Here is a 115,343-nt window from a genome sequence, read left to right on the forward strand (position 1 = left end):
CCGGGGGGATGGGACCGCAGCGCTTACCGAGGGAGACGAGACGATCCGGACCCTGAGTGTGCACATGGCGCGGGGGTGGCCTCTGGATCAGCCCCGGGAGCTGCCCGATGGAAGAAGGCATCCTTCCTGGATACCCGGTGATTATGATCTCGCCCTGGAAGAGGGAGATGAGTCTTCCTACGTCCCGCGCCTTGCCGGGGCGCTGGAAGAGATGGAGGAACGCTTCGGGCTTCCCGATTTTGTTCTTGTCCTGGCAGGAGCTGACCCCTACGAGAGAGACCAGCTCCCCTCGGCGGAGCTGCTCAAGCTCTCGGCAGCCCAGATGCTGGAGCGTGATACCCTTCTGTACCGGTGGTTCCGGCGGAGGGGCAGGCCCGCGCTCTTTGTGATGGCAGGAAATTACGGATATCACTCCTGGGAGGTCTACACGGCCTTCCTGGAACGGCAGGTGCGGGGAGCGCTTGACGACTGAAGTGAGGAGCGCCNCGGGGTAGAGAAAGACCGGGAAGGGGGTTTCCTTTCTTGACAAGGGATCCCAGGGTTTTGTATAGTAGGGATCTCGCTGGAGAGATGTCCGAGTGGTTTAAGGAGGCGGTCTTGAAAACCGTTGTGCCCTCGCGGGTACCGTGGGTTCGAATCCCACTCTCTCCGGTCTCAGACAGTTTTGCGGGGTGGCCTCGGGGCTGTTCCGGGAAACCGACAGGTTAATCTGGAGGGGTGCGAGAGTGGTTGAATCGGGCTCCCTGCTAAGGAGTTGTGCTCTATCCGGGTACCGAGGGTTCGAATCCCTCCCCCTCCGTTGTTTGATAGTTTGAAGACGCCCTGGCGTTTTCTTTTGTGCCCATAGCTCAGTTGGATAGAGCGTTAGATTGCGGATCTAAAGGCCGGTGGTTCGAGTCCACTTGGGCACGCGTTGAACGGGAGTCGCCTCATGGAGGTGGCTCCCGTTTTTTTTCGGGTAACCCGGGTTCGGCGTCTGTGTTTCCCTCCTCCCGGAAGGGGCACGGGGCACAATCTTCCGGTGTACGGCCCGTTCCCGTTGGCCGGGGCTCTTGATTATCCCGTGGTCTTCGGGGTAGTATGGACCCTGCGTTATCGCAGGAGAGTTGCGAGAGTGGTTGAATCGGGCGGACTCGAAATCCGTTGTACAGTTCTGCTGTACCGAGGGTTCGAATCCCTCACTCTCCGGTAGCGGTTCTGCGTTCCGGAGCCGTCCACGATCCTGTTGGAGAGGTGACCGAGTGGCCGAAGGTGAACGCTTGGAAAGCGTTTGTACCCTAACCGGGTACCGAGGGTTCGAATCCCTCCCTCTCCGTTTTTGCCCCTTCAGTGATGAAGCCCGGGCCCTGTGCACGTCGTTTTCACCTAACCCCGTCAGGTCCGGAAGGAAGCAGCGGTAAGTGANAGACGGCGGTGCCGCAGACCGCTTGGGTGGAGCTGGAGGGGTTTTTTTTACCGCCAGGGGATGACCGATCATGAGCTATGAAGTAACCGCAACGCGTCGCCGCCCCCGTGGCTTTGATCAGCTGATCGGCCAGGACTTCGTGGTGGCAACACTGAAGAACAGTCTTGCTTCGGGGAGGATCGCCCCGGCCTACCTTTTTGCGGGACCTCGGGGTGTGGGAAAGACCAGCGCTGCCAGAATCCTTGCAAAGGCGCTGAATTGCCCCGAAGGCCCCGGCGCCGAAGGGTGCGATGGCTGGGAGGGAAGCGAGGAAATCGCCCGGGGTAATTCCCTGGATGTGATCGAGATCGACGGGGCGTCCAACACCAGTGTGAACGATGTCCGGCAGATCAAGGACGAAGTGCTCTTTGCCCCCAACAGTTCCCGGTATAAAATCTATATCATCGATGAGGTTCACATGCTCTCCAACAGCGCCTTCAACGCGCTCTTGAAGACCATAGAGGAACCGCCCCCCTATATNATCTTTATTTTTGCAACCACGGAAATACACAAGGTTCCTGCCACCATACGCAGCCGGTGCCAGCAGTTCAACTTCCGGCTCATTCCCCTGGAGGAGATTCGCGATTGTCTGGCCGCGACGGCTCGCGAGCTGGGAGTGCAGGTGGAGGAAGACGCTCTGGGGTGGGTGGCGCGTCAGGCCACGGGAAGTCTCCGCGATGCCTACACGCTCTTCGATCAGGTTCTGGCCTTCTCGGGCGACAAGGTAACACTGGACCTGATACACCAGAAGCTGGGGTTGCTCGGAATGGAGCGCCTCAATGCGCTTCTTCAGGCCGTTGTGAACGGTGAGGGCCAGGTTGCTCTGGAGGTTGTGGAAGATGCGCTCCTGGCGGGTGTCTCGGTTGAGCGTTTTATCCTCGATCTGGCCGATTATCTGCGAACGCTTTTGCTGATCAGAAACGGGATTGTCCGGGAGGGAATTCTCGGGATCAGCCTGGACCGTATTCCTTCGGAAGTGCGGGAGGGCCTTTCCCGGGAACAACTGGAACAGGCCAACGAGGTCGTCCTGCAACTGTACCGGGATGTGCGGTATTCCGTGAACCAGCGTTTTGATCTGGAGCTCGCCGTGAGCAGGCTCGCGAATCTTCGTGCCTACTGTACGCCCCGGGAACTGGTTGACCGNATCGAGGCGTTGCAGCACGAGCTGATTCATTCAGCTGCCCATCATCTCCGGAAGGGCAATTGTGAAATTATCGATACCCCCGGGGATCACGGNGATCGGNCCGGTGATAGACCGGCGGGGCCGTCGCGGGAAACGGTGTCGTCAGCAGAAGAGGGGACACCAGAAGAAGCTCCNACAGAGAAGCCTGCTCCTGCAGGGCAGACACCGGAAGAGCCCCGANCGGGAGGCGAGCCATCGGGCGATGGTCAGTCGATTGATCAGCGATCGAACGATGAGCCCTTGAGCGAAAAACAGGGGGAAGATTCCCGCAGCGACCGTCCTGGCGAAGGAGATTCTGGCCAGGATGAGAATAGTGGGAGTGATGGCGATGCCCCGGACGCACCGGTGGAACGGCAGGGGATATCCGAGGAGGAGACCGAGGCGATTATCGCCCGATTNCGGACCACCCGGATCAGCCTGGCAGCCTTCCTGATGCGGGTCCGTTCCTGGAGCCGCAGCGGGGAAAAACTGGTGCTGGGCTTCGGTGATAATTTTGGGGCCCATACCCTGAATCAGGATCGTGGTGAGGTCCAGGAGGCTGCCCGGGCCGTTCTTGGTGATCCCCGGTTGCAGCTCTCGATAGTGGTTCAGGGAGAGGATCCGGAGCGGGATAGCTCAGAACCGGTTGATCGGCATCTGGAAATGGTTCGGCGGGTTTTCCGCGGAGAAGTTGTGGAGGAGCAAAAATGAACCCGATGGATATGTTCAAGAATATGGGTCAGTTGCAGGAAAAAATGCTGGAAGCCCAGACGCGAATGCGAAGTATCACCGCCACGGGTAGCGCCGGTGGTGATATGGTAACAATTTCCATGAACGGCGAGTTCCAGATTCAGCAGGTGACTATCTCCCCCGAAGCGGTGGACGTGGAGGACCTCTCGCTGCTCCAGGACCTGGTCAGGGCTGCTCACAACGATGCGGTAGCGGGGGTCAAGGAGGGGCTTCGCGAGGGGTTTTCCGATATGGCGGGGGGGCTTCCCCTTTCGCCAGACCTCTTCGGCGGCGGAGCCTAGGCGACCCGTGAACAGCCTGGAGCGCCTGATTCAGGAGATTGCCCGACTCCCCGGCCTGGGAAAAAAGAGTGCAACCCGCATAGCCTACCATCTTCTGGCGGGAGAGGCCCTGGAGGCACAGCGCCTGGGAAATCTCCTGCAGGGTCTTCACGAGGCGATTCGTCCCTGCTCCCTCTGCGGGGCCTTCACCGAGGAAGATCCCTGCCCCATNTGCAGTGATCGCGGGCGGGACCACGCAACAATATGCGTNGTGGAACAGCCCCAGGACGTGGCGGTTATGGAGGCGAGCAGGGAGTTCCAGGGGATCTACCACGTTCTGGGGGGGGTGATCGCCCCGATCGAGGGTGTCGGACCGGGNGATCTCGCTATCCTTTCCCTTTTGCAGAGAGCCCGGAACGGACAAGTCCGGGAGGTGATCATTGCAACCAACCCCACCGTGGAGGGAGACACCACGGCGCTCTACGTTGCCAGGCAACTCAGGGAGCAGACAGAAGTCTCCGTAACCCGNCTTGCCCTGGGGCTTCCCGTGGGGGCGGACCTGGAGTACGCNGATCGCCTGACCCTTGCCCGGAGCCTGCGGGGGCGTACGAGCCTCGGCGANGACCCCTGAAGGGAGTTGCGCAAGGATCCAGGCCAGGATTCATGGAAGAGAGGAAAGAAAAGGGGCCCGAAAGCCACAATTTGGAAAAAAACCCTTGCCAAACAGATGAAAAGGAACCACAATGCAAATGGTTCCGGCTGTAGGAAGAATCGGATGGATACGTTGACCTGCCTTGTTTCAGATAAACTCCCCTACCGACTGATCACGACGGACCGATTATTTTATGAAGGGGTGGATGGTAGTCCCCGGCGTGCCTCAGACGCAGTTTCGTCGTGAGAATCAACCGGATTCAGTTACTGTTCTCCCAGGAGGAAGGATCCAAATGTCCAAGACATTGTACGTAGGCAACCTGAGTTTTCGCACCGAAGAAGAAGGGTTGCGAGCCGCATTCGCCAACTTTGGCACCGTGACCGATGCACGGATCGTGATGGACCGTGATACCGGCCGCAGCCGGGGTTTCGGGTTTGTGGAAATGGAAGATGATAGTGCAGCCGAGTCTGCTATCGAGCAGATGAACGGTTCCGACCTGGATGGTCGGCCCCTGCGTGTGAACGAAGCTCAGCCCCGTACCGAAGGTCGTCGCGGTGGCGGCGGTGGTGGCGGTTACGGCGGTGGCGGTGGTCGTGGCGGCTACGGCGGTGGTCGTGGCGGTTACGGCGATTACTGAGCTGAATGGCGCGTAATAACTATAGCGGGGAAAAACGCCGCCGTGAGCTGAATAAAAAACGGAAGCAGGAGCGCAAAAAGCGCGAGAAGGCCGAGAGGGTCGAGGCGGGGGGTGAGGATACTTCGTATCTGGAGTATCTGAATCCGGGTGGTCCCCAGGACGGACGTTTTATCGAGGACGATGAAGCGGACGGTGAGGAAGACGACCAGGATNGCTCTGACGAGACCTGATGCGGTCCGGGCCGGAGTACTCCGGCCCCTGGTTCCAGCCGCCGGCGGGGAGTATTTCTGCTCCCGGGCCGGCGGTTTTTTTTTGCTTCCAGATTCTTTGTGGCGGGGCTGTTTTTCCTGAACTGACGTATCACGCTCTCCCGAATCTGTGGTAAAATCCCCGGCTATGGATATCGTAATTCACTCCCTGAGCGATGTCGGGCCCGATCAGCGGAGGCGTCTCTGCGAGGGTGCCCGGGGGATCTTCTGGGATACCGCCGAGGTGAAAGACTTTTCCTCCGAAACGGAGCGGGAAGAGTTCATCTACAAATATTTCTCCTACTACATGGAACGTGAACCGGAACTCTTTTTTTGTGCTTTTTCGGATCACCAGGTCTTCGGGTATATCTGTGGCCTTGCCGATACCCGGCAGCACCAGGAACTCTACCGGTGCGCCGATCATATCCCGCTCTTTGATGACCTCTACGGGGAGTATCCGGCCCATCTTCACATCAATCTGGCTGCCGAAAGCCGGGGCAAGGGTCTTGGAGGGCGCTTGATTGAGGCTCTGGAAGGAGCCCTGCGCACTACAGGGGATGCCTGGGGGCTTCATCTGGTCACCAGTGAGGGGGCGCGGAACGCAGGGTTTTACCGCAAGAACGGGTTCACCCACGAGGTTTGCCGCGGTATTTTGCCGGAAGAGCCGCGTATGCTCTTTATGGGCAAGAAACTCTAGCCTATACTGATATTCATGGTCTCAGTTTTTGGTATTGGAAATCCCCTGATTGATCTGGTATTTCGGGTCTCCGATCAGGATCTGGCGGCACTTGGCCTGGACAAGGGTATCATGCATCTGGTCTCTCAGGAGCGACAGGAAGAGATTCTTCATTATTTTGAGGGGCTTCTGCCGGAGTATCGTCCCGGAGGATCGGCTCCCAACACCCTTCTGGCCCTGGCCGGGCTCGGTGTTCCCGCTGCGGTTTCCGGCAAGATCGGCAACGATGATTTTGGGGATATCTACCGGAGACAGGTGCTCTCCTACGGAATAACATCACGGCTTGTAGAAGGAGCGGGGCCCACGGGTTCCAGCATTATCCTGGTAACTCCNGACGGCGAACGCACAATGAACACCCATCTTGGGATGTGTCAGACCTTTTCGGTGACAGACCTGGATGAACACCTGCTGGGGCAATGCGCCGGGGCCGGAGGATATCTCTACTTTACCGGGTATATGTGGGATACGGAATCCCAGAAAGCCGCCATTCGACGGGCCATAGATATCTCCCGGGAGGCCGGGGGGCAGGTTGTCTTCGACCTGGCCGACCCCTTTGCAGTCGAGCGGTACCGTGAGGATTTCCTTGATCTGCTGGATCATTCCGTCGACGTTGTCTTTGCAAACCGCCGGGAGGCAGAAATCCTTTTTGGAGAAGATCCGGGCCAGGGAGATCCCCGGGAGATGGTTCAGGCTCTGGCGGAGAAAGTGTCTCTGGCGGCTTTGAAGACCGGGAAAGAGGGTTCTCTTGTGGCTGATGGGAATGTCCGGGCCGTCGAGGCAAAGCCTGTCCAGGCCCTGGACACAACCGGAGCCGGTGACATGTACGCCGCGGGATTTCTCGCGGGTCTGGTGGCGGGAGCAACACCGGTGGAGTGCGGAAAAATTGCGGGCTACCTGGCAGAAGAGGTGATTCAGCGGGTGGGGGCTCAGTTCAGTGTCCAGGAGATCCGGAACCTTCGGAGCTCCCTGGCTGTTTCTCCGTCGGAGTAATCCTTCTTCGGAAGAGGGTAGGTCGTTGCGGGCCAGGATGTACAAAATCGGCGTGGTAAAAAAGGGAAGGATATGACAGACGAATCGTCACAGTGTGTGTTTGACTACGAGGGTTTTCTTGTGAGGGTCATGGCCGATGAGGAGCTGGCCAGAACAATCGCCTTGGCCTTTCTGGAAGATACCCCCAGGCTGATCGGAAAGATTGCAACGGCCCTGGAGACGGGGGATTACGAGTCGATTCTGCGTCAGGCCCATACGATCAAGGGAGCCTCCGCAAATTTGGGGGGAGAGATGCTCTGTTGCGCTGCCCTGGAACTGGAACGGAGCGCACGAAAGGGAGACCACCAGAACTGTGTAGACCGTCTGGGAGCGCTCCGGGAGGCCTGGGACGCCCTGGCCGGGAGGATCCGCCAGGATATGGGCCTCGCCTGAAGCGGCCGACAGGGAAGGCTCTCCCGGAGTTTCGTCCCCCGGGGCTCCGGAGGCCCGGATTTACCGGATCAGGATCGGGGTCAGAGGTAGTCGAGCCAGTTACTGCCCTGGTGATACTCCTCAACCACGGTGGTTCTGGTCTTCCCTGCGTAGACTGCCAGAAGGGTCATGATTTCTTCCTTCAGTATTACCCCGGCGTTATCGATCAGGTCTGGCCGGTAGCCACGGTCACCCAGGAGCAGAACCTGATTGAGACAGACGATTCTTCCCAGGGCACGACCCAGNGCGACGCGTTTTCGCTGGTCCATGCCGGGCGAGGGGGTGAAATTGAGGGCTTGCCCGACTATCGGAGCAGCCGCAGCGGTAAGCGGGAAGGTCTTCAGGAACGACCCCAGCTGGTGCTCTCCCGATTTTGCTGCACTCTTGAGTACAGCGTCGGTGATCTGGTGGTAGAGAATGTCGTTGGAGCCCTCGAAAATCTGAAAGGGACGGCTATCCACCAGAGCCTGCCCGGCGATGTGGTCCCTGCGGTACCCCGTTGCTCCGAAGAGTTGCAGGAGTGACTGGGCACCCTGGTGCATCATGTCGGTTACGACGGTCTTCACGGCGTTGGCCGCGATTCCGTCGGCGGAGCAGTCCCTGCTCACGGAGGCAACTTCGGAGCTGTAGAGGCAGAGGGCCGAGGCTGTGGTGTGAAACGCCTGAAGTTTCGCAAGTCTCTCCTGGACCTGGTCGTATTGCAGGAGCGAACGTCCGCCCACGTGGCGGTTCCGGGTGTGTTCGATCGCCTCGTCCAGAAGTCTGCGGAGAAATCCCAGAGCCATGCCGGGAAACTGCAGGCGGCTTCGGTGGAGAAGATCCAGAAGCATTACCAGGCCGCTGCCCGGTGAGTGCAGCCTGTTTGGTTCGGGAATCACCGTGTCGATCAGGTTTCTCCCGTAGGGTATCATGGAAAGACCCAGATTATTATAGCGTTCTTCCACGGTGATACCCCCGAAGGAGCGCTCCCAGACAAAGAAACTGATACTCCGTTCCAGGTCCCCCCGGGGAGTTTCGCCACGGGCTGTGAGAAGCCAGAAGTCGGCTTGACCCGTGAGCCCGCCCCAGTGTTTTGTCCCCTGAATACGGAAGCCACCCTCGCCGCGGCTGAAGCGGGTTTGCATCTGAAGTGCCTCGGATCCGAAGAGGGGTTCGGTGATCATGAGCCCCCCCAGGACCGGTTCGGTCATGAATCGTGAAAAAACAGATTTCTGAACCTCGGGATCACCGTACCTGGAGAGGGGCTGCAGGAAAAGAGCCCCGTTTATCCCCAGGGTCAGCGAGAGCGGCAGCGAGTGGTACGATGCGGTTTCCAGCATGGCCAGCGTCTCTGACACCTTTTGATCTTTTTCCTCGGTCTGACTCCTTCCCCCGAACGAGGAGGGGATGAAAACCGAGAGCGGTCGCGTGTCCAGTACCGCCTCGATGAATCCCGGAGGCATTCCCGGTGTGAGAGCGGTTTTTTCGGTGTAGCTCGTTGAGAAGAGGCCCCTCAGACGGGTTTCAAAGCGGGTAATAAAATCCTGAAACGGTTCGGAGGGATTTGGTGTACTCATGGAGAAGATAATACATTATAAAAAAGATAAGGTAAAGAACGGGGGAGTCTTTCCGGCGCCACCGCCGGTGAAACCGGTCCGAAGGGGGGCTGGACCGGTTTCTGAGGGGAATCAGTTTTCTGTCTGATGGGTGACCGAGATAATCTCCACAACCCAGGTTGTATCCGGGGCCTGGCACTGCACCTTGGTCCCTGCAGACTCACCGATCAGGGCTGCACCCAGGGGGGCCAGAACCGATATGTTTCGTTTTTCTGCATCGGCTTCAACGGGAAAGACCAGGCGTGCCTTCTCGGTGGTTTTTGAGAGGGGATTGAAGTATTCCACGGTGGAGCCCATGCCAACGATGTGCTCGGGTATATGTCCCTCGGGAACGATTACCGCCTCCGAGAGTTCGGCCATCAGGGTTTTGAGGTGAAGAGCTTTCAGGTTCCCCTTGGCTTTCATGGATTTGAGAATGCCCGAGAGCTTCTGATGGTCTGTCGGCGAAAGGTGAATATTCTTGGTTGTAGTCATGTGGAACCTCCTTGCTGTCCGTATAATGGAAAAAAGCCGACCGCCGTGGCGATCGGCTCCCTCTGGGCGCGGACAATGAGCTATTAACCGGACATAGTGTAGGTCCGGAACTTCACCCATTCAACCAGCAAAAACCTTGGAATAAATCTACATGGTTTATACAAGGTTAGTGCAATGGATCATCTGTGTTGAGGGGAAAGCGCGCGTTTTCGGAGGATGTTCGGAGACGTTTCAGCTGTGGGGGGCGTGTGGGGAGTCAGGGAGATGCGCTTTCGGGCGCACCGATAACAGGGGGATCTGTCATGTTTCTGAGAAATGAGGCCAGGTGTATTCCCTCGCAGGAGATGCCGGCCTTTTTCCGGATATTATGGCGATGACGTTCCACGGTGGAACCGGTGATGCCCAGGGCCTGGGCTATCTGTTTTGTGGAAAGACCCGATGCGATCAAATGAGCAACTTCCTGCTCCCGCGGGCTCAGGTGNAGCGAAAGCTCCCGATGACGGGAACTGCGGGAGGCCCCGCATTGCAGCAGACTGTTACGGAGTGCCTCCAGGAGAGCTCTTTCTGCAGCCCCCGCGAGCAGGTGCTCCAGCCGGGAGAGGAGAGGAAAGATCCTGCTCTGCAGATCCTGCTGCAGATCGGCCTGGCTGNGCCGGTGCTGCTCCTCTATCTGGAGGAGAACCTCTGCGAGAGCTACGGTTTTCCGGTTTTCTGCGTCTATTGCTTTCCTCAGTTCGGCCTCTGTCTGGCGCTGCTCTGCGTTATGGGCCAGAAGTGCTGCCACCGATTCGGCGAGCTGCACCTCCTGGGGAAGGAGTGAAAGATCGGGCTCCCAGACTATGATAATTTCCCCGACGGCCTGATTGCCCGAGAGGATCGGCGTGATGTGACGGTTTTCAGGTTCCGGATGATCCGAAGGATACCAGGCCTCGTTGGTGTCCAGGCGGATTCCCGCAGTCATCTTTTCGGGATGGGTCAGGGCTCCGTGGAGAGAGCGGGCAACGTCGGAGAGGGTTTTTTCCAGAGGGTTTTGGAGGCCAAGACTTTGTACAACCCTGTAGATGCAGGATAGTTCCTTCTCGCGCTCCTGCAGTTCCCCGGGAAGATCCATGGTCAGAATCTAGTCCTCTCGTCTGATTCCGTCAATGCAGGATTTTTTGGGGCGTACCAGTCAAAACAACCAGGTTCGGTATAGATACCGAGTCAAAGTGTACATATGTTCTTTAAAGAACAATTTGACATCTCGGGAATTCTATCGTAGCCTGATAAAAAAGATGTGGAAGAGAACCAGGCACCAATCATGAGGAGCGTTATGGTGGAAGAGAAAGAGAAAATAAAAAAACATGCGCAAGGAATACGGCGAAGAGTCCTCGAGCATGTCGTACGGAACAATGGCGGATATTTGAGCCAAGCCTGCTCAGCAGCTGAAATTCTTTCAGCCCTGTATGTACGAGTCATGCGACTTGGTCCCAGCCAGGGAAACCTGGACCCACCCGATTTTTCTGGCGTACCCGGTTCCGGAAAAGGGGAACGGGTATCGGGGGGGAGTTACAATGGGCCAATACAGCCAGATCTGGACCGGTTCTTTCTGAGTCCGGCCCACTACGCTCTGGTTTTGTATACAGCGCTTATCGAGTTTGGAAGAATGGGAGAACAGGGACTCGACAGGTTTAATCAGGATGGAAGCACGGTAGAAATGATAGGTGCAGAACACTCACCCGGGTTTGAGCTCATGGGGGGCTGTCTTGCGCAGACACTCAGCCAGGCCGGTGGTATCGCTCTGGCCCGAAAGATCCGGGGCGAAACGGGACGGAACTGGGTTTTTCTCTCCGATGGGGAGTTCCAGGAGGGGCAGACCTGGGAGGCGATACAGACGCTTTCTCACTATGCCCTGGATAACGTGGGTGTCTACGTTGATGTGAACGGCCAGCAGTGTGATGGAACAACCAGGTCTGTCATGAACATTGAGCCCCTTGCCAGTCGCATCGAAGCATTCGGTGGAAGAGCGATTACCGTCGATGGTCACGATATCGATGCACTTGTCGAAGCGGGGTCTGCTATCGGACAGGGGAAACCTCTTTTTGTTCTCTGCTACACCGACCCTTGCAGGGGGTTTCCGCTTCTTGAAAAGAGAACACCAAAGCTTCATTATCTTCGCTTTACTTCCCAGGAAGAGAAAGACGAGTATAAATCTCTCTTGATAGGCACGGAGGAGTTATAAACATGGAAATTCTCAGTAAGGTCCACGCAAAAAATCTTGTCGCATGGGCAGATAAACACCCAGAAGTGGTAGTTCTGTCCGCTGATCTGACAGGATCTACAGAGATAGATCTGTTCCGTGATAGGTATCCCGAAAGATTTTTCTCCTTTGGTGTTGCAGAGCAGAATATGATTAGTTTTGCTGGAGGATTGGCCAGGGAGGGGTATGTCCCCTTTATTCATACTTTTTCGGTATTTATCTATAGACAGGCATTGAGCCAAATCGTCAACTCTGTGGCTTATTCGAATCTCCCGGTGAAATTTTTTGGCTTTCTTCCTGGAATAACAACCCCGGGAGGGGCGACTCATCAGGCGATCGAAGATCTGGCCGTCATGAGGGCGATCCCGAACATGACAGTTCTTGAACCTGGTGATGCGACGGAGGTCGAAACTATTCTGGATTCTGTTATTGATGATCCTGGTCCCGTTTATGTACGCATGCTCCGGGGCGAAATCCCCAGGCTTTTCAGTGCAGATGATCCCTTTGTTTTGGGAAAACCCAGAGTTCTTTCGGAAGGAGACGATGTAACGATCGTTACTTCGGGGATATGTACTGAAGAAGCCATGAGAGTAACGAGTGTTCTCAAAGAAAGAGGTCTTTCTGTTGAACATCTCCACGTTTCGACGCACAAACCCTTTGATGGGCAGGAGCTCCTTCCTTCGCTGGAAAAGGCGCGGTACGGGATCATAACTATGGAGAATCACTCGATCATCGGCGGCCTGGGGAGCGAAATATCTGAGGTTGTCGCTGAGAGCGGGGTTTCTGCAAAGGTCTCTCGGCTGGGTCTGAAAGATACCTTTGCCCACGGAGGCGGGCGATCCTATTTATCCCGTTTTTACGAAATAGATGCGCTGGCCCTGGTCGGTGCGGTAGAAAAGGTAATTGGCAAAACCCTGGAGATAACCGAGGCAGACCTGCAGGGTGCGAGAATAGAAGCTGTTCATAGTCTTGCGAAAGAGGAGGCCCTGTGATGGCAACATACCGTGTGCCTGGTTTGAGCGGAGAGCGATTTTCGGTGATATACGGAATAGCCGGAACTGAGACTGAGGCCAGGGAGAGGGCAGAGCATATACGGCACGAACAGACCGTTGAGTTTCCACCTGATCTCCTTCCGGCGGGTGATATTCCCGATGTAGTGGTGGGGCGTCTGGAAGATTTTACCCAGTCTGGACCGAACTATTACCAGGCTCTTATTAGCTATGCTGTGGAGACGGCAGGGGAAGATCTGGTTCAGTTTTTGAATGTGGTATTTGGAAATATCAGCATCAAGCCCGGTGTGCGGGTAGAGAGAATCGTTCCGCCCCTTTCATATTTGAACACGCTTCGCGGGCCCCGTTTCGGTCAGGATGGTCTGAGAGCCTTGACGGGAGTCACAGATCGGCCTCTCATCTGCACGGCTCTCAAGCCAATGGGACTGTCTGCGGAGGCAGTAGCCGAGCAAGCGTATCAATTTGCCCTGGGCGGAATAGATATCATTAAGGACGATCACGGTCTTGCGGACCAGAAATTTTGTTCCTTTGATGAGAGAGTTGCGCGGTGTTCCGATGCCGTGGCGCGGGCAAATGCGAAAACAGGATTCAAGTCCATCTACATGCCAAACGTTACAGCTCCCTACGGAGAAATCCAGAAGCGCTCTGAAAAGGCAAAGAAAGCAGGGGCCGGTGGTTTTCTTCTGTGTCCCGGGCTTGTCGGGTTAGACGTTGTGCGATATCTCTCGGAAAACGATGACTTTGCTTTGCCAATTATGGCGCATCCCGCTTTTCTGGGAAGCTATGTTACTTCGGACCAGAATGGATTGAGCCATTATGCGCTCTTTGGCCAGTTGATGAGGTTAGCCGGGGCAGATGCCACAGTCTTTCCAAATTACGGAGGGCGATTTTCGTTTAGCAAAGAGGAATGTCAGGGGATTGCTCGTGGATGTAGCGAAGCCATGGGGGAAATAAAATCAATTTTCCCGACTCCCGGGGGTGGAATGACCACTGACCGAGCGCAGGAGATGATTGAAGTATACGGAAAGGACTTCGTCCTTCTTATTGGTGGAGGGCTTCATCGCCACGGTCCTGATTTGGTCGAAAACAGCAGGTACTTCCTTCGCATGCTGGAAAACCTTTAGGAGAAAATATGCCGAGATACAGGGAAGAGCAATTATTAGCAGTGGCTCATTTTTATTATGAAAAGGGACTGACCCAGGAAGAAATCGCAAAGCGGCTTGAGGTGTCTCGTGTGTCTGTCACACGGATGCTGAAGAAGGCGAAAGATGAAGGGCTGGTTCAAATCACAATAAAAAAACCTCTTCCCGTCGATTATGAGCTCTCGCTGCAGCTGGAAAGGAAGTTTAATCTCCATACGACAAAAGTTGTGCCCACCATGGAGTCCTATGATGAAACACTGGGGGTGATCGGCAAGGCGGGGGCTGAGTTTCTCTGTATGGCAACTCGTCCCAAGTGGAGGATTGGCGTTGCCTGGAGCAGAACGGTAAACTCTATTCTTCCCCATATCAAGCAAGCTCATCCCCGGCTCGACTGCAAGATAAACGATCTGGCCGGAACGTATTTGGCTCCCCATCTTCCCTACAGCGTTAGTTGGCAGTTGGCAGAAAAGCTGAACGTGCCGCTTGAAAGTATTCCTCTGCCTGTTTTTCTGAAAAACGAAGAGGCAAGAAAAGTCATGATGAAGGAAGAACTGATCCACACAGGCCTGGCGAATGCGCTCAAGGTCGATCTCGCGCTGGTGGGAGTCGGGAATGTTTCGGAGGACTCGAGTCTGACCAAGTCAGGATACATAACGCACCTCCAGATGGAAGAGATTCGGGCCAAGGGTGCTGTGGGGGATATCCTCATGCGATATTTTGATTGTCAGGGTCAGCACGTGCCGATGTCTTTTGAGGATCAGGTCATATCCTTGAGATGGGAAGAGATCAGGCGGCTGTCCTGTATTGTGGTGATGGCTTTTGGAGAAGAAAAAAGGGTGGCCCTGCGGGGACTTCTGCGTGGAGGCGTTGTCCACGGGGTGATAACAGATAGAGAAACCGCAGAGTATCTTATTGTTTCTGACGAAAAGTGAAGCAGTTGGACAGGGGGAGGTGCAGTATGTCGGTAAAAGTTCTTGCGGTGGGAGATCCCGCTGTACACGGCTATGTTGATCCGGAGCTTGGGATACTGAGAAAGTACCAGGAGCGTCAGGGTGTTTCGGTCGACTTTGATATTTTACCCTGGGATCAGTACGCTGAGCGACTCTTTGTAGAAGTCAGGAAAGCCCGGCCGGACTATGACGTGGTAATGGTGGCCGGGCATGTATGGTTGGCAGAGTTTGTGACCAAGGGATACCTTGCGCCGCTTGATTCGTATCAGGCGCTCCGCGATCCGGCCTACGATCCGGGAGATATTCATCCCTCGGTTGCTTCTGAAATGTCCTACCAGGGCAACTCCTGGCTGGTTCCATCCTTCACCGATGGGCACCTTCTCTATGCTCGGGAAGAGGTGTCGAATTTATTGAGAAAAGAAGATCTCTGCGATCCACGACGTTATCTGGAGTTGGCAGAGCTGATACAGAAAAGTGAAAGTTCCTATCGTGCACCTTTGGCGATGAAGATCTCTCCAGGTGAGGTTTTTCTGGACTGGCTCCCCTATCTGTATGCCTTTGGAGGTGACTGTTTCAGTTCGAGCGGAGAGCCTCTTTTTGCCGATGATGCTGGGCGGAGATCGCTCGAGTATTATCTCGATTTAACAAAATATCTTTCTTCATCTCACAAACCTTTTGGAAACGAGGAGGTTGCCCGTGCCCTGCGGAGGGGTGAAGTTTCTTTTGGGTTAAGTTGGGGAGGGCAGGCTGGGGTAATTGTGACGGAGCAGCATGTGAAAGAAGAGGCCTTTTTCTTTGTGACCCCGAATCATCCCTGGAATGTTACCTGGTCTTTTGGTGTACTGGCAGGGTCCCAGAGGAAAGACGAGGCTGTTGATGTGCTCGCCTGGCTCAGTTCACGCGAGACGGATCGTCTGATTGGTGTCTATGCCGGCAGTCCTGTACGACGGTCTACCTATGGGGATGAGGACCTTCGTCGTCGATGCCCCTGGTTTCCAGCTCAGGAGCGGCTTCTGGAAAGAGCGAGGTTACTCCCTCATCTGAGTAATCTGGGAAGCTTGATGGCTCCTCTCTACAGTGAGATTACCCGGGCAATTGAGGGGGAGTGTAGTGGGTCAGACGCTCTGGCCAGGGCGGCGCAGGAAGTAATGTTGAGGAGGGATAACAAAAAAACCACATGATCAGGCAAAAAAATAAAAAATAAAAATATAATTTGACATGAAGCAAATGCCGAGTTAAAATTCACACGATAAACCGGCAATTATACAGAAAACCGGTTTTAAAACCACACAGAATCACATTGTGAAATGTGGGATACACTAAGGAGGTTTCCATGGGTCGATTAAGGAAAGCGTTAGTTGTGACCTTGTTGATTGCCGGATCGGGTCTTCTCTTTGCCGGAGGGGCCGGAGAGTCCCGACGCGGGCCGGTCACCGAAATCCCCGGGGCTCCTGCCCCTTTTGACGGAAGTACCGGGCGACAGTTGCATATTGCTCACATCAGCTATCTGCAAGAGGGTGAATTCATGCAGATGTACCGGGCAGGGGTAGAGGCTCAGGCTGCCAAACTGGGGATGCGCGTTACTCTGCTGGGGCGACATAACGATGCGCAATCTCAGGCAAACGCCGTGAGTCAGGCAATAAACCTTGGTGTGGACGGGATCGTGATTCAGCACGGTCTTACTGAAACGATGGTTGGTCCTGCCCAGCAGGCTCTGGACGCAGGAATTCCCGTTGTGGCCTTTGATGTGGATCTGGAGAATCCTCGCATTCCGCAGATTGCACAGAATGATCCGCAACACGGGCGCAACGCTATCGAAGCGATCGTGGAAGACTTTAACGGCCAGGTGGATATGGCCTACGTTCGCGTTGCGGGGATTCTTCCCCTGGACAGGCGAGATGGTCCGATTCAGGAGGTTGTAGAACGGGAGAGTGGGGTCCGGATTGTAGCGCAGACAGGAACGCTGGAATCTCCCATCTCGGTTCAGAATGCCTCTCAGGCAACGGCTGTGTTGCGGGCAAATCCGAATATTCGTGCCTACCTTGCTCCCTATGACGAATTTGCCAAAGGAATAGTTCTGGCCCTTGAAGAGATGGGGCGTGATAATGTGAAGGTCTACAGCATTGATATCTCCACTCAGGATATTGAGATCATGACTCGGCCAAACAGCCCGTGGGTAATGACCTCAGCGGTAAACCCCGCAGAGATGGGTGCCGTTTCGGTGAGGGCCCTGGCTCGGTTGATGGCAGGCGAGCGCGTACCACAGGATGTCCTGGTGGAGCCCATGATTTTCACATCGCAGATGCTGATCGAGGCTGGAGCGCAAAATATGGAGGACATCATGAAGGCTTTCCCCGCCTTTGCCACCTCAAGTGCAGCTCGTTCATCCTGGATGCCGCGTTAGAGATCTTGCGAAGATAGTCCTTATTTCGTGTATCCTGGTGTCCTGTCGAAAGAGGGGACACCAGGACTGATACAGTAACTACCAGAATAAACCAGCCGGAACATCGCCAGATCGTTATGGCGTAGTGTGCTCTTTCTGCGGGCGAACTCTCTGCACGAGATTTTGACAGATAGGGCGTAAGGAGTCTGTTATGAAAGATGGAAATGCTCTTTTTGAGGTTCAGAATATTGGCAAGAGCTTTGGAGCGACAAGGGCGCTGGATTCCGTTTCGGTGGAGTTTAAGGCTGGTGAGCTCCTTGCGGTTGTGGGGGCAAATGGTGCAGGGAAATCAACTCTCATCAAGATAATTTGCGGATATCATGCCGATTACGAGGGGAAGATACTGGTAGAAGGAAAAGAGGTGCATTTTCATACGCCAAAGGCAGCGTATGAAAACGGGATTGCCACGGTCCACCAGATTATAAATGAAGGTGTTGTCCCTTCCATGACGGTTTTTGAAAACCTGACGCTGGCAAAACTTCTCAGTCCGGAATTGCCGCTTTTCTACGACAAGGACAAGCTTCGCGATGAAGCTCGCCAGATTGCAACCACCATGGGACTCGAGATCGATCTTGAGAAAACTGTGAGTGATCTTTCCCAGTCTGAGAGACAGATGATAGCTATTGCCAGGGCACTTGCCAACAAGCCCAAGCTTCTGATTCTGGATGAACCAACATCGTCACTCTCCGAGAGAGAGGCGGGGAGACTTTTTGCCATGCTTGGGCGTCTCAAGGAGATGGGGGTTTCCATTCTCTATGTCTCGCATCGTTTGCATGAAATAAACCAGCTGGCTGATCGGGTTATTGTCATTCGTGATGGAAAGATGGCAAAGACGTTACATCGACCATTCCTCGTCAAGGACATGGTTACTGCCATGGTTGGGGAGATTCCCAAGCACAGTGCCTTGGCCGAACGAGACAGGGAGTTGAAAGAAACAAACCTGCAGTTGGAACTGAGAGAATTGGTAGTTGCCGAGGGAATTCCCCCGCTCAATCTGAAGATTCGCAAGGGAGAGATCTTGGGGCTCACTGGTTTGATCGGAGCGGGGAAGACAGAACTTGCTCAAGTGCTTTTCGGAATAAAGCAGCCCGTTTCAGGAGAGATTCGTTTATCGGGTAAGGTGGTTAATCCCCGGACGATCTATGAGGCTGTGCGCGCGGGGATTTTCTATGTTCCTGAGGATAGGGCAGAAAATGCAGTGATTCCGCTCTTTAACATTCGCCAAAATATGACGCTTCCGTTTCTTGGAATATTTGAAAAAATCGGAATTGTTAGTACTAAAGCAGAAAAAGTAAAAGTAAAATCGATGATAAAATCCATGGGGATAAAGTGCGAGGGGACAGAGTCAGAAATATCAAGTCTTTCTGGTGGAAATCAGCAGAAAGTTGTTGTTGCGCGGTGGTTGCTTGAAAAATATAATCTCGTAATTTTTGATGAGCCCTTTCAGGGTGTTGATATACGTTCTCGCCACGATATAGGCGAGTATGTGCGAGAAAACATCGGTGATAAGGCTGCGATCATCATTGCGACAGATATAGACGAGTTGATAGAAATAGCTGATCGGATAGTTGTGATGAACAAGGGGGTTATTGTTGGAGAACAGGAATATGAAAAAATAAATCGCGATGAATTACTCCATCTTGTAGCACAAGAGACAAATGAAAACACGTACAAGGAGTCCATAAAATGAGTTCATATATCGATCAGGACAAAATGATCCAATCAAAATCCGAATTTTTCAAGCGTTTTGCCATTCGATACGGTTTCTTGATAGTAATGGCGATGCTGTTTGCTTTTTTTAGTTGGTGGAATCCTGTTTTCTTGCGTCCAGTGAATTTATTTTCAATATTACTTGGAGCGACGATCTACGCGATTCTCGCTCTTGGTGTGACGTTTCCCCTGGTGATCGATGGTCTTGATCTAAGCATCGGATCGGTTGCTGCGCTGTCGGTTATGATCTCCGCCTATGTCATGGTCGTTCTCGATGCAAGCGGTGTTCTGGCTATTCTTGTGTGTCTTGCTCTGGGGGCAGGAATCGGGGCGATCAACGGATTTCTTATTGTTCGCGTAAAGATACCCGATCTCCTGGCGACGTTGGGAATGATGTTCCTGGTGCAGGGAGTTCAGCTTATTCCGTCGGGTGGTCGCTCAATCGGGCGGGGTGCCGTTCTCGCCGGTGGTGTTGTAGCTCCCGGAAGGTTTTCTGACTACTTTCTGTTTCTCGGTCAGGGGCGTATTTTTGGTATCGTTCCCACGGCTGTTGCCATCATGATTGCTGTTGCAATAGTCGTGTTTGTTGTTCTCTCACTCACGCGATGGGGTCGGGTTTTTTATGCCATCGGGAGTAACGCAGAGGCTGCCCGTCTGGTGGGCGCCAAGGTTGATACGTATCGCGTAATGGCCTACGTCATTTCCGGAACCGTGGCAGCTCTGGGAGGAATTGTGCTGGCCGCCCGGGTTGGTCGCGGTGATGTAAGCTCGGGTGGAACTCTCTTGATGGATGCCATCGGTTCCGCTCTGATCGGTTTTGCGGTGCTGGGGGTTCGTCGTCCCAACCCCTTCGGTACTATCGTGGGAGCCATCTTTATCAGTATGCTCATGAACGGACTTTCGATGATGAACATGCCTTACTATGTTCAGGATTTTGTAAAGGGTAGTGTCCTGGTAGCAGCGCTGGCTTTTACTTTCGGGCTCTCCAAGGGAAGAACCTAGGGCAATCTCGCAGCCTGCTCGATCATGTTGATTAGTGTGTGATTTTGTTGACACCGGGCAGGCATAGAGCTAAACTCGCTTCAGGAGCAAATGAATGAATCTGGCACGTGTTACCGGCACCGTTGTGGCAACCCAGAAAAGTGAGGCCCTGGTCGGTGCAAAGCTTCTGGTTCTTGAGCGTCTGAATGAACGATTGAAGCCCTTGGGTGAGTATACCGTGGCAGTTGATGCGGTCGGGGCTGGCGAAGAGGAAATCGTGCTCTATACATCGGGGTCCTCTGCGCGCCAGACTTCGCAAACAAAGGATAGTCCAGTGGACGCGGTTATTGTCGCTATTGTGGATTCTTGCACAATCGGTAACGAGACGGTTTTTCAAAGATAAGAGACAGGGGGGGACCGTGTTTCTCGGCCGGGTCATCGGGTTTGTAACGGCTACCATAAAAATTCCCGAGTTTGAGGGATTAAAGCTTCTCTGGGTGCAGCCGATTTGCCGGAACGGATCGCCTTCAGGCAAGGCGATTGTTGCGTGCGATGCTACACAGGCGGGGATTGGTGATCGGGTTTTTGTTGTTGATAGCAGAGAAGCTGCTTTTGCATTGCCCGATCACGCCACGCCCACCGATGCTACCATTGCGGGAATCGTGGAATATCTTGAACCGTCGACAGATCTGGAGTCTGCAAAATGAAGATCGGGTGTGTTCGTGCAACGGTAACAGCAACCATAAAGCATCCCGTCTACGAAGCGCGGTCTCTCATGGTTGTTGAGTTATGCAATCCTGATTTCACTCCAACAGGGGCCGAGATTCTGGCGGTTGATACTGTTCAAGCCGGGATTGGAGATTATGTCCTGGTTCTTAAGGAAGGTAATTCGGCTGCTGCCATATTAGGCACCAAGAATCCCCCGCTACAGGAGCTTATTGTAGGGATCATCGATTCGGTCTCCATGCACGCAGGGGTAACAGTGCCCAGTCAGAATGATTCCGATACATAGCAACGATGCAAGGCAAGAGGTGAGAACATGGTCATCGGCGAACTTGAAGCTCGGAAACAGATTGTCTATTACAGCAGGAAAACGCACGCCCAAGGGTTGGTATGTGCAACCGATGGGAACCTGTCGGTCCGTCTTTCAAAGGAGAGATTTCTGATTACTCCATCAGGAATACGAAAGGAAGATGTCACGATCGATGATTTACTGGTGATTGATTCTGACGGAAATCCTGTGGGAGATACGCGAAGGCCTTCAACCGAGTATAAAGTGCATCTTGAGGCGTATCGTCGGCGTGATGATATAAGCGCGGTCATTCACGCACATCCTCCCAAGTCGATTGCCTTTACGCTTACGAAAACACCTCTCGATACCTGTATTCTCCCCGAGGTGGTGGTGACGCTGGGTGATGTGCCGGTTGCTCCCTATGCAACCCCCAGTACAGATGATTTGCCTGGCTCGATGAGTGATCTTATTGCCGTGAGTGATGTGGTGATGCTTGCCCGGCACGGAAGTGTCACGGTGGGGGCCACTATGGCCGAGGCCTTCAAGAAACTCGAGAAGCTCGAGCATAACGCAGAGATCCTGATCTACGCCCATATGCTGGGGGGAGCGCAACCCTTTTCCCATCAGGAGATTCACCGGTTGCAGGGGCTACGGGATTTCTACGGGATACAGACGAAAGTTCGGGGGTGCGGGTGTCGTCCGGAATGGAATGACTCGAAAGCGGCCTGTTCCGGTGGAGAGGGTGAATGCCGATCACCAGGAGAGAATCCCGAGGCTCTGTCGCCGGCAGATTTGGAAACCCTGGTTGATGAAATTGTCAGACGGGTCCGTGAAGCTCTGTGAGCCGCAGGTGTGCTTCCGCCCCTGATGAGCGATCAGTGAAGGAATTCAGCCGCAGCGGATTTGTTGCGGTCCTGTTATGACCGGGAATGGCGCTGCAGGGATCCCCCCGGGCTCTTCCTATTGAACAAACACAAAACCACAAAAATCAATAAAAAAACTTTGACTTGCAAGAATAACAGTGCTATTATGGTATTATATTGACCGTTTTGTTGGTTTTCTGAAGAATTCAGAAGCCAGGAATGTCCTATACGTGATTCGCGTAGTTTACGAGGAGGTAGATCATAATGGGTTACGAAACGCTTAATGAGCAAACTGCAGCGGAGTATGTTCAGTCGAAGACGTCGCTGTTTCCAAAAGGAGCAGACCTTGACTGCCGTGAAATTGGGGACGGAAATCTTAATATGGTTTTCCGCGTGTGGCAAAAGGATGCCGCCAAACAGAGTGTTATCATAAAGCAGTCTTTGCCGCACGCCAGAATCGATGAGAGTATTGTGGCTCCCCTGGAGCGGGCGCGGATCGAGAGCGAGATGCTGGTGTTGCACGACACACACTGTCCTGGTTTGGCACCCAAGATATTTGATTACGACAGAGAGATGTACGCTATCATCATGGAAGATCTCTCTGACCACGTTGTTCTGCGGAAAGGGCTGATCGCCGGTACGGTCTATCCAAAACTCGGTGAGCATCTGGGGATTTTCCTCGCACGATCGCTCTTTTTCACGTCTGATCTTGGAATGGATCCGCTCAAGAAAAAGGAACTTCAGAAGAGTTTTGTCAATCCGGATCTTTGCAAGATTACGGAAGATCTCGTTTTCTCGAACCCCTATTTTAATGCGGAGAATAATAAAATAGATCCCGAAATTCGGGAACGGGCCGAGCGCAACTGGAGGGATGCTCTCCTCAAGAGGGAGGTTGCAAAACTCAAGGAAAAATTCATGACCCAGGGGCAGGCACTGGTTCATGGTGATCTCCACACGGGAAGTGTTTTTGTGACACAGGATTCGACCAAGGCCTTTGATCCCGAATTTGCTTTCTACGGACCCATGGGGTTTGATGTGGGCGCGATCATCGGGAACCTTGTGCTGAATCATGCTGCCCAGGTCTGGCACAAACAGGATCTCTCCGATCGCAAGAAATTTCAGGGCTATCTGCTCGAAACAATTCGTGAAATCTGGCGTGTCTTTGATAAGGAGTTCCGCAACCTGTGGAACGAGCACGTTCACACACCTCTCGAGAGCGCTCCCGAGTATCGGGATGACTACATGAAGAGGCTTTTGTCAGACTCGATTGGGTATGCTGGTTGCAAGATGACTCGTCGTATTGTCGGGCTGGCTCAGGTTGAAGATATCCGGTCGATCAAGGATGTCAATGTCAGGAGAGATGCCCAGATTGCGGTCCTCGACACGGCGAGGGAGTTTATTCTGCATCGAGAACAGTTGACTTCCATAGACGATGTACTGGAAGTAATACAGAAGTTCGCCATGCCATGAGATCCGCCTTTCCGGCGGTGGTTTCTGTGGGGGCTCTTCCCAGGAGAAGAGCTCCCCAGGGAGATGGGGATGTGTAACATCGGAACAGCAGGAGATAAACAGTGCTGGCGGTAGAGCGAAGACAGATGATTATTGAGCTCTTGCAAGAGTCGGGTAGCGTATTGGTGGCTGAACTGTCCCGGCGGTTTGAGGTGAGCGAAGAAACGATTCGACGGGATCTCACAAAAATGGAGAGTAACGGACTCCTGTGCAAGACCTACGGAGGGGCTTTCATCAATGCAGGGAAGCACCGCGAGGTTCCTGTCAGCATGCGAAATACCGTCTATCTCGAGGCAAAGGATGCGATAGCGGCTTTTGCGGCAGAATCTGTTCAAAACGGGGATACCATTTTTCTGGACGGAAGCTCCACGGCCATACATATCGCGGAGCATCTTTGCGAAAAGAAGAATTTGATTGTGATCACCAACGCCCTCAAAGTTGCTGAAGCTTTGGCACGATCACGAGACGTAAAGGTAATTTGTGTTGGGGGAACGCTTCGCGCAACGTCGCTTACCGTAGTTGGAAGGACGGCGGAGGCTGAAATCGAGAAGTACTTTGCGGACAAGGCTTTTATTTGCTGCGATGGATTGCACCAGTCCCGTGGAGTTACCGATGCGAACGAGCGGGAAGCAGAAGTCCGTCGGCAGATGATGTGCCAGGCGGAGAGTTCGATTCTTGTCGCTGACGCATCGAAGTTTGATGTCACTTCCTTCGTGCATATCGCTGAATTTGATGACTTTGATCTCTTGATCACGGACAAGGAACCTTCCGACGAATGGAAGAAGACCCTGGCAGATCACGATCTTGCGTTCAAGTTTCAGGATGCGGGCACGGGAAAGTAAAAATTTTTCAGAAAAATCGGAAGGAAGAACAATAGTGGACAACGCAAGCGTAAAGAGCATCACCTGGAAGGACGAGCGGCTTTTCTTTCTGGATCAGACGCTCCTGCCCGGGGAAATCAAAATCGAAGAGCAGCGGTCGGTGGAACAGGTCTGGGATGCGATAAAGCAACTCAAGGTTCGTGGAGCTCCCGCTATCGGTGTTGCAGGGGCCTACGGGCTCGTTGTCGCCATGCGGGGGAAGATCAGCCTCGATCGCGGGGATTTTATTCAGGAGCTGGAAAAGCAGGCGGAGTATCTGGATAGTTCCCGTCCCACGGCTGTTAATCTTCATTGGGCCCTCACCCGTGTTGTCGATACCCTGAAGGCGTCGAACGCCCGGAGCGGTGATGAATTGTTCAATCTGCTGAAACAGACCGCCGAGGGGATACACGCAGAGGATGTTGAGTTATGCCGGAGCATCGGAGAGCACGGGGTTTCGCTGATTCGTGAGGGCATGGGCGTTCTGACGCATTGTAATGCCGGGCGTCTCGCCACGTCGGATTACGGGACGGCCACTGCTCCCATGTATCTGGCCCACGAGCGTGGTATCGGCTTCCGGGTATATTCCGATGAGAGCCGTCCCCTGCTTCAGGGATCGCGTCTGACGGCTTGGGAACTGCAGCAGGCGGGGGTTGATGTCACCACTATTACCGATAACATGGCTGCCTTTGTGATGCAGCAGGGGTTGGTAGATATGGTAATCGTGGGAACCGACCGCGTGGCGGCAAACGGGGACGTGGCGAACAAGATAGGAACGCTTGGTGTGGCGATCATGGCACAGTATTTCAGGATACCGGTGTATGTTGCCTGCCCCGCCTCCACGGTTGACCTTTCTACCGCAACGGGCGCGCAGATCGTGATTGAAGAGAGGGAGGCCGAAGAGGTTACCCATTTCGGGTTGCGACGCACCGCTCCCGAGGGGATCCAGGTGAGGAATCCCGCCTTCGATGTTACCCCCCACGAGTTGATCACGGGGATCATTACGGATCGGGGAATAATCACTCCTCCCTTCGCGGAGAGTCTTAAGGCTGCTTTTTCCGGGTGAGTGCTTTCTCTCTCCTCGGGTGAGGCCTTACTGGAAGGGCCGCTCCTAACGCCGGCACTCCTGGAGAAAGGCCCGGAAAAGACGCTGCGAGGGTAGGTCTTTTTCGGCCATCATCTCGGGGTGCCACTGAATGCCTGCGATAAAGCGCTCTCCCGGGGCTTCAATCGCCTCGATCACCCCGTCGGGGGCGTGGGCGGTGGCCCGGAAGGCGGGAGAGAGCTCCTTGATTGCCTGGTGATGAAAGCTGTTCACTGCTATCTCGGAGGTCTGAAAGATCTCTTCCAGGTGGCTTCCCGGGAGGAGGGTGACGCTATGAGCCGGTGCATCGAAGGGATAGATGCCAAAGAGCATATGCCTGAATGTTCCCGGCTGTTCCCGTTCCAGGTCCTGATAGCAGGAGCCCCCTGCGTGGACATTCAGCAACTGCATTCCCCGGCAGATTCCCAGCACCGGGATCGACGAAGCGCCGAGGACGTAGTCCAGGAGGGCCAGTTCGTGTTTGTCCCGCCCGGGGATGGTCTCTTCCAGCCCTGGCCGGGGGGGCTCGTTATAGCTGGAGGGGGTTATATCGGCGCCACCCGAGAGAATCAGGCCGTGCATGGTGGCGAGGACGGACCGCAGGGGCTTGAGTTCCCGCACAATGGGGATGATCAGGGGCGACCCTCCCGCATCGGCCACGGCCTGGGCGTAGCCGTCGATGAAGCCCGCGCGATTTGTGTTCGTTATTCCTATGACAGGTCTCATTGTTCCTCCCGGATGCATCGTACAGGTCGGTTTGAAGCGCTCGTGAGCAGTTCCACAGGGCGCCGGCACTGGTCCATAGCTTTGGGACAGCGCCCGTAAAACCGGCAGATCGGCGGCGGATCCACGGGGGTTGGCACGTCACCCTGGAGAATAATTCTCGTGCGGGTTCCCCGGTTTTTTACGCGCGGGATCGCCGAGACCAGCGCTTCCGTGTAGGGGTGGCGGGGATCGCGAATCACCTCGTCGGCAGATCCCGTTTCCACGATTTCTCCCATATACATCACCGCTATCCTGGTGCTTACGTGGTGAACCACCGAGAGATCGTGGGCGATAAACAGATAGGTCAGGGAGAGTTCCTGCTGGAGCGTTTGGAAGAGGTTTATGATCTGCGCCTGGATGGAGACGTCCAGGGCCGAAACCGGTTCGTCCAGGACAAGAAACTCCGGGTCCAGCGCCAGGGCCCGGGCGATTCCCACCCGTTGGCGTCGGCCCCCGTCCAGTTCGTGGGGGTAGGAGTTGATCAGGCGCCCGGCGATCCCGGCGTAGTCCATGAGCTGCCGTATTCGCTGCTGTCGCTCCCGGCGGGCGGGAAAGAGGCGATGCACGCGTAGGGGCTCTTCGATGATCTCCCCCACGCTCATGCGGGGGTCCAGGGAGGAGTAGGGATCCTGAAAGACCATCTGGACCGTTCGGGAGAATTTTCGGGATTCCTCCGGTGTTTTCAGGGAGGTAATATCGCGTCCGCGGTAGCGTATCTGTCCGGCTGTGGGATCGAGGAGCCGGACCAGCAGTTTCCCCGTGGTGGATTTTCCGCACCCGCTTTCGCCTACCAGCCCCAGGGTCTCACCCTGGTGGATCTGGAGCGATACCCCGTCCACCGCCTTGAGTATTCCCTCTTTGGCAGGAAAATATTTCTGGAGTCCCACGAGCTCAACCAGGGGAGCGGTCATGGTTGGCCCCCGGTCTGGTGGTAGAGAAAACAGCGCACTCCCCGGCCCTGGTCGGGAGAAAAGACGGGAGGTTTCTGCTCCTCACATACCGGCATGACCCGGGGGCATCGGGGGGCAAAGCTGCACCCCCGGGGAAGCTCCATGGGGTCGGGCATGAGGCCCGTGATGGGCTGCAACGACTCTCCTCGCGGAGCATCGATATCGGGCAGGGAGTTCAGGAGACCGATTGTGTAGGGGTGACGGGGTTCCTCAAAAACCTGTCCCACGCTACCGGTCTCCACGATGTCTCCGGCGTACATCACGGCGACCCGGTCGGCTACCTCGGCCACCACTCCCAGATCGTGGCTGATCATGAGGAGGGAGAGGCCGAAGTCTTCCTTGAGGTCCCGCAGGATTTCCAGAATCTGCGCCTGGATTGTAACATCCAGGGCCGTGGTGGGTTCGTCGGCGATCAGCAGGGCCGGGTTGCAGGCCAGGGCCATGGCGATGACCACGCGCTGCTTCATGCCTCCCGAGAACTCGTGGGGGTAATTGCCGCTTCGCGAGGCGGGGATGCCCACCCGGGCCAGAAGTTCACCCGCTTTTTTGAGGGCCTCCCGTGGCGGGAGATTCTGGTGGAGGGTAAGGTTTTCGGCGATCTGTTTTCCCGCAGGAAACAGGGGGTTCAGGGAGGTCATGGGATCCTGGAAGATGATCGAGATGCGGTTTCCCCGAAGGCGGCGCAGCTCTTTCCCGCTTTTTTCAAGGAGATTTTCTCCCTGAAAGAGAATCCTCCCCCCCGTAATTTTCCCGGGAGGATGAGGAACGAGGCCCAGCAGGGCCAGGGCGGTGGTGGTTTTTCCCGCGCCGGTCTCGCCCACCAGTCCCAGGGTCTCCCCCCGGTGAATGGAAAAATCGATTCCATTCACGGCCCGGGCCGTTCCGTCGTCGGTTTTGTAATGAACGTGGAGGTCCTGCACCTCCAGAAGGGGTCTCTCCATGACAGGATGTCCTTTCTCGTGATCCTTCACGATTTCAGCCGGGGGTCCAGGGCGTCCCGCAGACCGTCTCCTACGAGATTGAAGGCCAGAACGGTTATCATGATGGCGATGCCCGGGAAGGTGGCCATCCACCAGGCGTCGCGGAGGTATTGCCGTCCCGCCGAGAGCATTGCGCCCCATTCGGGAAGGGGCGGTTGGGCGCCGAGTCCCAGGAAGCTGAGTCCTGCGGCGATGATGATCGTGTCACCGATTCGCAGGGTTGCCTGCACGAGGATGGGGGCAAAGGCGTTGGGGATAACGTGTCGCGCGATGATCCACCCGTTACTGCAACCGATGACCCGGGCTGCCTGGATGTATTCTTCCTCTTTCACCGAGAGGACCGAGGAGCGGATGATTCTGGCAAAGTAGGGGATGGAGTTCAGGCCCACGGCGATCATCAGGTTCAGAAGGTTTGGTCCCAGGGCCGTGACCAGGGCCACGGCAAAGATGAATCCCGGTATGGCCAGGATGATATCCATGAACCGCATGATTACCTGGTCCCTGTGGCCACCGTAGTAGCCCGCGATCGCCCCCAGGGAGCCTCCCGCCACGAGACCGATCGAGGTGGTGATGAAGCCGATGGAAAGTGAGAGCCGTGATCCGTGGATGATCCGGGAGAGGATATCGCGACCCAGGTTATCTGTTCCCAGGATATTCTCCCGCGAGGGTGGCTGAAACCGCCGTCCCAGATGCTGGTCGTCCAGCCCTTCCGGGGCGGCCAGGGGAGCTGCCAGGGCGAGGGTCGCCAGGAAGACCAGAAGGGTTGTGCCGACGATGGCTCCCTGATTTTTACGGAACTGACGCCAGGTCTCCTCGAAGCGGGTGCGACGCCGGATTATTTTTGCTGCAGTTTTGTTCTCTGTTATACTCATGGATGTGTACTCACCGATGTATACTCACGGGCGGGTTCTCCGGCATCACCGGTATTGACTCCGGATTCGGGGATCTACCAGCCCGTAGATGAGATCGACTCCCAGGGTTACCAGACTGAAAATGATCGCGTAGGTAAGGATAATTCCCTGGACCACAGCGTAATCCTGGGCACGGACCGCGTCGATCAGGAGTCGCCCGATGCCGGGCCAGGCGAAGATGCGCTCTGTTACCACAGAGCCGCCCAGCAAAACGCCGAAGCGGAGCCCCACGATGGTGACCACCGGCAACAGGGCGTTTCGCAGGGCGTGGATTGCCACAACCCGAAAGGGGCTGAGCCCCTTGGCCCGGGCCATTCGGATGTAGTCCTGACGAAGAACTTCCAGCATGGAAGAACGGGTGATCCGGGTGACGAAGGCGGCGTGGGCCGTGCCGAGGACGATGGCGGGCATGATCATGTGCTGAATGGTGCCGTACCCCGAGGCGGGCAGGAGCACACTGCCAAATCGCCCGGCCCAGAAAACAGAGAAAAAGAGAATCAGCATAAGGCCCAGCCAGAAATTGGGCATGGACACCCCCAGCAAGGCCGTTACCATGGCGCCGCCGTCCCAGAGGGTATATTGCCGGACGGCGGCGACGATTCCTGCCACCAGGCCGATAATGATAGCCACAATGAGGGATGCCGCGGCGAGCTGCATCGTAGCGGGAAGGCGGGACATGATCAGTCCTGCCACGGGTTGCCCACTGCGGAAGGAGGTTCCCAGATCCCCCCGGAGAATTCCCTGCAGGAAAGATCCGTACTGGACCAGAAAAGGCCGGTTCAGCCCCAGGCTTTCGCGCATCACGGCGATATCCTCGGCCGATGCATCCTGGGGCAGGAGAAGCACCGCCGGGTCGCCGGGGGTGAGATGCATGATCGAAAAGACGATGAACGAAGCCCCCAGCAGGACCGGTACCAGCGCCAGAAGACGCTTGAGTAAAAAGGAGGTCATCTCTCGTCGGGCCTCCCGGTGCTTCTCTGTATGCCGGGCGTTATGCCGGGCCTGGTGTTATTCGGCAAAGCCCACTCCGTGAAAGAGGTGATACCCCGAGGGGGAGGGAATGAAGCCCCGAAGATTCGCCCTGATTCCCACGGCTTCGCGGTCATCCGAGACGGGAATGATCGGTGCGTGGCGTGCGATTATCTCCTGAGCCTCCCGGTAGATCTGAAGACGCGCCTCGGTGTCCCCCTCGGTTACCCCTGCCTGGAGCAGGGCGTCCAGCTCGGGAAGATTGGTGTGGGAGCGGTTTGCTGCCCCGATGTTCCGCGAGTGGTAGTTGGGATAGAGCGCGTGGTGGGGGTCACCCGTGCTGGCGAGCCAGGCGAGCTGCGCCATCTGGTGTTCCCCTGCAGCGGTCCGCTGGAGATAGGCACCCCATTCCATAATCTCGATGCTCATGGTGATGCCCAGCTCGCGCAGCTGGTTTCCCAGGATCTCGGCCAGGGTTCGCCGGGCAGGGTTGTCGTCGATCGTCATGGTCACCGCGAAACCGTCGCCGTACCCGGCCTGCTCCAGGAGCTGCCGTGCCTTTTCCAGGTCCTGGTCGTAGCGGTAGACGTCGGGGTTGAAGGCCCAGATGGAGCTGTTCATGTACCCCCGGGCGGGGATGCCGGAATCGCCGTAGGCGACCTGGGCCAGCAGGTCCGTATCCAGGGCGTAGCTGATCGCCTGACGCACCCGGAGATCGTCGAAGGGGGGCCGCTGGGTGTTGAAGAGGATATAGTTGAGCCGCATGGCAGCGTATTCGTGAAGGACCGTATCGGAGTTCTCCCGAATTCTGCGGAGATCCGTCTCGGGGATGCGCTGCGCCACGTGGACGCCCCCCGTTTCGAGCTCGATGGTACGGCTGGAGTCTTCGGGTATTCCCCGGAAGGTGAGTTTTTCCACCTGGGCGGGGCCGCGCCAGTGCTGGTCGAACCGTTCCAGGTGAACTGCTGTGCCCCGATCCCAGCGAGAGAGCTTGAAGGGTCCCGTTCCCACGGGGTTTGCTCCGAAGTTTCTTCCCTCTTCCTCGGCGGCAGCCTTGTTAATGATCAGGGCCGAGCTGTGGGCAAGGTAGGTGAGAATCGCGGCGAAGGGTTCCCGCGTGGGAATCCGGATTGTGTAGTCGTCGATGACCTCGATTCCTGCCACGTCGATCATGGCGAGTCTGGATCGTCCGGCGAAGCCTGCTTCCGGGTCCAGCAGGGTCTCGAGGGTGTACTGCACATCCCGGGCGGTGAACTCCTCTCCGTTATGGAAGAGAACCCCCTGGCGGAGCTGGAACTCCAGGGTCCGGTCGTCCAGAAAGGTCCAGCTCTCTGCCAGGGCGGGCTGGACGCCCCTGTCGTCGGTGCGTTGCACCAGGCCGTCGTAGATCTGGTTGTTGATCCAGTGGGAGGCGATATCTTCTACGGCCCGGGGGTCCATGGTCTGGGTTTCGGCAAAGTTTGCCACGATGATGTGGTTTCCGGCGGAGGCCTCTTCCCTGCCTGATGACCCGCAGGAGAAGAGAACCAGCGATGCCGTGAGAGCTGCCAGGGCGAGGGCCGGAAGAGAGCGGGGGCTCCTCTTTTTGTGTGCGATCATAGTATTCCTCCTGCAGTGTAGAACCAGGCAGATCTCCGGATTTCCCGGAGTCTCCCTATGATATCGGGTAATAGTAAGAGTACCAAATCGGGAGACGTTTCGGCGAGAGGTTCGGGATAAAAAATGACAGTTTTTGAAAGGTTTTCGCTGCCCTAGTTCCAGAGCTGGCCGCCCCAGAAGATCAGCGTCCCCCTGTGGTGGGAATAGAGGGTAATAAGGACAACTCCCGAGGCCAGGGCGACCACATAGAGGAGATCCCTGAAGCCGATGCGGGTTTGACGGTACCAGCTCCGGTTCCGGCCGGTGAAGGCCCGGGCTTCCATGGCGTCGGCGACACGACCGGCGCGGCGAAGGCCGCTCACTAGGAGGGGGATGGTGAAGCGGTAACTTTTCCGGAAAAAGCCGCCCGGACCGGAACCCTCCCGGGTGCCCCGTACCTGGTGGGCGTTGCGGATCATGGTGATCTCGGAGTGGAGGGTTGGCAGGTACCGGTAGGCGGCGAGGGCGCTGTAGGCGAGACGGGGAGGAAGCCGCACCTGGTGGACCAGACTCAGGATAAAATCTGTGGGATTTGTGGTTGCCACAAAGAGGAGGGAGTATACTCCGAACCCCAGGGAACGGATGCCAAAGCTGACCCCGTTGATCACCCCGGTGCGGTGGAACCCCAGGGGGCCCAAGGAGAAGAGCAGCTCCTCCCCGGTTCCCGCTCCGGAGGTGACGCGCGGCATGAGGGCGTTCATCCAGAAGAATCCTGCCCCGAAGAGAAGAAAGGGGATGAGCCCCCGCAGAACCAGGGTGGGTGGAACCCTGCCCGGGCCCAGGGTGAGGGCCAGACCGAAGAGGGTGATCGCCGCCAGGGTGAAGGGGTCAAAGATGAGGGAGGTAAAGATCATCACCACCAGGCTGGAGATCAGCTTGACGGCGGGGTTGAGGTGGTGCAGGGGTGATCGCTCCTGGTAATACTCAAAGAGGGCATGGTTCACGACGGTGACTCCTTCGGGTGAGGGCTCTGTGGAGGTGGTAGCGCGGGGGAGGGATGAGGCCACCCCGATGGAGCAGTTCTTCCCGGGCGAAGACCTCTGTTGGTGGTCCCTCCAGGGCGATGGCTCCATCCAGAAGCAGGGCAACCCGGTGCGCCCGGGACCAGATCAGGTCCATGTCGTGGGTGATGATCAGCACCGCTGTCTTCCGCGCTGCCAGCAGGTCCAGCAGATTCAGAAGCTCCTCCAGAGCTGCCGGGTCCTGACCGAAGGTTGGTTCGTCAAAGATCAGGAGCTTCCGTTCTGCCACCATCATGGAGGCCGCCGAGAGCCGTCGCTTTTGCCCGAAGCTCAGGGAGAAGGGGTTGCGCCCGGCCAGATGTCCCAGGCCCAGGGTTTCCAGGGTCACTTCGGTGCGTTCCCGGATCTCCCCGTCGCTGAACTCCTGCTGACGCAGGGTGAAGGCCACTTCCTGAAAGACCGAATCGGTCACGAATTGGTGTTCGGGGTTCTGAAAGACAAAGCCCGCCTGGCGGGAGCGTTCGCGCAGGGGAATGTTCGCGAGGTCACGGCCCTCCAGAAGGACCCGGCCCGTTTGGGGCGCGATCAGTCCCATGGCGGTGGCGGCCAGGGTGCTTTTTCCGCTGCCGTTGGGGCCTGCCAGGGCGCAGATCTCCCCCGCTGCCAGAGAAAAGGAGAGATTCTTCAAAACCGGTTCGGGCGAGGGGGTTCGGGGATAGCTCAGGGTGATATTTTCCAGGGAGAGCACGGGGCCGGGTGTTTCGGAGCCGCAGGGGTGAGGGTCCCCCGGGGTTGGGTCAGCAGGCTGGCACCATTCCAGGAGGCAGTCCCTGCGGGGTTGGTCCTGATTGAGGGAAGCCGCCAGTTTTTCCAGCTCCTCCGGGGCTGCCTGGCCCGGGGGGGCGTCGAAGGCGGGGGGTATCCCCGCCTGGAGAGCTGCAGCACTCCCGGTGGGAAGCCAGACCTGGTGGCGGCGGAGTGTCCCGGCCCGGGGGCCGAAGGCTTCCCGGGCCGGGAGGTCCAGGACAAGGCGTCCCGCGGAATCGAGGAGAAGCACCCGGGTTGCCAGGGGTGCCATCTCGTCCAGGCGGTGTTCCACCAGGAGGATCGCCAGCTCCCGGCGGCGCCGTGAAATGTCCAGAAGAAGGTGACTTATCTCCCGGGCGGCCCGGGGATCGAGGTTTGCCGTGGGTTCATCCAGGACCAGCAGCTCCGGCTCCATGGCAAGAATTGCACCGATCACCAGCCGTTGCTTCATTCCCCCCGAGAGACGGTCCACCCGGGAGGTCCGGTATCTCCCCAGTCCAACCTGGTGGAGGGCATCCAGGATGCGCTGGTCCATTTCTTCGGGAGGTATCCCCAGATTTTCCAGGCCAAAGGCGATCTCTTCTTCCACGGTGAGCATCGTGAGCTGGCTGTCCGGGTCCTGGAAGACCATCCCGACCCTCCGGGAGAGTTGCCCCGGGGAAGAGTGAACCGTGGCGAGACCCTGTACCGAGAGAGACCCCTGGAGCTCCGCCTCGTGGCTGTGGGGGATGAGACCGATCAGGGACGCCAGGAGCGTGCTTTTCCCGCTCCCCCCGGGACCGAGAAGGAGCACCCGCTCCCCCGGTCCCAGGCTGAAGGAGATATCCCGGAGGACCTGGTCGGGCTCACCCTCGTAGCGGACCCCGAAGGATCGGGCCTCAATCACCGGAAACCCGGGATCCGGCAGATCGAGAGACGGTAAGTCCCGCAGTGACACCCGTTTTTACCACCGCCCGGGCCAGGAACCAGGCAACGACACCCCCCAGAAGGGCTCCNCTGATCACCCTGATCACCAGCATGGTCAGCACCAGCGAGGGGGCCAGCTGGTGATAGCTGAAACGGAACCAGGTATAGACAAAACTGAAGAGGGCCGTGGAGATCCCGCAGGCGATCATCACGGGCAGGGAGTACCGTTTCCATCTGGTCATGGCCAGGGGAACCTCGCAGCCAGCCCCCTGAACCAGCCCCGTGAGGAGCATGATCGCTCCCGAGGGGTTTCCTGCCAGGATCTGGACGGTCACGGAGAGGAGGGCCGTCACCAGGCCGGCGAAGGGTTTTCGCAGGATATAGGCGGCGAAGATGGAGCTGCTGTACCAGAATCCCATGACGATATCCATGGCCAGGGGACCAATAAAGGCCTGGAGAATGAGCCAGACCTGTATCCAGGCCAGGTGAAGAAAGGCAAAGACCACGCTTATCACGGCCAGGACGACGGTTTCGCGCATGGTCCAGGATGGTCTGGTCAGGGCGGGAGGGTGTTCAGCTGTTTTCACGGGATGACTCCTGATTCTGGTTGTCGGGATGGGGATTTTCTTTTTGCACCGGCTGTTTCTGCACCGGTTTTTTTGAGGGACTCCCCTTGGAGGCGGTCAGATGGAGGACCACGTGGGGGGTATCGGCGGTGACGGATTCAAAGGTCTTGAGAATCGACGCGAAGACCCGCGAGATATCCCCCTCCAGGCGGGTGCAGAAATGGCTGGCCCCGCCGAAGACCCCGTCGTCCTGCACCGAGGTGATCGCCCGGGCGATGGTCGCCATGTAGCCGGGATCGCCCAGGGGATAGAGGGAAAAATGGGCGCTCACGGGGATGCCCTCTTCCGGGGGCGGGGCCTGGACCTCCCCGGCCAGGGAGGGGGCGCGATCGGGGGGAGTGCACAGGGGGTCTCCCGGTTCGCCGGGGCATCCCCGGGAAAAGAGCGCCGAGAGCGTCACGTGCCCGCCCCGGCGGCAGGCCTCGGCGTAGACCCCCTGGACGGCCTGGAAGACTCGCCGGGGCGGGCCGATGAGGAGCGTCGAGAGATCGTCGGTCTCGATGCGAAGATCCCCGGGCTTTCCCAGGGTCTCGATGGCGCCCAGGATCACGGGAACGAAGTCATCGCTCATGACGGAGAGCGAGAACCGGCAGCCGGAAAAGGACTGGCGCTCCGAGGGCGAAGATGAGTCAGAAATCATTGGTACCTCCCTGCACGGAACGTGCGTACATGTGATTACGTCGGGAGAGATAAAAAAAGGCGTCCCCTCCCGGAGACGCCTCGCTGTTTTACCGGGACACACGGCCCCGGTATCGTCTCCCTACGCCGGCATTACCCGGATCAGGTTCTTCGGGTCGAGGGGTTTGCCCCCCTCATCTCAGCTCGCGGCATTTTGCGAGCCCCCCGTTGTGTCTGTCGGACCCAAGCTACTGCCGATGGTCCGGGAGCGTCAAGTCACCCTCAGGCGCTTCGCCAGTTGCGTGGCTCCTTGGGGCGATTCTGGAGGATCTCCTCGATTGTATCGATCACGCCCTGATCGAGTTTGGGGAGGATCTCCAGGGCCTTCATGTTCTCCGTGACCTGTTCAGGCCGGGATGCTCCGGTGATAACCGTGCTGACCCGGGGATTTTTCAGGGTCCAGGCGATCGCCAGCTGCGCCAGGGTTGCTCCCAGATCGGCTGCGACGGGGCGCAACTTCTCCACCTTTTCTATTCGTGATCGTCCCTCGTCGGATTCGTAGATTTTCCGGAGCCACTCGTAGCCGGGGAGGGTGAGGCGGCCATCGGTTATTCCCTGACCGTATTTCCCCGTGAGGACCCCCGAAGCGAGGGGACTCCAGATGGTGGTTCCCAACCCGAAGTCCCGGTAGAGGGGGGCGTATTCGACTTCCACCCGTTCCCGGTGGAACATGTTGTACTCGGGCTGTTCCATGGTGGGGGGGGTGAGCCCCAGGCGGTGAGCCACCTCCCAGGCCTGCCGAATCTGCTCGCTGCTCCACTCGCTCGTTCCCCAGTAGAGAGCCCAGCCCCGGTCGATCACGTGGTGCATGGCCCGAACCGTCTCCTCGATGGGGGTCTCCGGATCGGGGCGATGGCAGAAGATGAGGTCCACGTACTCTACCTGGAGCCGCTCCAGAGCTGCCCGGGTTCCTTCCAGGATATGTTTTCGCGAGAGGCCCTGATCGTTTGGACCGGGGCCACCCCAGAAAATCTTGGTGGAAACGAGATAGTCCTTTCTGACCAGCCCCAGCTTTTTGATTGCCTGACCCATGACGATCTCGGATTGTCCGTTTTCGTAAACCTCGGCGTTGTCGAAGAAGTTCACTCCCTGATCCAGGGCGGCCTTCATCTCCTCAGCGGCCAGGTCGATATCAACCTGCTTGCCGAAGGTTACCCAGGAGCCGAAGGAGAGGGCCGATACCTTCAGCCCCGATGATCCCAAACGTCGATATTCCATAGCGCGAACCCCTTTCGTACGGTAGTGGTGAGATTACGTATCATAACATACTGCCCCGACACTCCCGAGGCTACCGGCAGAAGGGGAGAGACGGAGAAACGGGATTGACGGACCCTTCTCCCGGGGGATAATATATGAACAGGTGATCATATGAATGAAATTACAACCTTTCGCGTGGCGGGTTTGTCCTGCGCCAGTTGTGCTGCCCGAATAGAAGAGGCAGCGGGAAGGCTTCCCGGGGTGGCTGCCGCCTCGGTTCATCTCGGTACGGGAGTGATCCGTCTGGAGTACGGCGACGGGGGATCAGGCGACGTTGACCACAGGGAGAGCCTGAACCGGCTGGTCCGCTCCATAGAGCCGGGGGCCTCCCTCGTGACCTCTCCCGGGGGGGAGGGAAGAACCCCCGAAAGGACGGGAGCGGGAGATCGGGCCGGGAGGAAGGGGTTCTCCTTGAGCTCCCTGGACAGGCAGAGCCGCCAGCGGGTTCTCCGTACCGCAGGTGCCCTGGTCGCTTTTCTGCTGGGGCTTCTGACAGATCAGTCGCTTCTTGTTGGCCTTGCCTACGGTCTTGCGGGGTTTCCCGTGATCCTGCGGGCGGGTCGAACCGTGCTGGCGGGGCGTCCCCTGGACGAGAGTATGCTCATGACCGTGGCGACTTTGGGGGCCTGGTTCCTGGGCGAGGGGGCCGAAGCGGCGGCGGTGATGGTCTTTTATCAGGTGGGTGATACCCTGCAGTCCGCTGCGGTACAGCGGAGCCGGGGCGCGGTGAAGGCCCTTCTGGACCTTCGGCCTGCTACGGCTCGTCTGCTCCAGGGCGATGAGGAGCGGGTTGTGGCGGCTGCCTCCCTTCGGGAGGGGGACCTTCTGGTATGCCTTCCCGGTGAGGGGGTTCCTGTGGACGGGGTGATAGAGCGGGGAGGGTGCGCCGTGGATACCTCGGCGATCACCGGTGAGTCCCTGCCCCGGCGTCTCGATCAGGGCGATCCTGTCAGGGCCGGTTCGATTGTGGTGGATGCCCGGGTGGTGATCAGGGCCACCGCCGGGGAGGGGGAATCCACCGTGGCCAGGATGATCGAGCTGGTGGAGGAGGCTGCATCGCGAAAGGCCCGGACGGAGCAGATCATGACGCGTCTTGCCCGGGTCTATACGCCCCTGGTGGTGGCGGGGGCGGTGGTGCTGGCTCTGGTTCCCCCGTTGGCGGGGTTTGGGTCCTTTTCTCTCTGGGGATACCGGGCGATGGTTTTTCTGGTGGTTTCCTGTCCCTGCGCGCTGGTCGTTTCCATTCCCCTGGCCTATTTTGCGGGGATCGGCGCGGCCTCGCGGCGGGGTATCCTGATAAAGGGTAGCTCCTTCCTGGATGTGCTCACCGGTATTTCCCGGGTGGTTTTCGACAAGACCGGGACCGTTACCACCGGGGCCTTCGGGGTGGATCGGGTCGTTCCTGCCCGGGGAGTTGGCCCTGGGGAGTTGCTCGAAGCGGCTTTCCGGGCGGCCCGGTCCTCGAACCATCCCGTTTCCCGGGGGGTTGTGGCCTCTGTGCGGGGCCAGGAGGGTCTGGGGGAGCCCGAGGGCGGGGTGCCCGACCAGGGGTGGCTCGAGGGGGTCGAGTATCGGGCTCGGCACGACGAGGTCCGGGAAATCCCGGGCCGGGGTACGGTGGTCTTTCCCGGGGGAAGCGACGATCCCGCCGAAATGATCCGGGGCGGCTCGGCTCGTTACCTGACGGATGAGGCGGGGGTGAATCGGGAAGAGGGGGTGTTCCTTCAGGTTCAGGATCAGGCCCGGGCTCTCGGGGGTACACCCTTCCACCTGGCCCGGGGATCGCGCTATCTGGGGTGTCTGATTCTGAGGGATGAGGTGCGGCCCGGTGTGGTCGAGGCGGTGAAGCGTTTGCGTCTTCAGGGGGTTCGGGAGATTTTCCTCTTCAGCGGTGACAGCCGCGAAGCTGTGGAACGCGTCGGGTCCCTGCTGGGGGCCGATCGCTCTGCGGGAGCGCTTCTTCCTCACGAGAAGGTTCGGGAGATGGAGCTCCTGGCGGGGGATGGAACCCCCGGGGGGATCGCCTTTTTGGGTGACGGAATCAACGACGCCGCGGTGATAGCCCGGGCGGACCTGGGTGTCTCCCTGGGCGGGGCGGGGAGCGATGCCGCCGTGGAGGCGGCCGATCTGGTGCTCATGGGGGACGACCCGGGGCTCTTGCCCGAGGGAATTGCGATAGCCCGCCGTACCCGGAGGGTGGTGCTCCAGAACATCGCGGCGGCCCTGGGGATCAAGGTCGCCGTGATGGTGGCTGCCGCTCTGGGAATGGCCTCGCTCTGGATGGCGGTCTTCGCCGATGTGGGTGTCACGGTACTCACCGTCCTGAACACCCTTCGTATTCTGGTCAGGCCACGCCGTTGACGTACATGGTGCGGGCTATCTCGTTGACCACCGTTTCTACGGTGGTAACGGTCTCTTCCAGGACTTCGGCCTGCCGGGAGATCCCCCCGGTTCGTTCCTGAAGAGCCCGGGTGGAGGCGTCGATCCCCTGGATCGCTTCTACCATGCGGGCCCGCCCCTCGTTCATCTCCCGGGAGGCTCCCGAGACTTCGTCGGTGATCGTCACCATGTGGTGCAGCGCCTTGGTAACCTCGGTGCTGCCCGCAGCCTGTTCGCTCATGGCTCCGTTTATCTCCTGCTCCCGGTTCCTCACCTCCTGGATCAGTTCGTCCAGGCGCAGGATCGTCTCCCGGGCCTTGCCGCTGGTGTCAACGCAGTGTTCGATCTTTGATCGAACCGATTTGAGGCGCCCCGAGATGGTTTTTGCCTGGGCCGCAGAGTTTTCGGCCAGTTTGCGTATCTCGCCCGCCACTACGGAGAAGCCCTGGCCGAACTCACCGGCGTGGGCTGCCTCGATGGCGGCGTTCATCGCCAGAAGATTTGTCTGGGAGGCGATGGCCGCGATGATCCCGTTGGCTTCGTTTAGGGCAATGGAGTCGCTCGATATCTCCTCTACGATGGTAACCACCTCCTGCATCATGGTGTTCCCTGCCTTGGACCGCTGATCCAGCTCGGAAAACCGTTCCGCGTTGGAGGCGAGGAGCTTTTGCAGCGAGAGGATGTTGGCAACCATCTCCTCTATGGCGGCCGAGGCCTCCTCTACCATGGTTGACTGATCCTGAATCCGGGAGGAGAGGGATTCGATGGAGCGGCTCATCTGTTCCACGGCGCTCACGGCTTCCCTGGTGTCGGTTCCCTGGGTTTCCGTAGCTTCGATCATGGCGGTGACCGCCTCGGAGATATACTCTGTGACAGCCCGGGTTTTTTCCACGTTTGCCTCGAGCTGGGTTCGGGAGGAGAGAAGTTCCCTGAGAGAGGCGAGCATTTCCCGCATGTTGCTCTCGGCGGCGTAGACGCTCTGGCGGATTTCCGTGAGATCCCTGGTGGCGGGGTTCTGGGGATCTACCACCAGGGGAAGGCTGGGGGGAAGGTCCAGCAGGTTGGGAAAGATCTTTCGAGTGGTTCGAAGCCGGATATCCACCCCGCAGACCCCGATGATTTCCTCATCGCGGAAGATGGGGGTTGCTACGGTGGTCATAAGGACCATCTCGCCCTTGAGGTCGTACTCGAAGGGTTCCAGCAGCTCCAGGTGGCCGCTCTTCTGGGGGAGGATAAAGAAGTGCTCGCTCTCGATGTTGGGAAGCTGCATCTCCTGGATTTCTTCTCCCTCGCGGTAGAGGTAGGGGCAGTGGTGGGCCTGGGGGACGTCCCGGAGCGCTCCCGGTTTGAGGGCAACCCAGACACCGAAGAAGCTGGAGTTCGAGAGGAGCATCGTCTCCAGATGCTTTCTGATCTGTCCCGTGGAGGTATCGCTGCTCCAGGCCCGGGCCTCCTCCTGGAGAAGGCCGGTTCTGGTTACGGCCGTGCTGATCACCCCGTAATCGGGGATAAGATTGTCCCTGATGAAGGAGGCGATCTCCCTGAACTCATTCCGGTGAGCCCGCCTGGTGCGAAGGCAAAGAGCGAGGAGAAGCAGAGCAAGCGCGAGCGACACCGCAGCAACCAGAAAGGCAGATATAGTTACGAAAGTCATTGGGTTGTACCTCCCGATAAAGTATGGAGCCATCCGGAAAATTGTGCCAGTTCCGGAAGACCCAGGCCCGGAAAAAAATTGCAGGCCCAGGCCCAGGCCCCGAAAAGCCAGGTCGGGGAGGAAGAACTGGATGGCCGCGATCCTTCTTGCTAGAATGCGCCACATGAACCGCATGAAAGAGATAGGCTGGGTTGGTACGGGGATCATGGGGGCCAGTATGGCCCGGCGGATTTTGCAGGCGGGTTACGGCCTGGCGGTGTACAGTCGGACACGGGCCAGGGCCGAGGATCTTCTCCGGGATGGTGCGGTCTGGTGCGAGACACCCCGGGAGGTGGCCCGCCGGAGCGACTGCGTTTTCTCCATTGTGGGGTATCCCGCAGACGTGGAAGAGGTTGTTCTGGGGGAAGAAGGCACCCTGGCAGGCGCCCGGGACCGGATCGCTGCGGGTGAGGTTGCGCCCGTTCTGGTGGATATGACCACCTCCCGGCCTACCCTCGCCCGGGAGATCGCCCAGGTGGCAGCCCGGCAGGGGATATCCTCCCTGGATGCTCCCGTTTCCGGAGGCGATGTGGGTGCCCGGGAGGGAACCCTGGCGATTATGGTGGGGGGTGAGCGGGACGTGTTTGAACGGCTCCTGCCCCTCTTCGGTGTGATGGGAAAACATATCCGCTGGATGGGGCCCGCCGGAGCGGGGCAACACACCAAGGCGATCAACCAGACCCTGATCGCCTCCACCATGATCGGGACGGTGGAGGGGCTCCTCTACGCCGAGCGGGCCGGCCTGGACCTGGAAGAGGTGATCCGTGTGGTGGGAAGCGGGGCGGCCTCGAGCTGGTCCGTGAACAACCTGGGCCTGCGTATTGCATCGGGCGACATGGCCCCGGGGTTTCTGATCCGCCATTTTGTGAAAGACCTGGGGATCGCCCTGGACGAGGCCCAGCGACTGGGACTGGCTCTGCCCGGGCTCGCCCTGGCTCGGCAGTTCTACCAGGCCGCCCTGGCCGAAGGGCTTGCCGACGCGGGAACCCAGGCGCTCTACCGGGTCTTTCAGCGATTGAACAGCCCTCCCGGGGAATCCCCATGAGCTGTCGATGCCCTTTCGGCAGGCCCGGGTAGCGCCCGGGACTCTTCTGCTCTGTTCCGGCTACCGCAGACGCTGAAACCGGACGGTGGGAGCGTACTGCCAGCGATCCCTGGCGGGGTCTGCCCGCAGCAGGGTAAGGAAGACCTCGCTCGTCGGGGGGACCTCAATCTCCAGAGGGAGGGCCGCCTCGGCCCGCATATGGACCAGGTTGAATCCCACAGTGGCGCGGATCGCCTCGGGGAAGCCGTTTTGCAGGTAAACCGCGTGGGTCAGGTCGTGTTCCTCGGTCCTGAAGGAGACACTGTTCGTGAGGGGCACCTCCTCCAGGTGGTCGGCGAAGTCCTCGTTGCTGAGATCCTCGCCAAAGACTGCGGGAAAGTCTTCCCCGCCGGGGTGGCTGGCGTAGTAGAAGTGCCCCTCCCGGGGGGGAACGGGTTCTCCCTGAAGGCCACGAAACAGAAAGGGGACGGACTGCATCGACCCGTCCCTCTGGGGGAGGCGCACGTCGAAATGAAGGTGCGGCCCGCTGGAGATTCCCGTGTTTCCGCTGTAGCCGATGTGATCTCCCGCTGAAACGGTATCTCCCGGTTGTACCAGGGAGCCCCGGAAGCGCAGGTGCACGTAGTTGCCAAAACTTCCGTCGTCGTGGGCGATAACGATCACGTTGCCGTGATCGGCGTAGGCCGGAGAGGGGCCGCCTGCCCGGCCGTCCTGCTTGACGTGGACCACCCGTCCGCCCCGTGCCGCGTGGACGGGTGTCCCTTCGGGCATATCGAAGTCCACGGCGTAGCGGTTTTCCCCAAAGTGGGAGAAGGAGCCCCCGAAGCCCTGGCTGAGACGCCGTTTTGTTCCGTGGCCGAAGGGAAAGAGATAGAGGTGATCGTCCTGGTGCCGGGCCGTGGCGGGGTCTCCCAGGGCGGCCTGGTACCGCAGGCTGTAGCCAATCCGGCCTCGCTGTGCCCTGGGTGCGAGCGAGAAGAGATGTCGGGGTTCCTCTCCCGGGGGGATAGCGCCCTGCCAGGGAAGGGTGGTATCGGGGGCAAGGTTGACGAGCTGATCAAAATCGACGCTAATGTAGATCGGGATGAAGTGATCGTTGCGGGCAAAGAGGTCGAAGCTGTTATCGTCGTTCTGAACGGCGTAGACCTCGAGGTGCGCCGCAGCTCCCGAGGTCTGGGCCGTGACGGGTAGCGGGGCATTCCCCAGGAAGAGCGCTCCCAGGGAGAGAAGCAGGGCACACAGACGCAGAACACCAGGGATAGGGGGGGCTGATCGTTTCATCACTCCCAGAATATAGTTCTTTTTCCGTGTTTCCGGCAGGCGGTGCGAGCCAGGAATGCGAAAAAACACGCCCGGAGCTGCAGGATCGTGCAAGATCGCAGGTACAGAACAGCGCGCGGCAAGAAAAGGAGAAACCACGATGGCACACGAGATAGTTCCGGCGGCGGAGGAGATCCTGGACCAGGCCTTTCCCGTTCTCGATCACGGCTTTGTCCGGTTGGTGGACTATTGCGGGGGAGATCAGCGGATCGTCCAGGCCGCCCGGGTTTCCTACGGGGCGGGCACAAAATCCTACCGCCAGGACCGGGGTCTCATCCATTATTTATATCGAAACCTCCATACCTCGCCCTTCGAGCAGGTCTCTCTCACCTTTCACGCCAAAATGCCCATCTTTGTGGCGCGCCAGTGGGTTCGCCACCGCACGGCCCGGCTCAACGAGATCAGTGGCCGCTACAGCGTGATGAAGGACGAGTTTTATCAGCCCCGGGGCGATGTAATCGCGCCCCAGGCGCAGGACAACAAACAGGGGCGTTCGGCCCAGGGGTTTTCGGAAGAGGAGCAACAGGAGATTCAGGAGGCCCTGGCCCGGGAGCAGGGCCGTTCCTACCAGGCCTATCAGGACCTTCTTTCACAGGATGTGGCCCGCGAGCTGGCGCGGATCAACCTCCCTCTGAGTACCTACACCGAATGGTACTGGCAGATCGATCTGCACAATCTTTTTCATTTTCTGGCGCTCCGCCTGGACAGCCACGCCCAGTACGAGATCAGGGCCTACGCCGAGGTCCTGCTCGATCTCACCAGCCGGGTCTGCCCTCTGGCAACCGAGGCTTTTCGGGAGCATCGGCTGGGAGGAGTCCGCTTTTCCGGGAGCGAGTTCGCGGCGCTGCGGGCGCTTCTGGATGAAGCAGCGGTTACGCCCGGACAGCTCCAGGAGGCGGCCGGGAAGGTGGGGCTGGAGGGCCGCGATGCGGAACGGTTTGTGGAGAAGGTCCAGAAGGGAATCATGCGCTAGACTTCGTCGGGAATTTGCACGGTTCTGCCCGGTGGATTACTATAGGACACAGAGAGGTGTGCCATGAGTGACGACGTTCAGAGAGACGAACGAAACGAGTATCTGACCTTTACCCTGGCCGATGAGCAGTACGCCGTTGGGGTCTACGATGTAAAGGAAGTCCTGGAATACACCACAGTTACGCGGGTTCCCCGAACGCAGGATTTCATGCGCGGTGTGATCAACCTGCGGGGCAGCGTTGTCCCCGTGATCGACCTGCGGCTCAAGTTCGGGATGGAGGCCACGGAACGGACGATCGACACCAGTATTGTGGTGCTCGAGGTGGAACTGGGGGGTTCCGTTGTGACCGTGGGAGCCCTGGCCGACAGTGTCCAGGAGGTGATCAGTCTGGAGCCGGAGAATATAGAGCCCCCGCCCCGGATCGGCACGCGGATCAATACCGATTTTATCCGGGGGATCGGCAAGCAGGACGAGAAGTTCATTATTATCCTCGATATCAACAGGGTTTTTTCGGAAGAAGAGCTCGCTGCGGTAGCCGAAGAAGCGGAGGCCCGGTAGACTCCGGGCTATGCAGCAGCGACAGGATCACTGGTTTAGACCCGCCGCGCCCCATTCCGATCTGGCGTGGCAGCAATCGGCTGACGGGTGGTTACGCCTGGCGGTCACCCTGGACGGTACGACCCGGAGCGGCCGGAGCTCGGCCCTGGACCCGGATACCGCACCGATGCGGGAGTGGTACGACGCAGCCCCGGTACCCCCCGGAGGAAGTGGCCCGGAGTTCTTCTCTGATCGTATTCATCGTCTGAACGATCTGGCCACCCAGGGAGTTGCGGCCAACGACAATCCCCACGAGGACACGCGGGGTCTTGAGGCAGTTCCTGTGGAGGGCCTCCGCTACGGTTTGCCCTCGGGTTTTCCGGCCACCCTGGGGGTTTCCCGTTCCCGTGACGGAATCCTTCTGGACATTCCGCTCTCGACACCCCGGGGCGAGGCGGTTCGTGTCATGGGGCTGGGCGAGAAAACCGGCAGCCTGGACAAGCGGGGCCGGACCTGGGTGATGTGGAACTGCGACGAGCCCGTCCACAGCCCTGAAAAAAGCGCCCTCTACCAGGCCCATCCCGTGGTGTACCTCTGGACGCCTGGCGGCACGGTTACGCTCTTTATCGACACCATGGCCACGGTCTGGTTCGATGTGGGTGAGGCTGAACCGGACCGCCTTCTGATCGAGATCTACGATAACCGCTTTGACTGTTACCTCCGTACCGATGAGTCCCTGCCCGAAGCAGTAGAGAGCTACAGCGCGCTCACGGGCAGGATACCCCTGCCGCCGGAATGGGCCCTGGGGTTTCAGCAGTGCCGCTACAGCTATTTCCCCGAGGAGCGGGTTCTGGAGGTGGCGCAGAAGTTCCGGGAGGAGCGTGTCCCCTGCGATGTCCTCTACCTGGATATCCATTATATGGACGGCTACCGTGTCTTTACCTGGGATCACCGGCGCTTTCCCGAGCCCGACCGGATGGTGCAGGGCCTTCGGGACCAGGGGTTCCGGGTTGTCACGATCGTCGACCCCGGGGTCAAGACCGATGTGGACTACCCCGTTTTTTCCTCGGGGCTGGAGAAGCAGGCCTTCCTGACCCGTCCCGGGGGGGAACTCTACGTGGGCAAGGTCTGGCCCGGTGATGCGGCCTTTCCCGACTTTTCCCGTCCCGCCACGCGGGAATGGTGGGCCCGGTGGCACAAGACTCTCTTTGACGCCGGGGTTGCGGGAATCTGGAACGACATGAACGAACCTGCCGATTTCACCGGTGACGAGGTGCTCCGCGTGAATTTCACCGTTCCCGATGATCTGGTGGCCCACAACGAGGGCGAACCGGTGAGCTTTGGCCGGGTTCACAACGAGTACGCCAACGGCATGAACCGGGCGACCCGCGATGCCTTCCTGCAGTACCGGCCGGAGGAACGGGGCTTTGTCCTGACCCGGTCCGGCGGAACGGGGGTGCAGCGCTATGCAGCGATCTGGACGGGTGACAACCACAGCTGGTGGGAACACCTGACCATGATGGTCCCCATGTTTCTGAACGTGGGGCTCAGCGGGGCTCCCTTTGTGGGAGGCGACGCCGGGGGGTTCCAGCTCAACGCCGATGCCGAACTCTACCGGCGGTGGATCGCGGCGGCGGCCTTCACGCCCTTCTTTCGGGCTCATTCTGCCCTGGATACCCGCGATCACGAGCCCTGGAGTTTCGGGCCCGAGGCGCTGGAGACGGCCCGGCGCTTTATCGGGATTCGCTACCGCCTGCTGCCGTACCTTTATACGCTCTTTGAGGAAGCCTCCCGGCGGGGGACGCCCGTGATGCGGCCCCTGCTCTGGGAGTTCCCCCAGGACCCCCGGGTCGCCTCCCGGGCCGACAGTTTTCTTCTGGGGAATGCGCTGCTGGTGGCCCCCGTGCGCGAACCGGGCGTTCAGGAACGGAGTGTCTACCTGCCCGCCGGAGTCTGGTACGATTTCTGGAGCGGTGAACGGATCGATGTTCCCCGACAGCCCGACGGGAGCGGCGCCGTGGTGGTGGGGAACGCTCCCCTGGACAGAATTCCCCTCTACCTCCGGGGGGGCACCATCCTCCCCCACGAGGGGCTCCGGCAGCACACCGGCGAGACCGGTGACGGAGTGTTGCGATTACTGATCGCTCCCGATGCCGAGGGGCGTGCGCAGGGAACCTTCTACGGCGACGCCGGAGAGGGCTTTGGCTATTGCGCGGGGCGTTTCTGGCGGGGGAGCTTCTCCTGGGACGGGTCTGGTCTTCGGACAGAATCCCGGGCCGGTGAGAGCGGAGAGGATCTGCGCTGGACCAGTCTGGCCACGGCAGTGTGCCCGGGGACTTCGGGGGAGCTGAATCCGGAAGCGGAATCTCTTCTGGATCTTCCCCACGGGGAATCCCGGTTGTCCCTGCCCTGGGCCTGAAAAATTCGGGGGGAAGGAAGAAAAAATGACCGATAACCAAATGCGTCTGGCCGTGCTGATCGATGCGGACAACTCCCAGCCTGCGATTATGGAGGGCCTCCTGGAGGAGGTGGCAAACTACGGGATCGCCAGCATCAAGCGGATCTATGGAGACTGGTCCAGCGATTCCATGCGGGGCTGGAAGGAGATACTCCTGGATTATTCGATCCAGCCCGTACAGCAGTATCCCTACACGAAGGGAAAGAACGCCACGGACATGAAGATGATCATCGACGCCATGGATATTCTCTACTCCGAGAAGATGGATGGCTTCTGTCTGGTCTCGAGCGACAGTGATTTTACCCCCCTGGCGCAGCGGGTGCGGCAGCAGGGGCTCACGGTCTTCGGTTTTGGCGAGCAGAAAACGCCCAAGGCCTTTGTCCGGGCCTGCGACCGGTTTATCTACAACGACGTGCTTCGGCGGCAGCACGCTCCCGACACCAAGGATACCTCTTCCTCGGGGAGCACCCGTCGGCTGGAAGCCAAGGAACTCAAGCAGGATACCAAACTGGTAACGATGGTTCGCAACGGGATCGAGGATGCCGCCGACGATACGGGCTGGGCCTCCCTGGGGGTGGTGGGGCAGAAGGTTGCCAATAGCAATCCCGATTTCGATCCCCGCAACTACGGCTATAAAAAGCTCGGGGAGCTTATCCGGGCGATGCAGCTCTTCGAGGTGGACGAGCGGCCCATGGAAAACAGTCCGGCCCACAATATCTATATCCGTGACAAAAAGCGGAAGGGCTAGAAGGTTTCCCCGGGGGGGCTCCCGCTGGCTGCGGTTGATCCGGCTCCTGCGGCCCGGGGATCTTCTGATTTTTGCTGTGGCGGCCGCCGTGGTGACTGGCTTTGTGGTCTTTGCCGCCGACCGGGGCGGTGTGCCGGCCACGGTGGAGATTCGCAGCCTCCAGGGAGATCTGGTCTATCCCCTTGCGCAGGATCGGGAAATCCTGGTACCCGGTCCCCTGGGTGAGACCCTGGTGGAAATCAGGGACGGACAGGTCCGCTTTGTCTCCTCCCCCTGTCGGGACAAGATTTGTGTCTACGCCTCGTTCCTCTCGCGCCGGGGGCAGTGGGCGGCCTGTTTGCCGAATGGGGTCTTTGTGACGATTACCGGAGAGGATGCCACCGGTGATGGTCCTGGTGTGGACGCAAGTACGTTCTGATAGTCAGGGCGGGTGCTCTTCGGCCTGCCTCGAGTCCGGCCTGCCGGTGAATCAGTGAGGCCTCGGGCTGGACTCTCGCTACCCCGCAGGTTGGATCAGCAAACCCGGGCTGGACTCGCTACCCCGCCTGGATCAACCGCTAGTAGAGGCGCCGGGCCTCGCGAAAGAGATGACTCGAGAGCCAGCGCGCTCCCTGGGGGTCGCGCTGGCCACGCATGCGCATGGCGCTGTTCACAGTTGTGTCGTGGGGACGCTGGAGGTTCATCTTCTCCTCCACAATTCCCCGGCGGTAGTTGTGATGAACGTAGAAGATCGTTCCTTCTCCGTCTATGGCCGAGACGATCCCTGCGTGGGTGAGCTCGTCGTCCCAGAGGTTATTCCGGTTCCGGTCGTAGGTGTTATCCCAGAAAATAATGTCCCCCGGGGCGATCTCCGATTCCGCCACGGGCGTTCCCATCTTCCAGAGCCGCTTTACTCCGTTTCCCGTCTCCTCTGCGAAGGCAGGGGTGAGATCAAGCCCGGCCTGATAGAAGATCGCCAGGATAAGGCCGCTGCAGTCCAGGGGAAAGACCCGGCCCCGGATTCGCAGGGACCTGCGTCCCACCAGGGATCGGGCCGCTGCGGCCACAGCAGCACCTTCGGCGGGTTCTCCCGGGCGCGCCACCGGATCCGACGGCGGGGGCGGTTCGGCGATGAAGACCGGCAGGGATCCGCAACTTGCAAGAATGACACCGATTACGAACAACAGGGGTGATTTCACAAGGATACAGATACCACGGTGGTGCGGGAAAAACAGGTTATCCCTCCGATCCCGGGAGCAGTTCTTCGTGACGTTGGGGAAATATCAGCTCGAACACCCCTGGTTCGGCCGGTTCCCGGGGGCGTTCTCCACCCAGCTGCTCGATCAGGCCCTTGACGAGGTCTCGCCCCAGGGAATCGCGGGCGCAGATCGTCTTGCCCCGGGGAATGGTGACGCCCGGAGCAGCGATGGCGAGGGCGATGCCCCGGGGCGGGGTCCCCTGAATCCGGATCGTGATAGTGTTCTGGCCCTGGCCGGGAGCGCTCCAGCGGAGGCAGTTGGAGATGATCTCGTTCAGGAGTAACGCCGCCGGGACAGCCTGGGAAAGGGAGATGGTCAGGGAATCCACTGCGAGCTCTATTCGAGAGGGGCTCTCTCCGGTGCAATAGGTGCCCAGAAGATGATCCGCCAGACGGCGGACATAGACGCCGATATCGATCTGGTCGAAGTGATCGCTCTGGTAGAGGTACTCGTGGATCAGCGCCATGGACTGGATCTGGTTCTGGACGTCGGTGAAGCGGCAGAGGGCCTGGGGGTTCGAGATCGCCCCCGCCTGGAGATTGAGAAGACTCGATATGACCTGGAGGTTATTTTTTACCCGATGGTGTACCTCCGAGAGGAGGGCCTCTTTTTCCTCCAGACCCTGGCGGAGGAGCTGATCCGTCTCTACCCGGTGGGTCACATCGCGGATGATGCCCACCGTGCCCGGGTGGTGGGGTGGTTCCTCGGGGGAGAGGAAGCCTGCGGCGTTGATCTCCCCGTAGGCGGTGACGGTGCCGTAGAGGGGTTTCCCGTTTTNCCTGTTCCGGTGGGGCAGCCGGATTTCCAGGTTCTGTGTGCGCCGTTCCCCTGTGCGGCGCTCGTCAAACAGTTTCGGTGCTCCCTCGGGGCCGGTGTTTTTTCCGGTCAGGGAGGGTAAGACGTGATCGCGACTGACCCGGCGAACCTCGGAGGGATCNAGCAGGACGGAAAAATGCTTTCCCAGGAGTTCTTCCGGTTTCCACCCCGTGACGGTAATGGAGTTGTTCACGAAGGTGATCCGCCCCTGACTGTCCAGGGAATAGACGATGTCCGGTAGCGCCTGGACCAGATTGTAGAACCGCTGTTCGGTGGTGCGCAGGGTCAGATTATGCTGCTCCAGCGATTCCCGGGTGTTGAGAACCTTGCGCACCAGGAAGGGAAGGGCGCGAAGGTATTCTCCGGTGTCGGCTGTGCGAAAGAGAATGTCCGTGGTGAGCCCCTGTGGCCTCTCGGTGAGCACCGCCAGGCTGGCACGATCGACCAGGATCACCGTGGGGTAATCCCAGAGCGAGAGCTCCTCCAGGAGGGCTCCCCCGTTATAGGCGATGTCCGTTACGGCCACGTGGACCGTCCCCGNNGCGACCAGCGAAGAGGCTTCGCCGGGGTTCTCCGGGATATAGAGGTTCCACGGAAGCTTNGTTTCCAGCATGTGCCGGCGCAGGGTCTCCCACTCCACGGGACGGGTGGAGGCAAAGAGCACGTTGGTCATCACACCTTTAAACCTACACGCTCCCCGTGCCCTTTGCAACGGCACGGGGCCTTTTCTGCAATAATACATCGGGAATGATCCGCCCCGGCATGGTTCACTGCGGGCCCGCCCAGGGGGCCGCTGCGTGGGGGAAGACCTATTTTTTGAACGGTTTTTTTGGTGACGAAGGGCGGCTTTGTGGATACAATGATCTTCGTCATGATCGATACAAAAACGTCGCTGGCCCAGAAGGTGGCCGTTCTCTTTGTGGTTATGTTGCTGGTTCTGCTGGCGGTGATCGGCCTTCTTGTTTCGCGCGGGTTGGCGCGGGCCTCACGGAGTGCCCTGGAGTACAATCTGCAGGGCCAGGCCGCGCTGGCGGGCAAGCTGACCCAGGAGCTGGGCGAGAAGGCCCTGCAGGTCGCCACGGTGGTAGCCCTGCAGGAGGAGGTCCGCCAGGCCTACGGTGATCCCGACGGCGAGGCCGGGCGTCGGCGCCTTCAGGAGTACGCCCGTCCCCTGGCGGCGTCTCTGGCCAGGGCGGTGGGCCAGGAGGAGTTCCGGCTGCACTTTCACAAGCCTCCGGCGGTGAGTTTTCTCCGGACCTGGACGGACGAGACGGGGGATGATCTGGCCGATTTTCGCGCCACAATTCTTGAGGTGGCTCGCACCAGGCGACCCCTCATCGCGGTCGAGTACGGCCGGGGCGGTTTTGTGGTGCGCGGGATCGCTCCCATCATGGAGGGGGACACGTATCTGGGGAGTGTCGAGGCCTATTACCCGGCGGCGTCGATCGTCTCCTTTCTCGATTCGGCCCTGCGCACGGGGGTAATCCTCCTGGTCAATGCCGATGCTGCCGACGTACGCGCCCTGGCGGGAGATGGTGCAGATCGCGCTCGGGTGGGAGAGAGCCTGGTGGTGGCCGTCACCGACGACTGGCTCGACCCGGAGGGGATGATCGATCCCGTACTTCTCGAGGAGGTGAGTGAGAGCGGTGAGACCAGGGTTGCCTTCAGGGGGCACCACGAGTTTGCCTACAGTCCGATCCGGGATTTTGCGGGTAACACCACGGGCCATGTGGTGACCGTGGTGGACGTGCTGCCCCTTCGCCAGGCGGCGCGGCAGCAGGGGCTTCGCCTGATTCTGATCGCCCTCGTCTTGGGGTGTGCGGGAGCGCTCTTCATCCTGGTGGTGACCAGGATGGTGATCTCCGCTCCCCTGACGGCTACGGCGGACCGGTTGAAGGAGATCGCCGTGGGTGACGGTGACCTGCGTGCTCGCCTTCCCGAGGACCGGCGCGACGAGATCGGTCGGGTGGCGCGGTACTTCAACAGTTTTGCCGGGAAACTCGCCGAGACGGTGAACCACATACAGGGTGCGACCGCCTCCATGGAGGAGAACGCCCGGGAGCTGGACAAGAGTACGGGGAACGCCACGGCTTCGGTGGATTCCATCGCGAAGGTGGTTTCCCGGGTGGCTCAGGAGATCGTCAGTCAGGACGCGAGTATCGGTGAATCTTCCTCGTCGGTGGAGCAGATCACGGGGAACATTTCCTCGCTGGAGCAGGTGATTCAGCAACTCACCACCAGCATCGACGATTCCGCCGCTGCCGTGGAGGAGATGGCCGCCAATATATCCTCGATCACGCGCAATCTGGAACACGTGGATCAGTATGTGGATAAGCTGGTGGACGCCTCTGATCACGGACGAAACACCCTTTCCCGGGTAACGGAGCGCGTGACCGAGGTGGTGGATCAGTCGGAACAGCTCCAGAAAGCGAACCAGCTGATCGCCTCGGTCTCGGCCCAGACCAATCTGCTGGCGATGAACGCCGCCATTGAGGCTGCCCACGCCGGTGAGTACGGCCGGGGCTTTGCCGTGGTGGCCGAAGAGATTCGCAGCCTTGCCGAGAACTCGGCGAAGCAGAGCAAGATTATCTCGGGAGAGTTGAAGAAGACCCGCGAGTACGTCACAAACGCCGCCCAGGCCTCGGCTCAGGCCGACGAGGCCTTCACCTCCATGCGGGAGATGGTGGATACCGTGAACGATCTCGAGACGAGTGTCCGGGATTCCCTGCGCGAGCAGGAGGAGGGCGGAAAGGCGGTGCTGGGCAATCTCCAGGAGATGCGTCAGCTGGGGCTCCAGGTAAACGGGGGAATCGGCGAGATATCGGCGGGCTCCCGGACCATTCTGGAAGAGATGGGGAAGCTCGTCGAGATCAGCCGCCACGTGAACGCCCTTATGCAGGATATTTCCGCCGGAACCGCTGTGATCGGCAAAGAGGTCGCCAGTATTCACGAGCTGAGCGGCCGAAACGAGGAGATGTCGCGGTCGGTNCGGGAGGCTTCGGACCGGTTCCGGACGTGATCGTTTCGGGCGGTTCTCAGGAGCGGGGACTTCTCCTCCAGGGTGCNGCCTCCAGCCATTCCAGGGTGGTTCCTCCCAGTCGGAAGTAGACGGTCCAGTCCTCGTCGGTCTCGCTCCCGGGGTGGGGCAGGCGGCGCGCTGCNCCCAGGGTGAGGCGCAGGGGAATCANGTTGAAGACAACGTCGGCGGTAAAATCTGCTCCCACCACGGAGGATGCCGTAGGCGACACCCCGCTGCAGGAGAGGGCNGCNCCCTGTTCCAGATAGAGGGCCAGCCCCGACCCCATGGTGCCGATTCCCCGCCAGGCTGCATCGGCGATGCGCAATGGCAGAAGTATTTCGGCCCGGGCCAGGACGGCTGTGTCGTGGCTGTCGGTACGTGCCCTGCTGCCGGTGGTTCGGCGGTCGTCAAACCCCCCGGAGCGGTAGGGAAGTCGCCCCAGGGCGTCTCCGTCGGTGCTGGTTGTGATATACCCCGCAGGAGCGAGCTGGATCGCCCCGATCATGCCGGAGACCCTCCGCAGGGGTTGCACCCGAAGGTGCGCCAGGGAGGTGCTCTCCAGGCGGGCCGGATCGGCGTCGAGGAGATCGGGCACCAGCGAGAGTTCCGTGGCGATCAGGACCTTGGGNGGGCCAAAAAGATCCCGCGAGGCTCCCGGTCCCGTTCTGAGATACTGAAGGCCCAGAATACCCTCTATCTCTCTTGTGGTGGTGGTTGAATCGGGCCGCTCTTCCTCTTCCAGCTGGTATCCCAGACCGATTTCCCCGGTGAGGACCCGCACCGATCCCGGAGCGCGATGGACCCCGAGGAGCCGGCCGGCCCGGCCGGTTATTTCGGTGGTGCGGAGAAGGGTCNCCTCCGTGTCCAGTTCGTACTGACGGTCGGTCTCGAGGGTCCACCGTGAGACCCCCGGGGAGAAGGTGTAGGAAAGACCTCCCGATGGTTCCTGCTCGTCGGGGTTGTAGAGGGCGTAGCCCTGCAGGGTGTGGCGCCCCAGATTGCTGGCGGCGAGAANAAACACTCCCAGGTCCAGGGAATCCCCCCGATCCCCGCCGCTTTGGGCCGATGCCAGGGGCGTCCAGAGAAGGGGCCGAAGGGTATCGCGGTAGGATTTTGGGGAAGAGGAGGCGACCCGCCCGGCCGGGGTGGTCCCGGANCCGGTCCAGGGAGGNGGCAGGGTCTCGGCCGGTTCCTCGGCCTGGAGCTCGCCCAGCCTGATTCCCTGGCCGTCCGATGAATAACTCCCGTAGAGGATTCTCGTCTCTTCCCNGGGGGCTTCACTGGATGGGGAGGCCTCCCTGGACGTGGAGAGCGGGAAGCCGCCCCAGGCGCCTACCTGATCGCGGAGCATCCGCTGGGGCGGGGTGAGGCCCTGGCTGGAGAGGACGCTTCGGTAGAGCGAGAGAAACCCCTCGGCGTCTCCACCGAACCATATTTCCAGGGGAGGGGTCTGGCGGGGGGCGCCTTCCCGGGAGANNTGCNCCGGGGGTTGGTAGAACCGGGGATAGTAGACCGCAGCTCCGGGAACGCGGGAGAAGATCATCCGGTCTTCCACGATCGCCCCCGAGGGGTAGGCCACCACCAGGAGCCGCTGTTGTCCCCGGTGGTTTGCCGTCAGCACGAGCAGGGACCCGTCGGGNGAGAAGGAGGGNGTTCGAAGCATCTCTTCGGGGGCTTCAACCAGGGGAGTGATCGCTCCCGAGGCGATATCAACCGAAACGAGCCTGCTGAAAGATCCCCGGCGCTCGATCGCCACCAGGTGTGATCCGTCGGGAGAGAGGGCCGGGTGGTAGAGCCGTTCCCGGTGGGTGATCCTCCGCGCCTGGGGAGGNTGAAACCAGTCGCGGCTCCCGCAGCGCGCCGAGAGGTCCAGCAAAAAGAGATCGGAGTAGGCCACCCCCGTGGCAGGGGCTATGCCCTGTCGGTAGGGATGGGTTGTTATGGTGGCCACCACGGCCCGGGTGCCCCGGGCGTCGACCGTCCAGGACTCGCAGGGTGCTACTTCGGTTCGGGCCAGGAGGCGCCAGGGTTCTCCCGGGGTGCTTTGCAGGTACAGGCCAGGTCCCCGGTCAAAGTGATTTCCCCAGGTAAGGAGTCCCCGCTCGGTGGGTACGGGCAGGTCCCAGTTTCCCGGTCCCTTCGGCGAGAGGGCTTCGCCCCGGGGAAGGTCCCTCCGGTGATCGTAGCGGTCCTGCAGGTCTGCCACCATGGATCGGTAGAGATCCCGGGCCGTTACCCCCGTGGTCCGGCGGATCGCCCGGCGCATACCCAGAAAGGGTGCNCGCTGGAATGAGCGGTTCAGGCGAATAAAGATATCCTCACCGTAGGTTTCCGTGAGGTAGTCCACCATGAGGTATCCTGCGGTGTAGATTCTGCCCCGGGGAGCGTAGGCGTGGTGGTTGAAGGCCGCCTGATCGTAGGAGTACATCCGGTCTTCCAGGATCGGCGCCAGGGCCTGCATCTCGAAGAAGGGGTTATCTCCCCGNCCTCCCGGGGCGAGGGTGCTCTCACCGTAGACCGTTACCCCTTCGATCGCCCATCCCGGGGCAAAGAGCATGCTCGCCGAGGCCAGCAGGGGGCCAAAGAAACGGGAGGGAAATCCAAAGAATCCCACGGGCCGCGTAATGTGCAGGTAGTGAATCAGTTCGTGGATGAAGAGTGTTTCCAGCCAGTCTTCCGTGCGGGCTCCCATCCAGGGTCCAACCGGACTGGCCACAAAGAGGCNGATATGCCCCGGAAAGGGTGAGAAGAACCCGTTGGCCNGGGCGGTATCGCCGTAGATCACCACGGGNACCCGTTCTGTGGGCCGGTAGTCCAGGTAGGATGTGGTTTTCCGGTATACGTCGTCGGCAAGGCTCAGGACTTCTTCAGCTGCTGCCCGGTCCTTCTCCTGAAAAATGATGCGAAACTGATCGGTTTCTATCTGATGCCACCGGAAGGGCGCGGGTCCGGCAGCTGGCTGGAGCAGGGGGAGAAAAAAAAGAAACAGAACGAGTCTCTTCATTGGGGGTGTCTCCATGGAGAAGTGATGTGGCCAGGCGTCTCACTGCACTGTCGAAGCGACGGTGCGCGTGCTGCCTGGAGATACTGGCTTATTACTGTATTACGCTATATTGAGTCAACGGGGTGACCGGAGGGGCCAGGAAAAGAGTCAGAACAGACGATACTCCGTCAGCTCCCGAACTTCCAGGACGATCGTTACGGTGGCCTCGTAATATCCCGAAACGGTGCGGAACCGGGGCGGGCGGGAGAGGATCAGGCTTCCCTGGACCTGGCGGGGTCTGTTGGGGTGACGCGGGCGCAGATGATCCCGGACCGCCCGGTGCAGAGCGCGCTCCAGGGCGGTGATCTTTCCCTGATACCCCTCCAGGAGATCTCCCCTGGCNGTCGCGCTGCTGTGATGCGAGGCAAAGGAATCCCATTGGGAACGATGGGCCTGCGCCTCCGGCGGGAGCCGGTAATCGAACTGCCCGTAGCGGGTTCCCTCGTGGCTTCCGGTCTCCCGGAGCCGGAGTGCCGGGTCTCCCCAGGCAACGGACCCCAGGGGTTCCAGCTCAAAGAGTTCTTCCACCTGCCGCAGAGGGTCCGCCGGTGTGTAGGTGAAATCCCAGCCGTAGATCATTCCCGAGAGGGTATACCGGGCTTCCCGAAGGAGCCGCTCCTCGGGCGAGGACCCGTCCTGGTGGATCAGGGTATCCTCGATGGTCCAGAGTTCGAGGGTGATCGTGTCCCGGGAGCCGGGACTTCGGGCCACCGCGTCCTGGAGTGGCCCGCCGAGGGCGAAGAGCAGGGTCAGCGAAAGAAGCGCTGCCACGGACTGATTCGCAGGCGGATGACAAAGTAGAGGTAGGCGAAGCCAAACCCCGCCAGGTGTGTCATGTGAGCCACGTTGCTGCCGCCCCGGCTGTGGGAAAAGAGTTCGATCAGGGTGTATCCCACCACCAGCATGGAGGCCCGGACGGGAATGAGTCCGAAGATGAAAATCTGGGCGTTGGGGTAGAAGGTTGCGAAGGCCAGCAGAACGGCGAAGACCGCTCCCGAGGCTCCCAGGAGAAAGACCATGTAGGTTCCGGTGAACCAGTACATGGCCAGAGAGAAAAATCCCGCCAGAACACCCGTGAGCAGGTAAAAGAGGAGGAACTCGTAGCTTCCCAGTTCGCGCTCCACCTGGGTGCCAAAGAAGAAGAGCCCCATCATATTGAAGAGGAGGTGGCGCATCCCGGAATGGGCGAACATGTAGGTGAAGGGTTGCCACCAGAACCCGCGTGCCACCGTCAGAATCGGGTTCATCGCCAGAAGCGTCGCCAGATTATGGTTCATGGTGGTCAGGAAGAAGACGGCCATGTTGATGCCGATCAGAACGAACGTTACATTGCCCTCGCGGTAGGGCAGGGGTTGGCGCCATAGTGGTTGGTGTCTCACGGCACAACGGTATTGCCTTTACCGGGGGATCGTCAAGTCGTGAAGATATGACGATCTGCAGGGGGAATGGAGACAGGGAGGTTCGGGGAGGTCTGTCGACCGGGATGACTGGTGTCGGGACGCGTGATCTGGTACCTTTGGCCTATGGCAAAAACCGGAGGTCGGCGTCAGGATCATCTGGCCCGGAAGGCCCAGGCTCAGGGCTATCACGCCCGGAGCGTGTACAAACTGGAAGCGATCCAGAAGAAATACCGTCTTCTTGCCTCGGGGGGAATGGTCCTCGATCTTGGGGCAGCGCCCGGTTCGTGGACGCAGTACGCCCTGGAGATAGCCGGGCCGGGGCAGGTTCTCGCCGTGGATCTCCAGGAGATGTCTCTGGCGGGGGCGATCTGCCTCCAGGGCGATTTTACCGGCCCTGATCTGGCTGAGACGATCGCTGGCCGGGGTCCCTTTCAGACGGTTCTCAGCGATGCCGCACCGGCCACAACGGGGAACCGGCTGATCGACACGGGGCGTTCCGAGGCGCTGGTGGAGTCGATCCTGGACTATCTGCCACGGTGGTTGTCGCCCGGAGGGAGCTTTGCGGCGAAGATCTTCCAGGGCGGGGGCGAACAGGCTTTGCTGGGGCAGCTCCGGCAAGGCTTTTCCTCGGCTGCTCTCTACCGCCCCGAGGCGGTGCGGCGTGAATCCTTCGAGGCCTATCTGATCGGCCGGGGGTACGGGGGAAGCCGGTGATCTTCGCGGTGCAGAAAATTATTGCCCGGCTCTTTTTTCCGGTGCCGCTCTTTTTCTGGATCTCCCTGGCCGCCTGGATCTCCCTGCGGGGCGGGAGGCGACGGCTTGCCCGCGGTCTCACCGTCGGCGCAGTGGTCTGGATCTTCCTGATTTCCTGGAGCCCTGTCAGCGACAGCCTGGCGGGAGCTCTGGAGCGGCCCTTCGATACCCTGGCAGAGCTGCCCCCCGACACGCGGTACGTGGTGGTGCTGGGGGGCGGCCTTCACCGCCACGAGGAACGGCAGGGTGCGGCGCGATTGACCAGGAGTTCCCAGGGGCGGGTGCTCGAGGGAGTCCGCCTTGTTCGCTCCCTTCCCCCGGAAGCGGAGCCACCGCTGCTGATCTTCACGGGGGATTCCCCCGGTGCCGGTCCCGCCATGGCCTCCGTGGCGGGAGAGACCGCTCGTTCCCTGGCCGTTCCCGGGGAACAGGTGATTATGCTCGGGAAAACGTATAATACCAGTCAGGAGGCCCGGGCTGTTCGCCNCTTCATCGAGACCTCGGCCGGGGGGATGCCCCAGGGAGGGGAGTCTCCCGAGGGGGTTGTTCTGGTGACCTGTGCGACTCATATGCTCAGGGCCAGGGCGCTCTTCCGGCGTCAGGGGATCGATCCNCTCCCCGCTCCGGCCCAGTACCTGACGGACCGGGGGCCGCGGAGCGCCTGGGATTTTCTGCCCTCTGCCTCGGCCCTGGAAAGAACGGAGCGGTTTTTCTACGAGATCCTGGGGCTGTTGTGGATGAGGCTCCGGGGCACATGAGGATTCGGGGGTACATGAGGTCCCCACAAGAACCGTACAAACTGTCCGAAACTATCCGGATGAAAGCGAGAATACCATGAAGACCGATGAGACGAACCCGATAAGGCAGATCCTTTCCCTCCTCTCCCCGAAAGAGCGGCAGCGGTTGCTATTCCTGTGCTGCGGTATTGTGTTCCTTGCACTTGTTGAAGTTGTGGGTGTCGGATCTATCGGCCCCTTCCTGGCGGTTGTCACGAATCCCCCCATGATTCATTCCAACCCCTATCTGCTGTGGGCCTACGAGACCTTCGGGTTTTCCAGTGAGGCCCAGTTCGTGATCGCNCTGGGATGCGCGGTGATAGTCTTCACCGTCTTGCGGAATATTGTGGCTGCCGTGGTGCGTTACGCCGAGATCCGCTTTGGCCAGATGCGAGCCCACTCCATATCAACCCGACTGCTGGCGCGGTACCTGTCACAGCCCTATGCATTTTTCCTGAACAGGAACTCCTCGGAGCTGACGCGAAACATTCTGGGGGAGGTCCAGGAAACGGTCAAGCACTACCTTATTCCCCTGCTGGAGTGTCTCACCAAATCGGTGATTACCCTCTCGATCCTGATCTTCCTGATAGCTCTTGACCCCCTGGTTGCCGCCGTGATGACCCTTGCTCTGGGGGGTGTCTACGGGAGTGTCTATGCCGTGACCCGGATGCGACTGTTCAAAATCGGGCGGTTGCGTCTGGAGGCGAACAAGCGGCGGTTCCAGGTGGTGAGCGAGGTTCTGGGCGGAATCAAGGATGCAAAGCTCATGGGAAAGGAGAACGTTTTTCTTGAGGAATACAAGAAACCTTCCCGAAAGATCGCGCGCTATGTAACGCTGAAAACTGTTTACGGGAGACTGCCGAAATACGTGCTGGACAGCATCGTTTTTTCCATGATCATTCTGGTGGTGCTCTGGTTTATTCACGATTCGGGAGATCTCGGAGGTGCCGTTGCCATGGTCAGTATTTACGCCGTGGCCGGGTACCGCCTGATGCCGACGCTGGATGCCCTGTACAAGAACATTGCCAAGTTACGGGGAAGTCAGCCGGCGGTGGAGTTGATCTATCGGGAACTCATGAGCAACCCCGATGCGGGCTTTCTGGGTCCCAAAACGGCGCCTCCCCGGATGAATCTGGACGAGGCGATCTCGCTGGAAAAGGTCTCCTTTTCCTATCCCGGGGCGGAGACAGAGGTGATAAGGGACCTCACAATCAGGATAGAGAAAAATACCACCGTTGGTTTTGTGGGGCCCACGGGGTGCGGAAAGACAACTACCGTCGATATCATTCTGGGGCTNCTCTCGCCCCTCTCGGGAGATCTCTGTATCGATGGTGTTCCCGTTACCACCGAAAATGTCCGGAACTGGCAGGCCGGCGTGGGCTATGTTCCCCAGCATATTTATCTGAGNGACGATACAATTGCCCGAAACATCGCCTTCGGTGTGCCTCACAAGCAGATTGATCCCGACCGGCTTCGCCGGGCAGCAGAGACGGCAAATCTTCTGAGTTTTATCGAACAGGAACTACCCCAGGGATTTGATACACTTGTGGGTGAACGGGGAGTCCGTCTCTCGGGAGGTCAGCGGCAACGGATCGGAATTGCCCGGGCGGTCTATCACGATCCGGCAGTACTGGTGATGGACGAGGCAACAAGCGCTCTCGATAACGTGACGGAAGCACAGGTGATGACGGCGATCGATAATCTTTCACATAAAAAGACCATTCTCCTGATCGCGCATCGCATAAGCACCGTCAAAAATTGCGACAATATTATCCTGCTGGATAAGGGTTCGGTGGCGGCCCAGGGTACCTACGAGAGCCTTCTGGCAACGAGTCCGGAGTTCCTGAAGATTGTGGAAGCCAGGACGTGATCGGCAGGGATAGAGGGGCGTGCCGGAAGACCGGGCCTGGAGAGAGCTGAAAAAGGAGAGACTGTGTACATCACCCTGGCGATTCTGGTACTGATTTTTCTGCTCCTGGCGTTCGATGTGGCCGGGGCCGATATGGTTTTCGGTGCGGCTCTGATCCTGCTTCTCTTTGCGGGAGTTCTTGCGCCCCGGGAGGCTCTGGCGGGATTTTCCAACAAGGGCATGGCAACGGTGGGGCTGCTCTTCATCGTGAGCCGTGCCGTGGAAAACACCGGGGTTTTTCAGGCGATCGCGCAGTGGTTCCTCTCGGAGAAAAGAAGCTCCCGGCAGGAGAACCCCCTCAGGCCGGGGCGATTCTCGGGTTCTCTGCCGGTCCTGATGATGAAGATGATGGTTCCCGTGACTTTCCTCTCGGCTTTTTTGAACAATACTCCGATTGTGACGATTTTTGCCCCCACCATAAAGAACTGGGCTGCGGCGCGCCGCCTCCCGGTGAGCAAGTTCCTGATTCCCCTCTCCTACGCGTCTATCTTCGGGGGGATCTGCACGCTGATCGGGACCAGCACAAACCTGGTGGTTCACGGGATGATGCTCCAGAATGGCCTTGAGGGGTTCGGTTTTTTTGAGGTTGCCCGGGCAGGGATTCCTGTGGCGGTGGTGGGATATGTCTATCTGTTTTTTCTGGGGCAGCGTCTCTTGCCCCATCGGCAGGATGTACTCACCGGGCTGGACGAGGATCCCCGGGAGTATTTTATCGAGATGATCGTTCCTCCCGACTCGCCCCTGATCGGAAAAACAATCGAACAGGCCCGGCTCAGGAGTCTCCAGGGGGTATATCTTACCAGTATCGAGCGGGCCGGGACCTACCTGGCTCCGATTACTCCCGACCGGCGTCTTGCGCCGGGGGACCGGCTCTTCTTTGCGGGAAGGACCGATGGTGTCTCCGACCTGATGACGCGTGGGGGACTGCTGCCGGTGGACCAGGAGACCCTGGCCGCCGATACCCGGGCGATCAGACAGCATCTGGTCGAGGTGGTTGTCTCCGGCACCTCGCCTGTTCTGGGCCGTTCCGTGAGAGACGCCAATTTCCGGAGTCGCTACGATGCTGCCGTGGTGGCCGTGACCAGGAAAGGGGAGCGGGTGAATACCCGCCTGGGGGATGTGACGCTCCATTCCGGAGACACCCTGGTATTGCTCGCCCGGGGAGGGTTTGTGCGGCGCTATCGCTTTTCCCGGGATTTCTTTCTGGTGAGTCCCGTGGAGAAGATCGTTCCCCGGGCGGGCAGAAAGGGTGTTTTTGCCCTGGTTACGGTGACGGTGATGATCCTTCTCTCGGCCTTTGGAGGGTTTTTGCCGGAGCTGGGCGGGAACCGGATCGACATGTTCTACGCAGCCGCCGGGGCGGCGCTGGTCCTGGTGGCGGGGAAGGTGATTTCTCCCGACGAGGCTCGTGAAGCAATACGCTGGGATGTACTGATCACGATCGGGGCCGCCTTCGGTGTGAGCCAGGCGCTGATAAACAGCGGCGCCGCCGGGATGATCAGCCGGGGGATGGTGAATCTTTTTGCTCCCTTTGGTACAGTGGGTGCCCTGATGGCGGTCTACCTCGTGACCTGCCTCTTCACGGAGTTGATTACCAATAATGCTGCAGCGGCCCTGGTGGTTCCGATCGCCTTTGAGGCGGCCCGGCAGACGGGATTGTCTCCGGTACCCTTTATGATGGCCGTTGCCATGGGTGCCAGTGCGAGCTTTGCCACTCCCATCGGGTATCAGACCAATCTGATCGTCCAGGGGCCGGGNGGGTACCGGTTTCTGGATTTCTTGAGGGTGGGAATTCCCCTGAGCATTCTCACGGCGGTAACGGGTATCACGGCAATTGCCGTGTGGTACGGGCTATGATTGAGGTGCAGCGAGGATGAAATCCGTGCCTCCGGGGGGCTGTCGCCCGGGGCAGAGACCGGAGAGAGAAGAACCGGGAAGGAGAAGAACGGTGATGATACCGGAACGACCGCTCCGGGAAGCGGCCCTGCGGGCGGCCCTGGAAGCGGGACAGGAGATACTGGAGGTTTACGGCGGGGACTTTTCCGTTACGACGAAGCGCGACGCGTCCCCTCTTACCGAGGCTGACACGCGGGCGCAGAGGGTCATCGTCCGGCGTCTCCAGGAGGCGGATCCGGCCATCCCCATCCTGAGCGAAGAGGGGCGGCATCAGCCCCATCAGGAACGATCCCGCTGGAACCGGTTCTGGGTGGTGGATCCCCTGGACGGGACCAAGGAGTTCATCAAGAAGAATGATGAGTTCACCGTGAACATCGCCCTGTTTTGCCGGTCCGGGACGGGGGACGCGCTTCCCGTGCTGGGGGTTGTGGTTGCTCCTGCCCTGGCGGTGGCCTACCTGGGGGTGCCTGGGGAGGGAGCTTGGCGCGGGTCCACCGATTCCTGGCGGGGTGATCTGGAGGGCTTTCTCTCCCGGAGCAGGACCCTTCCCGATGACGGGGCCTGCCGGGACCGGCCCTACCGGATTGTGGCCAGCCGATCCCACATGAGCGACGAAACTGCGGCGTTCGTTGAGGAGCGCCGTCGGGAGCATCCTCTCCTGGAGCTTGTTTCATCGGGGAGTTCCCTGAAAATATGTCGGGTCGCCGAGGGCTCGGCCGACGAGTATCCCCGGTTTGCCCCCACCATGGAATGGGACACCGCTGCCGGAGACGCTCTGGCCCGGGCCGCCGGGTGCGAGGTTCTGCGGTGGGAGGAGGGAAGTCCTGCGGGACCGCTACGCTATAACAAGGAAGATCTTCTGAATCCCTGGTTTCTGGTGAGGAGAACGAGGTCCGGATCCGCCCGACAGGAAGGGTCCGGCCAGGGAGAGGAGAGAAAGGAATAAACTATGGCTTCCAACACGTACCAGCGCAATACGCTGGATATCCTCGAGTCCGAGGCAATTTATGTTATCCGCGAGGTGGCCGCCCAGTTCGAACGGCCGGTGATGCTCTTTTCCGGAGGAAAGGACTCGATCGTCATGTCNTGGCTCGCCCGGAAGGCCTTTTTCCCCGGGAAAATACCCTTTCCCCTGATGCACATCGACACGGGCCACAACTTTCAGGAGACCCTGCGNTATCGCGACTGGTGGATGACCAGGATCGATGCCCGGATCATTGTTCGCTCCGTGGAGGATTCGATCCGCCAGGGGCGGGCAAAAGAAGAAGAGGGGCCCAACCCCAGCAGAAATGGCCTGCAAACGGTGACCCTGCTGGATGCCCTGAATGAGTTCAAGTTTGATTGCGCCCTGGGAGGCGCCCGGCGGGACGAGGAAAAGGCCCGGGCCAAGGAGCGGTTTTTCAGTTTTCGTGATCGTTTTGGCCAGTGGGATCCCAAGAACCAGCGCCCCGAGTTATGGAACCTCTATAACGGCATGAAACGCCCCGGGGAGCACCTGCGGGCCTTTCCCATAAGCAACTGGACGGAGCTGGACGTGTGGCANTATATCCAGCGCGAGGCGATCGACCTGCCGACCCTCTATTTTACTCATCAGCGGGAGATTGTCCGTCGCGACGGGGTTATCCTCGCCGTGGGAGACTACAACCAGCCCGTTGAAGGCGAAGAGGCCGAGACCGCCTGGGTGCGGTTCCGAACGATCGGCGATATGACCTGCACGGGAGCCACCGAGAGCAGAGCCAATACGCTCGATGATATTGTCAACGAGATCGCCGCAACCCGGGTAACCGAGCGGGGCGGNCGGGCTGACGACCGCCGCAGCGAGGCAGCTATGGAAGATCGAAAGAAACAGGGGTATTTCTGATGAGCACCACCCAGATTGTCAAAGAGCGGGATCTTCTTCGCTTCACCACCGCCGGCAGTGTGGATGACGGCAAAAGTACGTTGATCGGACGGATTCTCTACGATTCAAAGCAGATATTCCAGGATCAGATGGATCAGCTTGAGCACTCCAGCAAGCTCCGGGGAGAGGAGTCGGTGAATCTCGCACTCCTGACGGACGGGCTTCGGGCGGAGCGGGAGCAGGGAATCACCATCGACGTGGCGTACCGCTATTTTTCCACGGCGCAGCGCAAGTTTATCATCGCCGATACTCCCGGTCACGAGCAGTATACCCGCAACATGGTCACCGGTGCGTCCACGGCGGATCTGGCGATCATTCTGATCGACGCGCGCCACGGGGTGCTCACCCAGAGTCGCCGTCACGGTATTATCGCCAGTTTGCTGGGAATTCCCCATATCGTGGTCTGCGTGAACAAGATGGACCTGGTGGATTACTCGCAGGAGCGATTTCAGGAGATCGTTGCGGAGTACCAGGAGTTTGTTCAGAAGTTGCAGCTTCGGGATATCACCTTCATTCCCGTATCGGCCCTGGTGGGCGATAACGTGGTTAACCGCAGCGAGAAGACCCCCTGGTACAAGGGGGCTCCCTTGCTGGAGTTCCTGGAAACAGTCACGATCAGCAGCGACCGGAATCTGGTTGATTTCCGCTTTCCCGTGCAGTACGTGGTTCGTCCGCACCAGGATTTTCGGGGTTTTTCAGGGCAGATTGTCTCGGGGACGATCGCTCCGGGCGAGGAAGTGGTGGTTCTGCCGAGCATGCACCATTCCCGGGTCAGGAGTATCCATTTCTACGAGCAGGAGCTGACCGAGGCCGCCGAGGGCGAGTCGGTGATCATCACCCTGGAGGACGAGATCGATATCAGCCGGGGGGATATGATCGTGCGGCGCCGCAATATCCCCGAGGTATCCCAGGAGTTCGAGGCGACCCTGGCCTGGATGGACGAGCGGGCCCCCCTGGCGGTAGGTACCCCCTATATCATTCAGCACACCACGCGGCGGACCCAGGCGATGGTGGACGATGTGCTGTATCAGCTCGATGTGAACAGTTTGCACCGGAACGAGTCCGAAACGCTGGCCCTCAATGAGATCGGCCGGGTTAAGATCACGGCGGCTTCGGAGCTTTTCTTTGATCCCTACGAGCGGAACCGCAGCACCGGGGGATTCATCCTGATCGATCCCAACGATTTCCGCACCGTTGGAGCGGGCATGATCCGCTACTCCTCGAGGAGTACCATCGAAGAGCTCAAGCGGGAAGAACGAAAGCATCGGCTCGAGCCCCGGCAGTCCACGGATATTGTCTGGGATCCCGGCCTGGTGGGCCCCCGGGACAGGGTCCGCAGGAACGGCCACGAACCGCAGTGTCTCTGGTTTACCGGTCTCTCCGGGGCCGGCAAGAGCACGATCGCCAAGGAGGTGGAGAAGCGGCTCTTTGATCAGGGTCTCCAGGTGGTTCGGCTGGATGGCGATAATGTCCGTCACGGACTGAACGGCGATCTGGGTTTCACCCGGGCCGACAGGCGGGAGAATATCCGCCGTGTTGGTCATGTGGCCCGGCTTTTCTACGATACGGGGCATATTGTGCTCTGTACCTTCATCTCTCCCTACCGGGAGGAGCGGGCCTTTGTGCGGAGTCTCTTCCCCGAGGGTGGGTTCGTGGAGGTTCATGTGGATGCACCGGCCGCTGAGGCGGAGCGGCGGGACCCCAAGGGGCTCTACCGACGGGCCCGGGCCGGGGAGATTCCCGGTTTCACCGGCGTGGACGCCCCCTACGAGGCTCCCGGAGAGGAGTGCGAACTGCTGGTGGACACTCACCTCCTCTCGGTGGAGGAGGCGGTGGATCGGGTGATGGCGATTCTGGGAAGGGCCTGAGGCCCGCCCGGTCTCCCGGGGTGCCCCGGGCCGGGTAGGGTGCAGCAGACCGGTCGCCCCGGCCCGGAGCTGGCGGGGATCAGAGCCGGGCGGCTCCGAAGAGGACCGCCTTGTCCCAGAGTTCTGCCCGCTCCAGGGGAACATCCCGGAGTTCCGGTATGGAGAGGGCCTCCCGGACCCGTTCGCGGATGGGGTCTACCAGCCAGCGGCTCTCGGTGCAGAGCCCCCCTCCGATGACGATCACCTCGGGGGCGACGATGGTGAGAACGCTCACCAGGAGCCCTGCCACGGCGTCCCGGGCCGATCGCGCGACCTCCTGCGCCAGGGGATCTCCCCGGTCCAGGGCGGCGAAGAGGGCGTAGGTATCGAGGGATTCCTCCTGGAGCGATGAGGCCATGCCCGTTGCCAGGAGGCGCCGGGCAGCGCGTACCATGCCGGGGCCGGAGGCGCGCTCGATGATGGTTTCTCCCGTTTCCCCGCCGAAGAAGGTCCCCGGATCCAGGGCGTGAACCTCACCTGCCAGTCCCCGATAGCCGGGGAAGATTGTTCCGTCGATGATCAGCCCCGCGCCGACCCCGGTACTGAGGGTAATATAGAACATGGACCGGTAGGATCTGCCCTTGCCGTAGAGCGCTTCTCCCAGCGCACCCGCCGTGGCGTCGTTTTCGAACCGGACGGGAGCGCCCGTCGCCTCCTCCAGAGCTTCCACAAAGGGGAACCCCTCCCATTCGGGGAGGTTGGGGAGTTTCAGAAAGCGGCCCGCCTGTGCGTCCAGGGGACCCGGTGCTCCCACGCCTACACGATCGATGGCGGTTCCCGTGAGTGAGGCTTTCCGGAGGGTCGCGGTGATCTCGTCGACCATGTGCCGGGGGTTTCGGGGTGTGGGGAACCGCGCGATCTGCTGGACCTGGTGGTTTTCGAAGCGGGCCACCACTGTTTTTGTGGCGCCGATATCTACTGCTGCGACGGGCTTCTCTGCCCCCTGGGGTGTTTTGGTGGTGCTATCAGCCACGTGGTACTCCTTCGGCCCTCACCAGCGCGGCCAGGGCCTCTACCTCCGGTTCCGGCAGGGGGGCGGTATGGTCCGCGTAGGGATAGGGCTGTCCCAGCATCCGGTACTTGCCCGACGCCAGGGGATTAAAGTTGATCAACTCGAGAGAGTAGTTCCCGGGCAGGGATTTTACAAATCGGGCGATCCTGCTGATATTATCATGAGATGTGGTTGTTTGGGGAATGAGGGGGAGGCGAAAGAGGATCGGTGCCTTCCGGTCTGCCAGAAAGCGGGCGTTCTCAAGAATCTGCTGGTTCGCCACCCCCGTGAACCGGCGGTGTTCTTCCGGGTCGGCCAGTTTGAGGTCCGCCAGGAAGAGTCGTGTCAGGGGCAGGACCCGTTCCAGCACGGCCCGGCTCGTCTGGAGGGTTGTCTCCAGAGCGGTGTGGAGGCCCTCGGTGTGGCATCGTTCCAGCAGGGCCTGGACAAACTCGGGTTGGGCCAGGGGTTCTCCCCCCGAGAGGGTGATGCCCCCGCCGGAGGAATCAAAGAAGACCCGGTCTTTCTGCAGCTCCTGAAAGAGTTCCTCCACCGTGTAGAGGGTGCTGTCCCAGGTGAGGGCTCTGGTGGGACAGGCCTCGATGCACTGGCCACAGCCCCGGCAGAGGGAGCGGTCAATCGTGATGAAATCTGTTCTGGCGCCCTGGTCGTCGGTGTCACTGGTATTTCTGGTATCGCCGGCGCCCCCGGAGTGTTCTTCCCGGGCCGAGAGGGCTCCCTCGGGGCAGACCCCGATGCAGCGGCGACACCGGATACACTGTTCGCGGTGGTAGAAGAGGAGGGGATCCCGGGGTATCCCCTCGGGATTCTGGCACCACCGGCACGCCAGGGGGCACCCCTTGAGAAAGGCCGTGGTCCGTATGCCGGGGCCGTCGTGCAGGGCGAAGCGCTTGATGTCAAAGACGCGGCCCGTGATCGTTCCTGTTTCTCCCCGGTGTGGGCTCGTCCCGTTCCGTGCCTGGTTTGGTGCTGGTGCGTTCATAGGGGCGTCTCTCCGTAGGTTGTGCGCGTGATGATCTCCTCCTGCAGGTCCGGCGCGAGCTCCACAAAGTAGGCGGTGTAGCCGGCAACGCGGATCGTGAGGTTCTCGTGTTCGTCGGGACGGGCCTGGGCCTCGCGGAGGGTCTTCTCGTCCACCACGTTGCATTGCAGGTGGTGGATGCCCAGAAGGAGCATGGCGTAGAGGAGGGCCACAAACTTTTCCCGTTCCTCGGGGTTTGTGAAGGTCCGGGGCAGGAACTTTATGTTCAGCAGGGTGCCGTTCCCCGCCTTGGAAAAGGGCAACCGTCCCAGGGAACGCAGCAACGCCGTGGGTCCTGCGGTGTCCCGGCCGTACATGGCTGAGACCCCGCCGTCGGCCAGGGGTTCCCGGGCACGGCGTCCGTCGGGGGTGGCCCCCACGTTTTTCCCCATGGGAACGTGGGCCGAGACGGTGTAGAGGCCCATCTGGTAGGCCCCTCCCCGGGCGTTGGTGAAGTTCTGCAGACGGTCGGCGAAGTATTCCACCCAGCGAGCCCCCAGGAGATCTACCCATTCCTGGTCGTTCCCGTACTTGGGTACCCGGGAGATCAGGTTTTTCCGGAGCTCCTCGTCGCCGACGAAGTTCTCCCGGAGCGCGCTCAGCACGCGTGCGGCCGGGATCTGGTGTGTATCGTAGACCAGGTGTTTCAGCGCGGCCAGGCTGTCGGCCACGTTGGCCACCTGGATTGCCTGGATTCCCGAGAGATTGTAACGGGCGCCCCCGGCGGTGACATCCCGTCCCGATTCCAGGCAGGAGTCCACCAGGGCCGAGAGGAAAGGCGAGGGAAGGAACTCGGCGTGCATCCGGTCTACGGCGTCGCAGAGGGGGATCATGCGGTCCATGAAATAGTCGATCTGCCGACGGAACCCCTCCTGGAGCGCCTCAAAGGAGGGATAGTCTTCCAGGGTTCCCGTGGCCGGGCCAAGGCGCTCTCCCGTGAGGAGGCACACCCCGTCGTTCAGGGCCAGTTCCAGGGCCTTCACGAGGTTGAACATGGCGGCGTCGCTCCAGCCCAGGCTGTTCCCCGAGGGCGAGAGTTCCACGCACCCCACCACGGCGTAGTCCCGGGCATCGTCCCGGTCGATCCCCAGAGATTCCAGGGCAGGAATAATGCTCTCGTCGTTCACGATCTGGGGCATACCGCTTCCCAGACCGATTACGCGCGCGCACTGGTCAATAAACTCCCGGGGCGATCCCCTCCAGAGGCGAGCGCTCAGGTTGGGCTGGGGGAGCCCCAGGTGTTCCTGGGCCTTCAGAAAGATCCAGGAGAGGATATTGGTTCCATCGGAGCCATCGCGTTTCATCCCCCCGATCGCCACGTTGAACCCGATGGGGAACCCGGCGAAATATTCGGCCGAACTGGCGTTTCGCATATAGACAATCTGGTTGAATTTTATCCAGAGAGCTTCCGTAAGCTCCAGCGCCCCGGCGATGGTGAGGGTTTCCTTCCGGAGATCCTCCTCGAGGAAGGGCAGCAGGTACTGATCCATCCTGCCCGGGGAAAAGGACGAGGCGTTCGATTCCATCTGGAGAATCACAAAGAGAAACCACACCGACTGAAGCGCCTCGTGGTAGCTCCGGGGAGGACGTCGGGTCAGGGCCGAGCAGATATCCCCTGCCGGGGTCCCCCGGACGAGCTCGCTGTAGCGAGTGATAAAATCGAGGGCCCCCTCCATGACCACCACCACCGCCTGGAGGAAGGGTTGTTCCTCGTCGGGGGCATCCCGGAGTCGCAGCTCAGCCTCCTCCTGAATCCCCCGGGGTCCCAGAGAGAGCCAGCGCGGAACGTTGGGGCAGATATGGCCCTGGGCGTGGTCGGTCTGGTTAATTTTTACCACCCTCCTGATCGCCTCGATTTCCCGGCCGAGCCGTTCCTCCACGGCCTCCTCCAGAGTTTTTCCCCGCCAGAAGGGGCGGATCTCTTCGGTAAAGCGTCGGGCATCGTCGGGGCGAACTGCGAAGGGATCCTGGGGGCGGTCTTCCAGGGTGGCCAGCTCACGCTCGATCCAGGAGATCCCCGCTTCGGGAGTGACGACTCCGGCCCTGATCGAGGGCGTTCGGTTCCCCAGGATCATCTCGTCGGGGTCTATCCTGAGGGGAATCTCCCGCAGGGCTCGCGCCAGAGCGTGGGCCCGCTGAAGCACCCGGGGTTCACCCCGGTGATCCCGATAGCTCTCGGTGATGATCAGGGCCTGGTCGATGGAGAAGAGGCGTTGCTCCCCACGGGTGGCCTCCCTGAGACGGGCGATCCGGTCGGTCATGGTCAGGTGGAGCAACTCCCGGGGAGGTGTTTTCATGGGAGCCTCCCCGAGGGCGCCTCGTGGCCACTCAGGCTATGATCGAGTACCACCGTGACTCCTCCCGCTGCGGCTGATCGCTCGGCTCCATCCAGGATCGCCTGAACGGCCAGACCATCGGCGATTCCCGGCGAGGGTTCCCTGCCCGATGTCACGGCCGCGAGAAAGGCAACCTGGTTTTCCGTGTGTGCCCGGTCCCAGCCCAGGGGCGATCGGGCTGGTGGGGTGAGGGCTCCCGGGTAGTGCTGGACGGTCTGGAGCATCTGCCAGCCCCGGTGGCCACCGTGGTCGCCTCCGGGGTTGTTCTCGTCGAACCAGGCCAGGTAGTTGGGGTTCATCAGGTCAAAATGAAGGGCCCCTCCCTCGCCGTAGATCCAGAAACGCAGGTCATCGAGGGTTCCCGTGGCGAAGCGGGAGGCCTCGATCGTGCCCAGGGCTCCGCTGGCCAGGCGGACCCGGAGCCAGGCCGCGTCATCCACGGTGACCTCGCCCAGATCGGTTCCCCCCCGGGTGAGGGGGCGGCGGGGGATGAACCGTTCCAGGTGAGCCTGGAGGCTCTCGAAATCTCCCAGCAGGTATCGCATCAGGTCGATTACGTGGGAGCCCAGGTCACCCAGTGCACCCGATCCGCCGGCCTCGCGCTTCATTCGCCAGGTGAGAGGGCGCTGGGGGTCCTGGTAGCCGCTGTGGAGGTATTCTGCGCGGAAACTGAAGATTCTTCCGAGCGCTCCCTGCTGGAGCAGTTCCCGTGCGCGCAGGACCGCCGGGATGAAGCGATACTGGAAGACCATGCCGAAAGTGCCTGGTCCCTCCTCTGCGGCGGCCTGGATTGCCAGGGCGTCTTCCAGCGTCCCCGCCAGGGGTTTCTCGCAGTAGACGTGTTTTCCCGCTGCCAGGGCCGCCCTGGCCACGGGAAGGTGCAGGTTATTGGGGAGGGCGATGTCCACCACCTGGACCAGGGGGTCTTCCAGAAGGCGCTCGATATCCGTTGTGGCGGTGATGAAGCCCGCCTCGGCCTGGGCGGCCCGGGCTGACGATTCCCGGGCGGTGCAGACGCCGCGCAGCTCAAGTTCCGGCAGGCGTCCGGGGTAGATAAAGGGAATGTGTCGATAGTTCATGGCGTGGAGGCGGCCGATCATGCCGTATCCGGCCAGGGCGATGCCCAGTTTTTTCTGTTCCATTCTGGCAGAGACTCCTTCTGGGGCAGTTCGCTCGGGAACGATCCCGGGCAAGACCTTGATTTGAAGATACCATAACTTTCAAACGAAAGCGAGTGCGACGGGAGCGCCTTTCGAAATCGCCCCAGGTGCAGATGAATCAGGCACGGGTGCACCAGGCGCAGGTGCCACACGCGCGGGTACCGCAGGGGATCCTGTACCGGGGATCGTACACCAAGGAGTGTACACCAGGGAGCGATCACCGGGAACGGTCCGCCCGATGCGAGGCCCCCGGTGCCCCGGTGCCGAAAGAGTCCGGCCCGCAGCGACCAGCCCGGGTACTGCGTTCCGTGGCTCAGGGGACGCGGGCGCGCAGGACCGCCTGCATATGCGAGCGGTGGCTGATCTCGACCCCCCTGAAACCGATCGCTTCAAGATGCTCCAGGGTTTCGTCGGCGAACATGGCGTACCGGGGAGACTGATCCGAGATGTTGTGCAAGACCCACTTTTGAAGAATTTCCAGCTTTCCCCGGGGTACAAAGGCCTGGAAGAAGCGCTCGATCTGGTAGGCCAGGGCGTCGAACTGTTCCTGTCCCCGCGGAGCGTATTTGTCGGCGTTGGTGAAGAGCCCCCCGGGGCGCAGGACGCGGAAGATCTGCCGTTCCACCTCCCTTCGGTAGCCCGTTTCGAGGTTGTGCAAGGTGAAGGCCGTGGCCACCACGTCGAAGCTCTCGCCGGGGGAATCCTGGAGGTAGGCCAGGGCGTCGGACTCCCGGAGATGAACGTGGCCGCTCCCGATCTCCTCCCGCAGGTGTTCCCGGGCCTTGGAGAGCTGGTTCGGGTCGTTATCGATGGTGGTGATCAGCCCCTTTCCGGGGGCCTTGAGGAGGGCCTGAACCAGGCGGGTTGTGGTAAAGCCGTCGCCCGTGCCGATCTCCAGGAGGTGGAAGGGTACATCCCGTTCCGTTCCGGCGGAGCTGAAATCGATACCCTCGATCATCTGATGCTGGAAGGCCTCAAAATCGGGGTACGCCAGGGTGATTAACTCGTACTCCTGGGCGAGATCGCCCGTGAACCGATGTTCACCGCTTGTTCTGCTCATACCTTAAGAGTAGTGCATTCCCGCGCGGGATGCCACAAAAACCCGCCGGGGAAATTCCGGGAGCGCGTCCCGGGGCCATCCCCGGAGCGATGCCCTGGAGAAGAGAAAGCCGCGCGATCTCCGGGAAGACGGCGCGGCTCTGGGTCCGGAGGAGGAGTCCCCCCCCGCTGCAGCTACGTGGTTACCTTGATCGATACACCGGTGCCGTTGACCAGGTTGTCGCTCACGGGGCAGCGGGATTCCACGGTGGTCCGCCACTTCTCCAGGGTTGCCTCGTCGGCGCTGGAGGAGACCTTCATCTCCACGGTGATCCCCTTGAACCCCGCCCGGTCGGCGTCGCTTTGGCCCATGAATTTGGCGGGGTTCAGAGCCCCCGAGAGGGTCATGGTGAGGCTCTCGATGGATATGCCCATCTCCCGGGCAACGACGTGGCCCGTCACGTTCAGACAACCCGCCAGGGAGGCCAGTTCGTACTCAACGGGGTTGGGGCCCGAGTCGGTCCCGCCCAGCGAAGGGGGTTCATCCAGGACAAGGGAGAAATTTCGTGCCTGCACATCGGTGCGTGTGGGTGAGGCCGCCGTGGCCGTCACGGAAAATGTTATATCACTCATGGGAGAAAGATCATAAAACACGGTAAAATAGTCAAGTTTTGCGCGAGACCGGCCAGCCAGCGGGCAAACTGATTTCAGGACCGGCCAGCCAGCGGGCCGATCGACGCATCGCCGGACCGGCCAGCCATCAGGTCGATCACCTGACCGCGGGACCGCCGGGTGGTCCACGGAGCACGCTCCGGCAACGGCGGGANCGCCGGGTGGCCCACGGAGCCACCCTCGGGTCTACCGCCAGGATTCAGAAGTCAGCGGTAAATTTCAGAGGTCTGCGCCCAGGGTCTGAAGATAATCGCGCAGAGCCTCCCGGGCACGCTCCTCGCCCTGGCGAGCCTCCTGGAGGGTNTCCTGGAGCCGCCGGAGTTCCTCCTCCTGATGGGTCAGGGCCCGGGTGTACTCCCGGTAGAGCGATGAGGTGCGCTCCAGCTGGGCCATGTTGGTGCTGATACGCTGCTGGTCGGTGAAGATCTCGTCCCGGCGCGCTTCCCGATTNTGCCGGGTCCGGCGATTCTCTTCCAGGGAGCTCCGCAGGGCGGCAATATTCTGGAGAGTNCGGCGCACCGTGGGGTCGATGAGCCGGTTGCTGCTGAACTGGGCCAGCAGCTCCTGGTCCAGTTCAGTCAGGGAGTAGCGTTGCTGTCGGAGCTGCTCTTCCATGACCGTGACAGAACTCCCCCGCAGGGGTACCAGAACGTTCTGCCCCTGGAGGGTGTGATCGGCGGGAGCGACCACCTCCCACCCCTCCCTCCGGCGGTGGGAGATCACCACGGGCGTATCGGACCGGTCCGTTCCCAGGGAACGAACCTCGTAGGTGGTGCGTATCCGGGCCCGGCGTTCCTCAATCAGAATGCCCTCGGCCAGGGTGAGGGTGGATATCTCCTCCTCGACCCCGTCGGACCGGGAGGTGACTTCCAGATGGGGATCCACNGCGTAGGTCACGATCGTCTCGCCCCGGGAGGGCANGAGGGGGATCGAACCGTCGCCGACGTAACGCGGGCCCTCGTAGACCGTGAGGGGACCCGGGGGAAGAACATCGTCGCTCTCGTTGGTGAAACGCACCGCTGCCCGGGGGCGGCCGTGGTCCTGGTCGGGAGAGATGTACCGCACCGGTTCGGCCGGCACGGAGGTGTTCACCACGGGCACCATCACGGAGCGTCCCCGGGGAATCGTCACCGGAGAAGGAAGGGTGAAGGTCATCCCCGTGAGCAGCTCTTCCCGGGAGAGCTCGGGGGGCGCTGCGGCGAAGGTGAGCTGGTCGGCGCTGCGGGCCATCCGGGCGATGCGGGGTTCTTCGGGAGCCCCGAAGAGCGGTCGCTGCACGTAGCGGGGACGGTAGAGATCGAACCGGTAGGTTCTGGGGTTCGCCGCCGTGAGGGTCAGCTCGACCCCCTCCCAGTCCAGATCGGTGGTGTTGTCGATGTGGGCCCATCCCTGGAGGAGCCCGCTGCGGTCTTCCGGGTCCAGGACGATCCGGTAGGTGGTGTTCCAGAGGGGCATTTCCCGGAGATAGCGGATCTCCAGGGTCCGTTCCCCCCTGCCCGAGTAGGAGAGCGTGACCTCCCGGCGGTCCTTCTCCCGGGCGGTTCGGGCAAGCGATGCCAGGGCCGTATCGAGCGATTCCTGCACCGCCCGATCGGTACTGCGGAGAATCGCCACCCGGGAGAGCGGTATTTCCCGGAAAGCCTGGTCCCGGGCGAGGAGAATCGTCTCCGCGCCGGAGCCGACCAGGGTGCCCGCTACAGAATCGGGNGCGTCCTGGTGAGACTCCTCCCGGTGCAGGACCACCTCCAGGGGTGTTCCCCGGAGCTGGCGCAGCAGGTCGGCCAGCTTCTGGACGTCCTGAAGTTTCTGGTCGCTCCCCGTGGGGTATTCTGCCAGGTCGAGGGTTCCCCCATCGTGGTCAATCAGGGTGAGGGAGCGCAGAAAATCGCTCATCTCCTCCCGGGCCACGGAGAAAGTGAGCGTCCCCGAGCCCGAAACAGTCCCCCGGTGAACAAACTCTCCTACGCCGCTGGTGAGAAGGGTCACCGACCGGAGGGGAAGGGCNGTCAGGGGGAGAAGGCCGCCAGGAAAAAAGAAAAGCGCCAGGGCCACAGCGAGGCACCCCCCTGCGGGGGCACGGCCAGAACGGGGTGATCGTCGTACCATNCCCTATTGTGCATCCCCTTCCNGAGATAGGCAAGACGGTTTCTCCTCTCTGGAATAGGGTACCCCCCGAGGGTACTTGACCGGGAGGGTNGGGAGCGGTAGCCTGTGTTTTCAGGAGGATTGCCATGGGATTTTTCGGAGTATCGCGGGGGTCGGTGGAGTATCTGGTTCCTGCCATGAATTGCGGGCACTGTGAGGCCAAGGTGACGGGAGCGGTCCGGGGGGTAGCGGGGGTGAGGAAAGCCCGGGCCTCGGCAGCTGAAAAGCGGCTGGTCCTGGAGTATCGTGGCGCGGACGCTCCCGATCTTGCTGCGGTGAACGCCGTCCTGAAACCGCTCGGTTTCGAGGCGCAGCCCCTGGAGGATCGCTAACCCGGGGATCGGCTGCTGTTGACACGGGTCCCCCCGGCGGGCAGGATCGTCTCATGACAGGGGAAGCGATGATTCTGCCCGTTCTGATCGCTCTGGGCGCCTCGGCGGTGACGGCCCTGGTGGTTCGGGCCCTCCAGGTCTCGCGCAGCGCGTCCATGAGGGCCGAGCTCGAGCAGTTGCGGCGCCGGAGCGAGGAGCTCCTGCAGGAGCGAAACCAGGAACGACTCCGCACGGAGGGGCTGNTCGCCCGGGTGTCGGAGCTCGAGGCGCGCCAGGCCGCCGACCAGGAGCGCCTTCAGTGGCTCGCCCGCGCCGAGGCCTCGCTGCGGGAGACCTTCGAATCCCTGGCAGGGCGAACCCTTCGCGAGAGTACCACCTCGCTCCTGGAACAGAGCCAGGCCCAGCTTGAACAATTTTCCCGGTTTCTCAAAAGCGATTGGGGTGCCCGAACGCAGGAACTCCGGGGGGTGGTGAACCCCCTGACAGAGGAACTGAAAAAACTTGATACCCAGGTGCGCACCCTGGAAGAGCGGCGTCAGGGAGCGTACCAGGGGCTCACCGAGCAGGTTCGCACGATCGGTGAGCAATACCGGCTGCTTCACCAGGCCACAACCTCGCTGGACCAGGCCCTGCGNGCNCCCCAGGTGCGCGGCAAGTGGGGCGAGATCCAGCTTCGGCGNCTGGTGGAAATGGCGGGTATGGTGGATCACGTGGATTTCCAGGAGCAGACCGGCGGCGGTGAGGAGGTTCGGAAAACCTCGGGGGACCGGTCCGGAGCGTCCCGGGGTCGCCCGGACATGATTATCCGCATGCCCTCGGAGGGCGTCCTCCCTGTGGATGCCAAGGCGCCCATGAGCGCCTACCTGGATGCCCAGGAAGCAGCCACGCCGGAGCTGGCCTCGCAGGCGCTGCGTCGTCACGCCCAGGCCATGCGCGGCCATATCCAGGCGCTCGCCCAGAAATCCTACTGGAGCCAGTTTGAACGAACCCCCGATTTCGTGGTGATGGTGGTTCCCTACGAGAGCGGGCTCACGGCGGCCTTCACCACAGACCCGGACCTTCTGGAATACGCGCTGGCGAACAAGGTTGTTATCTCTGCTCCCGCCAGTTTCCTGGCCCTCCTGCGGGTGATCGCCTACGGCTGGATGCAGGTGGATCTCTCGCGGAACGCCCGGGAGATCGCTGCCGGGGGCCGGGAACTCCTGGAGCGGCTCCAGCCCTTTGCCAGCCACATGAACCGCCTTGGGGGGGCGCTCCACCAGGCGGTGGAGCGCTTTAACGAGAGCGCCGGCTCCTTCGAGCGAAGGGTTCTTCCCACGGCCAGGAAACTTCAGGACCTGGGAGCGGGCCGTGAAGCTCCCCAGGCGCTTACCCCTCTCGATGCCCGTCCGCGCAGCCTTGCCGAGGACCCTCCCCGGGAGGAGTCTTCGTCCACAGAAGCCCGCAGGCAGCGTTGATGTCTTCGCCCCGGGATCGGCGCACAAAGGTGGCCATTCCCTTCTCCCGAAGTTCCCGGGCGAACTCCTGGATCCGTCCGGCCGGTGTGGGCCGCAGGGGAGAGCCCTCGATGGAGTGATAGGGGATCAGGTTGATTCTGAGCCTGAGACCGTTCAGCAACCTGGCGATCCCCTCGACGTGAGCGGGGGTATCGTTGATCCCCTCCAGGAGGGTGTACTCGAAGGAAATCCGCCGGGTTCGATCCTGACGGTCCCGGCGAATCAGCCGAAGTGTTTCCTCGATGGGGTGGTCCCTTTCCACGGGCATGAGNTGCTGGCGCTCCCGGGGAAAGGGATTATGGAGGCTTATGGCGAGCCCCACGGAGGTGCGGGCAAAGAATTCCTCCAGCGGGGGGTGAATCCCCACGGTGGAGAGGGTGATTTTCCGNGCGGGGAGGCCGTACCCCCGGGGATCGGTGAAGCGCTCCAGGGCCCGGAAGGTGGCGTCGCTGTTATCCAGGGGTTCCCCCATCCCCATGAAGACGATATTGGTGATCCTGTTTCGCTCGGGGATCGAGTGATACTGGTTCAGTATTTCCGGGACGGTGAGGTTGCCCTGGAATCCCTGACGCCCCGTCTGGCAGAAGGCACATCGACGAAAACAGCCTACCTGGGTCGAGAGACAGAGGGTCAGACGGGCCCCTTCGGGAATGAGAGCCGCCTCCACGGATCCTCCCGCCACGGGGAAGAGGTATTTTCTGGTTCCGTCCGCAGACTGCAGCTCCCGGAGGGGGGCGGCTGCCTCCAGGGGCAGGGCCTGGCCGAGATCCTGGCGTAACTGCCGGGGCAGATTGGTCATCTCTTCCAGGGAGCGGACCCCCCGACGATAAATCCACTGGTATATCTGATCTGCCCGGTAGGGCTGGTGCCCCAGGCGGGAAACGGCGAGGCCGATCTCTTCGAGCGACATTCCCAGGAGGGAGCTGGACTGACTCATCGCTCTAGGGTGTACCCGGGGGCGCCCCCGGTGTCAAGTCGCGGTCCCGGGCGCTCATCCCGGCAGGAGGAGAAAGCCACCCCAGGCAAGGCCGATGGTGATCAGCACCACCAGGGTGAGCCCCAGACCGCGCAGGGTCAGGACGAAGGCCAGGGCCACCACGGTGGCGGCGATCAGGGGCGGGCTGCCCAGAAGGGAATCGGGAAACAGGAGCGCTCCCAGGGCCGCCGCGGGAACCACCTCCAGGAAACGCGCCACCGGCTCCGGGAGCGATTCCATCCGGGAGAACCAGAAGGGGAGGGCCCGGCCCAGATAGGTTCCGAAAAAGAGACCGAGGCACACAAAAATCCAGGGAAGGGTCAGATCGGTCACGGCAGGACCTCCTTTTTCTGCGAGGAAAAAGAGTTACGCCCGGAAAACGAGCTCTGCGCAGAGGAGGAGTTCCGTGAAGACCCGCCACCCTGGCCGGCAGGACGGGAAAGATACCACCCCACGAGGGCGCCCCCGATCATGGCCAGAGGGAAGGCTGCCCCCGGGCCCAGCGAGAGCGGCCCCCGCAACAGAACGTTCAGAGCCGCCCCGGAGATGGCTGCTCCCGCCACGGGCCCGGGTCTGCGGGAACGGACCTGACCCGCCAGGAGCGCTGCAAAGAGCGCGTAGAGGGCGAGGCCCATGGCAGCCCGCAAGGAAGGGGGCAGAACCTCCCCCAGCGAGGCCCCCAGGGCGGTTCCCCCCACCCAGGCCGAGTAGGATGCAGCCTCCAGCCCCAGAAGAAAGGCCGGCCTGAGGGGGCCCTCCCGGGCGATGCGCCAGGTAGCTACTCCAAAGACCTCGTCGGTGAGCCCAAAAGCCAGGAGACTGCGCCGTGAGAGCGACGGCGAGCCTGCCACATTGGGCGCCACCACGGAACTCATCAGAAGATGACGGAGGTTGAGGAGCCACCCGGCCAGGACGATCTGAAGGCCCGCCGCCAGAGAGAGCCCTCCCGGGAGCGCCCCCGCAGCAGAGACGGCAGTCGCGTACATTCCCGCAGCCATGAACTGGGCCGCCCCGGCAAAGGCCAGGGCCGAGGCCAGAACCGCATCCAGAAAGGAGAGCCCGCTGTTCACCACCAGAATGCCGAAGGTGATCGCCACGGGGATGTAGCCCGTGGCGATGGGGAGCGCCGAGGCGGCCCCCGAGAAAAAAAGGCCCAGGGCCGACGCGGTCTCCCGGCCCGGAGCGTTCGCACGTTGGATCATAGACCGGGAGAATACCCCGAAAGGGCAGATCAGCGCTATCGGGGGAGCCGGGGGATTCCCTCAGAAGAGCTGATCACCAGAGGGTCCACAGGACGACCACCAGGGGTTGACCATAGAAGGCTATGCCCATATATTTGAGTCATCAAAATAAATTTTTTGATTGCTGGCTTATATACAGGAGAGGACGAACATGACCAATCGTGAGACCCGACGGATCCCTGCCCCGGTGGGTGTACTCTTTCTGGTGGCGATGCTCGTGCTGGTGGCGGGAACCGCCCTCGCCGGAGGCCGCGCAGAACGAAGCGAACGGGACCGGCCCCTGGTTGTGACAAGTTTTACCGTTCTGGAAGACCTGGTCCGTTCCGTAGCGGGAGACGATCTGGAGGTACGGACGATCGTTCCCGCAGGGGCCGAACTCCACGAGTGGGAGCTGACCCCCCGGAACTTTGCCGACCTCGAGGAGGCGAACCTCTTTCTCTATAACGGGTATCAGATCGAGACCTGGCTTCCCCAGGCCGGGCGGATTCTCCCCGCTGCAGTCACTTCCGTGGCCGTGGCTGAGGCGATTCAGGCCGAGACGATACCCGTTGCCCTGGGAGACCTGGCGGGTGACCCCGACCCGCACCTCTGGATGGACCCCCGCCTCGCAGCGCGCTACCTGGAGGTGATTCGGGATCAGCTGATAGAGCTCGACCGGGAGAACGCCCAGAGCTACACCGCCCGGGCCGCCCAGGCGATGGGAGAGATGGAAGCTCTGTACCGGGAGATCGTGGAAAAGCTCTCCCCTGTGCCTGCCGGGCGGCGGAACCTCGTGACCAGCGAGGCGGCCTTCCTCTACTTTTCGCGGGCCTTCTCCCTGGATCACGACGGCATCTGGGGCAGCAACTCCGAGGAGGAAGGAACACCCCGGCAACTGGCCCGAATTGTGGACCTCATCAGGCGCGATGGAATCGAAACCATATTTTACGAGAGCACCATCAGCGACCGGCACGTCCGTAGCGTAGCCGAAGAGACGGGAGCCCGCGTGGCGGGGCCGCTCTACGTGGATTCCCTGGGGACCGCTGAAACGGGGGTGACCACCTACGCAGCCATGATGCGCGCCAACGCAGAACTGCTTCTCCAGGAGCTGAAAAAATGAGTACCCTTACGGCGATGAGACAGATCTGCACAAAAACCCGCGACACCAGCGCCGCCTCGTCGCCGGGCGACCCCGGGAAGACCCCTTCCCGGCGTTGCGTTTCCGGGGAATCCCTCCCCGGGGGAGGCCCCTTCTCGATCTCCCTGCGGGGTGTAGGCGCCGATTACAGCGGTGTTTCTGCGCTGGAGGGGGTCGATCTGGACCTGCCCCTGGAGCGGTTTATCGCCCTGGTCGGGCCCAACGGTGCGGGGAAATCGACTCTTCTGAAGCTGTTGACGGGTGTAAAGCGAAGCAACCGCGGGTCAATCGAGATCTGCGGCACCACCCTGAATCAGGCCCGGCGAGACAACCTGGTGGGCTACATCCCCCAGGAGGCGGAGATCGAGTGGGACTTCCCCCTCTCGGTCTACGATGTGGTTCTGGGCGGACGTTACGGTCACGCCCGCCGCGAGAGGGGAATCCGCCGGTTCCTGCCGCCCCGCTTTCTCGGGGAAGCCCACCATCAGGCGGTTCATCGGGCCCTGGAAGCGGTGGGCATGGAGTCCTTCGCCCGCCGGCCCATCGGGGCGCTCTCGGGGGGGCAAAAGAAGCGGGTCTTTCTTGCCCGTACCCTGGCGCAGAACCCCCGGGTCCTCCTGCTGGACGAACCTCTGGCGGGGGTCGACCGCGCTTCGGAGGCGCTGATTCTCAAGGTGTTGCGCCAGGCCTGCGGTGAGGGCAAGACTATCATCATGGTTACCCACGATCTTCCCACGGCGCGCGAACAGGCCGACCTGGTGGTTCTGATAAATCACGGTGTCATGGGAGTGGGAACACCCCGGGAGATGCTCTCCAACGACGCGCTGGAGAGGTGCTACCACCGTCAGGGAGGAAGGGCATGACGGTTTTCTACAACGGACTTTACCACGGGATCTACACCTCGATAGTGACGGTCATCGAGATGCTCACGGCGCTTCTGATGGTCCTCATCGGTTTTCTGCCAGCCGCCGTAGCCGAGCCCTTTTCCTATCTCTTCATGCAGCGCGCGCTCATGACCTCCCTGGTGGTGGGCACCGTCTGCGGTGTTCTCTCCTGCTTTGTCGTGCTCAAGCGCTGGGCGCTTCTGGGAGACGCCATCAGCCACGCCGTGCTCCCCGGAGTCGCCCTGGCCTACCTTGCAGGAATCCCCGTGATCGTCGGGGCCTTTCTCAGCGGTGCCCTCACCTCCCTGGGAATCGGCTTTGTCCAGCGCAACACCTCGATCAAGGAAGATTCGGCCATGGGACTCATGTTCACCGCCGCCTTCGCCTTGGGGGTGGTGATCATCTCCCGGATCGCAACCTCGACGCATCTGATGCACGTGCTTTTTGGAAACGTCCTGGGCGTGGACATGCCCATGCTGGCCACCACCTTCACGGCGGGGTTCATCGCCCTGGTACTGGTCTTCTTCTTTTACAAGGAGTTTGTCCTCTACGCCTTCGATGCGGTTCACGCCAGCGCGATCGGCCTTTCTACCACGGCGATCCACTACGGGTTGATGCTTCTGCTCACCCTGACCATCGTAACGAGCCTGGAGACGGTGGGGGTTATCCTGGTGGTGGCCATGCTGATCGTTCCGGGGGCTACGGCGTCGCTTCTGACCCGGCACCTGCCCTCGATGATCGCGATATCCGTGGCCGTGGGAGTAACCTCGGCCACGGTGGGACTCTATCTCTCCTTCGTGATGAACGTCGCCTCGGGGGGAACGATCGTCCTGGTGGGGTTTTGTCTCTTTGTGGTGGCCGCTCTGGTGGCCCCGGCGGGGCCCCTTCGCAGCTGGTTGCGCCGGGCACGCACCGCCCCGGGGGTCCCCGCCTAGGAATCCCTGCGCCGGGTGATCTCCCCCTGAATGCGCATGCGCTGACGGGGGAGTGCCCCGGGCTGGGTCTCTCCGAGCCATCGGATAAGCCGTTCCCTCAGGTCGCAGCGCAGGTCCCAGGCCTTGGGTGAGCTGGAAGCACTCATGAGCGAGCGGATCAGCACGGTCCGATCGGTGGTATCCGTTACCTGGACCACATCGACCTCGCCGTCCCACAGCGGGTGCTGAGCCAGAATTGTCGACTGCTCCTTCCTCAGGGCCTCCACGTCCACGGAGTAGTCGGCGTGGATCGTGACGGCGCCAATGACCGAAGAAGTGGTGCGGGTCCAGTTCTGGAAGGGCTTCTGCAGAAGGTAGCTGATGGGAACAACCAGGCGTCGCCGGTCCCAGATGCGGACCACCACGTAGGTCAGGGTGATCTCCTCGACCCACCCCCATTCTCCGTCGATCACCACGGCGTCGTCGATTCGCAGAGGCTGGGTGATGGCGATCTGGATTCCCGCCAGGACGTTCGCGATCGATTGTTGCGCCGCCAGACCGATCACCAGACCGGCCACCCCCGCCGAGGCGAGAAGGGAGGCNCCGAAGCGCTGAATCCCGGGAATCGTCATGAGCAGGGCCGCAATTGTCAGGACCACCACGGAGATCAGGGCGATCCGCTCCAGCACGATGATTTGGGTGGTGGCCCGCCGGGCGCGGAGGTTATCGGGGGTGGAGAGATCGAACTGGCGACGAAGAAAGATGAAGAGCGTCCCCGTGGCCCGGTGAAGCAGCATCCCCGAAGCGGCCACGATGAGCAGAGGCGGAAGGCGAGGCCCCGCCAGGCCGGGCGCTCCCCAGGAGAGGAGGAGCGTCGCCAGAATGAGCTGCACGGGAAGCCTGGTCTGGACCAGAAAGATGCGTACAGCCTGGCGTGACCCGGAGGCGACCAGGTAGGGCAGCAACCGGGAGACTCCCGCGTAGACCCACCACCCCAGGAGGGGGACCAGAAAGGCCAGGGCCTCCAGGGGAATTCCCCGGAGGTAGGGCAGGTCCTGGAGCAGGCCATGCCAGATCAGGAGCCGGTCTTCCAGGAGAATCGTCAGGCCTCCCGATCGTTCCCGTCCGGGGCTTTCCCCTCTGGATCTTTTCCAGGTGTGTCCCCCCCGGCGGGGCCGTTCCCGGTGTTCCGGGGAGCCAGCATGAGCCCCAGCTCGGCCAGCTGTTTTTCCTCCACAGGGCCGGGGCAGCTATCCATGGGAGAGACCCCCGTGGCGGTCTTGGGAAAGGCGATCACCTCCCGGATCGACTCCTCCCCGGCCATGATCATCACCAGCCGGTCGAGTCCCGGTGCAATTCCCCCGTGGGGGGGCGCCCCGTAGCGGAAGGCCTCCAGGAGAAATCCGAAGCGGCGACGGGCCTCGTCGGGATCGAACCCGACGATCTGGAAAACCCGCTGTTGCAGGGCCGGATCGTGAATACGGATGGACCCCGAGGCGAGCTCGAAGCCGTTGCATACCAGGTCGTAGAGGTCGCCCTTGACCGAGCCGGGGTCGCTCTCCAGCGTCTCCAGGTACTGCGCCTGGGGCATGGAGAACAGATGGTGCGCCGCAGTCCAGCGGTCCTCGTCCTGATCGTACTCGAAGAGGGGGAAATCCACGATCCAGGCAAAGCGGAAGGTCCCCTCCTCTATCAGTTTCAGGTTATGACCCAGGCGGGAGCGGACCGCTCCCAGAGCGGTGACCGCCACCTTCCACTGATCTGCCACGAAGAGCAGGAGGTCGCCTTCGCCCGCGCCCAGGGCTGCGGCGATATCCCCCGCCCGGGGGGCAAAAAACTTGGCGATTCCCCCCTCGAAGGTGATCGAACCGGAGTCGTCCCGGGTAACCTTTGTCCAGGCCAGCCCCCTGGCTCCGTAGGTCCTGGCGGTCTCCTCCAGATCGGTGATCTGCTTGCGGCTGAACCCCGCCTGGCCGGGCACAACCAGAGCCTTAACGGCGCCTCCCGCAGCGAGGGCGTTCTCGAAGACCCCAAACCCGCTCCCGGCCACAAAGGCGGCAAAATCCTGGAGCTCCAGGTCAAAGCGAAGGTCCGGCTTGTCAGACCCGTAGCGGTTCATGGCATCGTCGTAGGGTATCCGGGGGAAGGGCGTCTCCAGATCGACCCCGAGGCCTTTGTGGAAGACCCGGGTCATCATGCCCTCGATAACGGCGAAGACCTCGTCCTTCCCCACAAAGCTCATCTCCAGGTCGATCTGGGAATGTTCCAGCTGGCGGTCTCCCCGGGCATCCTCGTCGCGAAAGCAGTGGGCGATCTGAAAATAGCGGTCGAAGCCACTGGCCATGAGAATCTGCTTGTAGAGCTGCGGGCTCTGGGGCATGGCGTAGAACTGCCCCGGATGGAGCCGCGAGGGAATCAGGAAGTCCCGGGCCCCCTCGGGGGTAGACTTGATCATGGTGGGCGTCTCGATCTCGATGAAATCGAGGGAGGACAGATACTCCCGGACGGTCTGCATCACGGTATGGCGCAGGGCGATCTTCCGCTGCATCGAGAAGGAGCGGAGATCCAGGTAGCGATAGGTGAGGCGCACATCGTCACGGGCGTCGGAGCGCTCGTCGATGGTAAAGGGCACGGCCTCGCTGGTGTTGAGAATCTCGATCCGGGTAGCCGAAACCTCGATCTCCCCCGTGACCATGGAGGGGTTTTTCATCGCCTGGGGCCGTTCCAGGACGACCCCCTCCAGGGCGATGCAATATTCCATGCGCAGGGACGCTGCCAGGGCGCGCAGCGCTTCGGGGGCCTCCTCGCCGATGACAACCTGGGTAATGCCATAACGATCGCGGAGGTTCAGAAAATGAACACCTCCGTGATCGCGGGTCCGGTGGACCCAGCCGTTAAGCCGAACGGTCTTTCCGGTATCGGCTACCCCGAGGGCGCCGCAAGTATGGGTGCGCTTCATCTGTTCCATGGCGCGACTCTACTACGAGGAGGGCTCCGGTTTCCAGCGGGGTCACCAGACTCCGTGTTCCACCAGGGATCCTCCTGCGTCGAGGATCTCCTGCAGGGCCCGGTCACCGTCGCCGGGGGAGACCTCCACGGGGAGTGTCCCGTCCTCGACCACCACCGTCTCGAAGCCCAGACGCAGGGCGTCCAGAGCTGTGAACTTCACGCAGTAGTCCTGGGCCAGGCCGCAGACGATCACCCTCGTGACCGCCCGGTCGCGCAGGAGGCGTTCCAGGCCCGTGGGGTTTGCCCCTCCGTTATCAAAGAATCCGGAGTAGCTGTCTATGGAGGGGTTGGAACCCTTGCGAACGACCCCGTGGAAGCCCGCCACGTCGAGTCCCGAGGCAAAGGAAGCACCAGGGGTATTCTGGACACAGTGATCGGGCCAGAGAATCTGCTGAAGCCCCTCGAGCTGGATAATCTCCCCCGGTGATCGGCCGGGGTGGTTCGAGGCGAAACTCCCGTGATCGGCCGGGTGCCAGTCCTGGGTAGCGATCACCAGGGAAAAGTGCGGCATGATACGGTTGATCACCGGTATTATCTGATCCCCCCGGGGAACAGCCAGGGCGCCGCCGGGAAGAAAATCGTTCTGCACATCCACTACGAGTAAGGCATCCATGGCTATCAGCATAGCCTATGAAGGGGCTCCTGACCACCGGAAAAAGCCGGAGAAACGTCGGGGAAACACCGGGAACGCCCTGACGGGAGATCAGGGGAACGCCCCCTGGAAGGTTCCCGGAAGCCCGCGGTCTCGATCCCGGGGATGGCCCGGGGCACCCCGGAGATCACCCCGGAGGCCAGGAGAGGCGGCGTCCCCCCAGAATATGGGCGTGGATATAGGGCACCGTCTGGAGGGCATCCTTCCCGGTATTGAAAACCACCCGGTACCCCCCCTCTTCGAGCCCCAGAGCCTTCGCTGTCTCGGCGATGGCCTGAACAAAGCAGCCCAGCTCCCGAGGGTCCTGTTCCGGCGCCTCGGCGATACTCCTCATGCGGGTCCGGGGAACCACCAGCACGTGCACCGGAGCCTGGGGATTGATGTCCCTGAAGGCCAGGGCGTGGTCGTTCTCGAAGACGATGTCTGCCGGGATCTCCCCTGCGATAATTCTGTCAAAGAGTGTTTCTTCCATGGACGGATCCTCCCTGGACCGATCCTATCCCATCCGGCGCGGATCGGGCCAGCCCGGAGGGGGCCAGCCAGGGCCCCTCTGGATCAGCCAGAGGCTCCGTCAGAGCCAGTCAGGACCTCAGCCGGGGCATCAGCCGGGGCGACTTCCCCCGGCGGGGTCTTTCCGGCAGGCCGTGCATCCCAGAACGCGCAGATGTTTCTTGTCGTGGCGCGCGAACATCCGGGCGATCACGTACCCCTCGGCGGGGACAGGGCCCTTGCAGACGGGGCAGGTCCGCTCGCAGCTTCCGCCGGGGGGCCTGCAGTGGAGACAGCCGAACATATGGACCAGGGATTCCTCCAGCCCCTCCGTGGGGGAGGAGCCGTGGGTAACGGCCGTGAAGACCCGGGTCTGGACCCGCTCCCCCCGCTTCAGGAGCGAACCGCAGAGCGGGCAGGGTTTGTACCGCTCCCCCGGTAGTGCTGCCGGGGCATCTCCGGCTGAAGGATCGCCCCTGCGGGAGGCCTCTCCCCGGCCCGAGAAGCGGATCAGGCTGGCCAGAAGCAGAAAAATCAGGAGCGCCAGGGCAAAGAGAAGCGTAAACTGAATGGTCTAATCCTCCCGTCTCTTGTACACTGGTCATTCTATGGCGGAACTCTTCGTTGTCGCAACGCCCATCGGAAACCTGGGGGACATCACCTTCCGGGCCGTGGAGGTTCTCCGGCGCTGTCATACNATCGCCTGCGAGGACACCCGGCACAGCCGAAAACTTCTCTCCCATCTGGGCATATCGGCACCCCTCCTGAGTTGCCGGGGGCAGAACACCCAGCGGGCCCTCCCGGGAATTCTGAAAATCCTCGAGGAGGGGCAGGACGTGGCCTACATCAGCGATGCGGGCACCCCCGGGGTGAGCGATCCCGGCAGCGCGCTCGTCCGGGGGGTTCGCCAGGCCGGCTTTTCCGTGGTCCCCCTGCCCGGCGCGAGCGCCGTAACCGCCCTGATCTCGGTGAGCGGTGTAGCCGGGAGGGGATGGTACTTCGAGGGCTTCCTGCCACCCAAGGGCGAAAAGCGGCTGAAACGGATCAGGGAACTCTTCCAGCGGGGTGATCCCGTACTCTTCTACGAGTCGCCCCACCGGATCGTGCGGTTTCTGGAGGAGCTGCGCCAGGGTGCACCGGGCGGGCAGGTTGTGCTGGGGCGGGAGCTCACCAAACTCCACGAGGAAATCCGGACGGGGACTGTAGAGGAAGTGGCATTTCTTGTTGAATCCGGCGCCATTCCCGCGCGGGGAGAGTTTGTTCTCCTTGTATGGACCGACAAAAGCCGTTAAAATTATGGGGTAAGGGGCCGATAATGTTGATGAAAGGATGGATCAATCGATGACGATTGAACGGCTGGGGCCGATTGACCCGATTCAGAGATATCACAAAACTGAAAAGACCGCACGTTCGGCGGGTGCGCAGTCGGGTGACGCGATCTCCCTCTCCGACGAAGCCCGGGCCCGTTCAGAATTCCTGCAGGCCCTGGAGCAGGTGCGGGACCTCCCCGATATCCGTCAGGATCGGGTGGAGGAAGTGCGCCGGAAGCTTGAAGATCCATCCTATATCTCGGAGAAGGTCGTCGAGGCCGTGGCAGATGAGATTCTCTCGGTCTTCGATCTTGGCTGAGCGCCCCTCCTTCCGGCTCCAACGGCAGTACTTCCCCCGGGAGGTGCTGCTTTTTTTTGATTCTGCGTGAAATAATTCCCAAAGACGATTATGATTACCAGTGTTTGAGATTATCCGTGTATGAGATTGCCTGTGTGTGAATCCGTCGCCTTCCCCGCTCTGCCAGTGATGCGGGTCTGGTGGCGTCCTGAACCGCCCGGTGTTCCGGGATGGTACGTTTTTGGATCTATCCTCTGGTCCGGGCCGTGGCCGGGGTCGGTTGATTGTGAGTAAACGATAACGTGATATTTGGAATGTAAAGCCCATGCGTAGTATATCTCTCAGGTTGCCCTCGACGGTTGTCTTCGGCAAGGATGTGTTGACCCAGACCGGCTCCCTGGCGCGCGAGCGGGGAACCCGGGCGCTGGTGGTTACCGAGGGTGTTCTCCACGAGGGGGGGCACATCGATCGTGTTGCCGAGATACTGCGGCGGTCGGGTCTGGACGTCATGGTCTACGACGAACTGATGCCGAGTTCGGCCTCCTCCCGGGTGGACGAGATCGCCTCGCTGGCNCGGGCCAGCAAGACCCAGGTCGTCCTCGGCCTGGGGGGAATGAGGGTCCTCTCGGTGGCCCGGTGCGTGGCCAACTGCGCCGCCTCGGGCCTCACCGTTCGGGACCTCCTGGAGGGAAAGGTCGCCCGGGAATCGNTCTCCTACATCGAAGTGCCCTCGTCGTTCCGGAACCACCTCCTCATGCGGGACGAGGCGCTTCTGCGCGATTCCGGAGCTGAGCGGGCCCGAATGGTGAAGACCTGCCCCGGCACGGTGGAGGCGGTGGTTCTGGAGACGGAGTTTTCCCAGACCCTCTCGGCCAAGTACGCGCTGGCAGCGGTGATGGATACCCTTCTGGCTGCCATCGAGGGGTTCTTCTCCACCCGCTCGTCCCTCTATTCCGATACGTTGCTGGAGCGGGCCGTTCACGAACTTCATGGAGCGGCCCTGACGGCGGTTAAAAATCCCCTGGACGGGCGGTTTCGGGAACGGGCCGCCGAGGCGGGGCTTATGACCGCCCTGGCTCTGGCCGTGACGGGTCAGGGTGCAGGCGGCGCCCTGGCCTACGGAATCAACGCCCGGTTCAGTCTCCCCAAGTCCTGGGTGGCCAGCATCTTTCTCCCCCACGTTGTGGAATCGCTCAGCACCCAGAACGTGGAGAAGGCGGCCCGCATCGCTGCCGCCCTGGGGGAACCCCTGGAGGGGATCTCTCCCGCCGGTGACGCTCCCCGGGCTGCACGGGGNATTCGCAAGCTCGTGAGTCACCTCGACCTGCCCGCACGGCTCCGGGATCTCGATGTGACCCTGGACGAGCTCTCCCACTGCGCGGAACAGGTGGCCGAGTTTGATATGCTGGCCCATGTGCCCGGGGGGGCCGGNGTCCAGGAGCTGCAGCGGCTGGTCTCGGCCGCCTACTGATGCGGCTGGCCCCTTCCCGGATACCCGCCCTGGGGTGCCGGGGGCTGCGACGGGTTCTGGGAGGGCTCTTTTCCCTGGATCGGGACGGGGGCGTGCGGGTGCTCTGCGACGCCCGCTATCTGGCCCGGATCCTGGTTGCGGTGCGGGACGACCCCGGACGAAGCCTTCCGCTGCGGGAGGCGGCGGCGGGGGCCGCAGCCCGACTGGCCGGGGAAGCGGGCTGCGGAGACCGCTCCTTTCTGGTGCTGCAGGATGTTCTCGACCGCGAGGCGGGGGTCATGGTCGAGGAGGATCCCTCCCGGGGGCAGGCCCCCGAGGGCGGGGCGTATCACCCCCTGCCGCTGGTGCTCTATCTGGAGCACCTTCGCTCCCCCTTTAACGCGGGAAACATCCTCCGAAGCGCCGCAGCCTTCGGGGTTGCCGGGGTTGTGCTTGGTTCGGGGTGTCCCGCCCTGGACCATCCCCGGCTTGTCCGGGCTGCCATGGGGGCCGAGAGGATGATTCCCTGTCTGGCCGGGACGGAGGAGGACGGGCTGGCCCTGCTCGGGGAACGGTTCGGTTCTGCCGCGCGGGAGGCTGCCCGGCTCTACGCGCTTGAAACGGGGGGGACACCCCTCGTGCACGCCGGGGTGGGGCTGCCCGCTGTGGTTATTCTGGGTCACGAAGAACAGGGGATCTCGCAGCCCCTGCTGGAGGCGGCCCGCTCGTCGGGAGGGATTCTGACGATTCCCCACGGGGGACCCAAGGGGTCCCTGAATGTGGGAGTCGCCGCAGGCATACTCCTGAACCACCTGAACACCCTGAACCACCCCGCTCTGCCGGAGTAGTACCCGGGCAGGATCGCTGAATTCAGCGGAGGCAGGTGACGGGCAGCCTCCGGCCCGGAGCCCGCCCCTCTGAAAGGCCTGACAGGCCTGTCAGACCCGACAAACCTTTCAGACCCGTCAGAGCGGCTCGGGGTTGCAGAGAATCCGGTGGGTTATGGTTCCCACGCCCCGCAGGGTAGCGGCCACCCCGCAGTACTTTTCCTGGGAGAGTTCCACCGCCTTTTGGAGCTTGCTCTCGTCCAAATTTTCTCCCCAGAAGGAGTAGACCAGCTCCACATCCTGATAGACCTTGGGGTGTTCTGCCGAGTTTTCTCCGGCCACGGAGATTTCCAGCCGTTCCAGGGGAACCTTCATCTTTTTCAGGATCGAGACAACATCCATACCGGTGCATCCCGCCAGGGCACTCAGGAGGAGAGCCTTCGGGCGGGGACCCTGGTTTGCCCCTCCCACGGACTCATCGGCATCGACGATAAAGGAGTGGCCCTGCAATTCGATATCGAAGGACATGTCTCCCCGCCAGCGCGCTCTTGTTTCTGCTGCCATAGTGTGGTCTCCTTCTCTGTGCGAGCACAGGCGTTTCTGCACGCCTGCTTTCAGCTATATGCGTCTTTCCTCGCAGGCCTGTGTGAGTGCGTTCGCACAGGGCGGCGCACGTACCTCCAGGAGCAACGCCCCGGGGGATCGCCCGGGGTCAGGGAAGAAGATGCGTTCTTTTTGGCGGGCGGTCAAGAAAAACCGGGGTGCCCGACTCAGGAAGCGCTGTCCCGGCGCCGCTCCAGGTGGGCGTACTCGGTGTCGTACTGCTCCTGGAGACGCTGGTGGATCAGGCGAAGCCGCTCGGGCGATTCCACACCCAGGAGCCGCAGTACCCGCCCGTCCAGGAGCTCGTACTCGCCGGTATCCATGTTGGCCAGAGCGTTTGCAAGAAAAACCGTGGCTACCACATCCCGATACTGGGGGGGAGCCTTCAGGGGCGCGTGGTGGTGCCGGATCGTCTCGATCAGCACGTCGGGGAAGTTCCAGCGCTGGGCCAGTTGGGCTCCCACCTCGGCGTGGGCGATCCCCTCGCTCATCTCCTCGAAGACCGACGAGGGGATTCCCTTTTTGCGGGAGAAGGCCGTGATTTTCTCCACCGTGTCGGGGTGAATGTTCGAGAAAACGATTTTGCCCATGTCGTGGAGGATCGCTCCCACGTAGACGTCGTCCAGAATATCCTTCCGCTTGCTCACGTGACGGGTTATGCCGTAGGCGTAGAAGGCCACGCGCTGGCTGTGCTCCCAGAGAGCTCGCGAGACGGTGTTATCCGAGCCGTCCCCCAACACGCGCTGTGTTCCGTAGCTGAAGAGCATCTGCTTGAGCCCCCGGAGCCCCACCACCTTTACCGCCTCCACGACGTTGTCCATCTTGCGGGGAAGCATATAGCGGGCGCTGTTCACCGTCCTGAGGAGATCCGCCGTGAGGGCCGGGTCCTGGCCCAGGGTTCTGGCGATCTCGGCAACCTCGGCGTCGGGGTCGTCCAGGAGCGCGCGGAGCTGCATGATGCTTTCGGGGAACTGGGGGAGCGACTGAATATGGGTGGTGAGTTCCTGGGACATATGGGTCAGATGGTCACCCTTGGTCTCGTCCATGGGAATAACCAGTCGGGCCACGGTCTCGTTGTTCTCCACGTCGATATCGAAGGCCTCCTCGTCGAGGCCCAGTTTCTTGAGCATCAGCACCAGAATGACGATCCCCAGCCCCGCTCCCTCGCTGTCGTCCAGGACGGCCGTCATCGCCTCCTCGAGGCTCCGGAAGGCCCGGGAGCGGGCGATACGGTCGTAGATCCGGATCTGCTCCTTCCGGGTGATCCTGGTATTGTTGGCTACACGGATATGGAGCTCCCTGCCCTGAATCTGGAAACTTACCCGCACGTAGAGGCCGGCGGCTTCCTGCTTTTCCAGCCAGTAGCCGATGTTGTCCAGGGTCTCCTGCTTGAAGGTCAGCATGCCCTGGCGGTAGTCCTCGTCGCAGGAGAGATCCAGCTCCTTTTCCTCGAAGTAGACGCGCTTGGTATTCGCTTTTTTTGCGTTTGTCGTGAGTTCCCGCAGACAGTAAGCCAGAGAGTCCTTCAGAACGTCCCGGTTAAGCTCCTTCAGGAATGCCCCCAGGACCTCCTCGATCTGCATCTCCGTCTGGGGTGGCAGGGTATAACTCTTGATCGAGATCGGTTTGTGCGCGCGGGCAGCCGCGCGGACTTTTTGAATCAGTGATGGTGCCTTCTCGCCGCTCATAAAAACAAGTATAGACCGGCCCGGGTGAGGTCGCAACATATGTAATCGATTCCAGCCCGATGCGACAGGTCAGGAGCGGGGGACCGCCCCTGACCGCCGGGAGAAGATCAGGAGAAGTCCTTCACCTGCTCTGCCATCTGTCGCAGGCGTCGTTCCACCCTGCCGTTCACGGTTTGCTTGGGAAAGTGCCCGTCGTTCCCGCGCGCTCCGGCGGGAAGCCCCGTGAGGATTTCGATCCCCTCGTCCACCGTGTCGATGGCGTAGATGTGAAACCCTCCCCGGGTGATCGCCTCCTGAACCTCCCGGGAGAGTATCAGGTTCTGGATATTGGTCCGCGGGATGAGCACCCCCTGATCACCGGTGAGACCCATGAGCCGACAGGTAGCGAAAAAGCCCTCGATCTTTTCGCTTATGCCACCCACGGGCTGGATCTGGCCGAACTGGTTCACGCTGCCCGTGACAGCGATATCCTGGCGCAGGGGAATATCCCCGATCGCCGAGAGGAGAACGTAGATCTCGGTGGAAGAGGCGGAATCGCCGTCAACCTCGACGTAACTCTGTTCAAAACCGATGCTGGCGTTGATCGAGAGGGGAAAGGTGGTGGCGTAGGTGGCCTGGAGGAATCCCTGGATGATGTAGATCCCCTTGTCGTGGATCTCTCCCGAAAGGCCGCTCTCCCGTTCGATATTGATGATGCCGTCCGATCCCGGGGCAACCCGGGCGGTGATGAGCATGGGGCGGCCGAAGGCGTAGTACCCCCGGTCGAGAACGGAGAGGCCGTTGATCGCCCCTATCCGGTGCCCCGTGACCTGAAGGATCATTTCCCCCGAGGAAAGCTGCTCGTCAAACTTCTCTTCCGGCAAGTTGTGGAGGAAGCGCCGCATGTCCCGAGCCTTCTCTACCGCCCCGCGTCCGATCGTATCGGCCTGGTCCAGTCGGGCCCAGTGGTTCGATTCGCGGATCAGGTCCGCAATAAGGGAAAAGCGGGTGCTGAGTTTGTCCCGAAACTCGCTGAGTCGCACACCGTACTCGACGATGGCAGCCTTTCCCCCGGGATCCAGCGGCAGGAGCCGCTCCTCCTCGCAGATCATCTCCATAAAATCCAGATAGGCCGTGCGCGTCTCGGTGCTGTTGGCCATGACCGAGTCAAACTCGCTCAGAACCTTAAAGAGTTTTCCGAACTCTTCGTCCTGGTGAAAGAGAATCTCGTAGACCTGCTCGCTCCCCATAAGAATCACCTTCAGGTCGAGTTCGATCGGCTCGGGCTTCAGGTTTTGCTGGGGTCCCCCAAAGGGCGAGGGGGGCGTGCGGATCTCGGTGATGCCGTCCTGGAGCGCCCGTTTGAGGCTCGCCCAGATCTCGTCGTGGCTGAGCACATCTTCGGCCCGAAGGACCAGGTAGCCCCCCGAGGCCGCGATAAGGCTGCCGCCGCGGAGGGTGAGAAACCCCTGGGTTCCATCGGAGTCGGGCAGGCTGTCCTGGGAGCCGAAGAGTTTCTGGTAATCGGGGTGGCTCTCGAAGATGACAGGCTTCTGCCGGGTATTGCTGTGGTCCAGGACGATATTGATGTTGTAGCGCTGAAGTTCCTGCTGGATCTCCTGGTCCCGGGAAAGGTCCTGGGGAATAAAGAGTTCCAGATTTTCGAGGATATCCTCCTTGAGTTCTTCCAGGTGGCGGTGGATCTTTTCGCCCTGGAAGACATCGGTCACCTCCGAGACCAGGCGGTCCAGAAGTGGCTGAATCGTCTCGCGCTGGAGGGTCCGGAGTTTTTTCTCCGCCACCAGCCGCTCCCCCCGGAGGGAGAGAAAGATCTGGTTCATCTGGTCCATGAGCTGGTAGTAGCGTCGGCGCAGGGACTCGGCCCGGGCGGGATCGAGCGCCCCCCGGGCTACCTGCTTCTGGAGGTCCTCCATCGGAACAGGGGTTCCCTCGATGACGGGGCTGATATCGCTGCGCTGTTCCTGTTCTTCCTGGATCTGAACGATGGTGAACCCTTCACGGGAGAGGTCGTTTTCGAAGGACTGGAGCGCCGAAGCCTCGTGCTCCTCCGTTTCGAGCATGATGTGATCCCGCTCTTCCCGGAACCCGCTTTTCTCGAGGACCGTAGGGAGCCGTTCTTTCAGGGTCTCCACCAGATCGTGCACCTTCCGGCGAAACCGGAGGGCATCGCCCGGCGAGAAGGAGAGAACCCGGGGACGATCGGGCTGGTGGAAGTTGTTGACATAGGCGATATCCCGCAACTGGTGCGGGTCAAAGGGCTGATCCTTGAGGATGCGCATCACGGCGGTACGCTTGCCGGTCCCCGCCTGGCCTGCTACGAAGACGTTGTAGCCCTTTGCGGGAATCGCCAGCGCCAGGTTCAGGGCCTCCACCGCCCGGGGCTGTCCGATGATACGGTGGTGAATATAGCTGGGACGGATTCCGGCGAGCTCTTCCTCGGAGACGGTATACCGGACAAGCGCCGGGTCCAGGCGAAATCGATCTGAAGACTTTTGCATTGCCAGAGAGTATAGCTGTCTCTGTGCAGGCGGACAAGTTGGACCGGTGACAAGTTGGACCGGTGGACACGTTAGACCGAAGAAGATTGCCAGGTGCGAAGGACGGGAGGTATACCGGCAGGGGCCCGTCCCGGTAACGGAATTATTGACAACTCTGGGAAAGGTCTGATGAAGTGATATACTGGCCTGCACAAGGCAGTATTTTTTTCTGTTGCAAACGTTCAGAGGTGTGATTACAATGATCAAACAAATATTATGAATACCGAAGACCGAATTTATCAGGAAGCTCTCAGCGTAGCGACCATGTACTACTACCAGGGGCTGACCACCGAGGCCATCGCCCGGGAGATGAACTTCTCCCGGCCCAAAGTGAGCCGACTCCTCTCCCACGCCCGTTCCTCGGGGATGGTGGAGATCAAGATTGTGAATGTCCAGAAGGCCCTCTCTCCCCTGGAACGGCAGATCCGGGATACCTTCGGTCTCGATGCAGTCCACATTGTGCCGGCGCCGGAACTGATGGGCGAGGTGGTCTGGTTGGAGCGGGTTGCCAGGTACACCGCCAACTACCTGAACAGCGTGCTCTCCGGTGGTGACATTCTGGCCATCGCCTGGGGTACAACGATCAGCGAGATCGCCTCAAACCTGATCCCCCACCGGGTCCCGGAACTGAGGGTTGTCCAGCTGAACGGTTCCGGCAATACCTTCACCCCCGATAACCGCTACGCCGCGAACATTCTGCACCACTTTGCCCAGAACTACGAGGCCAACGTGATGCTCTTCCCGGTTCCCACCTTCTTTGATTACCGGGAGACCAAGGCGGCCATGTGGCAGGAACGGAGCATCAGGCGGATTATCGACCTCCAGCAGGAGGCCAGTGTGCTGCTCTACAGCATTGGCTCGGTTAACGCCGGGGTTCCCAGCCACGTCTATTCCACGGGGTATCTGGACCCCGAGGATATGGAGGAGCTCGAGCGGGAGCAGGTCATTGGTGATCTGGCTACGGTCTTTTTCCGCGAGGACGGGAGCTGGGATGATATCCCCCTGAACAGCCGGGCCAGCGGGCCTCCGCTCTCGCTCTACCGGAAGGCCCGGCGGGCTATCTGTGTTGTGAGCGGTCGGAACAAGGTCCCCGGGCTGCGGGCTGCCCTCAAGGCGCGTCTCATGAGCGAGCTCATTCTGGATGAACCCACGGCACGGCTTCTCTGCCGGTCCGGCGATTGCGGGGAGGTCGAACAGTGATGACCCTGGAGGAGCTGGATGCCTATTTCCACGAGATCCTGCCGATCGACGAGTTTGCCGGAATAGATTCGTCGCGAAACGGCCTGCAAGTATCCCGCCAGTCCCGAAAGGTGGCGCGCGTGGCCTTCGCCGTCGACGCCGCCCTGCAGGTCTTCGACGAGGCTTGTGCCTGGGGAGCCGATCTGCTCTTTGTTCATCACGGTCTCTTCTGGGGGCGCGAGGAGGTGCTCCGGGGGCCACACTATCAGAGAATCCATACGCTCATCCAGAATGATCTGGCCCTGTACGCCGTACATCTGCCCCTGGACGCGCATCTCTCGCTGGGCAACAACGCCCGCATGGCCGCCGTGCTGGGTCTGGCCGAGGTAGAACCCTTTGGCCTGGTGCGCAACGTGCCGATCGGTGTCTCGGGACGTCTCGCGCATCCCCTGAGCCTGGAGGAGGTTCAGGAGCGGCTCTTCGGGCCCGCCTTCTCTCCTCTGGCGGTTCTCCCCTTCGGCACGCCCCGGGTCGAGTCGGTGGGGATCATCTCCGGGGGTGCTCCCCTGGAGGTCGAACAGGCGATCAGCCAGGGTCTGGACCTGTATATAACGGGTGATGCCAACCATGTGGCGTACCACCGTTGCAGGGAGTCGGGGATTAATGCTATTTTCGCAGGGCATTACGCTACTGAGACGTGGGGGGTACGGGCCGTTGCGGAAAAGCTTGCTGTTGATACGGGGATCGAGACGACCTTTCTCGATCTTCCCACGGGGTTGTGAGGTTTCTCTTTGACCAGGTCCTACAAGACAACTCTGGGTGAACCTTCCCGGGAGGATCTGTGGAGGCCTCTGATCCTCATGGCTCTCGTTGTGGTCCTGGACCAGATCACGAAGGCTCTCATTGTAGCCACGATTCCACTCTACTACGAGGCCGGCTACGTCCTGCCCGTGGCGGGGGACTTCTTCAGGATCATTCACGTGCGAAATCTGGGGATCGCCTTCAGTATCGGCCAGGGGTTGCCGCCCCTGGTACGGCAGGGCGCGTTCATTCTTCTGCCCGTGGTTGTACTGGGGGTTCTCTTCTGGACCTTCTACCTGAGCAGCGATCTGCCCCAGCGTCAGCGCTGGTGCGTCGCCGCGATCATGGGCGGGGGAGTGGGCAATCTGATCGACAGGATCTTCCGGCCCCTGGGGGTTGTTGATTTTCTCGATGTTAAATTTTACGGCCTTCTGGGCATGGATCGGTGGCCGGCCTTCAACGTGGCCGACGCTGCCGTTGTGACGGGGGGGATCATGCTGGTCCTCTTTGTCGTCTTGACGCCAGGGGGGGACCGCCCTCCAGGAGGGGAGGAACGATGAACAAGCGGGTGAACACCCTTCTCTTTATTCTGGCCGCCACGGTGGCGAACATCCTGACGATGATGGTTCTCTTTGTGTTATTCCTGGTGGTCTTTGCCCGTTTCGTGGCGCCCTCGCTCCCTCCCCAGGTGAACCAGATTATGCTGATGGTGCTCTTTCTCGGATCGGTGATCTCCACGTATCTGCTCTATCACCGGCTCATGCGCTGGGCTTCAAAAACCTGGGATCTCCAGAAGTATTTTGGGCCGCTCTTCGGAAAAGAGCGACGGTCGCCGGAGTAACCCCGATACCCGGGGCTCCGGGGGCTCCCTTCAGTACCCCACCGACATGGCGCGATTCTGGTCCTTCTTGTACAGGTCCTGGTAGACAAAGCCCCTGTTTTTCAGGGTGTCCTTTACTTCCTGGGGAAAGGGGATGTAGCGCCAGAAGATATCCCGCACCTCCCGGGAGAGCTTCTGGGTTCCGTTGCTCTCCCGGGTAATCCAGAGAATGTAATCCTGGATGAACTGGTCCTTTACGTCGCCCTTCATGCGCTGCTCCGAGAACCACTGATAGTACCACCCCGTGAGCCCCTCTTCCATCCAGTAGTGTGCAGCGCGTTCCTTTGCGACCTGCCACCGGAGGTCTCCCAGGGCGGCGATCACCGCCGTGGTCAGATCCTTGCTGTACATGGGGATTGCCAGCCGTCCCCGGCTGGTGGCGCGGTTGTAGCGCTCGAAGGGTTCCCAGCAAATTCCCAGGTCCCCGTAGCAGGGGATCAGGATGATATTTGGAACGATTCTGGTGGTCTTTTGCTTGAAGGTCCGCAGAAAGAGGCCCTGATCGAGATACTCCACGTCGGCCAGCACGTTGTGAACGTTTTCCCTGGTTCCCACTGCGGCCAGGCCTCCGCGAAAATACTGGCGGGAGAGGAGGGGGAAATGGTTGCCCTGGCGACCAACGCAGAGTTTTGCCATCTGGCGGATCGTCCCCATCTCCTCCAGGGCGGCTTTGGTGTCGACGGCGTCGATGTTTTCTCCGGCCTGCTCGGCCTGCCGCTTGAGATCAGCCAGAGCGTCCTGGTAGCGCTCGAGTTCCAGGTAGGCCCGGCCCATCTCGCGTCCCTGGTGGCTCAGCCGGCGGAGATCGGCCGATATGTCGGCAAAGATCGTTCGCTGGGCATCGGTGTAGGGGCCCTTCTGTTGCGTTTCGTAGCGAACCTCCCGTTCTGTCAGTTCTGCCACCAGGCGGCGCAGCGATGATTCGATCGATTCCATCTCCTCGTTCCGCGTCCTGATGAGGGTCATCTGGGCCTCGACCTTGCCCCGGGCGGTCTCGACCTGGCGGGCGAGGCGGGATACCTGCTGGCCCGTAGGTGCTTTGGTCTCGTCCGTGGCAGAAAGGGAAAAGCTCCCCGAGGCGATTCCCTTCAGCCATTCATCGACGTAGTGGATCGGCTCTCCCCAGCGATTGTCCTGGATGATCTGGGCGATCATGAGTCGCTGGTCCTTGTCGAGCATGGTAGGAAGAAGAACGCCGAAGCGAAGAAGCAGCATCTTGGGTTCGGGCATCGTCCCGTAGGCCTTGAGCGCCAGGGACCGGGCCAGATCCCAGTAGACGGGGATGAGGCGGTTTCGGTAGAGCGATCTATCCTCGGGGTTGTCGGCCTTGAGGAACTGCGCCAGGGTGCTGTGGAGGCGTTTGGCTATCTCTCCCTCGCCGGTGAGCGCCTCCTGATAAAAGTTGGCGTTCCGGAAGTAGGGCTTGGGGTCCTCCGAGAGGGTCTCGATTTTCTGCATTCGCTCCCGGGTTGCCGATTGCTCTTCGGGTTCGGTGTCATCCAGGAAATCCTCGGAACGGGGCTCGTCAAAGAGGTCCTCAAAGCTGGGGGAGTCGTCGTCTTTTTCCGGAGCCCCGGGGGAGACAAAAAGGTTATCGCTTGTGTCAAAAGAGGAACTCATACCTCACAGTGTATACCATTTCATTTCGCAGGTCATGGGTGCGGAAGAGAAAGTGCGGAAGGCTGCGGGCCAATCAGGTGGTGTGTGGTGATTCCCGGCCCGGTACCCTTGTGGAGGCGTCCTGGGGCAAAAACTGTCCGGGGATCACCTTGTCCGGGGGGGAACAAAATAAAAACCCGCCACAGGGCGGGTCTTGATCAGGGTTTCCAAACGATTGGAGGTGACGGGAGTCGAACCCGTGACCCCTTGAATGCCATTCAAGTACTCTAGCCAGCTGAGCTACACCCCCAGATCAATGTGACCCTGTTGTACCCCGATGACGGGTCCTGTGTCAAGCCCGCTCCCTCTTTTTGAACCCCCTGGAGGTTATGTTTTAGAACCCCATGGAGTTTATGGGGCTCCCCCCTCCGAAGGGGCTTCCGGCTCCCTCGGGGAGGCCGCCAAAGCTGCGCTGTTCTATTACCCGGTAGAGGCGGAAGACCGTACGCACCTCCCCAAGCTGGCGCCGGAGATTCTGCTCCACCCGGGAGAATCGGGTGAAGAAGTCACCCGACCGTACCCCGTCGATGGTGGTTTCCCCGATCCCCTGATCGTGAAAGCGAGCCAGTTCCTCCAGGCGGTAGAGGGCGTTCTCGAAAAGTGGCAGGATGCTGCGCATCTTGATGAGGGCGGGGCTCACCTCGGTACGGAGGCGCATGTCTCCCCCGAGGGATGTTCCGGTGCGGGCGGCCTCTCTCTCCAGGCGGTCCCGGTGTGCCATGAGTTCCCGATAGGCTCTCTGGAACTCCGGTTCCGTGTCGTTAAAGCGGCGCACGTAGGCCTTGATGAAGGTGGGCGCGCCACTTCGGAAGGCCTGGAGTCGCGCTTCGGTCCAGAGGGAATAGAACCGGTCAAAATCACCATCGGGGACGGTTTGAGACTGGGGAGGGCGGTTCTGTTGTACTTCTGCCGCTGATCCGCCCTCGACCATGGCCCGTTGCCCGCCCGAGGCAACCTCTACACGGCCCGTTCGTACTCCGGCGAGGGTGCTCTCGTCGGGGGCCGTGAGAACGTCAAACTCTGTTCCCCGGACGCCCAGTACAGCCGACCGGGTTTCCACATTCACCTGGGAGTCCCGTGAGATATTCTGGACCGCCATCTCCACGGATCCCGTGAGGAGGCGCAGGCGGGTGTTCTCGCCACCCCCGGTCTGGGGTTCCACCTCGATATAATAGGCTGTGTTCTCCTGTATTCGCACGGTNGATCGTCCTCCGACGGTGAGGAGGACCTCGGCGTAGCCGTCAAACCCCGTCTGGATCACATCCATCTCCAGCAGGGGATCCCCCGGATTGATCTGGAACTCGTCGAGGATATCTCCGTCCCTGATGAGGGAGACATCGCCCTCGATGTACTCGATCCGGCCGATCCCCTCGGCGANGATCGCCGGAGAGAAGAGGAGGATTGCTCCCAGGAGAAGTCCCGGAACAAGAAGCGATCTGCCCGGGAAGGACCTGGCCCCGGGACCGGTTACGGGACCGGGGGAGGCTCCCGGGGGGAGGCACCTGGGGAGAGGAAGGAAAGCGAAGAACCACGATGAAGGTCTGGTCTGTTTCATGGGAGACTCCTTGAAATCGGGCAGATTTTTTTGTCTATTGCCCTGGATCTTCCCGGGCCACCACGAGGCTGTAGAAATATCTGCCGTCGGCCGAGGTGTGGCGGGCGAGCACGAGAAACTGGCTGAGTACAGCCGATGCCTCCTGGGCTCCGATGGTTTGCTCGAAGGTTCCAACCCGGTCTACGTCGCGCCGGTCCTCCAGGGTGCGGACGCTGGCCCCGGAGAGCAGAAGAATATCCTTGAGTGCATCCTGATCGGCGGTGTCGATGCTGTTTCGCAGGCGGTGGCTCCTGAGGGTTGTTCCCACGGTGACGAGAAATCCCGGGATTGCGGGGGGCCGATTGACCCATTCGGGTTCACCATCGCGTGCCGATCCTCCAAGTTGTACCTGTGGGGCCGGAGGAACCTGGGAAACGGCCGCTACGATGTAGGTGCCCTGATGGTCCTGGAAGCTCTGGAGGACCTCCACGTGCTCTACCAGGGTCTCGGCGTAATCGGGGTCCCAGTCGGTGATAATGTCATCCAGGAGGTCCGCTGACCGCCCCCCCCTCTGGGTGACAAGGCGGTACCTGGCGGCCAGGCGGGTGTAACGGGAGGCCTGCTCCGCCACGTGGAGGATCGCCCGGTCTTCCTCCTCGTCGCGGTCGCGCAGGCGCGGTGAAATCCCCAAAAAGACAGGCCTGCTGTCCCGGGGGGTGAGGTCGCTCATGAGCGAATCGAGAGAAGTTGCCACGGTCCGCTCCCGGGAGACTTCCCGGGGCTTCTCCTCCGGTTGGGATGCGCAGCCGAGAACCAGGAGAAAGATCCCTGCAATAATTCCGAAATTCAACTTTGCCATTACTCTCAACTATAGGGGCAGGAATCGGGAAAATCAACCGATTCATTGACAAAGGGTATACCGGAACCTACACTTCAGACTAGATACACACGTGCTGGAGGAAACGAAGGATGAAAAGGATATTAGGACTCGTGCTGGTTGGGGGGGCTCTGGTTCTGGNGGGCTGTTCGACGCCGAGCCGTACCGTTGAGCGTACTGCAGCCGATGCCCAGATCGACTTGAGCGGACGCTGGAACGATACCGACGCACGGCTCGTGGCAGAGGAGATGATCGACGATGTTCTGGCCCGACCCTGGCTGAACAGGTTCTCGGCGGATCAGGGCCGCCCCCCCGTGGTGGTGGTGGGTGATGTCCGGAACCTCAGTTCCGAGCATATCGATACAACGCCCTTTATCCGCGATATCGAGCGGGAGCTGATAAACAGCGGCATGGTTCGCTTTGTTGCAGGAGAACAGGCCCGCCAGCAGATCAGGGCCGAGCGGATGGACCAGCAGACCCAGGCCCGGGAAGAGACCGTGGCGCGTCTCGGTGCCGAGACGGGTGCTGATTTCATGCTGCGCGGAACGATCTCTTCCACCGTGGATGCCATCGAGGGGATGCGGGCGATCGCCTACGCTGTCAATATGGAACTCATCCACATTGAGAGCAACGAGATCGTCTGGATCGGGAACAAGGAAATAAAAAAGTTGATTGAGCAGCGGCGTTCGCGCTGGTGAGTGCGGTGAGGTCTGTTCAGTCCGAAGGAGGACCAGTTATGTATAGTCCTGCCGGAGTCGTAAGGAGGGCCCTCGCGGGGGTCCTCTTNGTCCTGTTTCTGTCGGGTTGTGCCTCAACGAGGAATACCCTCTTTATCGAGGCCGACCAGGCGACGCAGCAGGGTGATTTTGCCCGGGCAGCCCAGATCATAGAGGATAACGTGGATACCCTCTACGGCCGACGCGACGGCGTGCTCTTCTACCTCGATTCGGGGATGCTGCTTCACTACGCCGATTCTCCTGTGGAGAGTTCGCAACGGTTGAGCGAGGCCGAGCGTCTTATCGAGGAGTATTTCACGCGCAGCATCAGCCAGGCCGCCGCGACCTTCCTGATCAACGATACCATGCGCGATTACGCCGGGGAAGATTTCGAGGACATCTATCTGAACGTCTTCAAGGCGCTCAATTTCAACGCCCTGGGTCAGACCGACGGTGCGCTGGTGGAAGCCCGAAGGATCAACATCAAGCTGAACCTCCTCGAGGACAAGTATCAGTCTCTGGCCAAGGGGTACGCCCAGGCCGACGAGGCTGACGGCCCCGAGATCCAGCCCGGCGAGAGTCGGTTCTACAACAGCGCCCTGGCGCGGTACCTCAGTCTGGTCCTGCGTCGTGGCGATGGTGACATGGACGGCGTCCGAATCGACTGGGAGCTGCTTCAGGAAGCTTTCCGCGAGCAGTCGAACCTCTATGATTTTCCCCTTCCTCTCACCGAGGCTGTGATGCAACGCCCCGACGATGCCAGGATCAGCGTGTTGGTCTTTACGGGTCGCTCGCCCATCAAGGTGGCCCAGACCCTCTGGGTTATTACTCGTGATGGCGCAGTCGATATTATCCATGCCGAGGAGGACGAGCACCTGGGGCGGGTTATAGAAGGGTATCGGAGTTTCTCCTTCCCCGGTGTCCAGAGTGGCTACCGCTTCAAGTTTGAGTTGCCCCGTATGCAGTTGCGGGGCTCCGAGATCACCCGGGTGCGGGTTATGGCCAACGGAAGACCCCTGGGGGACGTCCAGCTTCTGGAGAACATGGAGCAGATCGCTCTTGATACCTTCCAGATCAGGGAGCCGATCATCTTCCTGAAGACCGTTACGCGAACGATCATAAAGGGGATCGCCGGTCAGCAGGCGGGCCAGGCCATGCGCGAGGCCGGGTCGGGATCGCTCTTCGGAATGGCGGCGGGTCTTGCCGGGTCCATTGCCACCGACATAGCCCTGGACGCGAGCGAGCAGGCCGATCTTCGCATTTCCCGGTATTTCCCGGCCTACGCCCACGTTGGCGAGTGGGATCTGCCGGCAGGCGAGTACGAGATCGCCGTGGAGTATTACCAGGGCACATCCCGGGTACACGTTGACCAGATCGGCACCGTGAAGGTGGACAGGAACTCACCAAACCTGATCTCCTCCTTCCTGATTCGCTGAGTCGCTGAGTCGCTGAGTCGCTGAGTCGCTGAGTCGCAAAAAACTGGTTCGTAAAAACTGGTTTGCCAAAAAGGAGTTGATGAAAATTATGATGAATGGAAAAAGACGAACGGTGCTGTGGGCTAGCCTCTGCGTGGCGATGGGGCTTCTCATCTTCGCGGGGTGCTCGAGTTCCCCCAAGCCGGCACGGCCCGATTCCAGAAGGGCTGACCTTCCCGAGTGGTACCTGAATCCTTCGGCGGTCTACCCCGAGGAGGTCTATCTGACGGCGGTGGGAACGGGTGATACCCGAAGGGCTGCAGAACAGCAGGCCATGGCGGGTCTTTCCCAGATCTTCGAGGCCAACATTCAGGTGGACATGACCACCCAGGAGCGGTATCGGGATATCGTCACCGCCCAAGGGGATTTTTCGGAAGCCGAGGTAGAGCTTGCCCAGACCACCTCGGTTCAGTCGGCCCAGCGGCTTACCAACGTTCAGATGGGTGAGGCCGCTGTGGACGAGTCGGGACGGGTCCACGCGATCGCCTACATCGAGCGTCTTCCTACGGGTCGTCTCTACGTGGACCTGATCGAGAAGAACGCAGACCAGGTTGCTTCCTTCCTGGCCCAGGCCGATGCAAGCGATAACCTGATTCGGGAGTACGCCTACGTGAGCGCGGCCTGGATCATCGCCTCGGGGAACGAGGTCCTGCGGGACCAGTTGCGGATCATCGCTCCCTCCATGGGCCAGATGGTGCAGCTTCCCTACTCCTACGATTCCCTGATCCAGCGGCGTACCGATATCGCCTCGGATATGCGTGTCTCCGTAACCATCACCGGTGATACCGGTGACCGTGTGGGGGGNGTGGTTCGCCAGGCGTTGGCAGAAGAGCGGTTTCCCGTTTCCGCCACGGATCCGGTTCTCCGGATTACCGGGAGAGTCCAGGTCGAGCCGATCGATCTCTCCGCAGATTTTGAGTCGGCACGTTGGGTGCTGAACCTCGATGTGGCCGGTCCCGACGGGACCTCNATCGTCTCCTACGACGACCAGGGCCGTTCATCGGCGGTCACCACGGAGTCGGCCATAGCCTTTGCGTATCGCGATATCCAGGCTGCGGTGCAGCGGAACTTTGTCTCCCGCCTGCGCGGGTACTTTGACGGGCTGGTCCTGGGAGACTAGGGCGAGCCGTGCCGGGGATCACCCCGGGGGGATGATTTTCCCTTCGGGGTGTCTTGGGAGGAGTGCGTCAGGTGAGCTGGCGCGACCACGTCCAGGCAGGTGCGCCCGGCTCGCGGTCCGGTTTCAGGGCNGGCCTAGCGGGCGGGCCGCGCCAGTTTCGTCTTGAGAAAAGCCAGAAAGATATCAAAAAGAATGGGGTCTATCTTGGGACTCTTCACGATGAATTCGTCCTTGATCATTGCCAGGGCCTCGGTTGGCCGCAGGGGAGACCGGTAGCGCCTGTTCGGGTCGGTGAGTGAGTCGTAGACGTCGACGATTTCCAGCATCTTGGCCGGGAAGTAGGCCAGGACCTGATAGTCGATGAGGGGTTCCATGGTGTAGGACATGATGTAATCCTGGGTGGCCTCGGGGCGTGCCTCCTTATAGGCGTTCAGAAACTCCCGGAAGTAGCCGTAGCCCTGGGCGTGGCCGTAATACTCGTGATGGTAACCCGTGATGAGCGCCGCTTCCCGGGGGTAGGTGGTCTTCTCCATGACCGCCTTGTAGCCGATCTTCACGTGACGTTCCACCGTGGCCCGGTCGAAACCGGCCTCTCCCTCGTGGTACTCNATGTCGTCGGCCTTGCCCACGTCGTGCACCAGGAATCCNGTGGCAAAGGCGTGTATCTCTGCATCGTCGAGGGATTTCATGCCGCCGTAAAAGACGTGTTCCAGCGTCACCTGCTCCTCGTGAAGATGGGGCAAAAGAGAGCGGTAAAANGGCCGGTAGGCAGTGCGGAAGCGGACGCGGATCTTGCTGGCGATACCGCGCATGATCACCTGTCTGTTGTAGAAGAGNAGAAACTCCAGGCCCATCAGAAAGACCCGGGTCATGTGCTGAACCACGGTGCCATTGGATTTCTCGATGACCTGGCGGACCAGTTCGTCGTTGTAGACTGCCGAATCAACGAGGCGGACCGTTGATTTCACCATCTCCCGCGTCTCTGTGACCATCTGCTGTGTATACGTCCGGGCCTGGTCGTTGCCCTGGCGGAGCGCCTCCATGAGGGTTGCCCGGTTTGCCAGGGTGGCATCCTGAGTCGCGCTGACCAGCGCCTCGGCAACCTCCTGCTGCGGAGCATCGTCCTGCTCGAGGAGCGTATCCAGGAGGTCCCGGGATCTTTTGAGAAGACCACACCGCTCCTGGGGCGGCATCCGGGCGTACTCTTCGGCGAGACCGCCGAAGTTGCTCCTGTTGCTCCGGGGGGCGGGTTGTTCGGGCTCCGGGCCGGGCGACTCCGGAGGGGCCGGGGGGGCATCCTNCGCAGTGNCTGTGGCCTGGAGGNTTCGGGAGTCTTTGGTCAGCGTCTCGATATGGCGATCGGCGATGCTCCGGTCCAGAAAAAATTCCCAGGCCCCGGAGGTCTCCCAGAAGCGGGGGTTGTTCTGATGGAGCGCCCGGAGCTGGACCTTCCTGATCTTCCCCGAGGAACGGTTGCGACACAGCAGGTTTTCCCGATCCCGGAGGAGGAGGGCCATCGCCTGGGGATAGCGACGGATAAACTGGTGAAAGGGTACGACTTTTGCTGTTTCCACAGGTACATCCAGCTTACGACAGTTGGAAGGGCTCTGCAAGCGCGCCATCAAGGTCTCCCTGGTGGCGCGCTGTCGCCTGTCTTCAGGGCATCAGGTCCAGGTTATCAGGGTTCCACCGTAGGTAAGGCCCGANCCGAAGCCCACGCAGAGAACCCGATCCCCCGGTGCCAGGAGTCCCTTNCGGTCNATCTCCTCCAGGGCCAGGGGGATNGAGGCTGCCGAGGTATTGGCGTATTCCTCAATGTTCATGTAGAACCGCTCCGGGTCCCACCCTCCGCGTTTTGCCGCGGCGGCGATGATCCTGGTGTTTGCCTGATGGGGAACCACGTAGGCAAGATCGGAAAAGGCCAGGCCGTTCTGCTCCAGCAGATCCTGGATGACCTGAACGATCACTGCCACGGCGAAGGTGTAGACCTTCTTGCCATCCATCTGCAGGAGAAGCGCCTCGGGGGGGGTTACTCCGGGTACGTAGGGGTGGCGGGTTCCGCCGTGAAGGCGACAGAGCGATTCTGCCCCGCTGCCCCGGCTGCCCAGAATGGCGGGAGCTATGCGGTTCTCGCCTTCGGCGCAGGCGCTCACCACGACGGCCCCGGCACCATCGCCGAAGAGGACGCTGCTGCCCCGATCCTCCCAGTTGACGATCCTGCTGTAGATCTCGGTGCCCACCACCAGAACGTGCCGGGCCGCTCCGGCGGCGACAAAGGTTCGGGCCGTCTCCAGGCCGTAGATAAAGCCGGAGCAGGCAGCGACCAGGTCCATGGCTCCCGCCCCGGGAATCTTCAGCTTCTCCTGAAGGACACAGGCTGTCGAGGGTAACCCCGGGTAGTCGGGGGTGCTCGTGGCGACCAGGAGCAGGTCGATATCGTCGGGGGAGACCCCGGCGCGCCGCAGGGCCTGTTCTGCGGCGGGTACGGCCAGATCGCTGGCGGCCAGATCATCGCCGGCGATATGACGGTAGCGAATTCCCGTATGAGAGAAGATCCATTCGTCGGAGGTATCCACAAGCCGGGCGAGCTCGTCGTTGTGGACACGCCGTTCCGGGGCAAAAGCCCCCACTCCGGTGACCGCTGCGGGTCTCAGTATGGTAGTCACAGGAAAATCTTACCAGAACATCCGCGAAAGGGGGAAGAGAAAATGAGATATTTTGTCGGTTCCGGGCCGACTAACTTGATCGTTCCCGTCACACGTGGTACTATATAGCCCATGAATATTGCCTATCTTTTTCCCGGACAGGGAGCCCAGTACACAGGAATGGGGAAGGATCTCTTTGATTACAGCCCTGCCGTGCGCGAACTCTTCGAGATCGGTTCCGATGCAGGGAAGCTCGATCTTGCGGCGCTTCTCTTTTCGGGAAGCGAAGAGAGCCTCCGAAAAACCGATAATACCCAGATCGCCGTGACCCTGGTGAATCTCGCTGCTGCCCAGGTTCTGGCGGATTTCGGCGTCCGCAGTACCGTCTCGGCGGGGTTCAGTCTGGGTGAGTACTCGGCTCTGGTCGATGCGGGCGTCCTCTCCCGGAACGACGCGCTCACCCTGGTTGTGCAACGGGGACAGATCATGGAGCGGGTCAGCCGCCATCTGGATGGAGCCGAAGGGCCCGCCGGCATGATGGCCGTCATGGGCCAGGAGGCCGAAGCGGTACGAAAAATTCTTGCCGATGCCTCGGTGGAGGAGGCCTATCCCTCCCTGGCAAACAGTCCTGTCCAGACCGTCATTGGCGGAAGTGCCCGGGGGCTTGCCGCTGCCCGGGAGGCGCTGAAGGCGGCGGGGGTCAGGAAGATGATTCCCCTCAAGGTGTCGGGGCCCTTTCATACTCCCCTGATGGCCGAGGCCCGGGAGGACTTTTCCCGGATTCTGGAGAGAGTAACCTTCTCCGAGCCGGCGCAACCCGTCTACTCCAACGTCACGGGCTCGCGGATCATGAGCAGCCACGAGGCGCGCCAGATGTGTCTCGATCAGCTGGTAACCACCGTTTCCTGGGTCCAGGAACAGCGGCAGATTCTTGCCGACGGTGCCGATGTGGTTCTCGAGGTGGGGCCGGGGAAAGTCCTGCAGGGGCTCTGGTCTGCCCTGGGCAAGGCCGACCCCGAGTGGCCTGTGGAACGGTGTCACACGGCGGGAACCCTGGAAGAGATCGAGAAGATTGCCCTGATGCTTCAGAAAGAGGAACAGCGTGTTGGATAAAGCCTTGTTACAGGGAAAGACAGCGGTCGTTACGGGAGGATCCCGGGGAATCGGTCGGGCTATCGTCGAGCAGTTTCTGCTGAACGGGGCGGTGGTCCATTACCTCTCGCGCACCGAGGGGGGCTCGCTCGAGTATTTCCGCACCCGGGTTCCCGGGGCTGATGTGACGCATCACGAGGTAGACGTGAGCGACGAGGCCGCCCTTCAGGCCGCTTTCGAGGAGATTTTCACCTTGAGAGAAGGTATCGATATCCTGGTGAACAACGCCGGGATTACCCGGGACGGGCTGATCATGCGCATGTCCCTGGAGGACTGGGAGACCGTTCAGACCGTTAATCTGACGAGCGCCTTTCTGGCCAGCCGGGCCGTGGCGCGGCACATGATCAAGCGCAAGGCCGGTTCGATCATAAATATCACCTCCGTGGTGGGAAAGATCGGCAACGCAGGGCAGGCAAACTACGCAGCCAGCAAGGCGGGGCTCATCGGCTTTACCAAGAGNCTGGCCAGGGAAACGGCGAGCCGTGGTGTTCGGGTGAACGCCGTTGCTCCCGGGTTTATCGCCACGGAGATGACGGAAAAGCTCTCCGCCCAGCAGCAGGAGTTGCTNACCCAGCAGATTCCTCTGGGCAGAATCGGCGAGCCCGCTGATGTGGCCGGGGCGTGTCTCTTCCTCGCCTCCGATATGTCGTCCTACATCACCGGTGAGGTCATCACCGTGGGTGGCGGCCTTGCAATGTGAGGTCCCCCAGGGGGGCTCGGGGAGAATAATATGAAACGCGTTGTGGTAACCGGAATGGGGGTGGTGAGCCCCGTAGGAAACTCCCTGTCAGATTTCTGGCTCTCTCTTCGGGAGGGCAGAAGCGGNGCTGGTCCGATCACGCGGTTCGACACGACGGGTTTTGTGACGAACTACGCAGCCGAGGTGAAGGATTTTGACCCTTCCCGGCGGATAGACCGGCGTGACGCCCGNAAGATGGATCGCTTTTCCCAGTACGCCGTCTACGCCNCTACCGAGGCCTGGGAGGACGCGGGCTTTGCCGGAGAGGGCACGCCCGCATCGCTGGACCCGGAGCGTCTTGGTGTGGTGCTCGGTGTAGGGATCGGCGGCTTCGAGACCACCGAAGAGTCCCTGCGGGCGNTGCACGAGAAGGGTCCCTCCCGGGTTCCTCCCATGACAATTCCGAAGCTGATCGCCAACATCGGTCCTGCCCACGTGGCGATCGCCCTGGGGGCTCTGGGGCCGGTCTATTCCNTGGCCACGGCCTGCGCCAGTGCCACCGACGCGATCGGTAACGCNCTGCGGNATCTGCGGGATGGTTCCCTGGATGTTGTGGTGACCGGGGGTGCCGAGGCGTGTATTACTCCCCTGGGAATCGCCGGGTTTAATGTGATTCAGGCCCTGAGTTCGTCCTTTGCCGATGATCCCCGGCGNGCCTCCCGGCCTTTCGATGCCGACCGCGACGGTTTTGTCATGGGCGAGGGGGCTGGTATCCTGGTTCTGGAGAGTCTCGATCACGCCCTGGCGCGGGGCGCACGGATTTACGCCGAGGTTGCCGGCAGCGCGATGACCGATGACGCGTATCACCTCACGGCACCGCACCCCGATGGTACCGGTGCGGCCCGGGCGATCAAGGCTGCTCTGGCCGACGGGGGGATGGCTCCGGACGAGATCGACTACATCAACGCCCACGGAACATCGACACCGGTGAACGACCCCACCGAGACCCGGGCGATCAGGACCGCCTTTGGGGCTCACGCCGAAAAACTGGCCGTGTCCTCCACAAAATCGATGACCGGTCACTGTATCGGTGCGGCCGGAGGGGTCGAGGCGATCGCCTCGATTATGGCGATTCACGAGAGCTTCATCCCGCCCACGATCAATCTGGAGACGCCCGGCGAGGGGTGTGATCTGGATTATGTTCCCGGTACGGGGCGGTCGCAGCCGGTGAGGGCTGCCCTGAGCACGTCCCTGGGGTTCGGGGGGCACAACGGCGTGGTCATCTTTCGGAAGTACGGTTAAGGGCCCCGCAGGGGGTACAGAAGGGATCGCTCCCGGGTGTCCCGGGAGCGCTGGCCGAACCGGGGAGGGTCCGGTGACCCCGGCCAGGGGCCGGGGAAAGAGTGCTCAGTCCTCGAGGGGGCTGAACTCGTCCTTGTCGGCTCCACAGACGGGGCAGACCCAGTCTTCGGGAAGATCCTCAAAGGATGTTCCCGCCGCGATGTCGCTGTCGGAATCCCCTTCGGCCGGGTCGTAGATGTAACCGCAGAGGTCACAGACGTACTTCTTCATGGTTGCTCCTTTCTGGTGCTTGTGTTGCTCACCCCGGGGATGGCCCCGGACTGGCTGAATTGTANCCTTTTATGGAGTTTATGCAACAATTTTCTGACGATCCTGTTTCTGGCGACCCTGCCTGCCGAAGCAGGCAGGATCATTCCCCCCCCCCCCCGGGCTCGCTCGTGGGTCAGACCGTGGAGATCAGGAGGTGAGGATAGGGGCTCTGCTGAACCAGATGGAGCCGTATCCGCGGGGGTGTTCCCATCTTTTCGACAGCCTTGCGGCTTATTTCCACGTTACCCATGGCGCACTCGTTTTTTTGCCGTATGGTGCCGTGGATCGGCCGTGTTTCGGAGCCATCGATGGTGGCGGGGCTCTCTCCGTAGTAAAAGACAGCTGTCGTGTCTGATGTGAGCAGACCGAGATCGAAGCCGTCGTTGGGGTTGATCACGATCTGGTTCTCGGGGAAGGAGAAGTCAGCCAGCACCTTCAGGTAACCTGTTTCTTTGACATCCATGGCGATACTTTATACCATTTTTCCCGGATCGAGCAAATTCAGAATTTCTTCCTCCCCGAGAAGGCCGCTTTCGCGGACAACATCGCGGATCTTCCGCTTTTCCTGGTAGGCTTGGTAGGCAAGGCGCGCTGCCGCGTCGTAACCGATCTCCCTGGCCAGGGGGGTCACCAGCGCCAGGGACCATTCTATCCAGTGAGAGAGCCGCTCGGGGTCGGCCTCGATGCCCTCGATCGCCCGCTCGGCCAAGACCCGGCAGGTCCGGGTGAGCAGCTTCTGGGACGAGATCGTCTCGTGGGCGATCAGGGGATGCATCATGTTCAGTTCCAGGGGGCCGTGCTGGCCCGCGATGGTGACGCTCAGGGCTTTTCCGTTGACGTAGGCCGCCACCTGGATGACCATTTCGGGGATTACGGGGTTAACCTTGCCGGGCATGATGGAGCTCCCCGGTTGCAGGGCGGGGAGAATGATCTCCCCCAGGCATCCCCGGGGGCCGCTGGCAAGAAGACGCAGGTCGTTGGCGATCTTCATGAGGCTCGTTGCCAGGGTATTGAGCGCTCCCATGAGCGCTACCTGGGCGTCCCGCGAGGCGATCGCTTCGAACTTGTTGGGGGCGCTCCGGAAGGGGAGGCCCGTCTCTTCGGCGATTGTCCTGGCCACGGTCTCGGCAAAGCCCGGCTCGCAGTTGAGGCCCGTTCCCAGGGCAGTTCCACCCAGGGCGAGCTCTTCCAGGTCCGGGGCTGTGGCCTTGATCCGTTCCCGGGCTTTCTCGATCTGTACGGCGAAGCCGGAAAACTCCTGGCCCAGCGTCATGGGGACGGCATCCTGCAGGTGCGTTCGGCCCAGCTTTATCAGGGAGGAGAAGGCCCGTTCCTTCTTCCGCAGACTCTCTGCCAGAACCTGGAGGCTCTCCAGCAGATCCACCAGGGCGATGCGGTTGGCCAGGTGAATCGCCGTGGGGATCACATCGTTCGAGGACTGCCCACGGTTCACGTGGTCGTTGGGGTGTACCGGGGTCTTGCTCCCCCGGCTTCCCCCGAGGAGCTCGTTGGCCCGGTTGGAGATCACCTCGTTGATATTCATGTTCCAGCTGGTGCCGCTGCCGGTCTGAAAGACGTCCAGGGGAAAATGCTCGTTCCAGGCGCCGGCGATAACCTCGTCGGCCGCGCTGGCGATCGCCTCGGCGAGGGGGTGATCCAGGCACCCGAGTCCGGCGTTGGCCCGGGCGGCGTGCTTCTTGATCAGCCCCAGGGCGACTATCATTTCCCGGGGAATCCTGAGGGGGGAGACATCGAAGTTTTCCCGGGCCCGTTCGGTCTGGGCACCCCAGAGCGCCCAGGCGGGGAGGGTTACCTCGCCCATGGTATCGGCTTCGACCCTGGAGGCCTGGAGATCCTGGTCCCGGGAGGTCATGGCTTCACCTCCCCCGGAAGGTCCTGGAGCTGAAAGATCCGGTAGACCTCGTAGGCCGGCTCCTCGTAGGGGTGGGCCTCCAGAAGGGCCTTCACTGCGGGCAGAGCCGCTCCGTCGGGCAGGAGGATTTCCACGCGCGCCTCGGGCACCCGCTCCAGCTCTCCGGCCCGGCCGACGCCGGGTTTCCCGATGAAGGGATCGCTTCCGGCCAGGGGGCGAAACTGGCCGGTTCCTTCTGTCTGCCACGAGCACCGGTCGTATTTTTCGTAGGAACCACCGCCGGCCCGAAAAACCGCCTCCTTCACCGCTTCAGCGTGGTCGGGAGGGACAAAGAATACCAGTTTGAACATGTCAAAACTGTAATGATATTGAAAGAAAGGGGAAAGAGCCGTGCCCCATATTCTGATCGTGAAAACAGGAGGAACAGCTATGAAAAAGCAGCGTCTGCTTGTTGTGACATGCCTCGTTCTGGCCCTCTTGCCCGGTGCCGTGGCGAGCCAGCAGCGACTGGACCCCATGACCGTCATGGAGGCTCAGCAGGAAACGCTCCGGCGTGTCTCCCGGGATGTGCTTCCCGTGGTGGTAGAGGTCGAAGTGGTTCAGCGGGTAACGAGAAGAACGGTTCCGCGCATGTCTCCCTTCGATTTTTTCTTCGGCCGCCCCGATCCGGATAATCGGGAGCAGCAGCGGGAGTTCGAGCAACGGGGAATCGGCTCGGGGATCATCGTTCGCCGCGTCGACGATAACGTATACGTTCTCAGTAACGACCACGTGATCGGAACGGCTGAAGAGATAAAGATCACGCTCCACGACGGCAGGACCTTCATGGCAACCCGGGTCGGTTCCGACCCCAACACCGATCTTGCCCTGGCGGTCTTTGAGACCGATCAGGAGGTGCCCGTGGCCGTTCTGGGTGATTCCGACGAGGTGCAGGTGGGTGATTTTGCCCTGGCCGTGGGAAACCCTCTGGGATTTGAGTCGACAGTAACCAGCGGGATCATCAGCGCCGTGGGCCGCCAGGGCCCCCAGGGGCGGCGCATTCCGATGCTCACCGATTATATCCAGACCGACGCCGCCATCAACCGGGGTAATTCCGGGGGGCCTCTTGTCAATCTTCGGGGAGAGGTTGTCGGAATAAATACCTGGATCGCCTCCCAGACGGGGGGGAGTATCGGTCTCGGGTTTGCCATTCCCGTAAATGTAGCGCGCAGGGCGATCGATCAGTTCATCGAGACCGGCAGCGCCCACCACGGCTGGCTCGGGGTCAATATGGCCGATCCACCCGAGAGCCCCTCCAATTCGCTGCGCGAATCCGAGGGCGGAGCGATCGTGTACAATCTGTACACCGGGTCTCCCGCAGAAGCAGCCGGGATCCGGCCTGGTGACATCATTGTGAGCGTTGGCGACGAGACGATTCGCAACAGTAACGATCTGTTGCGGGCTGTGACCCGCCT

At 60.8% G+C, this 115,343-nt stretch carries 104 protein-coding genes, 6 tRNA genes, 1 other RNA gene and 1 riboswitch (2 of these 112 cut by a window edge); of the genes, 64 read left to right on the forward strand and 47 right to left on the reverse strand.

The annotated features are described in order from the left end of the window. From B071_RS0110320 to B071_RS17080, 14 genes are all read left to right on the forward strand, one after another. A protein-coding gene (locus tag B071_RS0110320) for an arginase family protein (RefSeq protein WP_018527017.1) crosses the window boundary here: on the forward strand, positions 1–472 show its 3' portion. It extends 554 nt beyond the left edge of the window; the window shows 472 of its 1,026 coding nt (coding positions 555–1,026); its start codon lies off the left edge, out of view; it ends in the stop codon at positions 470–472. A 92-nt stretch (positions 473–564) separates the two neighbouring features. After that, positions 565–651: transfer RNA gene (locus B071_RS0110325), tRNA-Ser, on the forward strand. Between the two features lie 60 nt (positions 652–711). After that, positions 712–799, forward strand: a tRNA-Ser gene (locus B071_RS0110330). Between the two features lie 38 nt (positions 800–837). Continuing rightward, a tRNA-Arg gene (locus B071_RS0110335) sits at positions 838–911 on the forward strand. A 189-nt stretch (positions 912–1,100) separates the two neighbouring features. Then, positions 1,101–1,188: transfer RNA gene (locus tag B071_RS0110340), tRNA-Ser, on the forward strand. 39 nt (positions 1,189–1,227) lie between these two features. Next, positions 1,228–1,315, forward strand: a tRNA-Ser gene (locus tag B071_RS0110345). 22 nt (positions 1,316–1,337) lie between these two features. Beyond that, positions 1,338–1,436, forward strand: an RNA gene (gene ffs, locus B071_RS19245) — signal recognition particle sRNA small type. Between the two features lie 39 nt (positions 1,437–1,475). Further along, the gene (dnaX, locus tag B071_RS0110350) at positions 1,476–3,317 is read left to right on the forward strand and encodes a DNA polymerase III subunit gamma/tau (RefSeq protein ID WP_018527018.1); all 1,842 of its coding nucleotides are present in this window, start codon (positions 1,476–1,478) and stop codon (positions 3,315–3,317) included. After that, positions 3,314–3,637 carry a YbaB/EbfC family nucleoid-associated protein gene (locus B071_RS0110355; protein WP_018527019.1) on the forward strand — a complete coding sequence of 108 codons (324 nt, stop codon included), beginning with the start codon at positions 3,314–3,316 and terminating at the stop codon, positions 3,635–3,637. Before dnaX ends, B071_RS0110355 begins: the two co-directional genes overlap by 4 nt. 7 nt (positions 3,638–3,644) lie before the next feature. Further along, positions 3,645–4,247: a recombination mediator RecR gene (gene recR, locus B071_RS0110360; protein ID WP_018527020.1), complete on the forward strand. Its 603-nt coding sequence runs from the start codon at positions 3,645–3,647 to the stop codon at positions 4,245–4,247. Between the two features lie 313 nt (positions 4,248–4,560). Continuing rightward, positions 4,561–4,905: an RNA-binding regulator gene (gene rbp / locus B071_RS0110365; RefSeq protein WP_018527021.1), complete on the forward strand. Its 345-nt coding sequence runs from the start codon at positions 4,561–4,563 to the stop codon at positions 4,903–4,905. Positions 4,906–5,301: 396 nt separating this feature from the next. Then, on the forward strand, positions 5,302–5,850 hold the full coding sequence (locus tag B071_RS18560; RefSeq protein ID WP_018527023.1) for a GNAT family N-acetyltransferase: 549 nt from the start codon (positions 5,302–5,304) through the stop codon (positions 5,848–5,850). A 111-nt stretch (positions 5,851–5,961) separates the two neighbouring features. Then, the gene (locus tag B071_RS0110380; protein ID WP_438829686.1) at positions 5,962–6,879 is read left to right on the forward strand and encodes an adenosine kinase; all 918 of its coding nucleotides are present in this window, start codon (positions 5,962–5,964) and stop codon (positions 6,877–6,879) included. A gap of 72 nt (positions 6,880–6,951) precedes the next feature. Beyond that, positions 6,952–7,311 (forward strand): Hpt domain-containing protein, encoded by a 360-nt coding sequence (locus tag B071_RS17080; RefSeq protein WP_040588096.1) that lies wholly within the window; start codon positions 6,952–6,954, stop codon positions 7,309–7,311. Between the two features lie 80 nt (positions 7,312–7,391). Here B071_RS17080 and B071_RS0110390 read toward each other — a convergent pair whose 3' ends face one another. The 3 genes from B071_RS0110390 to B071_RS0110400 form a co-directional block, all read right to left on the reverse strand. After that, on the reverse strand, positions 7,392–8,906 hold the full coding sequence (locus B071_RS0110390; protein ID WP_018527026.1) for an acyl-CoA dehydrogenase family protein: 1,515 nt from the start codon (positions 8,904–8,906) through the stop codon (positions 7,392–7,394). A gap of 111 nt (positions 8,907–9,017) precedes the next feature. Next, positions 9,018–9,419 carry a GreA/GreB family elongation factor gene (locus B071_RS17085; RefSeq protein WP_018527027.1) on the reverse strand — a complete coding sequence of 134 codons (402 nt, stop codon included), beginning with the start codon at positions 9,417–9,419 and terminating at the stop codon, positions 9,018–9,020. Between the two features lie 256 nt (positions 9,420–9,675). Beyond that, a complete protein-coding gene (locus tag B071_RS0110400; protein ID WP_018527028.1) occupies positions 9,676–10,530 on the reverse strand; it encodes a LuxR C-terminal-related transcriptional regulator in 855 nt (284 codons plus the stop codon). Positions 10,531–10,875: 345 nt separating this feature from the next. Here B071_RS0110400 and B071_RS0110405 point away from each other — a divergent pair, with 345 nt between their 5' ends. The 15 genes from B071_RS0110405 to mtnA all read left to right on the forward strand — a co-directional run bounded on the left by B071_RS0110405 (position 10,876) and on the right by mtnA (position 25,204). Continuing rightward, positions 10,876–11,640: a thiamine pyrophosphate-binding protein gene (locus B071_RS0110405; RefSeq protein ID WP_018527029.1), complete on the forward strand. Its 765-nt coding sequence runs from the start codon at positions 10,876–10,878 to the stop codon at positions 11,638–11,640. Positions 11,641–11,642: 2 nt separating this feature from the next. Next, complete coding sequence (locus B071_RS0110410) at positions 11,643–12,650, forward strand: transketolase family protein (RefSeq protein ID WP_018527030.1); 1,008 nt, start codon at positions 11,643–11,645, stop codon at positions 12,648–12,650. Then, complete coding sequence (locus tag B071_RS0110415) at positions 12,650–13,792, forward strand: RuBisCO large subunit C-terminal-like domain-containing protein (protein WP_018527031.1); 1,143 nt, start codon at positions 12,650–12,652, stop codon at positions 13,790–13,792. Before B071_RS0110410 ends, B071_RS0110415 begins: the two co-directional genes overlap by 1 nt. Positions 13,793–13,800: 8 nt before the next feature. Then, positions 13,801–14,742: a sugar-binding transcriptional regulator gene (locus B071_RS0110420; RefSeq protein ID WP_083914843.1), complete on the forward strand. Its 942-nt coding sequence runs from the start codon at positions 13,801–13,803 to the stop codon at positions 14,740–14,742. 26 nt (positions 14,743–14,768) lie between these two features. Next, positions 14,769–15,941, forward strand: a complete 1,173-nt coding sequence (locus B071_RS17090; RefSeq protein ID WP_018527033.1) for an ABC transporter substrate-binding protein — start codon at positions 14,769–14,771, stop codon at positions 15,939–15,941. 179 nt (positions 15,942–16,120) lie between these two features. Next, positions 16,121–17,164: a substrate-binding domain-containing protein gene (locus tag B071_RS0110430; protein WP_018527034.1), complete on the forward strand. Its 1,044-nt coding sequence runs from the start codon at positions 16,121–16,123 to the stop codon at positions 17,162–17,164. A gap of 190 nt (positions 17,165–17,354) precedes the next feature. Continuing rightward, a complete protein-coding gene (locus B071_RS17095) occupies positions 17,355–18,893 on the forward strand; it encodes a sugar ABC transporter ATP-binding protein (RefSeq protein ID WP_018527035.1) in 1,539 nt (512 codons plus the stop codon). Positions 18,894–19,033: 140 nt separating this feature from the next. Further along, positions 19,034–19,915 carry an ABC transporter permease gene (locus tag B071_RS0110440; RefSeq protein WP_215730295.1) on the forward strand — a complete coding sequence of 294 codons (882 nt, stop codon included), beginning with the start codon at positions 19,034–19,036 and terminating at the stop codon, positions 19,913–19,915. Between the two features lie 94 nt (positions 19,916–20,009). Further along, positions 20,010–20,297, forward strand: coding sequence for a EutN/CcmL family microcompartment protein (locus tag B071_RS0110445; protein ID WP_018527037.1), 288 nt, complete (start codon positions 20,010–20,012; stop codon positions 20,295–20,297). A gap of 16 nt (positions 20,298–20,313) precedes the next feature. After that, positions 20,314–20,601 (forward strand): EutN/CcmL family microcompartment protein, encoded by a 288-nt coding sequence (locus B071_RS0110450; RefSeq protein ID WP_018527038.1) that lies wholly within the window; start codon positions 20,314–20,316, stop codon positions 20,599–20,601. Beyond that, positions 20,598–20,906 (forward strand): EutN/CcmL family microcompartment protein, encoded by a 309-nt coding sequence (locus B071_RS17100; protein WP_018527039.1) that lies wholly within the window; start codon positions 20,598–20,600, stop codon positions 20,904–20,906. Before B071_RS0110450 ends, B071_RS17100 begins: the two co-directional genes overlap by 4 nt. A gap of 27 nt (positions 20,907–20,933) precedes the next feature. Next, positions 20,934–21,749: a class II aldolase/adducin family protein gene (locus B071_RS17105; protein WP_018527040.1), complete on the forward strand. Its 816-nt coding sequence runs from the start codon at positions 20,934–20,936 to the stop codon at positions 21,747–21,749. Positions 21,750–22,033: 284 nt separating this feature from the next. After that, complete coding sequence (mtnK, locus tag B071_RS0110465) at positions 22,034–23,239, forward strand: S-methyl-5-thioribose kinase (RefSeq protein WP_026245156.1); 1,206 nt, start codon at positions 22,034–22,036, stop codon at positions 23,237–23,239. Between the two features lie 125 nt (positions 23,240–23,364). Next, positions 23,365–24,120 carry a DeoR/GlpR family DNA-binding transcription regulator gene (locus B071_RS0110470; RefSeq protein ID WP_051075298.1) on the forward strand — a complete coding sequence of 252 codons (756 nt, stop codon included), beginning with the start codon at positions 23,365–23,367 and terminating at the stop codon, positions 24,118–24,120. 34 nt (positions 24,121–24,154) lie between these two features. Then, a complete protein-coding gene (gene mtnA / locus B071_RS0110475; protein WP_018527043.1) occupies positions 24,155–25,204 on the forward strand; it encodes an S-methyl-5-thioribose-1-phosphate isomerase in 1,050 nt (349 codons plus the stop codon). Positions 25,205–25,249: 45 nt separating this feature from the next. Here mtnA and B071_RS0110480 read toward each other — a convergent pair whose 3' ends face one another. The 11 genes from B071_RS0110480 to B071_RS0110530 form a co-directional block, all read right to left on the reverse strand. After that, positions 25,250–25,948 (reverse strand): gamma-glutamyl-gamma-aminobutyrate hydrolase family protein, encoded by a 699-nt coding sequence (locus B071_RS0110480; RefSeq protein WP_018527044.1) that lies wholly within the window; start codon positions 25,946–25,948, stop codon positions 25,250–25,252. After that, positions 25,945–26,898 (reverse strand): ABC transporter ATP-binding protein, encoded by a 954-nt coding sequence (locus tag B071_RS0110485; RefSeq protein ID WP_018527045.1) that lies wholly within the window; start codon positions 26,896–26,898, stop codon positions 25,945–25,947. Before B071_RS0110485 ends, B071_RS0110480 begins: the two co-directional genes overlap by 4 nt. Next, positions 26,895–27,878: an ABC transporter ATP-binding protein gene (locus tag B071_RS0110490; RefSeq protein ID WP_018527046.1), complete on the reverse strand. Its 984-nt coding sequence runs from the start codon at positions 27,876–27,878 to the stop codon at positions 26,895–26,897. The genes B071_RS0110485 and B071_RS0110490 overlap by 4 nt, the downstream gene beginning before the upstream one ends. Before the next feature lie 26 nt (positions 27,879–27,904). Beyond that, positions 27,905–28,789 carry an ABC transporter permease gene (locus tag B071_RS0110495; RefSeq protein ID WP_018527047.1) on the reverse strand — a complete coding sequence of 295 codons (885 nt, stop codon included), beginning with the start codon at positions 28,787–28,789 and terminating at the stop codon, positions 27,905–27,907. A 45-nt stretch (positions 28,790–28,834) separates the two neighbouring features. Beyond that, positions 28,835–29,779, reverse strand: a complete 945-nt coding sequence (locus B071_RS0110500; RefSeq protein ID WP_018527048.1) for an ABC transporter permease — start codon at positions 29,777–29,779, stop codon at positions 28,835–28,837. A 57-nt stretch (positions 29,780–29,836) separates the two neighbouring features. Further along, the gene (locus B071_RS0110505) at positions 29,837–31,396 is read right to left on the reverse strand and encodes an ABC transporter substrate-binding protein (protein WP_018527049.1); all 1,560 of its coding nucleotides are present in this window, start codon (positions 31,394–31,396) and stop codon (positions 29,837–29,839) included. A 152-nt stretch (positions 31,397–31,548) separates the two neighbouring features. Next, positions 31,549–32,379: an energy-coupling factor transporter transmembrane component T family protein gene (locus tag B071_RS17110; RefSeq protein ID WP_018527050.1), complete on the reverse strand. Its 831-nt coding sequence runs from the start codon at positions 32,377–32,379 to the stop codon at positions 31,549–31,551. Next, the gene (locus B071_RS17115) at positions 32,360–34,090 is read right to left on the reverse strand and encodes an ABC transporter ATP-binding protein (RefSeq protein ID WP_018527051.1); all 1,731 of its coding nucleotides are present in this window, start codon (positions 34,088–34,090) and stop codon (positions 32,360–32,362) included. The genes B071_RS17110 and B071_RS17115 overlap by 20 nt, the downstream gene beginning before the upstream one ends. Further along, complete coding sequence (locus B071_RS0110520) at positions 34,083–34,649, reverse strand: ECF transporter S component (RefSeq protein WP_040588177.1); 567 nt, start codon at positions 34,647–34,649, stop codon at positions 34,083–34,085. The genes B071_RS17115 and B071_RS0110520 overlap by 8 nt, the downstream gene beginning before the upstream one ends. Before the next feature lie 34 nt (positions 34,650–34,683). Next, positions 34,684–35,376, reverse strand: coding sequence for a YkoF family thiamine/hydroxymethylpyrimidine-binding protein (locus B071_RS17120; RefSeq protein ID WP_018527053.1), 693 nt, complete (start codon positions 35,374–35,376; stop codon positions 34,684–34,686). Positions 35,377–35,493: 117 nt separating this feature from the next. Beyond that, positions 35,494–35,582: riboswitch (TPP riboswitch) on the reverse strand. Positions 35,583–35,636: 54 nt separating this feature from the next. Beyond that, positions 35,637–36,632 carry a potassium channel beta subunit family protein gene (locus B071_RS0110530; RefSeq protein WP_018527054.1) on the reverse strand — a complete coding sequence of 332 codons (996 nt, stop codon included), beginning with the start codon at positions 36,630–36,632 and terminating at the stop codon, positions 35,637–35,639. Positions 36,633–36,782: 150 nt separating this feature from the next. Between B071_RS0110530 and B071_RS0110535 the strand changes: the two genes are divergently transcribed. Then, positions 36,783–39,032, forward strand: a complete 2,250-nt coding sequence (locus B071_RS0110535) for a heavy metal translocating P-type ATPase (RefSeq protein ID WP_018527055.1) — start codon at positions 36,783–36,785, stop codon at positions 39,030–39,032. Here B071_RS0110535 and B071_RS17125 read toward each other — a convergent pair. Beyond that, positions 39,016–40,704, reverse strand: a complete 1,689-nt coding sequence (locus tag B071_RS17125; RefSeq protein ID WP_018527056.1) for a methyl-accepting chemotaxis protein — start codon at positions 40,702–40,704, stop codon at positions 39,016–39,018. The two genes, B071_RS0110535 and B071_RS17125, sit on opposite strands and share 17 nt — an antisense overlap. 130 nt (positions 40,705–40,834) lie before the next feature. On the opposite strand from B071_RS17125, the gene B071_RS0110545 reads away from it, so the two are divergent. Then, the gene (locus tag B071_RS0110545) at positions 40,835–41,788 is read left to right on the forward strand and encodes an NAD(P)-dependent oxidoreductase (RefSeq protein WP_245534076.1); all 954 of its coding nucleotides are present in this window, start codon (positions 40,835–40,837) and stop codon (positions 41,786–41,788) included. Positions 41,789–41,848: 60 nt separating this feature from the next. Here the strand turns inward: B071_RS0110545 and B071_RS17130 are convergent, their stop codons facing one another. Beyond that, positions 41,849–43,069, reverse strand: a complete 1,221-nt coding sequence (locus tag B071_RS17130; RefSeq protein ID WP_083914853.1) for a M23 family metallopeptidase — start codon at positions 43,067–43,069, stop codon at positions 41,849–41,851. A 139-nt stretch (positions 43,070–43,208) separates the two neighbouring features. On the opposite strand from B071_RS17130, the gene thyX reads away from it, so the two are divergent. The 5 genes from thyX (at position 43,209) to B071_RS17140 (ending at position 48,242) form a co-directional block, all read left to right on the forward strand. Further along, positions 43,209–44,081: an FAD-dependent thymidylate synthase gene (gene thyX, locus B071_RS0110555; protein ID WP_018527059.1), complete on the forward strand. Its 873-nt coding sequence runs from the start codon at positions 43,209–43,211 to the stop codon at positions 44,079–44,081. Between the two features lie 63 nt (positions 44,082–44,144). Continuing rightward, entirely contained in the window at positions 44,145–44,639 is a 495-nt protein-coding gene (locus tag B071_RS0110560; RefSeq protein WP_018527060.1) for a chemotaxis protein CheW, read from the forward strand. 10 nt (positions 44,640–44,649) lie between these two features. Further along, entirely contained in the window at positions 44,650–47,037 is a 2,388-nt protein-coding gene (locus B071_RS17135) for a glycoside hydrolase family 31 protein (RefSeq protein ID WP_094354960.1), read from the forward strand. Positions 47,038–47,062: 25 nt separating this feature from the next. After that, positions 47,063–47,824, forward strand: coding sequence for an NYN domain-containing protein (locus B071_RS0110570; protein WP_018527062.1), 762 nt, complete (start codon positions 47,063–47,065; stop codon positions 47,822–47,824). After that, positions 47,802–48,242 (forward strand): NusG domain II-containing protein, encoded by a 441-nt coding sequence (locus B071_RS17140; protein WP_157703153.1) that lies wholly within the window; start codon positions 47,802–47,804, stop codon positions 48,240–48,242. The genes B071_RS0110570 and B071_RS17140 overlap by 23 nt, the downstream gene beginning before the upstream one ends. 139 nt (positions 48,243–48,381) lie before the next feature. On the opposite strand, the gene B071_RS17145 is transcribed toward B071_RS17140, so the two are convergent. Continuing rightward, complete coding sequence (locus B071_RS17145) at positions 48,382–49,002, reverse strand: NlpC/P60 family protein (protein WP_157703155.1); 621 nt, start codon at positions 49,000–49,002, stop codon at positions 48,382–48,384. A 37-nt stretch (positions 49,003–49,039) separates the two neighbouring features. After that, positions 49,040–50,620, reverse strand: a complete 1,581-nt coding sequence (locus B071_RS18565) for a sensor histidine kinase (protein WP_083914861.1) — start codon at positions 50,618–50,620, stop codon at positions 49,040–49,042. Between the two features lie 183 nt (positions 50,621–50,803). On the opposite strand from B071_RS18565, the gene B071_RS0110595 reads away from it, so the two are divergent. Then, complete coding sequence (locus B071_RS0110595) at positions 50,804–52,897, forward strand: methyl-accepting chemotaxis protein (RefSeq protein WP_438829687.1); 2,094 nt, start codon at positions 50,804–50,806, stop codon at positions 52,895–52,897. 3,151 nt (positions 52,898–56,048) lie between these two features. On the opposite strand, the gene B071_RS20625 is transcribed toward B071_RS0110595, so the two are convergent. Continuing rightward, complete coding sequence (locus B071_RS20625) at positions 56,049–56,711, reverse strand: hypothetical protein (protein ID WP_018527068.1); 663 nt, start codon at positions 56,709–56,711, stop codon at positions 56,049–56,051. Then, positions 56,690–57,319 carry a rhomboid family intramembrane serine protease gene (locus B071_RS0110610; protein ID WP_026245159.1) on the reverse strand — a complete coding sequence of 210 codons (630 nt, stop codon included), beginning with the start codon at positions 57,317–57,319 and terminating at the stop codon, positions 56,690–56,692. The genes B071_RS20625 and B071_RS0110610 overlap by 22 nt, the downstream gene beginning before the upstream one ends. A gap of 144 nt (positions 57,320–57,463) precedes the next feature. Here B071_RS0110610 and B071_RS0110615 point away from each other — a divergent pair, with 144 nt between their 5' ends. The 7 genes from B071_RS0110615 (at position 57,464) to cysN (ending at position 66,442) form a co-directional block, all read left to right on the forward strand. Further along, complete coding sequence (locus B071_RS0110615; protein WP_026245160.1) at positions 57,464–58,054, forward strand: SAM-dependent methyltransferase; 591 nt, start codon at positions 57,464–57,466, stop codon at positions 58,052–58,054. Positions 58,055–58,299: 245 nt separating this feature from the next. Continuing rightward, positions 58,300–58,851 carry a YdcF family protein gene (locus B071_RS0110620; RefSeq protein WP_438829688.1) on the forward strand — a complete coding sequence of 184 codons (552 nt, stop codon included), beginning with the start codon at positions 58,300–58,302 and terminating at the stop codon, positions 58,849–58,851. 244 nt (positions 58,852–59,095) lie between these two features. Beyond that, positions 59,096–60,739, forward strand: coding sequence for an ABC transporter ATP-binding protein (locus tag B071_RS17155; protein ID WP_438829689.1), 1,644 nt, complete (start codon positions 59,096–59,098; stop codon positions 60,737–60,739). A gap of 63 nt (positions 60,740–60,802) precedes the next feature. Further along, the gene (locus B071_RS0110630) at positions 60,803–62,635 is read left to right on the forward strand and encodes an SLC13 family permease (RefSeq protein ID WP_018527073.1); all 1,833 of its coding nucleotides are present in this window, start codon (positions 60,803–60,805) and stop codon (positions 62,633–62,635) included. 94 nt (positions 62,636–62,729) lie between these two features. Beyond that, the gene (gene cysQ / locus B071_RS0110635; RefSeq protein ID WP_018527074.1) at positions 62,730–63,620 is read left to right on the forward strand and encodes a 3'(2'),5'-bisphosphate nucleotidase CysQ; all 891 of its coding nucleotides are present in this window, start codon (positions 62,730–62,732) and stop codon (positions 63,618–63,620) included. Positions 63,621–63,623: 3 nt separating this feature from the next. Beyond that, on the forward strand, positions 63,624–64,535 hold the full coding sequence (cysD, locus tag B071_RS0110640) for a sulfate adenylyltransferase subunit CysD (protein ID WP_018527075.1): 912 nt from the start codon (positions 63,624–63,626) through the stop codon (positions 64,533–64,535). Continuing rightward, positions 64,535–66,442 (forward strand): sulfate adenylyltransferase subunit CysN, encoded by a 1,908-nt coding sequence (gene cysN / locus B071_RS0110645; protein WP_018527076.1) that lies wholly within the window; start codon positions 64,535–64,537, stop codon positions 66,440–66,442. Before cysD ends, cysN begins: the two co-directional genes overlap by 1 nt. A 79-nt stretch (positions 66,443–66,521) precedes the next feature. On the opposite strand, the gene B071_RS0110650 is transcribed toward cysN, so the two are convergent. The 7 genes from B071_RS0110650 to B071_RS0110680 form a co-directional block, all read right to left on the reverse strand. Continuing rightward, on the reverse strand, positions 66,522–67,454 hold the full coding sequence (locus tag B071_RS0110650; RefSeq protein ID WP_018527077.1) for an ROK family protein: 933 nt from the start codon (positions 67,452–67,454) through the stop codon (positions 66,522–66,524). Then, a complete protein-coding gene (locus B071_RS0110655) occupies positions 67,447–68,475 on the reverse strand; it encodes a glycyl-radical enzyme activating protein (protein WP_018527078.1) in 1,029 nt (342 codons plus the stop codon). Before B071_RS0110655 ends, B071_RS0110650 begins: the two co-directional genes overlap by 8 nt. Beyond that, a complete protein-coding gene (locus tag B071_RS0110660; protein ID WP_018527079.1) occupies positions 68,472–70,811 on the reverse strand; it encodes a glycyl radical protein in 2,340 nt (779 codons plus the stop codon). Before B071_RS0110660 ends, B071_RS0110655 begins: the two co-directional genes overlap by 4 nt. Continuing rightward, positions 70,808–71,992: a Gfo/Idh/MocA family protein gene (locus tag B071_RS17160; RefSeq protein WP_018527080.1), complete on the reverse strand. Its 1,185-nt coding sequence runs from the start codon at positions 71,990–71,992 to the stop codon at positions 70,808–70,810. Before B071_RS17160 ends, B071_RS0110660 begins: the two co-directional genes overlap by 4 nt. A gap of 331 nt (positions 71,993–72,323) precedes the next feature. Continuing rightward, complete coding sequence (locus B071_RS17165; RefSeq protein WP_018527081.1) at positions 72,324–73,070, reverse strand: class I SAM-dependent methyltransferase; 747 nt, start codon at positions 73,068–73,070, stop codon at positions 72,324–72,326. Positions 73,071–73,243: 173 nt separating this feature from the next. Then, positions 73,244–73,681, reverse strand: a complete 438-nt coding sequence (locus B071_RS0110675) for an OsmC family protein (RefSeq protein WP_026245164.1) — start codon at positions 73,679–73,681, stop codon at positions 73,244–73,246. A gap of 258 nt (positions 73,682–73,939) precedes the next feature. Next, positions 73,940–75,826, reverse strand: a complete 1,887-nt coding sequence (locus tag B071_RS0110680) for a DUF4139 domain-containing protein (protein ID WP_083914865.1) — start codon at positions 75,824–75,826, stop codon at positions 73,940–73,942. A gap of 125 nt (positions 75,827–75,951) precedes the next feature. Here B071_RS0110680 and B071_RS17170 point away from each other — a divergent pair, with 125 nt between their 5' ends. Further along, complete coding sequence (locus B071_RS17170) at positions 75,952–76,197, forward strand: heavy-metal-associated domain-containing protein (protein ID WP_018527084.1); 246 nt, start codon at positions 75,952–75,954, stop codon at positions 76,195–76,197. A gap of 155 nt (positions 76,198–76,352) precedes the next feature. Beyond that, a complete protein-coding gene (gene rmuC / locus B071_RS17175) occupies positions 76,353–77,654 on the forward strand; it encodes a DNA recombination protein RmuC (protein ID WP_438829690.1) in 1,302 nt (433 codons plus the stop codon). Here the strand turns inward: rmuC and rlmN are convergent. Genes rlmN through B071_RS17190 form a run of 3 tightly spaced genes read right to left on the reverse strand, consistent with a single transcriptional unit; the run spans position 77,566 to position 79,871 of the window. Further along, positions 77,566–78,630, reverse strand: a complete 1,065-nt coding sequence (rlmN, locus tag B071_RS17180) for a dual-specificity RNA methyltransferase RlmN (RefSeq protein WP_018527086.1) — start codon at positions 78,628–78,630, stop codon at positions 77,566–77,568. The genes rmuC and rlmN overlap by 89 nt on opposite strands. 54 nt (positions 78,631–78,684) lie before the next feature. Then, positions 78,685–79,002, reverse strand: coding sequence for an AzlD domain-containing protein (locus B071_RS17185; RefSeq protein WP_018527087.1), 318 nt, complete (start codon positions 79,000–79,002; stop codon positions 78,685–78,687). Beyond that, positions 78,999–79,871 carry an AzlC family ABC transporter permease gene (locus B071_RS17190; RefSeq protein ID WP_018527088.1) on the reverse strand — a complete coding sequence of 291 codons (873 nt, stop codon included), beginning with the start codon at positions 79,869–79,871 and terminating at the stop codon, positions 78,999–79,001. The genes B071_RS17185 and B071_RS17190 overlap by 4 nt, the downstream gene beginning before the upstream one ends. 190 nt (positions 79,872–80,061) lie before the next feature. Between B071_RS17190 and B071_RS0110710 the strand changes: the two genes are divergently transcribed. Genes B071_RS0110710 through B071_RS0110720 form a run of 3 tightly spaced genes read left to right on the forward strand, consistent with a single transcriptional unit; the run spans position 80,062 to position 82,846 of the window. After that, a complete protein-coding gene (locus B071_RS0110710) occupies positions 80,062–81,009 on the forward strand; it encodes a metal ABC transporter solute-binding protein, Zn/Mn family (protein WP_018527089.1) in 948 nt (315 codons plus the stop codon). Then, positions 81,006–81,890 carry a metal ABC transporter ATP-binding protein gene (locus tag B071_RS0110715; protein WP_018527090.1) on the forward strand — a complete coding sequence of 295 codons (885 nt, stop codon included), beginning with the start codon at positions 81,006–81,008 and terminating at the stop codon, positions 81,888–81,890. The genes B071_RS0110710 and B071_RS0110715 overlap by 4 nt, the downstream gene beginning before the upstream one ends. Next, positions 81,887–82,846: a metal ABC transporter permease gene (locus B071_RS0110720; protein WP_018527091.1), complete on the forward strand. Its 960-nt coding sequence runs from the start codon at positions 81,887–81,889 to the stop codon at positions 82,844–82,846. Before B071_RS0110715 ends, B071_RS0110720 begins: the two co-directional genes overlap by 4 nt. Here the strand turns inward: B071_RS0110720 and B071_RS0110725 are convergent. The 5 genes from B071_RS0110725 to B071_RS19960 form a co-directional block, all read right to left on the reverse strand. Beyond that, a complete protein-coding gene (locus B071_RS0110725; RefSeq protein WP_157703171.1) occupies positions 82,843–83,622 on the reverse strand; it encodes a mechanosensitive ion channel family protein in 780 nt (259 codons plus the stop codon). The two genes, B071_RS0110720 and B071_RS0110725, sit on opposite strands and share 4 nt — an antisense overlap. Positions 83,623–83,927: 305 nt before the next feature. Beyond that, entirely contained in the window at positions 83,928–85,793 is a 1,866-nt protein-coding gene (aspS, locus tag B071_RS0110730) for an aspartate--tRNA ligase (protein WP_018527093.1), read from the reverse strand. A gap of 42 nt (positions 85,794–85,835) precedes the next feature. Continuing rightward, positions 85,836–86,459 carry a bifunctional nicotinamidase/pyrazinamidase gene (gene pncA, locus B071_RS0110735; protein ID WP_018527094.1) on the reverse strand — a complete coding sequence of 208 codons (624 nt, stop codon included), beginning with the start codon at positions 86,457–86,459 and terminating at the stop codon, positions 85,836–85,838. Between the two features lie 154 nt (positions 86,460–86,613). After that, a complete protein-coding gene (locus B071_RS0110740) occupies positions 86,614–86,958 on the reverse strand; it encodes a histidine triad nucleotide-binding protein (RefSeq protein WP_018527095.1) in 345 nt (114 codons plus the stop codon). A 129-nt stretch (positions 86,959–87,087) separates the two neighbouring features. Continuing rightward, positions 87,088–87,279: a hypothetical protein gene (locus B071_RS19960; protein WP_157703159.1), complete on the reverse strand. Its 192-nt coding sequence runs from the start codon at positions 87,277–87,279 to the stop codon at positions 87,088–87,090. Between B071_RS19960 and B071_RS19700 the strand changes: the two genes are divergently transcribed. The 5 genes from B071_RS19700 to B071_RS18570 all read left to right on the forward strand — a co-directional run bounded on the left by B071_RS19700 (position 87,280) and on the right by B071_RS18570 (position 90,881). Beyond that, a complete protein-coding gene (locus tag B071_RS19700) occupies positions 87,280–87,417 on the forward strand; it encodes a hypothetical protein (protein ID WP_157703161.1) in 138 nt (45 codons plus the stop codon). A 166-nt stretch (positions 87,418–87,583) separates the two neighbouring features. Next, complete coding sequence (gene rsmI / locus B071_RS0110750; RefSeq protein WP_018527097.1) at positions 87,584–88,267, forward strand: 16S rRNA (cytidine(1402)-2'-O)-methyltransferase; 684 nt, start codon at positions 87,584–87,586, stop codon at positions 88,265–88,267. A gap of 49 nt (positions 88,268–88,316) precedes the next feature. Continuing rightward, complete coding sequence (locus B071_RS0110755; protein WP_018527098.1) at positions 88,317–88,604, forward strand: flagellar biosynthesis anti-sigma factor FlgM; 288 nt, start codon at positions 88,317–88,319, stop codon at positions 88,602–88,604. A gap of 304 nt (positions 88,605–88,908) precedes the next feature. Then, positions 88,909–90,054, forward strand: a complete 1,146-nt coding sequence (locus tag B071_RS0110760; protein WP_083914869.1) for an iron-containing alcohol dehydrogenase — start codon at positions 88,909–88,911, stop codon at positions 90,052–90,054. Then, positions 90,054–90,881 (forward strand): TrmH family RNA methyltransferase, encoded by an 828-nt coding sequence (locus tag B071_RS18570; protein WP_018527100.1) that lies wholly within the window; start codon positions 90,054–90,056, stop codon positions 90,879–90,881. The genes B071_RS0110760 and B071_RS18570 overlap by 1 nt, the downstream gene beginning before the upstream one ends. A 117-nt stretch (positions 90,882–90,998) precedes the next feature. Here B071_RS18570 and B071_RS0110770 read toward each other — a convergent pair whose 3' ends face one another. The 3 genes from B071_RS0110770 to B071_RS0110780 all read right to left on the reverse strand — a co-directional run bounded on the left by B071_RS0110770 (position 90,999) and on the right by B071_RS0110780 (position 95,649). Then, positions 90,999–91,424 carry an OsmC family protein gene (locus B071_RS0110770; protein ID WP_018527101.1) on the reverse strand — a complete coding sequence of 142 codons (426 nt, stop codon included), beginning with the start codon at positions 91,422–91,424 and terminating at the stop codon, positions 90,999–91,001. Positions 91,425–91,630: 206 nt separating this feature from the next. Beyond that, positions 91,631–93,151 (reverse strand): HDOD domain-containing protein, encoded by a 1,521-nt coding sequence (locus B071_RS0110775; RefSeq protein WP_040588117.1) that lies wholly within the window; start codon positions 93,149–93,151, stop codon positions 91,631–91,633. A gap of 107 nt (positions 93,152–93,258) precedes the next feature. Next, complete coding sequence (locus tag B071_RS0110780) at positions 93,259–95,649, reverse strand: Lon protease family protein (RefSeq protein WP_018527103.1); 2,391 nt, start codon at positions 95,647–95,649, stop codon at positions 93,259–93,261. Between the two features lie 255 nt (positions 95,650–95,904). Between B071_RS0110780 and B071_RS0110785 the strand changes: the two genes are divergently transcribed. The 4 genes from B071_RS0110785 to B071_RS0110800 are packed head-to-tail and all read left to right on the forward strand — an operon-like array spanning position 95,905 to position 98,509. Beyond that, positions 95,905–96,888: a sugar-binding transcriptional regulator gene (locus tag B071_RS0110785; RefSeq protein WP_026245166.1), complete on the forward strand. Its 984-nt coding sequence runs from the start codon at positions 95,905–95,907 to the stop codon at positions 96,886–96,888. Continuing rightward, on the forward strand, positions 96,888–97,649 hold the full coding sequence (locus B071_RS0110790) for a Nif3-like dinuclear metal center hexameric protein (RefSeq protein WP_018527105.1): 762 nt from the start codon (positions 96,888–96,890) through the stop codon (positions 97,647–97,649). The genes B071_RS0110785 and B071_RS0110790 overlap by 1 nt, the downstream gene beginning before the upstream one ends. 9 nt (positions 97,650–97,658) lie before the next feature. Beyond that, positions 97,659–98,228 carry a signal peptidase II gene (lspA, locus tag B071_RS17200; RefSeq protein ID WP_018527106.1) on the forward strand — a complete coding sequence of 190 codons (570 nt, stop codon included), beginning with the start codon at positions 97,659–97,661 and terminating at the stop codon, positions 98,226–98,228. Continuing rightward, positions 98,225–98,509, forward strand: a complete 285-nt coding sequence (locus tag B071_RS0110800) for a hypothetical protein (protein ID WP_018527107.1) — start codon at positions 98,225–98,227, stop codon at positions 98,507–98,509. The genes lspA and B071_RS0110800 overlap by 4 nt, the downstream gene beginning before the upstream one ends. 30 nt (positions 98,510–98,539) lie before the next feature. Here B071_RS0110800 and B071_RS0110805 read toward each other — a convergent pair whose 3' ends face one another. The 4 genes from B071_RS0110805 to B071_RS0110820 form a co-directional block, all read right to left on the reverse strand. After that, positions 98,540–100,168, reverse strand: a complete 1,629-nt coding sequence (locus tag B071_RS0110805; protein WP_018527108.1) for a DUF8510 domain-containing protein — start codon at positions 100,166–100,168, stop codon at positions 98,540–98,542. Between the two features lie 215 nt (positions 100,169–100,383). Beyond that, positions 100,384–100,457: transfer RNA gene (locus tag B071_RS0110810), tRNA-Ala, on the reverse strand. A gap of 84 nt (positions 100,458–100,541) precedes the next feature. Further along, complete coding sequence (locus B071_RS0110815; protein WP_018527109.1) at positions 100,542–101,762, reverse strand: FecR family protein; 1,221 nt, start codon at positions 101,760–101,762, stop codon at positions 100,542–100,544. Positions 101,763–101,796: 34 nt separating this feature from the next. Next, a complete protein-coding gene (locus B071_RS0110820; RefSeq protein WP_018527110.1) occupies positions 101,797–102,600 on the reverse strand; it encodes a hypothetical protein in 804 nt (267 codons plus the stop codon). A gap of 110 nt (positions 102,601–102,710) precedes the next feature. Between B071_RS0110820 and B071_RS0110825 the strand changes: the two genes are divergently transcribed. Continuing rightward, complete coding sequence (locus tag B071_RS0110825) at positions 102,711–103,316, forward strand: penicillin-binding protein activator LpoB (protein ID WP_040588120.1); 606 nt, start codon at positions 102,711–102,713, stop codon at positions 103,314–103,316. A gap of 1,593 nt (positions 103,317–104,909) precedes the next feature. Further along, a complete protein-coding gene (locus B071_RS0110835; protein ID WP_438829691.1) occupies positions 104,910–105,929 on the forward strand; it encodes an LPP20 family lipoprotein in 1,020 nt (339 codons plus the stop codon). Positions 105,930–107,593: 1,664 nt separating this feature from the next. Here the strand turns inward: B071_RS0110835 and B071_RS0110845 are convergent. Further along, positions 107,594–108,595, reverse strand: a complete 1,002-nt coding sequence (locus tag B071_RS0110845; RefSeq protein ID WP_245534077.1) for a beta-ketoacyl-ACP synthase III — start codon at positions 108,593–108,595, stop codon at positions 107,594–107,596. Positions 108,596–108,706: 111 nt separating this feature from the next. Between B071_RS0110845 and B071_RS17205 the strand changes: the two genes are divergently transcribed. The 3 genes from B071_RS17205 to fabF all read left to right on the forward strand — a co-directional run bounded on the left by B071_RS17205 (position 108,707) and on the right by fabF (position 111,707). After that, the gene (locus tag B071_RS17205; protein ID WP_018527116.1) at positions 108,707–109,687 is read left to right on the forward strand and encodes an ACP S-malonyltransferase; all 981 of its coding nucleotides are present in this window, start codon (positions 108,707–108,709) and stop codon (positions 109,685–109,687) included. Beyond that, on the forward strand, positions 109,677–110,426 hold the full coding sequence (gene fabG / locus B071_RS0110855) for a 3-oxoacyl-[acyl-carrier-protein] reductase (RefSeq protein WP_498365809.1): 750 nt from the start codon (positions 109,677–109,679) through the stop codon (positions 110,424–110,426). The genes B071_RS17205 and fabG overlap by 11 nt, the downstream gene beginning before the upstream one ends. A gap of 30 nt (positions 110,427–110,456) precedes the next feature. Beyond that, on the forward strand, positions 110,457–111,707 hold the full coding sequence (gene fabF, locus B071_RS0110860; RefSeq protein WP_018527118.1) for a beta-ketoacyl-ACP synthase II: 1,251 nt from the start codon (positions 110,457–110,459) through the stop codon (positions 111,705–111,707). A gap of 105 nt (positions 111,708–111,812) precedes the next feature. Here fabF and rd read toward each other — a convergent pair whose 3' ends face one another. The 4 genes from rd to B071_RS0110880 form a co-directional block, all read right to left on the reverse strand. Further along, positions 111,813–111,977 (reverse strand): rubredoxin, encoded by a 165-nt coding sequence (gene rd, locus B071_RS0110865; RefSeq protein ID WP_018527119.1) that lies wholly within the window; start codon positions 111,975–111,977, stop codon positions 111,813–111,815. Between the two features lie 172 nt (positions 111,978–112,149). Continuing rightward, a complete protein-coding gene (locus B071_RS0110870) occupies positions 112,150–112,479 on the reverse strand; it encodes a hypothetical protein (protein WP_018527120.1) in 330 nt (109 codons plus the stop codon). A 9-nt stretch (positions 112,480–112,488) separates the two neighbouring features. After that, entirely contained in the window at positions 112,489–113,889 is a 1,401-nt protein-coding gene (locus B071_RS0110875) for a class II fumarate hydratase (protein ID WP_018527121.1), read from the reverse strand. Continuing rightward, a complete protein-coding gene (locus B071_RS0110880) occupies positions 113,886–114,239 on the reverse strand; it encodes a YqfO family protein (protein WP_018527122.1) in 354 nt (117 codons plus the stop codon). The genes B071_RS0110875 and B071_RS0110880 overlap by 4 nt, the downstream gene beginning before the upstream one ends. A gap of 79 nt (positions 114,240–114,318) precedes the next feature. On the opposite strand from B071_RS0110880, the gene B071_RS0110885 reads away from it, so the two are divergent. Further along, positions 114,319–115,343 carry the 5' portion of a Do family serine endopeptidase gene (locus tag B071_RS0110885; RefSeq protein ID WP_040588228.1) on the forward strand. It continues 397 nt past the right edge of the window, so only the first 1,025 of its 1,422 coding nucleotides appear in the window; the start codon lies at positions 114,319–114,321; its stop codon lies beyond the right edge, outside the window.

The organism is Alkalispirochaeta alkalica DSM 8900 (assembly GCF_000373545.1).
Classification (GTDB): domain Bacteria; phylum Spirochaetota; class Spirochaetia; order DSM-27196; family Alkalispirochaetaceae; genus Alkalispirochaeta; species Alkalispirochaeta alkalica.

Coding starts and splice junctions, on each gene's coding strand:
- B071_RS17105 (WP_018527040.1), top strand. CDS start 20,934: ATGGTCATCGGCGAACTTGAAGCTCGGAAACAGATTGTCTATTACAGC.
- pncA (WP_018527094.1), bottom strand. CDS start 86,459: ATGCTGATAGCCATGGATGCCTTACTCGTAGTGGATGTGCAGAACGAT.
- B071_RS0110480 (WP_018527044.1), bottom strand. CDS start 25,948: ATGAGACCTGTCATAGGAATAACGAACACAAATCGCGCGGGCTTCATC.
- B071_RS0110755 (WP_018527098.1), top strand. CDS start 88,317: ATGACGATTGAACGGCTGGGGCCGATTGACCCGATTCAGAGATATCAC.
- B071_RS17085 (WP_018527027.1), bottom strand. CDS start 9,419: ATGACTACAACCAAGAATATTCACCTTTCGCCGACAGACCATCAGAAG.
- B071_RS17080 (WP_040588096.1), top strand. CDS start 6,952: ATGACAGACGAATCGTCACAGTGTGTGTTTGACTACGAGGGTTTTCTT.
- B071_RS0110870 (WP_018527120.1), bottom strand. CDS start 112,479: ATGGATGTCAAAGAAACAGGTTACCTGAAGGTGCTGGCTGACTTCTCC.
- B071_RS0110535 (WP_018527055.1), top strand. CDS start 36,783: ATGAATGAAATTACAACCTTTCGCGTGGCGGGTTTGTCCTGCGCCAGT.
- B071_RS0110420 (WP_083914843.1), top strand. CDS start 13,801: ATGCCGAGATACAGGGAAGAGCAATTATTAGCAGTGGCTCATTTTTAT.
- B071_RS17120 (WP_018527053.1), bottom strand. CDS start 35,376: ATGATTTCTGACTCATCTTCGCCCTCGGAGCGCCAGTCCTTTTCCGGC.
- B071_RS17205 (WP_018527116.1), top strand. CDS start 108,707: ATGAATATTGCCTATCTTTTTCCCGGACAGGGAGCCCAGTACACAGGA.
- B071_RS0110405 (WP_018527029.1), top strand. CDS start 10,876: ATGCGACTTGGTCCCAGCCAGGGAAACCTGGACCCACCCGATTTTTCT.
- B071_RS19700 (WP_157703161.1), top strand. CDS start 87,280: ATGGACCAGGGATTCCTCCAGCCCCTCCGTGGGGGAGGAGCCGTGGGT.
- aspS (WP_018527093.1), bottom strand. CDS start 85,793: ATGGAACAGATGAAGCGCACCCATACTTGCGGCGCCCTCGGGGTAGCC.
- cysQ (WP_018527074.1), top strand. CDS start 62,730: ATGATACCGGAACGACCGCTCCGGGAAGCGGCCCTGCGGGCGGCCCTG.
- B071_RS17130 (WP_083914853.1), bottom strand. CDS start 43,069: ATGAAACGATCAGCCCCCCCTATCCCTGGTGTTCTGCGTCTGTGTGCC.
- B071_RS0110495 (WP_018527047.1), bottom strand. CDS start 28,789: ATGAGTATAACAGAGAACAAAACTGCAGCAAAAATAATCCGGCGTCGC.
- B071_RS0110655 (WP_018527078.1), bottom strand. CDS start 68,475: ATGAACGCACCAGCACCAAACCAGGCACGGAACGGGACGAGCCCACAC.
- B071_RS17160 (WP_018527080.1), bottom strand. CDS start 71,992: ATGGAACAGAAAAAACTGGGCATCGCCCTGGCCGGATACGGCATGATC.
- rbp (WP_018527021.1), top strand. CDS start 4,561: ATGTCCAAGACATTGTACGTAGGCAACCTGAGTTTTCGCACCGAAGAA.
- B071_RS0110770 (WP_018527101.1), bottom strand. CDS start 91,424: ATGGCAGCAGAAACAAGAGCGCGCTGGCGGGGAGACATGTCCTTCGAT.
- B071_RS0110800 (WP_018527107.1), top strand. CDS start 98,225: ATGAACAAGCGGGTGAACACCCTTCTCTTTATTCTGGCCGCCACGGTG.
- thyX (WP_018527059.1), top strand. CDS start 43,209: ATGGCACACGAGATAGTTCCGGCGGCGGAGGAGATCCTGGACCAGGCC.
- B071_RS0110710 (WP_018527089.1), top strand. CDS start 80,062: ATGACCAATCGTGAGACCCGACGGATCCCTGCCCCGGTGGGTGTACTC.
- B071_RS0110470 (WP_051075298.1), top strand. CDS start 23,365: ATGATTATTGAGCTCTTGCAAGAGTCGGGTAGCGTATTGGTGGCTGAA.
- B071_RS17100 (WP_018527039.1), top strand. CDS start 20,598: ATGAAGATCGGGTGTGTTCGTGCAACGGTAACAGCAACCATAAAGCAT.
- B071_RS0110805 (WP_018527108.1), bottom strand. CDS start 100,168: ATGAGTTCCTCTTTTGACACAAGCGATAACCTTTTTGTCTCCCCCGGG.
- rd (WP_018527119.1), bottom strand. CDS start 111,977: ATGAAGAAGTACGTCTGTGACCTCTGCGGTTACATCTACGACCCGGCC.
- B071_RS0110485 (WP_018527045.1), bottom strand. CDS start 26,898: ATGACCGCTCCCCTGGTTGAGCTCGTGGGACTCCAGAAATATTTTCCT.
- B071_RS0110820 (WP_018527110.1), bottom strand. CDS start 102,600: ATGGCAAAGTTGAATTTCGGAATTATTGCAGGGATCTTTCTCCTGGTT.
- B071_RS0110660 (WP_018527079.1), bottom strand. CDS start 70,811: ATGAAAACACCTCCCCGGGAGTTGCTCCACCTGACCATGACCGACCGG.
- B071_RS0110615 (WP_026245160.1), top strand. CDS start 57,464: ATGGCAAAAACCGGAGGTCGGCGTCAGGATCATCTGGCCCGGAAGGCC.
- B071_RS0110790 (WP_018527105.1), top strand. CDS start 96,888: ATGACCCTGGAGGAGCTGGATGCCTATTTCCACGAGATCCTGCCGATC.
- B071_RS17135 (WP_094354960.1), top strand. CDS start 44,650: ATGCAGCAGCGACAGGATCACTGGTTTAGACCCGCCGCGCCCCATTCC.
- B071_RS17090 (WP_018527033.1), top strand. CDS start 14,769: ATGTCGGTAAAAGTTCTTGCGGTGGGAGATCCCGCTGTACACGGCTAT.
- B071_RS17165 (WP_018527081.1), bottom strand. CDS start 73,070: ATGAGCAGAACAAGCGGTGAACATCGGTTCACGGGCGATCTCGCCCAG.
- B071_RS0110490 (WP_018527046.1), bottom strand. CDS start 27,878: ATGGAGAGACCCCTTCTGGAGGTGCAGGACCTCCACGTTCATTACAAA.
- B071_RS0110720 (WP_018527091.1), top strand. CDS start 81,887: ATGACGGTTTTCTACAACGGACTTTACCACGGGATCTACACCTCGATA.
- B071_RS0110530 (WP_018527054.1), bottom strand. CDS start 36,632: ATGGAATATCGACGTTTGGGATCATCGGGGCTGAAGGTATCGGCCCTC.
- B071_RS0110880 (WP_018527122.1), bottom strand. CDS start 114,239: ATGTTCAAACTGGTATTCTTTGTCCCTCCCGACCACGCTGAAGCGGTG.
- cysN (WP_018527076.1), top strand. CDS start 64,535: ATGAGCACCACCCAGATTGTCAAAGAGCGGGATCTTCTTCGCTTCACC.
- B071_RS0110500 (WP_018527048.1), bottom strand. CDS start 29,779: ATGACCTCCTTTTTACTCAAGCGTCTTCTGGCGCTGGTACCGGTCCTG.
- B071_RS0110545 (WP_245534076.1), top strand. CDS start 40,835: ATGGCCGCGATCCTTCTTGCTAGAATGCGCCACATGAACCGCATGAAA.
- B071_RS0110560 (WP_018527060.1), top strand. CDS start 44,145: ATGAGTGACGACGTTCAGAGAGACGAACGAAACGAGTATCTGACCTTT.
- B071_RS0110785 (WP_026245166.1), top strand. CDS start 95,905: ATGAATACCGAAGACCGAATTTATCAGGAAGCTCTCAGCGTAGCGACC.
- B071_RS17095 (WP_018527035.1), top strand. CDS start 17,355: ATGAAAGATGGAAATGCTCTTTTTGAGGTTCAGAATATTGGCAAGAGC.
- B071_RS19960 (WP_157703159.1), bottom strand. CDS start 87,279: ATGTTCGGCTGTCTCCACTGCAGGCCCCCCGGCGGAAGCTGCGAGCGG.
- B071_RS0110410 (WP_018527030.1), top strand. CDS start 11,643: ATGGAAATTCTCAGTAAGGTCCACGCAAAAAATCTTGTCGCATGGGCA.
- B071_RS0110415 (WP_018527031.1), top strand. CDS start 12,650: ATGGCAACATACCGTGTGCCTGGTTTGAGCGGAGAGCGATTTTCGGTG.
- B071_RS17170 (WP_018527084.1), top strand. CDS start 75,952: ATGGGATTTTTCGGAGTATCGCGGGGGTCGGTGGAGTATCTGGTTCCT.
- B071_RS0110775 (WP_040588117.1), bottom strand. CDS start 93,151: ATGAGCGGCGAGAAGGCACCATCACTGATTCAAAAAGTCCGCGCGGCT.
- B071_RS0110740 (WP_018527095.1), bottom strand. CDS start 86,958: ATGGAAGAAACACTCTTTGACAGAATTATCGCAGGGGAGATCCCGGCA.
- B071_RS0110715 (WP_018527090.1), top strand. CDS start 81,006: ATGAGTACCCTTACGGCGATGAGACAGATCTGCACAAAAACCCGCGAC.
- B071_RS17125 (WP_018527056.1), bottom strand. CDS start 40,704: ATGACTTTCGTAACTATATCTGCCTTTCTGGTTGCTGCGGTGTCGCTC.
- B071_RS0110780 (WP_018527103.1), bottom strand. CDS start 95,649: ATGCAAAAGTCTTCAGATCGATTTCGCCTGGACCCGGCGCTTGTCCGG.
- B071_RS18570 (WP_018527100.1), top strand. CDS start 90,054: ATGCGGCTGGCCCCTTCCCGGATACCCGCCCTGGGGTGCCGGGGGCTG.
- B071_RS0110570 (WP_018527062.1), top strand. CDS start 47,063: ATGACCGATAACCAAATGCGTCTGGCCGTGCTGATCGATGCGGACAAC.
- B071_RS0110505 (WP_018527049.1), bottom strand. CDS start 31,396: ATGATCGCACACAAAAAGAGGAGCCCCCGCTCTCTTCCGGCCCTCGCC.
- B071_RS17190 (WP_018527088.1), bottom strand. CDS start 79,871: ATGATCCAACGTGCGAACGCTCCGGGCCGGGAGACCGCGTCGGCCCTG.
- B071_RS0110445 (WP_018527037.1), top strand. CDS start 20,010: ATGAATCTGGCACGTGTTACCGGCACCGTTGTGGCAACCCAGAAAAGT.
- mtnK (WP_026245156.1), top strand. CDS start 22,034: ATGGGTTACGAAACGCTTAATGAGCAAACTGCAGCGGAGTATGTTCAG.
- B071_RS0110875 (WP_018527121.1), bottom strand. CDS start 113,889: ATGACCTCCCGGGACCAGGATCTCCAGGCCTCCAGGGTCGAAGCCGAT.
- B071_RS18560 (WP_018527023.1), top strand. CDS start 5,302: ATGGATATCGTAATTCACTCCCTGAGCGATGTCGGGCCCGATCAGCGG.
- B071_RS0110675 (WP_026245164.1), bottom strand. CDS start 73,681: ATGAGTGATATAACATTTTCCGTGACGGCCACGGCGGCCTCACCCACA.
- B071_RS0110355 (WP_018527019.1), top strand. CDS start 3,314: ATGAACCCGATGGATATGTTCAAGAATATGGGTCAGTTGCAGGAAAAA.